Below are 115,343 nucleotides of genomic sequence, written 5' to 3'. Positions count from 1 at the left end.
GGGCATCGACATGGATGTCGAGCATGCCGAGGAGCGGCACGATCGTATCGTCATGACCGACATAGACCTTGAGCGCCGGTCCCTCCCCGGACAGAAGGTCTTGCACGATCCTCCGTCGCAGGGAGCGGGAAAGCGGGGCGGCGATGGGGGGCGGGCGCAGGGTTGCATCGAGCATCGCGGCATGAAGCGCTGAAAGCCTGCCCAGTATATGCGCATCGAGCCAGCCTCCACCCGGTAGCGGATGCAGGGGTTTTCCATCGAGATAGGCCAGCATGAGCGCCTCGGCGATCGACGAGCCTTCCTGTATCGGTCCGGAGAGGATCATGCGGTGACCGGTTCCATCGGGCGAAACCCGGCCAGGCTCCCGGAGAAAGGCGCATGGGCCACCGGAACATGAAACGAGATCCGCGAGACGATCGATGGCCTCCCGAAGCGGCGTGGAGGACCGGTCGGGATCTGGCAGGGACGGGATGATGGATTTCATATCGAAACGTTCCGGATCGGTCGCGCGCGGAGAGAAGAGAGGATCCGCAATGCCGGAATCGCGGTGGTCGATCGACAGACGGCACGAGGGCACCAGCCCGTCCCGCAAGCTGCGGGCGCTGGCGATCGTGCGGGGTTCCGAGTTGGCGATCAGGGCGATCGTGCCCGGGGGCGGGCAGTCCTGCCCTTCGAGCAGGCCCGACCGGCTCAGCCACGAACGCAGAAACACGCCATTGGCCCGCATGGCCTTGCGGCCGCGCGCCGTCAGGGCGCCCGGAGGCTCCGTCCATGCGGGCCAGCCACCGGGAAGAGCGACGCTTGCCGGTTCCTGTCCCGGCAAGGGGGTGCGGAGCCCGTGTCTCATGACCAGCACGATCCGGACGAGAGCGGGCATCGAATCCGACGCGATATCGAGCCCGACGGAATGACGGGACGGCGAGGGAGGCGAACCCAAGGCGTGAGAGGCGCCGGGAGGAGAGGAGGCAGGACAAGGCAGGGGGGCGGTGACGGGATTGCAGCGCAGCGACGCGCCGGAGAGAAAGCCGACGCGATAGCCACTCCACCACGCCGGTTCGCTGTCCGGGTAATCCGTGCTGACGATCTGGGCGCCACTGGCAAGCATGGCATCGCGCCGGGCAATTGCGCCCGACCGCCCTTCCTCCGTATCGGCATCGGCCCGCACGCGCACGAGCAGATGGCGCCTGACCAGAAGGGAGACGGCTCCGGCCGGGCCGTCATTCATTTCGGTAAAGGCCGCGTCGTCACTCTGCGGGCGGGCATTGGGGAAGGCGATCCGGCCTTTCAGCCCTGCATGTCCTGCCTCGTAGGCAGCGGTATCGCCCTGCTGGTCGAGGAGGAAGACGATCTTGCCACGAACAGCCTCCAGAGGCGGCCAGCCATGAAGGGCAACGGCCTGGCCGAGGGTTTCCCCCTGCGCATGGAGGGCATCGGGCACGAGCAGCGCGGCCGGTCCGAAGACCGACCGTATCTCGGAATCGAGCGCGTCGAAGTGATGCGGGGTCATTCGCTCGACCGGCGTACCGCCTGCGAGATCGTTGTTGCGGGCAATTTCGAGAAGAACGAAAACCGGGGTGTGGCGAGGATGGCGTTCGGACCAGGACCGGATGAGGCGCAGGCAGGCCGTGAAGGGCTGACAGGTCGCGTTCTGATCGATATCGGGGATATGCATCACCTTGAAGCCGGGTCTGCGCATGATCGCGCGCTCGGCGGCAGGCAGGGGCCATGCCTCTCCCGGTCTGTCGGGATTATGGGGGGAGGCAAATCGCCCGCCTTCTGAATCGGCATAGAGATCGAGCTCGATCTGGCGGATTCCGTGATCGAGCTGGATGTCGAGCGGCGCGTGGCGATAATCCAGAAGGCGCGCCAGAGCGGGATGTCGAGCGGCGATCGCGTCGAGGTGCCGGCTTCCTGCATGGTAGCTGTTATGCGTACCGATGAGCTGGATCTGGTCGAGACGGAGCGCGTGGATATCCGCGCGTTCTGTCGCGCTTTCTGCTGCCTGGGCGCTTCTTCCGGCGGTGGCGCCGCAGAGCGATGCGCCAAAAAGCAGAACGCCCGGAAGCAGAATGCAGAAGCTCCCCGTGCAACGGCCGCGCGCCTCGAGGCTGCGCGGATGCAGGGCACGGGCTCCGTCGGTTCCGTCACGCGCGCCCGGCCCGCCCGGGCCGGAGAAGGGGAAGGAGAAGAAGAAGGGGAAGGAACGACGCCGCGACGGCATCAGAATTCTCCGGTCAGTCCGGCGAGATACATGCGGCCCGTCTGCACGAATGCGCCATTCGCCGAGCTGTCATAGGCGAGATAGGATTTTCCCTTGCCCATCGTCTCCCAGAAAGCGGGGGTGTTCAGCAGGTTCTGCATTGCCAGCGTGCCGGTCAGCCCCCATCCGAAGCGGTATTTTGCGCTCAGGTCGAGGCGCTGTGTCGGCTGGAGATAGAAATCCGGCACTCTGGAATTCACGCTGAGAAGCTGCGTGCCGATATAATTATAGTTGAGATCGAAATGGATCCGGTCCCGACTGTAGTAAAATCCGAGATTGTACATCATCTCCGGCGCGCGCGGCAGCGCCGTGTCGGGATGTCCGGCGATATTGCTGGTTGCGTTGGAGTGCTGCAATGTCACATTGCCGTTCACGCCGAACCCGCTCAGCCATCCGGGAAGAAAATACAGGGTTTGCTGGGCGGAGAGCTCGATGCCCTCGAGTGTCGCCCCCCGACCGTTGACCGGCATTCTGTATGTCGTGTTTCCGTCTGTGGTCGCGTTGGTCGGCACGTTGCCACCGAGTGTCGCGCTGTTATTCGCGTTGGATACCGACGTGAAAATGAATTTCTCGATCTGCTTGTAATAGACCGAGGCCGAGACGACACCTGCATGACGGTTATAGAGAGCGGCCGAGAAATCGAACATCGTTGCCGTGGTCGGTCGCAGATCGGGGTTCGGTTGGGAAACCGAGAGAATGGCGTTGGTGACCGGGTCGAGGCTGAGGGTCGATGCGCCGTTGATCAGCCCGTAGGCCGGGCGCGTCAGACCGCGCCGGACCGAAAAACGGAGCACGCTGAGCGCGGTGGGGCGCCAGTTCACGTTCAGATAGGGAAGCGGCGTCCCGTAGGACTGGCCGATACGGACGAAGCGTCCGGTCGCGTTGTCGCCATTGGACTGCCAGTGCGTGCCGCCGAAATCGGTGAATTCGTATCTGAAACCGGGGCGGATATCGACATCGCCCGCCCGGAGTGCCAGGGAGACGAAACCGGCATAGATCTTCTCGGATCCCGTGCTGGTGTTGGCGTTCCAGTCGTTGCGCGTGTAATTGCCCGCACCCTGCGGATCGTTGCTGTATTTGTACGGCACGGTCGTATCCTTGATCCAGTCGCGATCGAGAATACGGAAATCGCCGAGTTTTCCGCCGAAAGCGTCGACCTGATATCCCGGAATATTCCCGACGCGCGGACCTGCGCCATTCGTATAGGGCCAGTTCTGCCCACCGAAGAACGGGCCGTCATAGATGAAATTGTTGTCGCTGTGGAAATAGGGATGGGACCAGGCCCGTCTCTGCGTGTTGCTGAACTTGAAACCGAACTGGATCGTCTGGAGGATCGTATTGCCGAACCGATAGGCCGCATCGGCATGCACGCCGTACATATCCGCCGTGCTCTGCGCGTCCCGTCCCTGCGTTTTCCAGAAACGGCTGAAATTCTGGTCGCGCAATTCTGCGAGCGCGCCGGAGGGACCGACCAGTGCCGGAAGGGTGGTGTTCGCCAGTTCGAATGTAAAAGGCCCCGGGATCGAGCCGTTGCCATACATGCTCGCCTCGACCGTGTTGGGGCTGGCCTGTTCGCCATAGCTGTTGAAGACGTCGTAACTGGCTGTCCAGCGTCCGATATGACTGATTCCGCCAAGTTTCTGGGTCGTGAGGAGCTGGGCGGAATCGTTGGTCGTGAAATATTGCGCTCTCGCCATACCCTGGGAGCGATACAGGCCGTCGGCACCATATCCCGCATCGGCGCCCCGTAACCCGACCTGGTTGTCGTCGATACGGGTCGTGTACTGGCCCCAGGTGCCCAGGGCGTAGAACTCATGTCGCTCGCCCTTGAAATTGAGCGAGAGAGAACCGCCATAGCGTTTGATGCTGCTGGTGAAGAGATCGTATTTCACCTGGGTGGTCGTGAGCTGCGATGCCTGATCGAGAGTCGCGACGCCCGATTGTGCCTCTATCGCCGGAACATAGGCCCGGTTTGGCGCCACCGCATTGGCGAGAACGTGTTTGGACGTGTAATACCCCGTCGCATAGACGCCAAAGCGCCCGTCCCGGCCGAAGCGACGTGCGAATTCCGCCTGGGCGACACCTCCGAGATCCGGGGTGCCTGTCCGTGCGGCATTGTCATTGAGCTGGCCTTGCAGGATGATCTTCCGGTAAGGGCCGGAGAAATCGAAGGCGGTCGGCGTGCGTATGTCGATCGCACCGCCGATCGCGTCGCCATCCATCTCTGCATTCGTGCTTTTCGAGACCTTGATGGCCGTGATGCCGTAAGGGGCCAGCATGTCGAAGGAGATGGCGCGGGTGGAGGGATCGGCTGGTGCGATCCGTTCGCCGTTGAGCGTATAGGCGTTGTAACTCGAATCCAGACCCCGAATGGTCATGAACTGGGATTCGCCTGTCGCCGCCTGTCCGCCGGCCATGTTGCTATAGGCCGAGACGCCCGGCAGGCGCGTCAGAATGTCAGCGAGATTGGTTTCGGGGGCGCGTTCGATCTGCTCCCGCGACAGGATCGTCGTCACCTGACTGGATCGTCTCTGCTCGTCTAGGGCCGCGGCAACCGTGCCGCCGCGTTGCGCACGAACCCGGATATGCTCCATGACAACCGGCTTGCGAAGCGCCGTCTTCGCGCGGTCGTTTCGGGTCTTGTCGACCGATCCCGTGCGATCGGCGCCTTGCTCCGCAGCAAGAGCCGGAGGGACGGCGCCCAGCGCAACGAGAATTGCGACGTGACGGGATCGTAACGAAGCATAGGTGCGCGAACGACGCGGCACATGAAACGGGACGTGCAACGGGAAGGATGGGATCATGAAACGGCAGACTCCGGTAACACAGAACGACGAGGCTCGGCATTGCGGCGACAGGGGTCATGGAAACGGGCTGCTATGTCCCTATGACGCCGGGAGAAGGCAGGCAGAGGCCTCCTTTCCCGGCACACGCACGAAAAAGCCGAATTCTTGTTATTTTTAAGTAACGAACAAATAGGCGCGTGGACTCGTGATCCCAGGGCACGGTTATCGTGCGGAGAATCGAGTCGACGTGATCGTTCTAGTCTGTCGAAACGGGTGCGTGTGTGAAGGCTTTATTAAAAGTAATCTTCATCCCGCCCGGAAGCGTGGCGTGGCGTGGCGCGGCCTGCGGTCTGGCATGTCGGGCGAAAAGCCGTCTTCTCCCCAAAGGGGAGGCGGGCGAACCCGCCCGGCCAGATGAATGCACCGGATGGATGCATGAGGCCGGACGGCGTCGGGCTGCGCTCGCCTGCCGCGCCATGGGCGCAGCAGGCGGAACGGGTCAGTTCCCGGTGCCTGTATCGGTGTCCGTGTCTGTGAGTCCGCGATGCGAGAGCATCGGGCCGATCTCGGGATCCTTGCCGTAGAAGGCACGGAACATCGGCCCGTAATCCATCGTATGGCCCTTCGAGAGGATCATGTCGCGGAAGCGCTGACCGTTTTCCCGTGTCAGGCCCCCATGCTTCATGAACCAGGAATAGACGTCCTGATCCAGCATCTCGGTCCAGAGATAGGCATAATATCCGGCCGAATATCCGTTGGACCAGATATGCAGGAAATAGCTGGAACGATAGCGGGGCGGAACATGGGCGACATCGAGCCCCGTCTCGTCCAGAGCCTTCTTCTCGAAGGCGTCGACGTTCTGGAGCGGGGCCGATGCGGGCAGTTCGTGCCACGACATGTCGAGCTGCGCCGCAGCGACGATCTCGCCCAGCGCATAGCCCTGATTGAAATGGGCCGCCTTCTTTATCTTGTCGAAGAGGGCCTGCGGCATCGGGGCGCCGGTCTTGTAGTGCTTCGCATAATGGGCGAAGACCTTCGGATCCATGGCCCAGTTCTCGTTGAACTGCGAGGGGAACTCGACGAAATCGCGCGCAACACTGGTGCCCGACAGGGTGGGATAGGTCTGGCTCGCGAAAAGTCCGTGCAGCGCGTGTCCGAATTCATGGAACATCGTGGTCACGTCGTCCGACGTGATCAGCTGCGGCTGACCCGGAGCGGCCTTCGTGAAGTTCGCGACATTGTAGATCACCGGACGCGTTTTCAGCAGATCGGATTGTCCGACGAAGTTCGACATCCAGGCCCCGCCGGATTTGTTGTCGCGCTTGAAGTAGTCGAAATACATCAATCCGAGAGGGGAGCCGTCCTTGTCCCTGACCTCATAGACCATCACGTCGGGGTTGTAGACCGGAATGTCCTTGCGCGGCCGGAAGGTGATTCCATAGAGCTGGTTTGCGGCGTAGAAAACGCCATCGGTCAGAACCGTATGCAGTTCGAAATAGGGTTTGATCTCGTCCTGGTCGAGAGCGAATTCCTGCTTGCGCAGCTGTTCCGCGTAATGCGTCCAGTCCCAGGGCTGCAACGCGAATTTCTGATGGTCTGCGGCGATGACCTTCTGAAGCGCGGCAACCTCGCGATGCTGTTCGGCGGCAGTGGCCGGGACGAGCTTGTGAATGAAGGCGTTGACCGCTTCCGGCGTTCTGGCCATCTGATCGTAGAGCGCATAGGCCGCGTAGTCGGGATAACCGAAGAGTGCCGCCTTCTGCGCGCGCAATCTGGCAATTTCCGCGATGGTCTTGCGCGTATCGTTTGCATCGCCCCGTTCGGCCCGGGTCCAGCTCCTGTCGAAAAGAGCCTTCCGTGTCGCCCGGTCCTTCATCGCGGCGAGCGCCGGCTGCTGGGTCGTGTTCTGGAGCGGGATCAGGTATTTCCCGGTCAGCTTGCGTCCCTCGGCCGCCTTGGCGGCAGCGGCGATGGCGCCGTCATCCATGCCATCGAGTGCGGCTTTCCGGTCGACGACCAGCGCGCCCGCCTTCGCGCTTGCGACGAGCTTCTGGCCGTATGCGGTTTCCAGCTTCGTCAGACGGGTGTTGAGATCGCGCAGCGTTTTCTGGTCTGAGGCGGAGAGTTCGGCACCGGCATGGACGAACTGCTTGTAATACACGTCGAGCAGCATCGCCTGCTCGGGGGTGAGGGAAAGCGTGTCCCGCTTCTCCCAGAGGGTCCGGACGCGTCCGAAGAGTTTCGGATCGAGATAGATCTCATCCTGATGCTGGCTGAGCCTCGGCGCTTCCTTGCTGTCGATCGCGTCCATGGCGTCATCCTTGTCCGCCGAATAGACGCCGTAGAACACGTTCTGCACACGATTCAGGAGCTGCCCGGAGCGCTCCATTGCGACGATCGTGTTCTCGAATGTCGGCGCGGCCTTGTCGTTCGCGATCCGGCGGATCTCGGCGAGATGCTCGGCCATGCCTTTCTCGAAGGCTGGCACATAGTCGCTGTCCTTGATCCGGTCGAAGGGCGGCGCCTGATAGGGCAGGCTGCTCGGAGTGAGCAGGGGATTGGATGCCGGCGCTGCCAGAGAGGTCGAGGCAAGCATGGGCAAGGCGAGCGCCGAAAGGGCAAGGGCGCGTCTGGGAGACATCATTCTGTGACTTTCTCATACAAATCGTTTCGCAAGACCGTAGGAAGGAAAGACGGGAGCGTCAAACGAGGGAATGCGTTGGGTGAAAGGGACGTTCGCACGCCATGCCGGGATTGTCATCCGTGCGGGAAACCGTGATAGGAAAGGGCACTCGTGCCCGGCGCAGGGCCGGGAACGGACCCATAACGGCAAACAGCGGTGGTCTCGATCGTGGTTGCACATCCTCGTTGCAATGATCGGGGCTGCGAAAAACGGGGGCGCGACGATCGGGGGCATGAGCCGGATTGAGAACGACCGGTGCCGATGGTAGGGAGAGCGAAGACATTGCTGAGAGACCGAACATGAAAAATTTTCCGGTGCTGAGAGGGTTTCGGAAACAGATCGACGTCATCAACGCGCTGGTCTTCCGTGAAATGCTGACCCGCTACGGCCGGGGCAATATCGGTTTTCTGTGGGTGATCGGCGAGCCTGTGATCTTTTGCGTAGGGGTGTCCGTCATGTGGACGCTCACCCGTCCGGCGCGGGAGCACGGGCTCGGGATGACAGCGCTCGTCGTGACCGGCTATGTACCGCTCACAATGTGGCGTCACTGCCTCATCCGTGCGGTCAAGGCCTTCGAGGCAAATGGCAGTCTCCTCTTCCACCGGCAGGTCACACCACTCGATATCATCACGGCGCGGTCCTATCTGGAAGTGATCGGAACGATCATGGCTGGCATCATCGTCTGGCTCGCTGCAATCGGTCTGGGTTTTATGAAGCCTCCAGCAGATATCGGACTTCTTTATCTCGGTTTCTTCTTTCAGTCGGTATTTTGCATGATTACCGCGTTTCTAGTCGCAGCTCTGTCCGAGATTTCGGACTTCGTCGAGAAATGCGTTAATATTGTTTCCTATCTGGCTCTTCCCTTCTCGGGAGCTTTCATCATGGTTTCCTGGTTGCCGCCCAAATATCAGTGGATACTCATGTTGTCTCCCATGGCAAACAATATAGAGATGATCAGAGGGGGGCAGTTCGGCGGTGCCGCTTCGGTCAAATACAATATCCTTTACGACGCATACATAACGGCGGCGCTTCTCATCATCGCTCTGTATCTCACCCATCGCGTTCGCAAATATCTGCACGTGAACTGAAGACGCCCGGCGCGGGCAGAGCGCGCCTTGCAGTGCATTCCCTGCCGGGCGGTGTGCGTCCCGAAGGTTCAGTCCTGCTCGACGATCTTGCCTCCGCGCAGGAGATCGCCCAGCGCAGCGCGCACGGTCGCGCAGTCTTCCGCGGGGACGGCGAGGCGGAAGCTGGCTCCCTCTTCATCGAAGAGGCACTCCTCCTGGGTCGCATGCCATTGCGACAGTTTCGACTGGATGATCGGGATCTGACTGAATCCCGCATGAAAGGAGAGGCTCTTCGTCTCGATGAGGGGAGAGGCCTCGCCCTGTCTCAGGCAGGACGCCGCAGCACCGCCATAGGCCCGCACCAGCCCTCCCGCGCCCAGCTTGATGCCGCCGAACCAGCGCGTCACCACGACGATCACGCGATCGAAACACTGGGCGTCGATTGCCTGCAGGATGGGACGCCCCGCAGTGCCGCCGGGCTCGCCATCGTCGAAGCTGCGATAACGCGCACCCAGCCGCCACGCCCAGCAATTATGCGTCGCATCGACATCCCGGACCCGCTCGAAAAAAGCCTGTGCCTCCGCCTCGGTGTCGATGGGCGCGGCATGGACACGAAACAGGCTCTTTTTAACGATCGTATCCAGCTGTGTTTCCGTCAGCAGGGTCTGGGTCATCCGCCTATCGTCCGTTTCGCCTTCCGCAAGGTCCGGGCGCCGCTTCTCTTCCGGCCTCCCGCTTCATCGCGGTCAGGAAGCAGCCCTGACCGGGTTTTGCAAGGGGCAGGCGGGGTCTTGCATCCCGCAATCCCGTGCTATCCAGAGTCTCCGGCATGAAGGATGATCCTGTGAGAGATTCGCCCGATACGATCCTGTTCTTCCCCGGGGCATCTGGCAGTGCCGATTTCTGGCGTCCGGCTGCCAGGAGTGCGGGACTGGAGGGGCAGTTTTTCGCCTGGCCAGGCCTCGGGGTGGAACCGCCTTACGTCGAAGTGAACGGGTTTGACGATCTGCCCGCTCTCTGCGGGGATGCAGCTTGCGGCATCGATTCCCGGCGCACGTCTGCACGTCGTCTCCGGAGGCACGCATGATCTCGCACGCGAACATGCAGCCGAGACAGGCAGGGAAATACGGCGTCATCTCCTGTCGGGGTGAGTGGCCGCGTTTCAGGATTCGGGCTGGAAGAGCTCGACCAGATCGTTGAGATGGCCGATCTCGTGCAGGGTGAGGCCTTCGGGCGGCTTGACGCGCGCCGTCGTCGACGCCACCCGACGGGGGAGAACCGCCAGATCGAAACCGAGCTTCCGGGCTTCCTTGAGGCGCAGCCCCGTCTGCGAGACCTGACGCACTTCGCCGGAAAGGCCGACTTCACCGAAATAAGTGGCGCTCGAGGATGTCGGAACGCCCGTAGCGGCCGAGACGAGTGCCGCGGCGACGGCCATGTCCGCAGCGGGCTCGCTGATCCGGAGACCGCCGGCGATATTGAGATGGATGTCCATTCCCGCCAGTTTGAGACCGCATCGTGCCTCGAGCACGGCCAGGATCATGTTGAGACGGGCCGTTTCCCAGCCGACCACGGCGCGGCGTGCGCTGCCCTCTCCTGCTTTCGGAGAGAGGAGGGCTTGGATCTCGAGGAGAACGGGGCGCGTGCCCTCCATCCCGGCGAAAACGGCCGATCCCGCGATATTGCCGCGTCGTTCCGCAAGGAAGAGCGCTGAAGGATTCGTCACTTCCGCAAGCCCGGTATCCGTCATGGCAAAAACGCCGATCTCGTCCGTGGCGCCGAAACGGTTCTTGGCAGCCCGCAAAATGCGGAACTGATGCCCGCGATCGCCCTCGAAATACAGCACGGCATCGACCATGTGTTCGAGCACCCGCGGCCCGGCAAGCGCGCCCTCCTTGGTCACATGCCCGACCAGGACGAGAGAGAAGCCGATGGTCTTTGCCAGACGGATCAGCTCGAAGGCACAGGCCCGGACCTGTGCGACAGAGCCCGGTGCGCTCTCGATGGTTTCGAGCCACATCGTCTGTATGGAATCGATGACTACCACCCCGTGATCGCGATCCTGCTCCAGACTGCCGGCAATTTCCGATACATTGATGCTTGCAGCGAGATCGAGCGTCGGCGCCTCGAGATTGAGGCGACGTGCCCTCAGACGGATCTGGTCGACGGCCTCTTCGCCCGAAACGTAAAGGACACGTTTCCCCGCCTGGGCGAGCGCACAGGTGGCCTGCAGAAGCAGGGTCGATTTTCCGATGCCGGGATCTCCCCCCACCAGCACGACGGAAGCCGGAACGAGCCCCCCTCCGAGCACGCGGTCGAATTCGCCTATGGTGGTCCGGATCCGGGGCGGAGGCGTCAGCTGGCCGTCGAGATGCATGAGCGTGAGCCGGCCGGCCCGCGCCCGGGTGTCGCGTCCGGTCGGGGCGCTGGCTTCCTCGACGATGGTATTCCACTCGCCGCAGGCGTCGCAGCGCCCCGACCATTTGCTGGTCACGGCGCCGCAGGCCTGACACACGAAACGGGAAGCGGGGCGCTTGGCCATACGGATATCCTTGCTCCTGCAGGTTTCCGTTATCAGATAGAGCGCGAACGGAAGATGAACAAGACCGGGATCCCCTCCGGAATGGCGTATTGCCGGTACGAACCGATGTGCCACCGGAAAGGGCGAGGCGCCCGGTCGCCAGAGAATGCGGGCATTCTCCGCATGACCGGAGCGCACCGGGGCTGTTCTAGCGCCTCAATTCCATGCTGATCGGACCGTCCTTGCGCCCGTGGGTGAACTGATCGACCATGGGATTGCCGCTATGCATCAGCTCGGAGGCCAGTCCCTGCCAGACGAGCTTGCCCTGATACAGCATGGCCGCGCGATCGCCGATCCTCTGGGCCGAGGCCATGTCGTGGGTGATCGCGATTGCGGTGGAGCCGAGACGCTTGACGCAGTCGACGATCAGCCCGTCGATGACCGCGCCCATGATCGGATCGAGACCGGTCGTCGGCTCGTCGAAGAACAGGATGGCCGGGGTTCCGGCGATGGCGCGTGCGAGCCCCACACGCTTTTGCATGCCGCCGGAGAGCTCGGACGGGGCGAGTGCACCGACGGAGGGGTCGAGGCCGACCTGACGCAATATCTCCCCTGCCTGCGTACGGGCCTGAGCGGCAGAAAGGCGCTTGTGCTGTGCGCGGCACTGGGCGCGCAGCCCGAAGACGATGTTGTCCGCAACGGTCATGCTGTCGAACAGGGCGGCATTCTGGAACAGCATGCCGATCTGCCGTTCCAGTTCCTCGCGTCGTTTGCCGGAGGCCGTCAGCACATCCTCTCCGTCGATCTCGATCGAGCCGGAATCGGGCGTGACGAGACCCAGAATGCAGCGCAGCAGAACGGATTTTCCGCTGCCCGACCCTCCGATGATCACGAATGAGGTTCCGGTCTCGACGTCCAGATCGATCCCGTCGAGAACTTTCTTCGGTCCGAAAGACTTCGTCAGTCCACGGATGCGGATCTTGGGCTGGGCGTTCATTGTGCGAAAAACAGATCCGTAAGGAGATAATCGAAAGCGAGAAGCAGGATCGATGCGGCCACCACGGCGGCCGTGGTGGCGGATCCGACACCTTCCGCTCCCCCCCGGCTCGTGTAACCGTGATAGCATCCCATGAGGCTTATGATGAAGCCGAACACGGCGGCCTTGGAGAGACCCACCATCACATCGAGCGGCTTGAGCGCGTTCAGCGTCGCGGTAACGTAGCTGTGCGGGTCGAAGCCGAGCTTGGAGACCGAGACGGTGAACCCGCCGAGCACACCCAGAATATCGGCGACGAGCACCAGAAACGGCAGCGCCAGGGTCCCGGCGAGGAGGCGCGGCGTGACCAGATATTTCATCGGATCGGTCGAGAGCGTGCGCAGCGCATCGATCTGGTCGGTGACGCGCATCGTGCCGATTTCCGCCGACATGGCGGCGCCGACCCGCCCTGCGACCATCAGCCCCGCCAGAACCGGGCCGAGCTCGCGCACGACGGCGAGCACGACGATTCCCGCAATTGCGCTCTGGACGTGATATTGCGCAAAGCCTGCATAGGATTGCAATGCGATGACCCCGCCGGAGAAAATGGCGGTGAGCGCGACGACGGGCAGGGAAAAGAAGGCGATCTCGATCAGTGCGTTGAAAAACACCTTCCAGTAGAAGGGCGGACGCAGCAGATGCGACAGACCGGCCAGAGCGAAAAGCGCCAGCGCACCGGCCTTGCGTATCATGGCAAGGCAGGCGCGCCCGATGGCCGCCACAGGATCGAGCAGGATGTTCACGGTCAGATGGCGCAAGATGGGACGATCATTCCCAAGCCGTAGCCCGACTGCGCGCCGTCGTCAAAGCCCAAACGGAGGGTCGGGCCGCTCCCTGTCTATCCGGGCTGTCTGTCGAGCGCTTCGAGCTGGCGATGCAGATGAAACTCCCGGGAGGTCAGACAGCTTTCGACGTTGCCCACACGCCGGTCGAGGCGCTGGAGCCGCTCTGTCAGCGCGAGCAGCTCAGGGAGCTGCGTGGACGGTTCGGGTTTCGATGGTCTCGCCGCAACGGCCATGAGCGCGGGTTCGAGCCGTTTTCCGAGGGTGGGGCTGATCCTGTGCAGCCAGCGGATCAGAGGCGGAACGATCCGGCGTCGCAAGAGTGCCAGAGCCAGGACGACGAGCAGGACGATCCCCGATCCCAATCCCGACTCTTCCTCCGACTCTTCATCTGCGACTGCGGGAACGGGAGCATGAGCGGCGCCGGTCCCTGAAGGTCGCTCCGGAGGGGAAGGCGGCCCGGGCGGAGAAGGGGTCTCCTCGGTTCCTGTCGACCCGGAGGAAGAGGATTGGGAGGAAGAGGATCGGGAGGAAGAAGGTCGGGGGGAGACGATGGCGCGCGCACTCATCTGGCGCAGAGCGTCGAAATCCACGACCGTCCCGTCGGCTTTTGTCATGCGATGCGCATCGATGACCGTCCCGTCGGGCAGGATGAGGGCAGTCTTTCCCCGGGCGCCTTTTTTCGGGGAGTGCGGGGACTGCTGAGGGAGCTTGTGCGTGAGCCGGGGCGGGGGCGTGACGACCGTGATGGTCCCCGGGCCAGTGCTGTGGCTGTGGAGGGCGTCCCGTACTTCCCTTACCCGTATGTCGCCCGGGCCTCCGGTCTGAAGAGCCGCCTCATGGGCAACCCCGTCGAAAAAAGCATCGCCCGACCCCGACAATGCGAATGTCAGTCGATCGATCGTTCCATGGCGGATTTCCAGATCGCCGGGGCCGGTCTGGCTGAGATCGAAAGATGGCGCCCTGGCGGTGCCGATCGTGATATCGCCCGGGCCGGACAGGGCGAGCAGGGCAGGACCGGCAAGCGTATCGAGCGTCAGGTCGCCCGGGCCGCTTCCGCGATAGATCAGGGCCGTCGCCTTGTCGATCCGGAGCGTTCCTCGCCCCTGTCGGGCGGCGACCGGTCCATCGACCCAGCCGATGGTCAGCGAGTCGTAATTCATCGCGGTGACGACGACGGCGGTTCCGGTTTTCACCCGGATTGTCGCGTCTTCTCCGCAGGCGTCGCCCGTCAGCCAGGCGTCGTGTGCCGCCGCCGACAGGGAGAGGCCCGATGGGATGTCGCGCATATCGACCATTCCGTCGAGGCGATCCAGCCCCCGGATACGGATATCCGCGGCACAGCCGGTTGCGACATGAAGCGTGTAGGGGGCCGCGGAGAGCACCGCCTGCGGTGAGATCCGGCCACCGGGCGCGGTCGGGGAGACTGCGGCAGCGGTTCCAGGCGGCCCCGATTGTGCCGGAAGAGGCGCGGCACGTGCAGATATGGCAGGCAGGGAACAAAGAAGGACGGATGAGAAAAGGAGAGACGCAGAAAGGACGGATGGGAAACGGACCCGTGCCGGATGGTCCGCGATGCGCGCAGGAAGAGGAGAAACGGGCCGCCGGGGGGTACCACAGGTGATTTCGGCTCGCGCGGATCGTGAGACGGGACGCGTCATCCGTGCCTCCTGTCGAGATCGCGAAACTGGCGAAGAAGATGGAAATTGCGCGATGTCACACAGGATTCCACCCGCCCGACACGGTTTTCGAGCCGGGCGAGGCGCGTGGACAACGCAGGAAGATCGACGCCGTCTGCCCAGCCATGGGGCCGGTCGGCCCGGTTTGCGGTGGAAGACGCGCGACGCAGGGGGCCTGTTGACCTGTGCGTCGGCCCTCCCGGGGGATGCGTCGGGGGGCGGCCCGTCAGGCGCAGAAGGAGCGCGTGGATGAAAGGACGGGTCCTGGCCCGGAAAAACCAGAGGAGGCAGGCAGCAGAAATCAGGACGACCAGCCAGTCCGGAATGGACAGATCGAGCGTGATTCCCTTCGGTGCTCCGGGTGTGTGTGTGTCGGCAGCCTGAATCTCGGCAGCCTGTGTTTCGGTGGGTCCGGATGCCGGGGTCGTGGCGGAATGAAGGACGTTGATCGTCCCATGCGCGTCCGCCTGCCGATCGAGCGTGCCGGTGACACGGTCTACCGTGACCGTACTGTACCCGTTCGCCGAGAGATCCGCAGACCCCGAAGTGCCGAGGAAGGAAAAGCGTCCGCTGCCACTGACCCGGGCCTCGATGCGATCGATGGCGCCCCGGCCGATCGCAACCGTGCCATATCCGGACTGGCTGACGCGCATGAGGGGTGAGGCGACGGAATCGATCCTGACCGTCGGCGAGCCGTCGAGCGTCAGGCTTGCGGGGCCGTCCAGACGCTTCAGATGGACCGACGCATAGCCGTCATCGACGAGGTCGAGCGCCCGGGCCCGATCGATGTCGATTGCGGGGCTTCCTGCGACCCTGAGCGAGACCGGCCCATCGACGTGACGGAGGCGTATGCTGCTATAGCCCTGCACTGTGCCCGAGACCGCGGTGCCGGGCCTGACGCGGATGCGTGCCGTGCTGTCGCAGCTGCGCCCCTCCAGGGTCGCCTCGTGAGCCGTGGAGATAAAGGAGAGACCGGCCACGGCGCGACTGAGCGTTGCGCCTTCCTCCTGCGATTCCACGCCCTCGATCTCGATTCCGCCGGAGCAGGCCGTGTCGATACGCAGCGTGTAGGGTGCCGCCTCGAGTTGCGCCTGCGGTGTTCCGGGGCTTGCGAGCGCTGCCGGGATGCCGAGACCGAGCGTCAGGATCAGGGAAAGCCGGATCACCTGGGAGACCCTTCTCTTTGCGGTGATCTGGCCGTTCCGGCGGTCGCTGTGTCATCAGAGGACGATGCGCCCGTGTCGGATGTGCCCGTGTCGGATGTGCCCGTGTCCGAGGCACCGGTGTCGGATGCCTCCGGTACAGGCGTTCGCGGCGAAGCTGCTTGCGGTCCCGATCCCGATCCTGCCGATGTCGCTGTGCTGCCGGTCGTGTCACCGCTGTTTTCCGCGGCGGCACGGCCATCGCGCCTCCCGGAAACACGGGAGGAGGCAGCAGGCAGGGAGGCGCCGGGCGTAGCGGCGCCGGGCATGGAAGCGCCGGGCGAGGAAGAGCCGGGCGAGGAAGAGCCCGGGACAGGCGGGTCCGGAATGACCGGTCCGTCAGACGGTGGGGACCGGCGCGCGGCGATCGGGGGTGTCGAAGGTCCGGACGCGGATGGCAGGGGGCCGGAAGAACCGGGCTGGGATGTACCGGGCTGGGAAGAAACAGGCGGGGAAGAGGTGGACGCGGAGGATCCGGAGGCCGGAGACCCCGTCACACGGGATTCCGGCACCAGGGGCGTGGCGGGGGGGCGTGCGGAGGGCGCGCGCCCGGGCTGTGCGGGTTCCGGGCGTGCTGCCCCATGCGTGCTCGACTCCGTTTGGCCGGATGAAGGCGGTACAGGAGTCGGTCCGGATGCCGGGACGGTGGAGGAGCTCACGGGCGGAGAGGTAATGACGGCGGTTGCCGTTGCCGCCTCTTCCGGGCCTATCTGCACGTCTCCGGTGCGGGTGAGCGCGCCGCTGACACGCGGTATTCTCACGAGGCCGGTGCCGTTGGCCGCTACCGTTGCCGTATCGGCGGTTCCGCCGATGCGGGTGCTTGCTGCGTTGTTGACGGTCAGCGTGAGGACACCGAAACGACCATCCGTGATCGTCAGATGGCTGGCCTCGGAAAGCTGGGCGGAGAACGCATCGAGATCAGCATGATCGATCACGAGACCGGATGCGCCGCTCGCGACCACCTGCGCGGCGCGGTTGAGATGGCCAATATGGACCTGCTCGGTCCCGCGCAGGCTCAGATCGAGCGACTGGATCGTGTCGGCATCAAGCTGTCCGGCCTCGAGGCTGGCCTCGAGAGAGGCGAGCCTGCCATTGATGACGATATGGCTGTCATGGCTGTCATGGATCAGAACGCCGACATTGGGCGCGACGAGGATCGAGACATGCGCCTTGGGCGCGCAGCTCTTGCTGGCGATCATGACGCGCGGCGAGCCCTGGGTCTTGCCGGTCCGGATCGTGACATGCGCGCCGCCCGTCGCTGCGCTGTCGAGCGAAACGCCGTCCTGCATCGCGGGATCGACCGTGATCTCGACGCGACCGATACAGGGCAGGTTGAGATCGAGATCCTCGGCATTCACCACCTGGGGGGCGGCCCGTGCAGGTGCCGACCCGAGTCCGAGCCCCGATCCGGGCCAGAACCCGGACCCGGCAAGCGTGGCAAGAAGCGTCGTCGCGAGAAGGCGTCGCGACAGGCGCGCGGCTGGTGGGAGTGCTGCGCTCATGAGAAATTCCGTGTTCTCCAGCCGGGAACGTCCTCGTCGAGAATCCGCTCGAGTTGCTCGACTCTCTCCTCGAGGCGTCGCGCCTGGACATGGGCCTGGTTGAGTACGACCAGATCCGCTTCCTGCAGGCGGCTCGCCGCTGCACGGGACCGGCTGCGTACCGTCACGATGTACATGATCATAACGAACGGCATCACGACCGCCGCCAGACCGATCAGGTCGTGGAGGCTGCTTGAAGAACTATGCATCTCGATGATCCGTCCGTTCCCTTATCGGCGATTGTGTCGTCTTGCCTGCGATCCGGTCCGTTTCCCGGCTCATCCCTTGCGGCTCCGGATCTTCTCCCGGAGCGCCTCGAGCTCGTTTTCGACGGCCAGATCGGTTTCCAGCGTCGCCAGCTCGTCCTGCAGGCTCGGCTTGCGGGTTCCGTCCATCCCGCGGCCGAGTTCATAGGCTTCTGCCTTCCCTTCGAGCGCGTCGAGCGCGCGCTCGACCTGTTCGAACCGGTTGAAGGCGTTCTCCACCCGGGTGTCGTAGAGGCGCTCGCGCGTCTTCACACGGTTCTGTGCGGCCTTGTGACGCAGGGCGAGGGATTTCTCGCGCGATTTGGCGTCTGCCAGCTTGGCCTGGAGCTTCGCGATGTCGTCCTGCTGCTGGTCGAGACTTTCCGTCACGAGACGGATCTGCTGATCCAGCGCCACACGCCCCTGCTCGACGCTCGCCTTGGCCGCGAGAGCAGCCTTGGCCAGATCCTCGCGGTCGCGCGTCAGGGCGAGCTCGGCCTTGCGGAGCCATTCGCTTTCTTCCTGCATCATGGCGCGCGCACGTCGTTCGAGCGTCTTGCGCTCGGCGATCATGTGCACCGCCTGACTGCGAACTTCGACCAGCGTGTCTTCCATTTCCTGGATGACGAGCCGGATCATCTTTTCCGGATCCTCTGCGCTGGCAAGTATGGCGTTGAGATTCGAGTTAACGATATCGGCAAGACGGGAGAAGATACCCATGGGACGTTCTTTCTTTGCTTGAGACTGATTTAGCAGGAAACCGGGGAGGAGCGACAGATGCTTCTCTTGTCAGCGTAACGATCCGGGGTGAAAGTCGGACCGTCGACAACCGAAGATGCAAGACAGGCCCGATAATGGCGCGATCTGCCCGAACCGAAGAAATGCCGACGCCGATCGGACGATCCCTGGCATTTCTCGGAATGCTCGATCATGTGTCGCGCCTCGCCCCGCTCGACCGGCCCGCCCTCATCATCGGCGAGCGCGGCACGGGAAAGGAACTCGTCGCCGCGCGTCTCGCCCTGCTGTCGCCGCGCTGGGACAAGCCGTTCGTCAAGCTCAACTGCGCTGCCCTGTCGGAATCCCTTCTCGACAGCGAATTGTTCGGTCATGAGGCGGGCGCGTTCACGGGCGCGCAAAAACGCAGGATCTCGCGCTTCGAGCAGGCGCATGGCGGCACGCTGTTTCTGGACGAGATCGCTTCGGCCTCGCGCGCCGTGCAGGAAAAGCTTCTCAGGGTCATCGAATACGGCAGTTTCGAGCGCGTGGGCGGCAACGATACCCTCCATGTGGATGTCCGCCTGATCGGCGCGACCAATGCCGATCTGCCCGAACTGGCACGGCGCGGCGATTTTCGCGCGGATCTGCTCGACAGGCTCGCCTTCGATGTCGTGATGCTGCCGCCTCTGAGAATGCGTCAGGACGATATCCTCATTCTTGCGGAGCATTTCGCGACCCGCATGACGTCCTCTCTGGGACGCAGGCTCTTTGCCGGTTTTTCCGACAGGGCGCGGAGCACCCTCATGAGCCATGACTGGCCCGGCAATGTCCGTGAATTGCGCAATGTCGTCGAGCGCAGCGTCTATCGCATGGAGCGGCCCGAAAAGCCGCTCGAGGATATCGTGCTGGATCCGTTCCGCTCGGGGCCGGACTGGCTGCGTCCACTCGTCGCCGATCGGGCGGACGATCCCGATGCTGCATCCGCGTCCGGACAGGCAAGGGCGAGCGAGGCCGCTCATCCGGCGCCTGCCCCGGATGCGATTGCGGGCATTGCCCCGGGCATTGCTCCGGGGGCGGTTCCGGGCGCGATGCCCCCCGCGTCTTCCTCCGTGCCAGCTGCGTTTTCCCTCGAGGAGGGATTTGCAGGAGCGATCCGGGCTCATGAACGCAGTCTTCTGGAATACGCCCTCCGGGAAGCCCGCTTCAACCAGAAGGAGGCAGCGCGTATATTGTCGCTGACCTATTACCAGTTCCGGCATCTCTTGCGTCAGCACGGTCTGGCGGAAAAATCGGCGCGGCGACGGATCACGCCGTCGGGATGAGAGAGCATGGATCATGAAGCACGTCATGCAAGTTTCGTGCCAAATGAGCGATATCGTGCCCTTTCATGATCGGGCCCGGACAGGAAAGGGCGGATAATCCCATCCAGTGGCGCATTGCGCCATATCGTCCGGTATCCGCTTCTCCTCTTGCGGGGTGTCCGTCATGTCCCTTGGCGGGAATCTGTCATGTCCTCCGGCGGGAGCCGGGCGCCCCCGGTGTCAGGGACGCCCGATGGAGTGATAGGAAAATCCTGCCTCGCGCATGGCGGCGGGTTCCCAGATATTGCGGAAATCCGCGATGACCCGTCCTCTCATGGCAGAGAGAAGACGCGCGGGGGCCAGGGCACGGAACACGTTCCATTCGGTCAGGACGATCAGCGCATCGGCACCGAGCGCCGCATCCTGCGCCGACAGGGCATACTCGACCGCGCCGGGAAGGAGAGGGCGCGCGGCATTCATACCCTCGGGATCATAGGCGCGGATCGTGGCGCCTTCCTCCACCAGACGATGGATCAGGGGAAGCGATGACGCCTCGCGCATGTCATCCGTATCGGGCTTGAACGTGAGGCCGAGCACGGCGATCGTCTTGCCATGAACCGATCCGCCGCAAAGGGCGATGACGCGTTCGGCCATGGCTGCCTTGCGCGCTTCGTTGACGGCCACCGTCGTCTCGACCAGACGCGACGGCGCTCCGGCATCCCGTGCGATCGCAGTCAGGGCGCGCGTGTCCTTCGGGAAGCACGACCCTCCATAGCCGGGCCCGGCATGGAGAAACTTGCGGCCGATTCTCTGATCCAGCCCCATGCCGCGGGCGACGTCATGGATGTTCCCCCCGAGACGCTCGCACAGATCCGCCATTTCGTTGATGAAGGTGACCTTCATGGCGAGAAAGGCGTTCGCCGCATATTTCGTGAGTTCCGCCGTCTCGAGATCGGTCATGACGATCGGCGTTTCGATGAGATAGAGCGGGCGATAGAGCTGACGCATGAGCGCTGTGGCATGGGCGCCGCCGTCGCGGGCAGTCCCGTCGATTCCGATGATCACCCGGTCCGGGCGCATGAAATCGCCGATGGCATTGCCTTCGCGCAGGAATTCCGGGTTCGATGCGACGCTGAATGCGAGATCGGGTCGCTCGCTCCGGAGGATACGGGCCACTTCGCGTCCGGTGCCGACCGGAACGGTCGATTTCGTGACCACCAGAAGACCGGTCCGGGCATGGCGGGCAATCTGGCGCGCAGCTTCGTACACATAGGTCAGATCGGCATGACCGTCACCGCGGCGCGTCGGTGTGCCCACGGCGATGAAGACGGCATCCACCGTCTCGATCGCAGAGGCCAGATCCTCCGTGAAGGTCAGGCGCCCGGCTTCCGTATTGGCCGAGACGATCTTGTCGAGCCCGGGTTCGTATATGGGAATGGAGCCGGCACGCAGCGCATCGAGCTTGTCCCGGTCGGTCTCGACGATCACCACTTCGGTGCCGAATTCCGCGAAACAGGCGCCGGAAACAAGACCGACATAGCCGCCGCCAATCATCGCAATCCGCATGGTCTCTCTCTTTCTGACCCGTTATCCGTGGTGCAGGGCGTAGCCCAAACGGGGCGTGGGATAAAGCGCCCTGCATCCGCGTGCGGATTGCCGGACCGGCCCGACGCGTCCTTTTCCGCACAAATCCGTGACTCCCGGGAGGAAGGCGGGATCGGCAGAAAACTCCGGTTGCCTTTCGCCCGATGGAGGAGGAGAGTTACGCGGCATGTCCGCAACAAGACGCTCCCCCGAGGGAAGCGGCGCCGATAGCGGCGCTACGGACACGAGAAAATCCGGTTTCCTCCGGTCGCCTTCCTCTCCGGCGTTTTCATGAAGAGACTGATTGGATCCGGCGTTTCCGTGCTGACCTCCCCCTCCTCTCCCAGACCCCGCTTCACCACCGGGCAGATCGTCCTTCTCGGCCTGGTCAGTACGATCGGTCCGATCTCGACGGATATGTATCTTCCGGCTTTTCCCCAGCTCGAGCGCGATCTCGGGCAGGGTCCGGGTTCGGCGCAGCTCACCCTCGCAGCCTGGTTCATCGGTCTTGCGATCGGGCAGTTCTGTCTCGGCCCGCTTTCCGACCGCTTCGGTCGGCAGAAGCCGCTCGTGGCCGGGTTGCTGCTTTATGTCGTTGCGACCGTCGCCCTCGCGACGACGACCAGTTATTGGGGTTTTTGCGGGCTGAGGCTCGTCGCGGCGCTGGGGGGTGCGATTACCAGCGTGGTCCCGCGCGCCATCGTGCGCGATATCGCGACCGGTCACGAGGCGGTGCGTCTCATGTCCCAGCTGACGCTCGTCTTCGGCGTGGGGCCAATCCTTGCGCCGACCCTCGGCAGCGCGCTGCTCGCCTTCGGGAGCTGGCGCATGATTTTCTGGGCCGGGGCGATCGCCGCAGGGATCCTCGCCCTGTTCTGCATGACCGCCATGCCGGAGACGCTCCCCGAGGAGCGGCGCTATGCGCTTCCGCCGGTCGAGATCCTGCGTCGCTACATCCGCCTTGCGCGCGAACCCGTCTTCATGTCCTCGGCCCTGCTCTCGAGTTTCAGCACATTCGTGATGTTCGCCTATCTGTCGAACGCGCCGCTTCTCTTCGAGCATCTCCTCGGATTTTCTCCCCGGGGCTTTGCGATCTTTTTCGGCATCAATGCATCGGGATTCATTCTGGCGACCCAGATCAACGGGCGGCTCTCGCATCGCTTTGCGTTCACGTCCGTCATGCAGGGCGGGTTGATCGCCTGTCTGCTGTCCGGGCTGACGCTGCTTGCCGTGAGTGCAAGCCACGTCGTCGGGGCGGCCGATCCGTGGCCGCTCTGCGCCCTGATCGTGAGCACAACGTTCACGCTCGGCTTCATCGGGCCGAACGCGAATGTGCTCGCCCTGACCCATCACGGCCATCAGGCGGGCGCCGCCTCTGCCCTGATGGGAACCCTGGCCTTCGCCATTGGCGGCTCGAGCGGGATCGTCATGGCCCTGCTACCGCCGACGCGGCTGAGTTCGACGGCGATCGGCATGCTCGTCGGCATCTGCGGCATGTGGCTGTGCAATCTCTGGCGTCGCGCCGCTGCCAGAGCAATGCAGGACCCCCCACCCCACACGATCCCACCCCACACGATCCAGCGTCACGACGATATCGCCCACTGAACGCGATCGCCACCGGACGCGATCGCCCACCGGACGCGGCATCGTGCCGGTTCAGTGATAGCGGCAGGGCTGGTTCGTGACAGGCGCTGCGTCCGACTGGATGACGAGAAGCGTGACCTCGCCATCGCCGACATTGCCCGCGTCGTGGCCCTTCTTGCCCTTGTACGGTCCATCGCGCATCGGCTGGACGTTCTGGTCCTCTCCGAACAGGATGTCGCCCGGCCCCATCTCCACCCGTGTGCCGTCCATGGCCCTGACCCACCAGCGTCCCTTGAGGGGCACGATCCACTGGGGCCTGGGGTCGGGATGCCAGGCGCCGTTCCAGTGCGCCGGCTGGACCGTCATCATCATGGTGGCGGTCCGGGGAGGCATCGGGTCCTGCCATTGCGGCCCGGCAGGGGGCGACATGCTCTTGAGAAAGAAATTCGAAACCGGACAGCGCGCGATATGGCTGATGCCCTGCGCGTCGGTCCAGAGATGCTGATAGCTGCGCAACGGCTTGGGTGGGGTTGCGCTCCCTGCGAACGAGGCCGGAGCGGCGGCGAGAGCGAGCAGCGTCGCCAGGCCGGAAGGCAACAATTTCTTCATGGAGCGGGTTCTCGACAAGCTGGTCACGCGGCGTGACACTCCTCCTACGTTCCGTTTCTCCGATCGTTCCTGACAGGATTGCGCTTTGCTGAGCAGACTTCTGATCGTCACCCTGGCCGCGCTCGTCGCCATTTACGGTCTCTGCATGATCGTTCTCTATCTGCGACAGGACCGGCTCGTCTTTCCCGCAGGAACGCAGAAGCTGGGGGCGCCGGATGCGGCGATCCCCGGCGCATATGCGATCACGCTTGTCACGAAGGACGGCGTGACGCTGGACGCCTGGTACAAGCCCCCTGCTTCCGGCGCGCCGGTTCTGGTCTATCTTCACGGCAATGCCGGGTCGCTCGCGACGCGCGGGCGACGTCTTGCGATGCTGGCGGAAGGAAAGACGGGCCTGCTCGGTGTCGAATATCGCGGCTATGCCGGCAATCCCGGAAAGCCGAGCCAGACCGGCCTCGTGCGCGATGCCGCCGCCGCGATGACGTTCCTGCATGAGCGGGGGATCGCACCGCGTCGTATCGTGCTTTATGGCGAATCGCTCGGTACTTACGTTGCGGTGAAAACGGCCCTGGATTGGCCCGTGGCCGGGGTCGTTCTCGATTCGCCCTATACGAGCGTCGCCGATGTCGCTGCAAAGCGGTATCCCTACGCCCCGGTCCGGGCGCTGATACGCAACCGCTTCGATACGGATCGGATCGTCGGCGGTCTCAGGGTGCCGCTTCTCGTCATCCGTACCACGCAGGACAGGACCGTGCCGCCGGAGGAGAGCCTTGCCCTGTTCGAGGCGGCGCCCGAACCGAAGGAGGTCTGGACGACCGCCCGTGGCACGCATTCGAGCGTGCTCGAGAATGGCGGTCTCGGTCCGGTGCTTCGTTTCGTGACCCGGGTGACCGCATCGCCCGCCACAAGTCCCTGACACCACAAACCCCTGACACCACGAGGCCCTGACGCCGGGAGCCCCTGCCGCCACGATTTCCTGATGCCGGGCGATCGCGCGCACCGGGCGTGACACGGTCAGGAGGGAATGGACCGAAGCGCCGGATAAAGGGCGCGATAGCGTGCGTAGGCCTGGCCGTAGGGGGCGATGAGACCGGGATCCGGCGCGATGGCCGCGACACGCTCGGGAGGCGTGCAGACCGTTTCCACCGGCTCGCCCGTGACCGCCAGCCTGGCGAGACGCGCTGCGCCGAAGGCGCCTCCCTGCTCGCCATGAGCGAGACGATGCAGGGTGACGTTCAGGACCGAAGCGAGGATGGCCGTCCACAAGGGTGCCCGCGAGCCTCCGCCGATCACGTCCGCTTCGGTCACGCGCGTTCCCGAGGCGGCAAGCCCCTCCAGAGCATCGCGGAAGGAGAAGGCCACGCCTTCGAGAACGGCCTGCGTCATTTCGGCGCGTGTGGTGTCCTGCGTCAGCCCGACGAAGCCCCCGCGGATCGTGCCGTCATTATGGGGGGTGCGTTCGCCGGAAAGATAGGGGGCGAACAGGACGGGCGAGGGCTTTTCGGGGCGGTCGGGCAGCTCGTCCAGCAGGCTCTTTTCATCCAGCCCGGTCACGCGCGACCACCAGGCCAGAGAGGCGGCGGCGGAGAGCGTTACGCCCATCTGGTGCCATTGCCCGGGGACAGCGTGACAGAAGGCGTGGATGGCGTGTTGTCCGCCGGGATGGAAGCGATCGGTCGTGACCCAGATGACCCCCGATGTGCCCAGCGAGAGGAAGGCGTCACCCGTGCGGATGGCGCCGAGTCCGACAGCCCCGGCCGCATTATCCCCGGCGCCACCGGCGAAAACGGGGGGTGTCTTCATGCCCCAGCGCGCGGCGAGTTCCGCAGAGAGATGGCCTGCGGGATCCGTTCCCTCGACCAGGCGGGGCATGGAGGCGAGACGCAGCCCCGTCGCCTCGAGCGCCGCATCCGACCAGAGGCGCCGCCCCGTATCGAGCCAGAGGGATCCCGATGCATCGGACATGTCTTCGATCAGGGCCCCGCTCATCCTGAAGCGCAGCCAGGCCTTGGGCAGGACCACATGGCGCGTACGGGCGAAAAGCGCGGGCTCGTGGCGGGCGACCCAGAGGATTTTCGGCGCGGTGAAACCCGGCATGGCAATATTGCCCGTGATCTGGCGGCACATCGGAAAACGATGCTCGAACAGGGAGCATTCCGTTTCGGCACGGGTGTCGTTCCAGAGAATGCAGGGGCGCAGTACGCCGCCCGCCTCATCGAGCAGCACCGCGCCGTGTTGCTGTCCGGACAATCCGATCCCGCGTACCGCCGAAACGGCATCGGGGTGATCGGCCCTGAGTGCATCGAGCGCGCGCAATGTTGCCTCGTACCAGGATTCGGGATCCTGTTCGCTCCATCCGGCATGAGGGCGCGAGACGGACAGTCTTTCCGTGCGGGAGGCGACGACATTCTGCGCCGCATCGACCAGAACGGCCTTGACGCCAGAGGTGCCGAGATCGATGCCGATATACATATGTGCTTCCGGGCCTTTTTCTGGGGGCGCTCGCGTTGGACGATAAGACGTCCGGGGGCAGGGATGTCGCGTCACAATCGGGTGAAAGCCGCAGCGCCTCTCTCATTCTTCATGCGTGCAACCCCTGACAAACCGTCTCGCAGACCCCATAGATCAAGGCATGACCCGGACCGGGTGTCAGGACGGTTTCATGACGGGATGGAGTAGGCACACGCTTAGTTCCTGTCTATGGTCGCCGGGCTGTGGTCGCAGGATCGGGTGCGCGATTGCGATCCTGAAAGGCAAAGGGAGAGACGATGTCGGTCGAGATCAAGGTGCCGGTTCTAGGAGAAAGTGTCACCTCGGCGACGGTAACCCGATGGCTCAAGAAGACCGGCGAGGCCGTCGCGGCAGACGAGCCGGTCGTTGAGCTCGAGACCGACAAGATCAGCGTCGAGGTGCCTGCGCCGCAGGCTGGCGTCTTGTGCGGCGATCTCGTCAAGGAGGGTGCCGAAGTGGCCGTCGGCAGCGTTCTCGGAGCGCTGGACCCGAACGGGAAGGCGACTGCGACCGGAGAGAGCGCATCCGGGTCGAAGCCTCCTGTCGACCAGAACAGTGGCGACAAGAACGACGGCGATAAAAATGACGGGCACAAGAACGACGGGCAAGCGAAGGCCGGCCAGGCGTCAGGCAAGGCATCGGACGAGACAGGATCCGGCAAGACCGGTTCCGGTCAGGATGACGCCTCCCGCTCCGGTCATGCGGGCGGCGCGCAGGCACCGATGCCCGCCGCATCGCGCCTCATGGCGGAAAAGCGGGTCGATCCCTCGATCATCGCGCAGGGCACCGGACTGGACGGGCGTATCACCAAGAGCGACGTGATTGCAGGGCTCGCGCATCCGCGCCCGGCCGCCTCCCGCGGAGACACGTCTTCACCTGCCGCAGGGCGGGAGACGACGCGCGAGAGCGTGCCCGCGCAGTCGGGCGACCCGTCGGCGCGTCTGCCCGACAGCGAACGCGATACCCGCGAGCAGCGTATGCCCATGACGCGTCTGCGCCAGACCATCGCGCGTCGCCTCAAGGAGGCGCAGAACACGGCAGCGATCCTGACGACCTTCAACGAGGTCGATATGAGCGCCGCCAAGGCCCTGCGGGCCGAATATCGCGAATCGTTCGAGAAGAAACACGGTGTGAAGCTCGGCTTCATGTCGATTTTCGCGCGTGCGGTCATCGAGGCCCTGCAGGAGTTTCCGGCTCTCAACGCGACGATCGACGGCGACGAGATCGTCTACCGGCGATTCGTCAATCTCGGGATCGCGGTCGGCAGCGAGCGCGGTCTCGTGGTGCCGGTCCTGCACGATGCGGATCGGATGGGCTTTGCGGAACTCGAGCGTCGCATCGGCGATTTCGGCGCCCGCGCCCGTGCGGGCACGCTGAAGCTCGACGAGCTGTCGCGCGGGACATTCTCCATCACCAATGGCGGCATTTTCGGATCCCTGCTCTCGACGCCCATCCTGAACACGCCGCAATCCGGCATTCTGGGCATGCATGCCATCCAGGACCGGCCCGTCGCGATCGACGGTCAGGTCGTGATCAGGCCGATGATGTATGTTGCCCTGTCCTACGACCATCGCATGGTGGATGGGCGCGAGGCGGTGAGCTTCCTGGTGCGCGTCAAACAATATGTGGAAGATCCGCGACGCCTGCTGCTCGATGTCTGAGACGAAAGGGACCCCCATGTCCGAGACCTATCAATTCGATCTGGCCGTTATCGGGGCCGGCCCGGGCGGATATGTCTGTGCTCTGAAAGCAGCGCAGCGCGGCCTCAAGGTCCTGTGCGTCGACCGGCGCGAGACGCCGGGCGGCACGTGCCTCAATGTCGGGTGCATTCCCTCCAAGGCGCTTCTGCACAGTTCCGAGCGTCTTCATGAGGCGTCGACCGAATTCGAGGCGCTCGGGATCGAGGGCGTTACCCCGAAGCTCAATCTGACCCGCATGATGGAGCGCAAATCCCGCGTGGTTGCCGATACGGTCAAGGGTATCGGCTATCTCTTTCGCAAGAATGCGGTGACGTTCCGGGTGGGAGAGGCCGCGCTCACCGGGCCGCATGCGCTGACCGTGGGGGGCGAGGTGATCACCGCGGCGTCCATCGTGATCGCGACGGGAAGTGCTCCCGTCTCCCTGCCGGATGTCGCTTTCGACGAAAAGCAGATCGTCTCCTCGACCGGCGCGCTCGCCCTGGACGCCGTACCAGGGCGTCTGGCGGTGATCGGCGCCGGGGTGATCGGTCTCGAACTCGGCAGCGTCTGGAAACGTCTGGGCAGCGAAGTCACGGTCGTGGAATATGGCGATCATGTCGCGCCCGGCTTCGATCGCGGTCTGGGCAAGCAGTTCCAGAGGTCGCTGGAGAAGCTCGGGCTGAAATTCCACCTCTCGTCCAAGGTGACCGGCATCGAGAAGAGGGCCGACTCGGTTTCCCTCACCGTTCAGCCGGTCGGCAAGGAGGAAACCCGGACGATCGAGGCCGATGTCGTGCTGATCGCCATCGGGCGCAGGGCCTATACGGACGGGCTGAACCTGTCGGCGGTCGGGATCGAGACCGACCGTGCCGGTCGCATTCCGGTCGATCAGTCGTTCCGGACATCGTGTCCCGGCATCTATGCCATCGGCGACGTGATTGCCGGGCCGATGCTCGCACACAAGGCGGAGGAAGAGGGGCTCGCTCTTGCCGAGCAGCTTGCCGGGCGTGTGGGTCATGTGCCCTATGACGCCATTCCCTCCGTCATCTATACCCAGCCCGAATTCGCCATGGTCGGCAAGACCGAGGAGCAGCTCAAAAGCGAAGGCGTGGCGTACAGGACGGGCAGTTTTCCGTTCATGGCCAGCGCCCGCGCCCGCGCCATCGGCGCGACCGAAGGCGGGGTGAAGGTTCTCACCGACGAGAAAACGGATCGCGTTCTCGGCGTTCACATTCTCGGAGCCTGCGCCGGAGAGCTGATTGCAGAGGCGACGCTCGCCATGACCTTCAGGGCGAGTGCCGAGGATATCGCGCTGGCCTGTCACGCACATCCGACCCTGTCGGAAGCCCTGAAAGAGGCGTCGCTCGGCGCATTCGACCGTCCGCTCCATCTCTGACGGCGCATCCCGCCCGGTGCCGCGAAAGCGATCGACCCGGTTGTCTCTCCCGGGCGTCTCTTGCCGGGCATCTCTTCCCGGGGCTTCCCCCGGTCGCTTCCGACCGGCCGTCGTTCAGGCTGCCAGCAGCCTGTCGATCGCGTTCTGAAGCAGGGTTCCCGTCAGGGGCGTCCCGGTCAGATCGAGCGTCATATAGGCGATATTGCGACGCGAGGCGATCAGATAGAAGCACGAACGCAGATGCTGCTGACCGTCCAGACAGCGATTGAGTTCGAGCACCCGGGTTCTCCTGCCACTCATGAGGAGATTGGCAAGGCCGGCGCCATGCGGTGCGATGACGAGCTCGGCCTGATGGAACAGGGCGCGCTGTGTGGCGAGATCGCATGTGGCAAGATCGATGAGCGGCAGATCGTTCTTTCCTGCGATGTCCTCGAGAACAGCGACATCCCCCTCCGTAAGGCGAGGGTCATGGACGTTCCTGCGCATGATGACGAAACGGGCAGGGAGATCCGGTCGGGGTAAAGCAGGCTCCAGACGATCGAGCAGCATATGGGGTGCTGTCGTGTTCAGGAAGTTCTCGGGCATTCGCGGCGTATGCCAGAAGAAATGAAGCCGCCGGACCGGATAGAGACCGTCTCCCAGAAGGCGAACCCGGTCCGCAAGGCCGAAAAGCGCGAGACTGTCAGCCTGAAGCCGGGGCGCATAATTGAGATGGCGCCCCTCTGCGGATCGCATGATGTCGGGAAGCAGCAGCTCCATGGAGGGCGGCTGAAAGGTCGCGGCGATTCCGGTGCGCAGCAGGGCATAGGCGAGCCAGTGATAATAATTGGTCCATGCAGCGTCGAACCCCGCAAATGCCTCCCCCAGCGACGGGTGTACGGTCATGGCGGGCAGACGGAAAAGCGTCCGGTCGCGATAGAGCGCATGTCGGCAGAAGCAGGACGGCTCCTCGATGACCCGTCGCTCCCTATCGACGATCAGGCCGTCGAGTCCGGGATATATGACGAGCCATGCCTGTTCCAGCGTGAAGAGACGCAGACTTGTCGGCGTGAACACGTCGTATTGCTCGCGGGGCGACGCAGCATAGGGATCCATACCCGCGGCGAGGCGATCGAGATCCTGATCTGCGAAGGCCGGGAGAGGGGGCGGGCGCGGGCGTGAGGGACCGGAGAGGGAAACGAGGCGCCCCGCACCCGTGTCGAACGCGCTCCTGCAGCCCGCGATCTGCAGTCCCGTTTCGTCATTATCCATGGCGTGGTCCCGCCTCTCTGCGCGACCCGCGATCGGGGCCGTCCGGTTGTCGTTTCCTCAAGTGGTTCCCTGTCGCGAGAACCGTTTCCTCCCTCCCCCCCCATCGGAGGGATTACCCGTTCGGGATGACGCGATGCCCATGGCCTCGGCGTACGAGGCCAGAATGCACGGGGCCAGAATGCACGGGGCCCGAATGCCCGGGGCCGGAATAGATGGGGCCGGAATGCATGGGATCGGGGCGCATGAACGCCGTCGGCCCGGCGGGAGCCCGGGTGCACCGTTGCTGGCCGGGCAGGTCTCGTTCGCGCATCGGGGGGCGGAGGCGTTTTCCGTTGCAGGAAAGGTCCGCCCGCCGGAATTTCCCGGAGCGCCCGCCGGTTCCGGCCTCGCTCAGCCCAGCGCGTCCCTGACGAGCCCGGCCTGCTCGGACGCATGTTCGCTCGCAAGTCCCGTCGCAGGCGAGGCGGCTGCCTTGCGCCCGGCGAAGACGGGGCGGGGATGGGCATGATCGATCCGTGTCGCCGAATCCTCGATCCGCCGATCGACGAAAGTCCAGGCGCCGGCATTTTGCGGCTCTTCCTGACACCAGACGATCTTCGCATTCGGGTAACGGGCCAGCTCGCGGGAGAGCACGTCTCTCGGGAAGGGATAAAGCTGCTCGATCCGGATGATTGCGACGTCCTTGCGCTCCGCATCCCGGCGTGCTGCGCGCAGATCGTAATACACCTTGCCCGAGCAGAGCACGACCCGCGTGATGTCGCTGTCGGGGGCAAGGGCATCGGTTTCCGGCAGGATCGTGCGGAACCGCGTCTCGGGGCCGAAATCCGAAAGGTCCGAGACGGCTTCCTTGTGACGCAGAAGCGATTTCGGCGTCATGATGATCAGCGGCTTGCGGCACTCGCGCGCGATCTGGCGGCGAAGCGCGTGGAAGTAGTTGGCCGGGGTCGTGATGTTGCAGACACGCAGATTGTTTTCGGCACAGAGTTGCAGATAGCGCTCGAGCCGGGCGGAGGAATGCTCCGGTCCCTGTCCCTCATATCCGTGGGGGAGAAGCATGACGAGCCCGGAGGTGCGCAGCCATTTCGTCTCGCCGGAGGCGATGAACTGGTCGATGATCACCTGCGCGCCATTGGCGAAATCGCCGAACTGGGCTTCCCAGAGAACGAGGGCATTGGGTGCTGCGAGCGTATAGCCGTATTCGAAGCCGAGCACGCCGAATTCGGAAAGCAGGGAGTTATAGACCTCGATCCGCGCCTGACCGTCCGCGATGTTGTTGAGGGGCACATAATCGCTCTGGTTGAGCTGATCGACCAGAACCGCGTGACGCTGGCTGAAGGTGCCGCGCTGGCAGTCCTCGCCCGAAAGACGGACGGGATGATGCTGGAGCAGGAGCGATCCGAATGCCAGAGCCTCGCCGAGCGCCCAGTCGATACCGCTGCCGGACTCCACGGCCTGAGCGCGGCTCTGGATGACGCGGCGCAGACGCGGATGAAGGGCGAAATCTTCCGGAATACGGGTCAGGGCCGCGCCGACGCGTTGCAGGCCGGAAAGGCTGATGCCGGTGACGGGCTGTTCGCGCAGGGGCTCGTCGGAAAGGCGCGAGGGATCCTGATTGCATTCGAGCCAGTCTTCCCGGCTCGGCTGATAGGATTTCGCGGCCTCGAACTGCGTCTGGAGATGATCCTGAAAGGCCTGGAACTGGTCATCGGCCGTTTCCGCATCGATGATCTTCTCGCGTGCGAGGCGCTTTGCATAGAGTGCCCGGGTCGTCGGACGCGCGGCAATGGCCTTGTACATCGTCGGCTGGGTGAAGGCCGGTTCGTCGGCCTCGTTATGGCCGTGACGGCGGTAGCAGACGAGGTCGAGCACGACATCGGCCGCAAATTCGCGCCGGTAATCCGCGGCGAGACGGGCGCAATAGGCAGCCGCTTCGGGTTCGTCTCCGTTGACGTGGAAAATGGGCGCCTGAACGGCCTTCGCGATATCGGTGCAGTAGAACCCGGAATGGGCATGGGCCGAGATGGTCGTGAAACCGATCTGATTGTTGGTGACCACATGAACCGTCCCGCCGGTGCGATAGCCGATGAGCTGGGACATCGCCATCGTCTCGTAAACGATTCCCTGACCGGCAAACGCCGCATCGCCATGGATCAGGAGGCCGAGATGACGGTAGCGGTTCTCGAGGCCCTGACAGCCTTCCGAGTCCTGGATGGCGCGCACTCTCCCGACCACGACCGGGTCGACGGCCTCGAGATGGGAGGGGTTGGGGAGAAGGGTCACGCGCACCTTCTCGTTTGCGACCTGAAGCGTTGCGGCAGTGCCCAGATGGTATTTGACGTCGCCCGAGCCCTGTACGTCGGTCGGCTTGAAGGAGGCACCGGCAAATTCGGAAAAGATCGCGGCAAAAGGCTTCTGGACGACATTCGCCATCACGTTGAGTCGCCCGCGATGGGCCATGCCGACGGACACGCTGCGCGTGCCATGGAGCACGGATTGCTCGATGATGGCATGAAGGGCCGGTATCGTCGTTTCGCTGCCCTCCAGCCCGAAGCGCTTCGTGCCGGTGAAGCGTTTCTGGCAGAAGCTCTCGAAACCCTCCGCCTCGGTGAGCTGCTCGAGAATGGTCTTTTTCTGCGCTGCCGAAAAGGCACGACGCCAGTCATCGCCCTCGAGGCGATGCTGCAGCCACAGGCGCTGGGCTGCATCCTGGATGTGCATGTACTCGACCCCGATGGGGCCGCAATAGGTCTGTCGCAGGGCGGCGAGAAGCTCGTTGATGGTTGCGCTCGCACGCTCCGGCAGCAGCGAGCTGACCATCTGGCCGAGATAGATGGGACGATCCCGGTCCAGCGGCCCGAAACCGTAGGTCGCGGGATCGAGCTCTGTATAGGATTTCGGAACCTGGAGGCCGAGCGGATCGAGGCGGGCTTCGAGATGGCCGCGCACGCGATAGGCCCGCACGAGCTGGATCGCGCGCACGCTGTCATCGACGCTGGCGAGAAGATCCGTGGCCGAGAACTCCGCGCCCGCGCGGGCTCCGGACGCGCCATTGGCGCGTGTCTCGAGCAGGGAGGCATGTTCGCCCCAGCTGGCCCGGTCGATCGCCGCTTCGGTTGCGGCACGTTCGGCATCGAGCGCCTGGAAGAGGGCGGCAAAGGACGGGTCGACGCTCCGGGGGTCCGAGGCCCATTTGGAATGCAGATCCGCCAGATAGACCGTGTTGGCCCCGTTCAAAGCGCTTGGCAGCGGTCCGATCTCACCCATACTTGCAGCCCTCCCCGGCTGTGTCTTACGGACGTCGATATCGTCCCAGAATGGCATCGTCGTGGCGCGGTCGTCCATGCAACTCTTCTTGTTCGACAGCGACCGCCGCCCTTTTCCGGACGATTCCGGTTTACAAACGCATTTCCGGCAGACGACACCAGAAAGAGGCGCAACTTTCAATCCGGCAACCCGTCTATTGACTCCGTGCGAGACGATGCCGAGTTCTAGCGGATCGGGGCACGTCCCGACATTGCAGTTTGGAAGGGTCTGTCATGCGCCGCCTGTCCGCGCTCGCCGTAGTCACGTTTGCGCTATCCCTTCCGACCCTGAGCGGGCCGGGGCAGGTGGCGGGTCCGGCATCTCCTTCCTGGTCGATCCTGTCTGTGGCCTCGGCCATGCCCGAGCGTCCCGTCACGGAATCGGGGCGACATCTCGCTTTCGACAGTCGCGCATCGCTTCGCTGCACCCGTGCGCCGCGTCTCGTACGCACCGCCTTCGAACCGTCCGCCTATGCGCAACGGGCGGAAGGCGGAAACATGAACGGACGAAATGCGGGGGACGGGCAGCGCAGGAGTGAAAACGTCCCCGCCCCGAACACCCCCACGCAGAACGCAGCCGGGGTCCGGTCGCTGAAATCGTGCTTCTCCGACGCCGACAGGATCGGGGCGGGATACACGCAGTTCGTGAGCAACAGCGCCGTGCGTCATCCCCATCACCGCCTGCGTGGCTGAACCGGCATAACCGGGGCGACCGGATCCGGATGCCGCCCGATGCGCGCAAGACCCGGGTTTCGTCCGGCGGCCCAGACCGGAGCCTTGCCGGAGGCCTTTCCGGAGATGTGTGTGCCGCGTGAGGGTCCGGCGCCGATAAGCGTCTTGTGCGGAGGGCGGAGCGGGAATAGGCTCGCGTGTCATGTCACAGATCGCTCTTCAGTATGAAGCTCTTGAACGGACCCCGGTAACCGAGGCGCCCTTCAGGCATGTCGTGGTTCCCAACTTCGTGCGCGAGGAGGATCTGCAGACCCTCATCGGCCTCATGCCCGACATGCAATCCGGAGGATCCTTCCCTCCCGAGGGGCTGAAACTGCATCCCGTCGTGCGCGCCCTGACCCGGGAGCTGCAGGGGCCGAAACTCAAGCGTATCGTCGCGCGCAAATTCGATCTCGATGTCGAGGACGCGCCGAGCATGCTGACGCTGCGTGGGCGTACGCGCGAGAAGGACGGGCGCATCCATCGCGATTCCGAGGCGAAGCGCGTGACGATCCTTCTCTATCTCAATCCGGAGAGCGCTGCCTGGTCCGCACAGGAAGGATGTCTGCGCCTCCTGAACGGCCCTGACGATCTGGAAGATTACGCTGTCGAGGTGAAGCCGGCGCACGGGACCCTGCTGATTTTCCCGAACGGGCCGAAAACATGGCACGGTCACCGGCAATATGTCGGGCCGCGCTTCACGATCCAGCTCAACTACATGGCTACGAATGCAAAGGCACGCTATGAGCTTCGTCGTCATCGCCTGTCGGCACTGCTCAAGCGGCTGCCTTTCGCACGGTGATCATCGAATTCTGACTGGGGTAGTTTGACAATGGGATATCGCGTTGCGGTCGTGGGCGCGACTGGTGCTGTGGGCCGTGAGCTTCTGCGCATTCTCGCCGAGAGGCATTTTCCCGTATCCGAGGTGGCCGCTCTGGCTTCGGCCCGCTCGGTCGGACAGGAAATTTCCTATGGCGACAAAAAAGTCCTGAAAATCCAGAATCTCGAGACGTTCGATTTCGAGGGATGGGATATCGCCCTGTTTTCCCCCGGCGCTTCGGTTTCGGCCATCCATGCCCCCCGTGCAGCGGCGGCCGGGTGCATCGTTATCGACAATACGTCCCAGTTCCGGATGGAGCCGGACGTGCCGCTGGTGGTTCCCGAGGTGAACGCGAACGCGCTCAAGAAGATGAAGCGCAGGATCGTCGCCAATCCCAACTGTTCGACGGCCCAGATGGTGGTCGCTCTCAAGCCGCTTCACGATCTGTTCACTATCAGGCGTATCGTGGTTTCGACCTATCAGGCCGTGTCCGGTGCGGGCAAGGATGGCATGGATGAGCTGTTCGCGCAGAGCAAGGGGAGCTTCGTCGGCGATCCGCCGACCATCGCCCAGTTCACGAAACAGATCGCGTTCAACGTGATTCCCCATATCGATCGTTTCCTTCCGGACGGATCGACCAAGGAAGAATGGAAGATGGCGGTCGAGACACGCAAGATCCTCGATCCGGACATCAAGGTCGCGGCGACCTGTGTGCGCGTTCCGGTTTTCATCGGCCATTCCGAGTCGATCAATATCGAATGCGAGGAGAAAATCGATCTTGCCAGGGCGCGTGAGGCGCTGCGTGAGGCAGAGGGCGTCATCCTGCGCGACGAGCGCGACGATGGCGGTTATGTCACCCCGATCGAATGTGTCGGTGAGGATGCGACCTATGTCTCCCGCCTGCGGATCGACGATACGGTCGAGAACGGGCTCGCCCTGTGGTGCGTATCGGATAATCTGCGCAAGGGAGCTGCGCTGAATGCGGTGCAGATCGCCGAGGCGCTGGTGGCGCTGGATCTCGTCCGGCCGGGACGCTGATCTCCCCGTTTATTACATCTCCGTCATGTGCGATTCCGGTGTTGCACGCCTGCCGCGTCATGCCAAAGTATTGACTGGTGGCGAATGCGGGGCAGTCCCGCAATGGCCCGGACGGAGATGACAATGCTCGTTCTCGAGACGCTGGTCGCTGGTCTGTTCACCCTCGTGGCACTGGGGACCCTGCGTGCGGCTCCGTCCCTTCGCCCGATCCCGGTTCGCGCCCGTCGGAAACCTCCACAGCGTTGAATGCATTATCGTCTCTCTGTGACCCTGCATACAAACGATAGAGAGACATGGCGTTCCTGCACAAACCTTCTTCGGCCCCTGTACCGGAGGCCGGAAAGACCGGCTATCTGATTGCCAATCTCGGGACGCCCGATGGCACGGATTATCGCTCGGTCAGGCGGTATCTGTCCGAATTCCTTTCGGACAGACGCGTCATCGAGGCGCCTCCCGCAATCTGGCAGCCCATTCTCCAGGGCGTGGTCCTCACGACGCGCCCTTCGCGAAGCGGCGAAGCCTATGCCCGGATCTGGAACGAGGATGAGGACGCAAGTCCGCTGCGGGTCTATACCCGATCCCAGGCCGAGAAGCTCCGGCTCCGGCTCGGGGACGATCGTCCCGTTGCCTGGGGGATGCGCTACGGACAGCCCTCGATTAGCGAAGCCGTCGAGTCCCTGATGGATCAGGGCTGCGATCGTATCGTCTTCCTGCCGCTTTATCCGCAATACAGCGCGACCACGACCGCCACCGCAAACGACCAGCTTTTCCGGGCCCTGATGAAACTGCGTCGCCAGCCGGCGATCCAGACATTGCCCGCTTTTCCGGATCATCCGCTTTATATCGATGCGCTGGAAAAGAGCGTACGCGCCCATCTCGCCTCCCTGTCCTGGAAACCGCAGCAGATCGTGGCGTCGTTCCACGGCCTGCCCAAAAGCTGTGTGGAGAAGGGCGATTACTATCCGGAAGATTGCGAACGCACCCTTCGTGCGCTCCGCGAAAGGCTCTCGGTGAGCGAAGAGCAGATGCCCATAACCTATCAGTCCCGCTTCGGACCTATGGAATGGGTGCAGCCTTATACGGCGCCTTTCGTCTCGGCGCTTCCAGAACAGGGCATCACCCGTATCGCGGTGATCATGCCCGGTTTCATCAGCGATTGTATCGAGACGCTCGACGAGATCGGCAACGAACTGCGTGAGTCGTTCCTAGAGGCCGGTGGAGAGGAACTGACCCTCATTCCATGCCTCAATGACAGCGACGATGCGATCGACCTTCTGGAAGCGCTCCTGATCGGGTCGGAGGAGTCCCGGCAAAACCGGTCGCGCTGAACCGCCGGTTATCTGCCGCCTGCGTCGTCCGTGTTCGGTACTGAATATTTCCGAGCAACATAATGTCTGCCGGTTTTTCCGGCAGACATATGGATTAACTCAGGCCCGTCTGCGATAAGAGATTGTTATTCCCTGTAATGGATCAATCTTTTCGATGACTGAAAATCTTCCGAGCGTTGCGGTCGTCCTGTTTGTAAAGGATGAGTTTTCGGACATAGCGGGATGGATCGCCTGGCATGCCGCGCTGGGTGTCGAAGCCTTCTTCGTGTTCGACGACCACTCCTCCGACGGGACATGGGAGATTCTTCAGGCTGCCTCGAAATGCTACGATATCAGGCTTTTCAGGACCGATCCCCTCTCCGAGCCTGATTTCTATCTGAGGCAGCGGGATTCGTTCATGAAGGCCGCCGCGCTCAGTCGCAACGAGTTCGACTGGATCGGTTTTCTGGATGGAGACGAATACGTCTATCTCAGGCATTTCGACAGCCTTCCCGAGTTTCTGTGGCGATTCGAGGATGCCGACGGGATTGCCTTTTCCTGGCGCATACATGGAAGCGCCAATCGTGTCGTCAGACCGCGGATCACGACGATCGAAGCCTTCCCCATGCATTCGACCGAGGCTCTGGGCGACAATGTGCTCGTCAAGAGCTTCGTTCGTCCGGAGAAGACGAGCGAGACCTATATCAATCCCCACTGGTTCGATGTGCCGACGGAACGTTATGCGCGACCGAGCGGGCGCCTGGTCGAAAGCGCAAATGCCGTTCAGGAAATCGAGTGGTCCCATGGTTTCGTGCTGCATTTCATCTGCCGAAGCATGGAACACTATATCCAGAGGATCAAACGTCGCCTGAATGCCGATCTGTCGGACTCGGTGGGATATTGGGATCATTTCGACCGGAACGATGAGACGGATGCCGGACCGCTTCGTCTCGTTCCCCGAATGGAGCAGTTTCTCGCGCCGATCTACGAAGAAGCGGTGGGTTCGGCGATCCGGCGTCTGCAGTCGGGTCAATACGGTTTCGAACCCGCAGGACGGCGTGAGACGACCCTGTCGCCCCGGACGGCGTCCGTCTCATGGGTGGCCCTGCGCTCCTATTTCGACACCTGTCTCTATTGTCTGCCCGGTTCCGCAACGATCGTCCATGCCGATGGGGAGACCGCACAGCGCGAGGGGCTTCTTCCCGTTATCGGCTATATTTCGGACGATACACCGGACCTGATCGTGCTCAGCATTCCCGGATGCAACAGGAGCTTCATGAAGTTCGAGGGAGATGCGCGGCTCATGGAGCGGGCAATCTTCCGTCTCGTCACCGACGAAAACGGTGCTGTCGCCCTGCGTAATCCCGTCGAATCCTTCTACATGGCCTTCCAGCCGCCGGAGAATGGAATCGGAAAGATCGAGGTCAACAGGCACCAGGCCCGGGAGTGGGAGCAGATCGCGCTGGAGCCGACCGAGCTGATGGATGCCGGCCCGCAAAGATCGCTTCCCTTCGCCCCGGGGCATGGGGTCTCTGCCCGGGATATCCTCCACTGGCTTCGTGAAGAGGCGCCTTGTCCGCCTTCGAACGACGTGTTCCTTCGGGCTCTCTATGCCGCGCAGCCTTCCGTCCGGGCGGAAATCTCACGAATGGTTCCCGGTTTGCTCTGGAACGCTCTGGCCTGATTTCTAGGTGGATCATCCGGAGTTATGATCTTGTTTTGTTCCTGAGAACGATGTCATAACCGGGGCATGCTCCCCGGAGATTCCCCCCCGACGACGCGTCGCATCATTCACATCGATATGGACGCGTTCTATGCGTCCGTCGAGCAAAGGGACGATCCGGATCTGAGGGGGAGGGCCGTTGCGGTGGGCCGCGGCGAAGGGCGCGGGGTGGTCGCCGCAGCGAGTTATGAAGCGCGCCGTTTCGGGGTGCGCTCGGCCATGCCCTCGCGTACCGCTTTGCGGCATTGTCCCGATCTCGTCTTCGTTCCTCCGAGATTCGATGTCTATCGTGCGGTCTCCCGGCAGATCCACGCGGTGTTCGCGCGTTACACCGCGCTGATCCAGCCCTTGTCCCTGGACGAGGCTTCTCTGGACGTTTCCGGAACCTATCGCGATTACGGGTCGGCCACGCAGGTGGCGCGTCTCATCCGGGCGGCCATTTTCGAGGAAACGGGCCTCACGGCATCCGCCGGGATTTCCTATAACCGCTTCCTGGCCAAGCTGGCCTCCGATCATCGCAAGCCGAATGGCCAGTTCGTGATCACACCGCAGATGGGGCCGGGTTTCGCAGCCGCCTTGCGCGTGGAGCAGTTCCACGGCATCGGTCCGGCGACGCGCGCGCGCATGAACGCGCTCGGCATCTTTACCGGGGCGGATTTGCGAGACGCACCCATCGATGTGCTGAAACGGCATTTCGGCAAGGCCGCGGCGTTCTACGCGGCAATCGCGCGCGGGATCGACGACCGGCCGGTGGTGGCCGATACGGTCCGCAAATCCCTGGGGACGGAGACCACGTTCGAGCGCGATCTGTCGGACTGGAACGAGGCGCGAAACGTGCTCGAGGATTTATGCGCGAAGCTCTGGCGGCTTCGGACCGCCCGCGCCATTTCCGGCCGAACGCTCGTTCTCAAGATCAAATATGCCGATTTTCGCAGCGTGACCCGCACACGATCGGAAAGCCGCGCCATCGCCACGGAGGAGATGATGCGGGATCAGGCTCTGGTTCTGCTGAGGATGTTTTTCCCCCTCGACCGACCTATACGGCTCATGGGTGTGACCCTGACAGGGCTCGAAGGGAATTCAGGCGAAAATCTGGCGCAAATGACACTTTTCGATGATTCGACATGCTGACTTCTGCGGGTTTGCTGCGTTTACCGAAGCTCACGCAACCCCTCTTCTCCCGGGAAACAGGCCCATGCTCTCGGTCTTCTCCAATTCCTCGCTCTGGCTCGGCGCCTTCGTCTCTGTTCTCATCTGCGCGCTGGGCGCCGGATAGGACGCGCCAGCGTGTAGCGCCAAAGAAACTGCGCCAGAGAAACCGCGCCGGAGAAGCAGCACCAGAGAAACCGCATCCCGCAAGCAGCGCCGGGACTGCGTGCTGTCGCGGCAACAGGGCATGTGGTATGCCGACCGGTGCCATGCCGGCTGGGGAGCCTTGCGTGACAGCTCAGGAAAGCGGGGCATTCCGGATCGTCTGCGGGGCGGATCGCAGGAGGCGGAGCGGGGATACCGGCCTTCCGGAACGAAGAGATCCCACTCTGTGGGATGACTTCGGGCCGCCGGAGTGGCATTCTGCACAGAACGGCACTTTCTAACTCTGCCGAACTCTACCGAACTCTTTGGGGGATCTGATCATGACTGCGGGGCAGGAAACGGCGCATCGGTCGCCGATCGGACGAATCCTGCCGGTCGTCCTGCTCAATCTCATCATCTATATCGTCATCGGTCTGCCGATGGCCGTCATCCCGATCTTCGTGCACACCGTGCTTCACTTCAACACGGTGCTCGCGGGCTTCGCAGTTTCCCTGCAATATTTCGCGACCTTCGCGTCACGGGCATCGGCCGGCCATCGTATCGATACGGGCGGGCCGAAACCCGTCGTCGTCTCGGGTCTCGCGCTGGGGACGCTGTCGGGAGCGCTCCTGCTCCTTGCAGGGCTGAGTGCCTCGATCACATCGCTCTCCCTGCTTTGTCTTCTCGTCAGCCGCCTTGCGCTGGGCTGGGCGGAGAGCTGGGCTTCGACCGGGGTGATCGTGTGGAACATACGGCGTGCCGGGGCGGCCAATACGGCTCAGGTGATCTCCTGGAACGGGATCACCTCCTATGGCGGTATTGCCCTGGGCGCCACGCTCGGCGAGCAGCTTTCCCATCTGGGCGGAGGCTGGGGCGGGCTCGTGACGCTCGGGATCGTCTCGGCGCTTCTGCCTGCGATCGGGACGGCGCTCGCCTCGTCCTATCCGGGTGTCGCGCCGCTCAAGAGCGACCGTCCTGCGATGCCGTTCTCGCGTGTCTTCCGTCTCGTTCTTCCTCATGGCTGTGCGCTCGCGGCCGGCTCGGTCGGGTTCGGCGCCATCTCCTCATGTCTCGCGCTCTATTTCGCGGCAGAGCACTGGTCGGGAGCCGCCCAGGCTCTGGCCGTGTTCGGCATGGTCTTCGTCATCGTCCGCTTCGTCTTCGCGCGTCAGATCGGTCGTATGGGTGGAACGAAGGTGGCGCTCATTTCTCTGGGCGTCGAAGCGATCGGCCTGTTGATCCTGGCGCTTCTGCCTTCGGCTGAGGCAGCCACGCTCGGCGCTGCGGTGACGGGGGCAGGGTTTTCTCTGGTCTTCCCCGCTCTCGGCGTTCTGGCGGTCGATCGCGCCGGTGCCGAAAACCGCGGCGCCGCCCTCGGTGCCTTTTCGGTCTTTCTCGATCTGGCAATCGGAATATCCGGGCCGGTCCTCGGGCTCGTGATCCATGCAGCAGGGTATATGGCCCTGTTCATCTTTACCTCATGCGTTACACTCCTCGGCGTCGTGCAGGTGCTCAGGTTGCAGCGCGCTGTCTCTCGCTGACACTTCCCAGGAAAGGTAATCTCCAGATGACGATCGCCGCCGCCGCCGTTTTCTGCGGCTCGCGCCTCGGAATTCTTCCCGCGTTCACGGAGGCCGCCCGGGAGACGGGGGCCGGCCTCGCAGAAAGAGGCATCCATCTCGTTTATGGCGGCGGTGCCGTGGGGCTCATGGGGGTGGTGGCAGAAGCCGCTCTCGAGGCCGGAGGCTCGGTCACGGGGATCATCCCCGAATTCCTGCACGATCGCGAGGTGATGAACGAACGTGTGACGGATCTCGTTGTCACGGGTTCCATGCATGAGCGCAAGCGCCTGATGTTTGCGCAGGCGGATGCGTTTCTCATCCTGCCCGGCGGTCTCGGGACATTCGACGAGCTTATGGAAATCATGACCTGGCGTCAGCTTTCGCTGCACGACAAACCGATCGTGATCGTGAATGTCGCAAACTGGGCCGTGCATGTGATCGCCGCCCTCGAGGCCGCGATCGAGCAGGGACTGGCCGACCCGTCCGCGCGTGCGCTTTATCAGGTCGTCAACGATGTGCCCGCGGCGTTCGATGCCCTCCGCAGCATGAAAAAGCGTGAAGAAAAAGAGGAAACCCACCGACTTTGATCGCAGACCCCCCTTGCGGAGGGGGCCGACCGGAGGTATAGCCCCATCCATCGGTTCGGAGTGTAGCTCAGCCTGGTAGAGCACTGTGTTCGGGACGCAGGGGCCGGAGGTTCGAATCCTCTCACTCCGACCAGATACCCCCTCGGCGAGGGGTTTTTCTTCCCGGAAAATCTGTCGGATCTGACGGCTGGCCAAATCCCGGCCGGTCATGTCAATGTGGCGATTCCCGAATCTGACGGGGAGGGGATCGTAAGCTGAATGACCGCACGGGTCTGTTTTGCGACGGCAGGTGTCGCTCTTCTCCTCGCTGCGCTGGTCGCTCTGTGCAGCGGGCGCTACGCCATCGGGCCGTTGGCTCTGTTCGCTTCGCTCGGCCATGATGGCGATATCACCACGCGTGCCGTCCTCCTTCAGGCGCGTCTTCCCCGCCTCGTGGCATCGGTCGGTATCGGCGCAGCCCTCTCCGTATCCGGTGCCGCCTTTCAGGCCGTGTTTCGCAATCCTCTCGTTTCCCCCGATCTTCTGGGCGTTCTGAGCGGCTCCGCTTTCGGGGCTGCCGCTGCCATTCTCTGCCATGCGACGCCTGTTACCATCCAGCTCGCCACCTTCGCAGGCGGATGCTGTGCGGTCGGATGCGGTTTCTGCATCGCGCGTCTCGTCGGGTCGGAGGGTATCCTGCCCCTGCTGCTCGGCGGGCTGATCAGCGCCGCGCTGTTCACGGCGCTGCTGTCGCTGCTCAAATACCTGGCCGATCCGTTCGACACCCTGCCTGCGATCATTTACTGGCTTCTGGGCAGTCTCGCCCAGACGCGCTGGCCCGAACTCGCCGTCATCATGCCGATACTCTGTCTCGTCATGGGGGCGCTCTGGATCGGCGGGCGTCTTCTCGATGTTCTCGGGCTGAGCGACGATGAGGCGCATAGTCTGGGTCTGCCGATCGGGGCGATGCGCTGGGGCGTATTGCTGCTCGCGACGGCGCTCGGAGCCCTTACCGTCTCTCTGGCGGGCATGATCGGCTGGATCGGATTGCTCGTGCCTCATATCGCCCGGCTGCTTGTCGGTCCCGATCATCGTCTTCTTCTGCCGTTTTCCGCCATGCTCGGTGCGGTCTGCCTTACCCTTGCCGATACTGCGGCCAGAACCCTGTCTCCTTCCGAAATGCCCCTCGGCATGATGACGGAACTCTTCGGCGCGCTCGGTTTCATCTTCGTGCTGCGCCGCCTGCGTCGCGAGGGCAGTCTGTGACCGCATCTGATCCGCCTCTCTCCCGTGATCCGCCTCTCCCTGATGGGGCTTCCCTCCCGGGCTCTGCGCCCGGTCTGAGCGCCGAGGCTCTGAGTCTCTTCCGTTCGGGGCGGGCGGTGCTGCGGGCGTGCTCCTTCACGCTCGGCGCAGAAACGCCTGTCGCCGTGCTTGGTGCGAACGGCGCGGGAAAGACCAGCCTCCTGCGCGTGCTTCTGGGGCTGGAGCGGCCGGCCAGCGGAACGGTGCGGCTCGGCGGCCGCGCTCTGACCGAACTGTCCCGCCCGATGCGGGCGCGGGCGATGGCATATGTCCCGCAATATCGCGAGAAACCGCCGGGTTTCACCGTGTTCCAGATCGTGGCGCAGGGGCGGTTTCCGCATGGCGGGCTGTATCGCGCGCTATCGCCCCGCGATCGTGACGAGGTCGAGGCGGCGCTCGATATCATGACGCTGTCGGCTCTGCGCGACCGGCCATGCAATACCTTGTCGGGCGGGGAATACCAGCGCGTCCTCCTTGCCCGGGCCGTTGCACAGAAGACGGATATCCTCGTGCTCGACGAGCCGCTCGCGGCTCTCGATTACGGTCATCAGAGACGGTTCATGGCGCTTCTCTCCGCGCTGGCCCGGGAGGGGCGTCTCGTGATCATGACGATTCATCAGCCGGATCTCGCTTTTCGTCACGCGCGACGCATACTTCTCATGCAGGATGGGCGTCTCGTTGCGGACGGTCCGCCGGAGCGCGTCCTCGACAGCGCCACGCTCGGTGCCTTCTGGGGCGTGCCGCTTCGGCATCACGATATCGGTCGCGACCGCTTCTATACCGACCCGGAGGAGATTCGATGAGTTGCAGGGCGCCTTTCAGGAGTCTTCTCGCCCTTCTCGCGCTGGCAGCCGTTTCGTGTCCCGCTTCGGCGCGCCCGGCGCCCGCGCGTATCGTCGATGGCTGGTACGCGCATAATGCGACGCTCATCATGCTCGGAGCATCGCGCAGGATCGTCGGGACGGTGGTCGCGCCGGATCGCTTCAGATGGATGTATCGCGTGGCGCCATGGCTGGCGAAAGCGCATCTGTTTCCCAGCATGTCGCTCGGTGCGGAGGCCGTTCTTGCCTTGCATCCCGATCTCGTTTTCGTCACCAGACAGTCGAATGTCGCTGCCGGATTGCGCGCGCTCGGTCTGGATGCCGTGCCGGTCGGATTCACCGATTTCGCAGGTATGCTCGATACCATCGACGATACGGCTGCCCGTCTGGATACCGACGAAGCGAGGCAGCAGGCGCAGCGCTATCGCGCGGCCTTCACCGCCCTCCTCGGGGAGGAAACGGCGCATCCCGTCGGCCATCGACCGCGCGTGCTGCATATTGCCGCCTTCGATCCGCTCACGGTGGATGGCGACCGCACCATCATCGATGAATGGATCCGGCATGCGGGCGGGGTCAACGCTGCCGAGGGGCTCCACGGCAACAAGCGCCCTGTTTCCATCGAACAGATCCTGGCCTGGTCGCCGGATGTGATCATTCTCGGCGCCGATGCGGGCATGCCGGACCGTTCGGGCGGGGCGGGTTTGTGGGATCGTCTCGCGGCGGTCAGAAACGGACAGGTCTTTCGCAATCCCGCCGGGGTCTTCAACTGGGATCGATACAGCCCCGAACTTCTCCTTCAGCTTTCCTGGGCGCGACAGATCGTCGCGACGGGGCGGATAGACCGCCCTGACATGATCGACCGGATACGGAAATTCTACCGGAGCTTCTACGATGTCGCGCTCACGCCGGACGATGCCGGGCGCATTCTGGACGCGATGCCGCCGCGCTGATTCCGGTCCGGAGCGCCGGGGGCGGATGCAAAGCGGGGGCGGAAAACCGCAGGGTCAGGCGTGACCGGTATGATGCGACAGGGAGAGCGGATCGATATTGATGCTCGCCAGTGCCTTGCGCCATTTGGGCATCTGGTCGCGCCCGAACACCAGATCGTCCAGCGCCGGGGCGCAGAGCCAGGCATTCTGTCGCACGACCTCGTCCTCGAGCTGACCGGGTTCCCAGGAGGCATGACCGAGTGCGAGCAGGGCATGACGGGGGCCGTCTCCATTCGCGATGTCGTGCAGGACATCGAGACTGGCGGTCAGGCAGTTCTCGTCATTGATGACGAGACTGTCTTCCCGTTTCCAGTCGGCGGAGTGCAGTACGAACCCGCGCGAGGGCTCCATGGGGCCGCCCGAGCAGAGATTGATGCGCCGCCGGGGCGGAGAGGGTGTGATCTCGAGCTGATCGAACAGGGCCTCGAGGGTCGGATGAGAGGCCCTGCGGTTGATGATCAGTCCCATCGCGCCATCCTGGGGCGAATGGGCGCAGATATAGACGACGCTGCGGGCAAACTCCGAATCGCCGAGCATGGGGCTCGAAATGAGCAACCGGCCGGTAAAACCGGTTTCGGGGGAGATGAACGCAGAGGCCATGGCAGAAAATGTCGGCGATCGGCGGAGGTTTTGCAAGAGCGCGTCATTCGGGCAACCATGACATGTCTGGGCCGTCTGGATGGGTGAACAGGGCGCGTGATCCGCCGCATCCCGCAATGACGGTCGGCGCGGCGTTAACGTCGCGCATCGAAATCTGCGGTGAAACCCGCAGTGAAAGAGGAAGAAGATATGGCCATCGTATTGGTGACCGGCGCTACCGCCGGTTTTGGTCGGGCGATCGCCCAGCGTCTCGTCAGCGAAGGCCATCGGGTTATCGGCACGGGGCGACGCAAGGCGCGTCTGGACGCCCTTCGCGAGACGCTGGGCGAGGCGTTTCTTCCGCTCGAGCTCGACATGACCGACAGGACCGGCATACGGAGTCTGCCTGACACCCTGCCTCCGGAATGGCGCGAGGTGGCGGTGCTGATCAACAATGCGGGGCTCGCGCTCGGTGTCGGGAAGGCCCAGGAGGCGGATATCGACGACTGGGAGACGATGATCGACACCAATGTCAGCGGGATGGTCGAGATGACCCGCGCCTTCCTCCCGGGCATGGTGCAGCGCAATGCCGGCTATGTGCTAACCATCGGCAGTATCGCAGGCAGCTATCCCTATGTCGGTGGCAATGTCTATGGCGCGACGAAAGCCTTTGTCGCGCAGTTTATGCGCAATCTGCGCACGGATCTCCTCGGTACGGCTGTCAGGGTGACGAATATCGAACCGGGCATGTGCGGCGGGAGTGAGTTCAGCGCCGTCAGGCTGCGCGATGAGGAGAAGGGCCGGGATGTCTACAAGGGAACCGATCCGCTGACTCCGGAGGATATCGCAGCGACGATCTCCTGGCTCGTCGCTCTGCCGCCGCACATGAATGTGAATGCGATCGAGATGATGCCCGTGTGTCAGGCTGCGGGCGGACTTGCGGTGGATCGCCGTCGTGACTGAGCTTACGCTGGATTTCGCGCGCACGCTTCCGGCGCGCTATCGGGTGCGCGAAGGCAGTGCGTTCACGCTCGATTCGTATCCGACACGCGATCATGGCGATCTGGACAAGAAGCAGGTCAGGAAATGGGTGCGCCAGAGGCGCGCGCATCTCGGCGCGCTGCAGGAGCGCATCGCGGCCGAGCACCGTCATGCGTTGCTCGTCGTGCTGCAGGGTATGGACGGTGCCGGAAAGGACAGCCTCATACTCAACGTTATGACGGGGATGAATCCGCAGGGAACCAGGGTCGTCTCGTTCAAGAAACCGAGCGAGATCGAACAGGCGCATGATTATCTCTGGCGCGTCCATATGGCGGTGCCCGCGCGCGGGCAGGTCGGCGTCTTCAATCGCAGTCATTACGAGGATGTGCTCGTGGCGCGCGTTCATGCGGACCGGCTGGATACCGCCGGTATGCAGGGCAACCCTGAAACGGAGGCGTTCTGGGACGGTCGATTGACCGATATCCGCAATTTCGAGAGTTATCTCTCCCGTCAGGGCATACATACGTTCAAGATCATGCTGCACATGTCGCCGGAATGTCAGCAGAAACGCCTGTTGAGACGGCTGCGCCGACCGGACAAACGCTGGAAATTCGACGAGAGCGATCTGGCGGAACGCCAGTTCTGGCCCGCCTATCAACAGGCCTATCAGGAGGCGATCCGGGCCACGTCCTGCAAGCATGCGCCATGGCTGGTCGTCCCTTCGGACAAGAAATGGTACGCGCGGCTCGTCGTGATGGAGGCGCTGATCGAGAGGCTCGAGGGTCTCAGCCCCGAGCCGCCTCCGGCCTCACCGGAAATCCTCCGGAATCTCGACCGGCTGGAAGCCAGAATCAAGGCAAGCAGGATCGGATCCTGAAGGCGGGTCAGGGGGAGCCCCCCTGACCTGAAGATCAGGGTTTCGCCGCGCGGGCGGCCTTGATCTGGGCGCGCATCTCCTCGGTGGAGACCGCGCCGGGGATGATCGCGTTGGTACCGAAAACGAAGGTCGGCGTTCCGTCGAGACCGATCAGGCGTGCCTGGGCGAGGTTCTCGTTGATTTCGGCCGCGACGGACGGGGCATGCATGTCCTTTTCCAGCCGGTCGGCATCGAGGCCATTGGCTTTCGCAAGCTGGCGGATCCGCTCCATCGTCGGCGGGGCCTTGTCCTGCATGAGGGCGCGTTTCATCTTCTCGTATCCGCCCTGCAGGGCTGCGGCGAAGATAGCCTGCGTATCGAGAACGCTTTTCTCGCTCAGGACCGGTACGATCTTCTCGACCAGACGAAGCTGCGGATCGGCCTTGAGAAGGGAATCGACCACCGGCACCATGCTGCGGCAATAGCCGCATCGCGGATCGAGAAACTCCACGAGCGTGAGATCGCCATGCGGATTGCCGCGCACGGCATAATCGGGCGCTTTTTCCAGCCGCGCATGATCGGCCCTGACATGGGCGAGCGCATCGTCGGCCGCCTTCTGCTGCGCACCGGCGCGCAATGCCATGATCGCATCGCTCAGAATGCTCGGATCCTTCCTGAGCGCTTCGCGCATGATCGAGACGATCTCGTCCCGCTGCGCGGGCGAGAATTGCGCGGCGGGCGCCGCCATGGCGGGCGGGGCGAACGGAAGCGATGCCGGAAGGGTCAGGGCGAGGGCGAAAAGAGCGCTGCCGAGGCGGGCGCAGGTCGGGCGGATCATCAGGCGGTATCCTGCGAGGCGTGAGGAGCTGGAGCCATCCTGCATAGGGCAGTCGTGGCGTTTTCGCAAAACCGGGGGAGGGCTGGCAGGTTGCCCATCGTCCGGATCACGGTTAGATGCGTAAACGAACCCAATTTCCCGACAGTTGCCGTGTCGTCCGGAAGGACATGCTGTCGCGAACAGAGAAAGAAGGCTTGCCGGGTCATGAAGACACCGCATGTGGCGCATCGTGATACGAACGCACCCTGTCGTCCCGGACGTCGGATGAGACACAGATCCGGGCTGCGTGGCGTCTGCATGCTGATGACGGCAACCCTTCTCGCCGGGTGCAGCGATGTCTCGCATATCGGTCACAGTCTCTTCGGCAAGACCACGCCGATCGTGACCGGCTATATCGGGACGGTCGTCGCGGACGAGCCCCGGGCGGCTCTGGTCGGTCGCGACGTTCTCGTGCACGGGGGCAATGCCGCCGACGCTGCGGCCGCTGTCGGCATGGCGCTTGCCGTGACCCTTCCGTCCCGCGCATCTCTGGGCGGGGGCGGGGCCTGTCTCGTGCGACGTCAGGGCGAGGCGCCGCAGGCATTCTCCTTCCTGCCGGCGGCTTCCGCGACCGATGCCTCTTCCCCCCTGCCCGCGACCCGGCCCGCAGCGATGCCCATGACGCCGCGCGGCCTTTTCACGATGCAACTGCGTTACGGCAGCGTCGAATTCGCCGATCTGATCGGCCCCTCGGTGCAACTCGCCCGCAGTGGAGCGACGGTCAGTCGCGTTCTGGCCCAGGATATCGCGGCGGTGCATACGGCCCTGTTCGCGGACGAGGCAGCCCGCACGGTCTTTGCCCGGGCCGACGGAACGCCGTTGCAGAATGGCGATGCCCTGATCCAGCCGAGACTCGCGAGCTTTCTCGAGCGCATGGGGAATGTCGGGGTCGGCGATCTGTATAACGGCGCGCTCGGCGGGATTTTCGTCGAGGGTGCGAACCGCGCGGGCGGAGGGCTCGACCGCGCCTCGCTGCGCAAGGCATTGCCGATACAATCGGCGCCGCTTCGTCTCGCACGCGACGGCGTGACGGCCTATTTCCTGCCGCCGCCCGCCGATGGCGGACTCGGGGCGGCTGCGGCCTTCAACGGAGATGGATCGGCCCAGGGCGCGGTTGCGCTCTGGCGTCAGGAGGCCCGCGCAGGACTGAGCAGCGAGGCGCTGCTGGCGGCTGCCCGGACGCTGGTGACACAGGGTGGCGCAAAAGGCGGAGTCCTGCCGCCGCTTCCGGCTTCGACCTCCTTCGTCGTGACCGACCGGCAAGGCGGAATGGTTGCCTGCGCCCTGACCGACAACAATCTGTTCGGTACGGGGCGTATGGCGGTGGGAACCGGCGTCCTTCTGGCAGCCGCTCCGGGCCGTTACCCTGCGCCGCTCCTTTCGGCAGCCCTGCTGATGCGCCGCAATACGCCCGTGGCGGCACTCGCCAGCTCGGGTCAGAACGATGCCGCCGATGCCCTGGCCCGCGCCGCCCGGGCCGTGCTGGCCCATTCGGCTCTTCCGAGGGATGGCGAGGGGCGGGTCAATGCCTCTCTTTGCGATGGCGATACCTGTCATGGCGAAACCGATCCCAGAGGGGGAGGGCTGTCGGTCGGCAGCTTCAACAACTGAGCGCATCCGCGTGTCGGCCCCTCCTCCGGGAGGGGCTTTTTTTGTTGCGGATGCTCTTGCGCGCCTTGGGTATGATCATGATATGTTCTCCCGGAACAAAAGCGAACAACTGAAACGAATCGCGTCATCGCGGATTGCCGACCGGCAGGGTTTGGGCGAGAGTGATGAGAGCGGAGGACAGAAGATGAGCACGGACAGGACGAAAGCACTCGAGGGTGCGCTGAGCCAGATCGAGCGGGCTTTCGGCAAGGGCTCGATCATGCGCATGGGGCAGCGCCCCAAGGAGCAGGTCGACGTGATCTCCACAGGATCGCTCGGTCTCGATATCGGTCTCGGTATCGGCGGTCTGCCGCGCGGGCGAATCATCGAGATCTACGGTCCCGAAAGCTCCGGCAAGACGACGCTGGCCCTCCATGCCATTGCCGAAGCCCAGAAAAAGGGCGGGACCTGCGCCTTCGTCGATGCCGAACACGCGCTCGATCCGGGATATGCGCGCAAGCTCGGCGTCGATGTGGACAATCTCCTTCTGAGCCAGCCCGATGCGGGCGAACAGGCGCTGGAAATTGCCGATACGCTCGTGCGTTCCGGTGCCGTCGATGTGCTCGTGGTGGATTCCGTGGCTGCTCTCGTGCCGAGGGCCGAGCTCGAAGGCGATATGGGAGACAGCCATGTCGGCCTGCATGCGCGTCTGATGAGCCAGGCACTGCGCAAGCTGACCGGAACGGTATCGCGTTCGAACACCATGGTCATCTTCCTGAACCAGATCCGTATGAAGATCGGTGTGATGTTCGGAAATCCGGAGACCACGACCGGCGGCAACGCATTGAAGTTCTACGCATCGGTCCGTCTGGATATCCGCCGTATCGGCTCGATCAAGGATCGTGACGAGGTGGTCGGCAACCAGACCCGCGTGAAGGTGGTCAAGAACAAGATGGCCCCGCCTTTCCGTCAGGTCGAGTTCGACATCATGTACGGCGAGGGGATCAGCAAGGTCGGCGAGCTTATCGATCTTGGCGTGAAGGCGAATATCGTCGAGAAATCGGGTGCGTGGTTCTCCTATGACAGCACCCGCGTCGGGCAGGGGCGTGAAAACGCCAAGCAGTTCCTGCGCGATCATCCCGAGATGGCGTCCGATATCGAACGTCGTATCCGTGAACAGGCGGGTGTCGTCGCGGATGCGCTCATGACCCCGCCGGACGAGCAGGAAGACGGGGCGGACGAATAAGGCCGGACGAACCGGGCAAACGAACCGGCCAGATGAACCGGGTAAACGCGGAGACGATCCGGAACCGGCGCGGCAGGAAGCGCGGTACTTCCGGATCCGCGTAACCGGGAAACAGGAAAGCCGGGAAACAGGAAAAAAAGGCCGCCCCCATCATGGGAGGCGGCTTTTTCCGTTTGCCTGCGGAATGCGGTGCAGACCCGATCCCACCGGCGCCGGAGGCGTGTCGGAACCGGCTGCGCGTCAGAAGTTCACGCCGATGGCGAGCTGGAAGTTCCGGCCGATCAACGTCTGGTAATACCGGTTCGTATCGACCGTTCCCGGATATTCGGGCAGCGCGCCGGTTATGTTGTTGACGACGAAATGCGATGAGAGATTTTTCGTGATGTCGTAGGACAGCGAGAGATTGAAATAGGCGAAGGACGGACGCTCGTTGTCCTGATAGCGCGTTGCGGGGACCTGAACCTGATACCGGGTCGGGCCGTACCAGAGCGTCTGCCATTGTGCGGAGAAGGGGCCGCGCAGATAGGTCAGGTTCAGGGTGAAATTGTCGTTCGGGGCGTCTGTCGTGCCCGAGAGGTCATAGGTGCTGCCGAGATAGGATTGCTGGCTTGCGAGATAATGCACATAGTTGCCGCTCAGATCGATATCGCCCGCCCCGGTGCCGAGGCCGAACCGGGTGAGAGGCGTGAAATAGTCGAGACTGGCCTGGAGTGCCTGGGTCTCGAAACGCGCGATATTGTAGAATCCCCCATCGAAGGTCGTGATCTGGCCGCCCGAATCCCGGGTGAAGGTGGAGCAGAATGCATTCGAGGGGTAGCTGGCGGAGTCGTAGCACGCATTCAGCAGATCGGTCGGATACAGATAGGTGATGGCGTTGCGCACCGTCACATCGACGAACGAGGCCTTCATATCCAGACCGCGCACGAAATGGGGCCTGAATTCGAGACTGCCCGTATAGCTTTGCGACGTCTCGTTCTTCAGGGTTACGTTGCCGCCAGTGGTTCCCGGTATGGTGTAGAAGTTGAAATTGGAGATGAAGGGCTGACGAATGCCCGCCTTCGCGCAGTTGGCCGCGCGCAGGGCGGGATTGGGGCCGGAGTCGAGTCCTGCATCCGAACACGGATCGATACCGTAACCGTAGCTGGTCGAACGGGGCGAAAACAGTTCCGTGACGGAGGGATTGCGTACCGAACGGGCATAATTCCCGCTCAGTCCGAAATCGCGCGTCGGCCACCAGGCGCCTCCGAACATATAGGTCCAGAAATTGCCGGTCATGCTGTTATTGATGAACCGGCCATTGGCCGTGGCGGAAAGACTATGGACGCCCGGGACGTGCATGACCGGTGAGACGAGGGGAACATCCAGCTCGCCGAAGGCTTCATGCGTGTGATAGGCGCCGCCCGTGGGCGGAAGCGGCAGGCTGTTGCCATATTGCCGGTACGTGCCGTCCGGCTGTGGCCAGCCACGGAAAAAGTCGCCCGGATCGAAGCGATAGCTTTCGCGCCGGTGCTCGTATCCGAGATCCCATCTCATGTCTCCCGCCGGGAGACGGAAGACGGTCGAGCCGAGTTCGGCCTGGAGATCGCGCTGGCTGTTCCTGTTCCTCGAATGGGCATCCGCGATGACGTAGTCCCTTGCGCCGGGGGTCATGCGGTCGAAGCCGAACGGGTTGAGGGGCGCGCAGCTTGCAGAGCGGGTCGCGATCGGTGCGTTCTGATAGCCGGGCGCACAGACGATGGCGCCGCCCGGATCGCGAACGGCGTTCAGCGCGTTGATCAGATTGGGGACGACGATCGATGGCGTCCAGGTGTCGTTCATGTAGCGCGTGTATTCGCCGCGGATTTTCCATGTGAACCGTCGTCCCACCGCGTCGAAGTCGCCGTTCAGCCCACCCTGGAAGCGATACATCTGCATGGTCGTTCTGAACATGCCCGCATCGAGATCCTGGTTGAGGCGCGTGAGATAGAATGTGTCCGTCGGTTTGCCGTCGGCAGCGAGGGCATTGCGGATCGTCTGCTGTTCTGCCGGGGTGAGGAAGGGATTGCCGGTGCTCAGAGCGAACGGGCCGTTGACCACGCCATTGGTATAATAGCTGCTGCTCATCGGACCGGACGTATTCAGCGTGACGGGATCGTCGAACTGGGGCGTGTTCCAGGTGCCTTGCCCCACCTGATTGCGCGCGCTGCCTCGCGCATACCAGCCCTGCCAGCTGGCATGGAGATGACGGGTGAAATCGTAATGACCGAGCAGGGTCAGGTTCAGCTTGTCGTTCGGCGCGATGAGCTGGTTGTAATCCTGGATGGCGAGACCGTCGCCACCGATGCCGTGGCTTGCGTCGTTCGTAAGCAGCGTGCCCGTCTCGAGCGGGATGAGAGACTGGCCGTTGCGGCTGAACATCAGCGGGATGTTGCCCGTACCGGGCACGGCCGCATTGGCCTGTCCCGCCAGGCCCGGGGCGGCACTTCCGGCAAAGACGGGCAATACGCCATAGGCGCCGGTCGTCATGGGAATGCCGGTCACCGTGTTCTGTATGGTGCGCTGCCCGGCACCGAGGACATAGAGCGTGGGCGCGCTCTGCCCGAGCGGCACCCTGTGATAGAGAACCGCGTCGCGCCCATAGATCGTCGGACGATCATTGGCGACCATTCCGCCCGTATTGCGATACTCGACGTCGAAAACCAGCCCCCCTTTCCCGTGATCGAAGGGAGTCCCGGCCTTGAAGGTCAGCTTCTCGGCCGGCGCGTCGAGCTTCTGAGACCAGTTGCCCTGGGCGTTGAACGCCACGCCCTTGAAGCGATCGTCCAGTGTGTAGTTCATCACGCCTGCCACGGCATCGGAGCCGTAAGCGGCACCGGCGCCGCCGAGACGGGTATCGACGCTCCTGATGAGGGAGGTCGGTATGGTGCTCACATCGACCTGGGAGCCGGAACCGGCTCCGTAGATCGAGGCGGAGGCGCCCCCGCCCATGCGCATGCCGTCGACCAGGGTCAGGGTTCTCTGGGAGCCGAGATTGAGCAGGCCGATGAAGGATTGTCCGGCGCCGAAACTGCCCTGATTGCCGATGGGGGAGTTGTCGCCTTCGCTGATCGCGGGATTTTCACGTAACAGGGCTGTGCCGAGATCGTAATACCCCCTGCGACGGATCTGCTCCCCGCTGAGGTCGGTTCCCGCCATCACGTTCGTCAGACGCGATTGCGACAGGCGCGTACCCGTGACGAGAATGACCTCTTTGCCATTTCCTCCCTGTCCGTTTCCTCCGTTCCCGCTCGCTCCGTGTTCCGGCACGACGCGTCGCAGGGTCTTCTTCTTTTCAGCGCGCGTCTCTCTCGCAATGTCGTCGTTCCTGCGTGACGTTCCGGTAACGGTTTCCGGGGGCGGGGCCGGAGCCGGGGCCGGGGCAGGGGCAGGGGCAGGGGCAGTAACCGGTGGACGCAGTGCTTTCGCAGCAGAGGGAGTAGCGGCCCCCGACCGCAACGCCGGGGTCTCGTTCTGCTCCTCGCCCGGAATCTCCCGGGTGGGGCGTGCCTGCGCCGAAGGGTCGAGCGTGAGCGCAAGCGTGCCGCCCAGAAAGGCGACGGTCAAACGGGGCGATACGGTTGTTTTCCTGTGCGTTGGGCTCATCACGACGGCATCTTTCGTCCTCGCCCCTCAGTCGGGCATAACTCTGTCTCAAGGGACGAATTATGAAGCACTTGTTAGAAAAGGAAATTACATCCTGCCGCTTTTGTGTTGTTTTCGTTACACTGTGTCTTGACCGATACAAGCCCGACCGCACTCTGGACGCCTTCCTGTTGCCTAAGGCATGTCGGGCGCCATGGGTGCGTGCGTTTGCCGGAGGATGAGCCGGGCGCCGGGGGCTCGCGCAGAACGAGGGCGTTACGGAGAAAGAACATCCCGGAGCGGGGCGAGATAGGCCTCGAGATCGACGCGCAGCGGCATCAGATAGGCATTTTCGTTGCGGGCACGGATTTCGCGCAGCATCATCGCGGCGAAGGCAATATTCGCCTCGAGACCCGGGTCGAAATCACGGGGAAAGACCACATGATTGACCCGCTCCCAATAGGCGCGTGCCTTGGGGCCGATGACCGGTGAAATACCCCAGAATACCGTGTCCTTCTCGAGCCAGCTCGCGCTCAGTTCGAACATCCTGCGGTCGAAGAGAGGCTGGGTGAAAAAACCCGCGGCCCCCGCGTCACGCTTGCGCTGGATATCCTCGAGCTCCTGCCAGGGCGCGCGACGATAGGGATCGAACGCGGCATAGACGGCCAGATGGGGCGCCTCGCGCCTGTAGCGGGCGATGATGTCGGCGCTGGTATTGGGAAAGACGCGATGGGTCGAATCCGGCGGCGGGTCCCCTGCGATGACGAGGATTTCCCCGATCCCCTCCTGCCCGGCGCAGGGAAGCGGGAGATCGGGATCGATATCGACCGCGCGGATATGCGGGATCGCGGCGAATCCCCGGTCGCGGGCGATGGCGCCCCCCTCCCAGGACCGCAGATCGAGGCGAAGCAGATCGGGAATGTTGATGGTCCCGATCCCGGGGAGGAGAGTCCGGACGGTCTCGAGATCGCGTTCCAGCGTTGCGGCATCGCGCGGGACGAGTTCGATGGCGATGCGGCTCATGAAGATTGGCCGTTCAGATAGATGCGTGCCGCCTGGAGCGTATTATGCAGGAGACAGGCGATGGTCATGGGGCCGACGCCGCCCGGCACCGGCGTGATATGCCCTGCAAGCGGCAGCGCCTCGTCGAAGACGACATCGCCAGCGAGGCGTGTCTTGCCGTCGGGCAGGGCGATACGGGTGATACCGACATCAATGACGGTCGCTCCGGGCTTGATCCAGTCGCCACGAACCAGACCGGTCTTGCCGGTTGCCACGACGAGGATATCGCCCTCCCTGGCGAGTGCCCGGGGGTCTTTCGTGTCGATATGCCCGACCGAGACCGTACATCCCTCCCTGAGGAGCAGTTGCGCCATGGGTTTGCCGACGAGATTGGACGCGCCGATGACGACGGCATTGAGACCGCGCAGGGTCGGCAGCGTTTCCTGAAGCAGCATCAGGCAGCCGAGCGGCGTGCAGGGGACGAGGCCGGGAATGCCGAGGCTGAGGCGCCCGGCATTCACTTCGCCCAGCCCGTCCACATCCTTGTGCGGTGCGATCGCATTGGTCACGACGATGGGGTCGAGATGGGCGGGCAGGGGGAGCTGGACCAGAATGCCGTGAATGCGCGGATTGGCGTTCAGCAGAGCGATCAGGTCGAGCAGTTCGTCCTGTTCCGCGGTTTCCGGCAGCATGTGCATGAAGGAGCGCATACCCGCACGATGGGTCTGGATGGCCTTGTTCTTGACGTAGACTTCGCTGGCGGGGTCATTGCCCACGAGCACCACGGCGAGACCGGGAACGACGCCGTGCTCCTCGCGGAGGGATTCGACGTCTGCCTTGACGCGATCCGTCAGACGGCGTGCGACGCCCTTGCCGTCGATGAGCTTTCCCGAAAGCGCCGGATCGTGTTTCATGCGGATCTTCCTGTTGCAGGGGCCAGAAATCGAGTGAGGAACGGACGTGACCGAGGCAATACGCAAGAACTTCGCCAGTGACAACATCGCGCCCGTCAGCCCCGAGGTGATGGCGGCGCTCGCACGGGTCAACGCGGGAGAGGCGCCTTCCTACGGGGCGGATGACGAGACGGCCCGGCTGAACGACGCGATGCGCGCAGTGTTCGGCTGCGATGTGTGGGTATATCCCGTTGCAACGGGAACCGCAGCCAACAGTCTGGCGCTCTCGGCCGCCACGGCTCCCTTCGGGGCGGTGGTGTGCGATCAGAGCGCGCATATCGCGACGGATGAGGGCGGCGCCCCCGAGTTCTTCACCCATGGCGCCAAACTGGTGCCATTGCCCTCTGCCGACGGGCGCATGGCGCTGGCCGATCTCGATCGCGCGCTGAGCGACAACGCGCTGGGCGGGGTTCATACCAGCCCGATCCAGACGCTTTCCCTGACCCAGAGCACCGAATGGGGGACCGTTTACGAGCTCGATCATCTCAACGCTCTGACGCGCCGCGCCCGCGCCGCTTCCTGTGCCACCCATCTGGACGGGGCGCGTCTCGGCAATGCGATCGCGAGCCTTAGCTGTACGCCTGCCGATATCACCTGGAAGGCCGGTTTCGACATGGTGAGCTTCGGCGGCACCAAGAACGGAGCCATGGCCGCCGAGGCCGTTCTGGTCTTCCGCGAGGATCTGGCGAGGAATTTCGAGCGTCGCGTCAAACGCGGCGGTCATCTGTGGTCGAAGCAGCGCTATCTCAGCGCGCAGCTCCTTGCCCTGCTCGAAAACGACCTCTGGCTGCGTAATGCCGCACAGGCCAATGCGATGGCCCAGCGCCTCGCCCATGGGCTCCGGCGCCATCCGGCTGCCTCCCTGCCGTTCGAGGTTCAGGGCAACGAGGTGTTTGCCCTGCTTCCCGAACGCAGCGTCGCCGCGCTCGAGGCGGATGGATGGGGTTTCTATCGCTGGACGACCCCACCCGGCATAGAGGGCGTGCTGATCCGGCTCGTGACGTGTTTTGCGACCGAGCCTTGCGATGTGGACGGATTTCTGGACAGTCTCTGAAGTTCGTTTCCGACGGGAAGGACGCGGCAGGATGACGGAACGGCATATTCTCTGTTTTGGGGATTCGCTCACCTGGGGATGGGTGCCGGTGCCGGAAGGTCACCCCACCACCCGCTACGACCGGGCGCAGCGCTGGCCCGGCGTGATGGCCGAAGCGCTCGGGCCGGATTTCCGCGTGATCGAGGAGGGGCTGAGCGCGCGCACGACCTCGATCGCCGATCCGGTCGATCCGAGGCTCGACGGTTCGGCCTATCTCCCTGCCGCTCTGGCAAGTCACATGCCGCTCGATCTTGTGGTGATCATGCTCGGAACCAACGATGCCAAGCAGGGCTATCGTCGTACCCCGCACGAGATCGCACTCGGAATGGGCAAGCTCGTGCGTCAGGTTCTCGCAAGTGCGGGCGGGGTCGGCACGGCCTATCCCGCGCCACGGGTGCTGGTCGTCTCGCCGCCGCCGCTCGGAGAGATACCGGGCGCGTGGCTTGCGGCCCAGTTTTCCGGTGCCCACGACCGGATTCGTGCCCTGGTCGAGCAATATCGTGCCCTGAGTGCCGCATTGCGGGTCGATTTCTTCGATGCCGGATGCGCGGTCGCGACCGGGGGCAGCGATGGCGTTCATTTCACGCCCGGGGATAACCGGGATCTCGGTCTGGCGCTCGCTGCCGAGGTCAGACGTCTCCTGCGCTGACCGCGCCTGTGCCGGGCGGCGCGACGAAGGCGCAATCGCGCCGTATCGCACCGATCGGCCCCCATGTCTCCGGAAGTCTCCGCAAGGTCGGCCCGGGACAGATCAGGCCCGGTCAGGTCGGATCAGGCCCGACCGGATCGCGGCTCGACCGGATCAGGGCAGTCGGGCCAGTCTCTCCGTCAGAACGGCATAGAAACCGTCGGAATCGACATCACGCAGATAGAGCGCATTGGCGGGGCGACCGGTCACGCTCCAGTAATCCACCACCGTCTGGCCGGAGGAGAGGGGGCTTTGCGTCTCGATCTCGACATTGACCTGTCTCCCCTGGAAGAGGTCGGGTCGAAGCAGCCACATGATCGTGCAGGGATCGTGCAGCGGGGCGCCGGGCCAGTTGTATTTCTGGAGGTCGAACCGCTCCGAGAACCCCAGCATTCCGCCGACACATCGTCCGGCGGCATTGCCGAGGGCCCTGATACGGCCCAGGCGTGCCGGGGTCGTGAGAACCTTGTGGGTCACGTCCAGAGGCAGGAGCACCACGGGAATGCCCGCGCCGAGCACGATTGCAGCGGCCTCGGGATCGACATAGGCATTGAATTCGGCATTGGGCGTGATGTTGCCGCCCTCGAAACAGGCGCCCAGCATGGAGACGACCCGGTTGATCCGCGGCGCGATATCGGGCGCCTGCACCAGCGCGGTTGCGAGATTCGTCATCGGCCCGAGGGTCACGATGGTCAGGCTTCCCTCGGGCTCGTGGCGCAGGGTCTCGATCAGGAAATCCACGGCATGGGGAGAATCCGCCCGTTTGACGGGAGCAGGCAGATCCGCACCGTCCAGCCCGCTTTCGCCATGCACATGATCGGCCCTCACGGGCGGGCGGGTCAGGGGCAGGTCGCACCCGCTATGCAGGGGGATATCGGTGCGCCCCGCCAGCTCGAGAATGGCCGCGGCATTGCGCGTCGTGTTGGCGATGCCGCTATTGCCGCCCACGGTCAGGATCGCCTCGACCGCGATATCCTCCGGCGAGGCCAGCGCCAGAAGAATGGCGACGGCGTCGTCCTGACCGGGATCGGTGTCGATGATGATCCGCGTGGGCGTCATGGGCCTACTCCTTGCCGTCTTCTCCGGTGCCCTTGATCCAGGCCTCGACCGTGCCCGAAACCTTGATCGTCATCGGACGGCCCTTGCGATCGAGCGTCTTGCCGACGGCAAGGCGGACCCAGCCTTCGCTGATGCAGTATTCCTCGACATTGGTCCGCTCTTCGCCGTTGAAACGGATGCCGATTCCCTTCTCGAGCAGGGCCTCGTCGTGAAACGGGCTGCCCGGTGTTGCGCTCAGACGGTCTGGCATGGTGTCGCTCATGGAATATCCTTACTGCTTTCCGGGCCAGAGTGACCCGCTCAGGGCTTCGGACATAGCCCGAGTTTTCGCACAGGCAAAGCGCCGCAACGCAGAGCCGTGACGTGAAACGGGCGCGAGACGACATGCCTCGCGCCCGTTCGTGGCCATTTTGCGGCGCGCGATCAGCCCAGGGTCGGCATCACGAAATCCGCGCCCTGCCGTATGCCTGTCGGCCAGCGCGAGGTGACGGCCTTGTATCTGGTGAAGAAGCGCACGCCTTCGGCTCCATGCATGTGATGGTCGCCGAACAGCGAGGCTTTCCACCCGCCGAAGGAGTGGAAGGCCATCGGCACGGGAATGGGAACATTGACGCCGACCATGCCCGCCTGGACCCGGTGGGTGAAAGCGCGTGCGCTGTCGCCGTCACGGGTGAAGATGGCCGTTCCGTTTCCGAATTCATGATCGTTGACCAGCTTCAGCGCGGTCTCGAAATCGGGCACCCGGACGATTGCCAGAACCGGACCGAAGATCTCCTCGCGATAGATGCGCATCCCGGGGGTGACATGATCGAAGAGAGACCCGCCAAGGAAGAACCCGCCCGGCTCCCGGTCCGGTTCGAAACCGCGACCGTCGACCAGAAGCGTCGCCCCTTCCTCGGCGCCTGCGGTCACATAGGCGGCGACCTTGTCGCGATGCGCCTTCGTGACCAGAGGCCCCATCTCCGTCGCCTCTTCCGTTCCGCTGCCGATCTTGAGCGCCTTGACGCGCGGCACCAGCTTTTCCACCAGGGCATCGGCAACCGGCCCGACAGCAACGGCGACCGAAATCGCCATGCAGCGTTCTCCGGCAGAGCCGTAAGCCGCCCCCATGAGGGCGTCGACCGTCTTGTCGAGATCGCAATCGGGCATGATCACGGCGTGGTTCTTGGCCCCACCCAGCGCCTGCACCCGCTTGCCGCTGGCGATACCCGTCTCGTGGATATAGCGCGCAATGGGGGTGGAACCGACGAAGCTGATGGCCTGTACGCCGTCATGACGGAGCAGGGCATCCACTACGGTCTTGTCGCCATGAACCACCTGGAACACGCCGTCGGGCAATCCGGCCTGTTTCAGGAGGTCGGCCAGAACGAGCGAGGCCGAGGGATCGCGTTCCGAGGGTTTGAGGATGAAGCAGTTACCGCAGGCCAGTGCCATGGGGGCCATCCAGAGCGGCACCATGACCGGGAAGTTGAAGGGCGTGATTCCGGCGACCACGCCCAGAGGCTGCCGCATGGACCAGGCATCGATTCCACGGCCGACCTGTTCGGTAAACTCTCCTTTCAGGAGTTCCGGCGCGCCGGTCGCGAACTCCACGACCTCCATGCCGCGTGTGACTTCGCCCAGTGCGTCCGACAGGACCTTCCCGTGTTCGGAGGTGATGACGGCAGCGAGATCGCGCGCGTGTTTTTCGATCAGATCGCGGAAGCGGAAGAGAATGCGCGCGCGCGCCAGAGGCGTGGTCTGGGACCAGGCCGGAAAGGCGGCCTGTGCGGCCGAGACCGCGTCATCGACATCCTGCGTCGTGCCCAGAACGAGTTGTCCGGTCACCTTTCCGGTCGCCGGATTGAAGACATCGCCCCGTGCGGTCCCGTGACCGTCGCAGCGCGCCCCGTTGATGAAATGCTGAATCAGAGTGCTCATGATGCTGCTCCTCTCACCTGCGATGATCGCAGTATGTGGTGCCTGACTGGAAAAGGCCGATCCGGGCGGGATCTCTGCCCTGTTCTCTCGCCGGACCGGTATCGGAAATGAAACAGAGGCGTCCACCCTCCCGGCATGGCGTCGTTGGCGTTGGTGACGGGAACGAAAATGGAAAGACGACAAGAAAAGGAAACCCGCATTCCCTTTCTTACAAATAAGAGAAAAAATATTCCCGTCCTATGGGGGTGGTTTCACGTTCGGGTGACCATGGGCGGCTCTTTACGGCGTGGCCCGGGCTCGGGCATCGTTCCCTGGCTTCCTGCAAGGCCGGGTCTTTGCAGGGCGTTGCGAACCGTGCCCGTCATCCTGCGTTTTCCGCGCCGGGTCGCATCGCCGTCCTGTCGTTCTTCCCCGGCTTTGCCTCCCCCGCCGAATCAGTTCCTCCGAAATCAGCCCGTCCGAAATCAGCCCCCTCGAATTCAACAACGAAGAGAAGCGATGCGTTCTGTATGTGCCGTAATGGCGATCTCAGCCCTGACCCTCGCCGCCTGTGCCATGGATGCGGATGAGGACGCCGAATCGCGTTTCGCCCCTGTCGCGGCCGGGCAGGCGATCAAGCTCGATCGCAAGCACGTCGCCATACCGGGATCGGCCTATCGCATGGCCTATCGGAGCACGAACGCACAGGACCGGACCCGTCTCGTTGCCGTGTCTGCCGAGGTGATGATCCCGCAGGGAACACCCCCCGCAGGTGGGTGGCCGGTTCTCGCCTGGGCACACGGGACGAGCGGTATCGGTCTGACCTGCGCCCCTTCGGTCATGGGGATCGGCGGGCCGCAGGCACGGTTCTACGGCGCCTGGCTGCGACGCGGCTATGCCGTGGTCGCCACGGATTATCCCGGTCTGGGTGAACCCGGCGCGCCGCTCTATCTCGACTCGCGGTCGGAGGCCATGGCCGTGCTGGATTCCGTGCGCGCAGCCCGGCGGCGTTTCAGCGCGCTGAGCGGACATGTCGTGCTGATGGGGCACGACCAGGGCGCGCAGGCAGTGCTGGCTGCGGCATCTCTTGCCGGATCCTATGCGCCGAGCTTGCAGATCAAGGGGGCGATCGCTCTGGGGGCGCCTTATTTCGATGGAGATTCCGGTCATATCCTGACGCACGCCCATGGCCCGCATCGCTTCGCACCCGGTGTCGTGTACGGGCTGCTTCTGGGCGCTTCGCTCGGCGCCGCAGATCCGTCTTTCGATCCGTCTACCGCCTTCAAACCCAAGGCACTGCCCTATTACCGCAAGGCCTCCAGACTCTGTCGCAGCGAGTTCTTCGGAGCGGTGGAGCATGCGGGTCTCACACCCGATACGACGTTCCAGCCCGATGCGGAAAACGCGCTCGCCCCCGCGCTGCAATGGGCGCGCTATCCTTCGCTCAGGCTCGCTCCCCCGGTCATGCTGGGCATCGCCACCGGAGATACCCAGGTGCCGCCCACCCAGCAGGAGAAGCTGAAGCAGGCCCTGTGCTCCGCGGGCACACGGGTCAGCGTGCATCGCTATCGCGTCGAGCACTCCCCCTTGCTGAACGCAGCCGCAAGCGAGGCCGCATCCTTTGCCGATCGGAGTCTCAAGGGAGAGTCGATTTCGTCCGACTGCCCGTGAAACGCGGTTTTCCCGAAAGACGCGACGCCCTTGTGAAACCCGGCACTCCGGGGGCTTCGCCCTGAACCTGCCAGAGGGCGGGAGTCCTTCGCAGATCTGGCTCTGCGCGCTTTCGCTGTCTGGCCGATCATGGGGAGCCTGTGGTTTGTCAGCGCTGTCTTTACCAACCGGAAATACCGGTGAAAAACCGCATGCGCGATCTGCGTCTGGCTCAGGGGCTCAGCCAGAATGCGCTGGCCGAGGCGCTGGGCGTCTCGCGCCAGACCATCAATGCGATCGAGAACGGGCGTTACGACCCGAGCCTGCCTCTGGCTTTCGCCATCGCGAAAATCTTCGATATGAGCATCGAGGCCATCTTCACCCCATAGAAAGAAGGGGATGAAAGGGGTGCGCCCCTTCCCGGGGGATGGGGCAGCGCCCCATGACCCTTTACTCCACGAAAACGCTTGCCGGATAACCCTGAGCGAACAGATGGGCACGCAGGGTTGAGTGATTGACCTGCATGTCGATCATCTGGCGGATTCTGGGCTTGGCCTTGTAGGCGATTCCCAGACCGGCCAGAGCCAGCATCGGGAGATCGTTCGCCCCGTCTCCTGTCGCCAGGGCAGCCGACGCCTTGACGCCGCGCTCGTCCAGAAGCCGTTCGAGATGCTCCTGTTTGCTGTCGGGGCCGAGTACGGGGGCATCGAGCGCGCCCGTGAACCGGTTTGCATCCATGCCGAGAACATTGCCGTGATGCTCGTCGAAGCCGCAGGCCTCGGCCACTCTGGACGTAAACCAGGTGAAGCCACCGGAGACGAGCGCGGTGCGGGCGTTGTTGGCGCGCATGGTCTGGACGAGGCAGCGCGCGCCTGCATTCAGATGCGAAGACTCCCAGACGGCTTCGAGAACGCCGGTTTCACGACCCTTCAGCAGGGCGACGCGCGCCCGGAGAGAGTCCTCGAAATCCAGCGTACCGTTCATCGATTGCCGGGTCAGCTCCGCAACCTCGTCACCGCAGCCCAGAAGGGCGGCGAGCTCGTCGAGGGTCTCCCCGGCGAGAATCGTGCTGTCCATATCGGCGATCAGGACCGCCTTGCGTCTGCCACGGCTTTTGACCATCAGCGCATCGGTCCTGTAACGGGCAAGCGTTGCGCGAATGGTCGCGATGGTCGGTGCGCCGGGCGACGGGGCAGGGCACGGTATCTCGACCGCCTCGCCCGGCGAAAGCACGATGGGGTTCTTGCCCTTGACCATGTTCCGCGCAATGTCGATGGCATCTTTGGACAGGGTGCCCTGTGCAGGGTCGGCAACGAGAACGAGAACGTAAGGTAAGGTCATCTTGGCCCATCTGGTAGAAACGCTTGGGACAGCAAGACAGCATGGCTGACGCCCGGTTTGCCCTCGCCCCGACAGCCCTCATTGTGGCGGGGCCCACCTGTTCGGGCAAGTCGGGGCTTGCGCTCGCTCTTGCCGAACGGTTTCGCGGGGCCGTCATCAATGCGGATTCCATGCAGGTCTATGCCGATCTTCATGTGCTGACCGCCCGTCCCGATGCGCAGGACGAGGCGCGCGCGCCGCACCGCCTCTATGGCGTGCTCGATGCGGCCTGCCCCGGTAGCGTCGCCTGGTGGCGCGAGGCGGCTCTGGCGGAAATGACAGCTGCGCATGCGCAGGGCCTTATGCCTATAATCTGCGGCGGTACGGGGATGTATCTGCGTGCCTTGCTCGGGGGGCTGGTCGAGGTGCCCGACCCCGGCGATGCGGCGCGCGACTGGGCGCGCGCGCTCGTCGAAAGCGAGGGGAGCGAAGGGGCGCATGCCATGCTGCTGCGCGACGACCCCGATACCGCGCAGACCCTGAGGCCTGCCGACAGCCAGCGTGTGGCCCGCGCGCTGGAGGTGCTGCGCGGGACGGGGCGCGGGCTGACCTACTGGCGCAGCCAGCCGGGACTGCCCCCGGCACCGTTCCGCTTCGTATCCGTCAGGCTCGATCCACCGCGCGACACGCTGCGCGCGGCGATTGCGGAACGGTTTTCGCGCATGATGGCCATGGGCGCCATGGAAGAGGTCGAACGCCTCATGGCGCGGGGTCTTTCGCCCGCCCTGCCCGCCATGCGCGCCCATGGCGTGCCGGAACTGGGCGCCGCCCTTGCCGGAAATCTTGCGATGGAAGACGCTGTCGCCCGCGCCGTGATCGCCACCGGCCAATACACGCGGCGCCAGGCGACGTGGTTCAACCACCATGCGCTGGGCGCAGAGCAGGACTGCATGATTTCCTTGCAACGTTATGTGGATGGTACGCAATTTTCGAAAAGGGAATTCGAGAAAATAGCAACTTTCATACAATCGACCATTGACGAATCCTTACACCCATCATAAACCCGCCCGCTCAATGAAAGGGGTGCGCTCGCATGAACGCGTCAACACAGCAGAACGGAAAAACTTCGACAGCGCCGCTCAACGGTGCCGAGGTGCTCCTGCGCGTGCTTGTGGAGCAGGGTGTCGAGGTCATTTTCGGCTATCCCGGCGGCGCGGTGCTGCCCATCTACGATGCGCTGTTCAAGCAGGATCGTATCCGTCACGTTCTGGTGCGCCACGAGCAGGCCGCCGTTCATGCGGCGGAAGCCTATGCGCGCTCCACCGGCAAGGTGGGCGTGGTGCTGGTCACCAGCGGCCCTGGTGCCACCAATGCCGTGACCGGTCTGGTCGATGCGCTGATGGATTCCATTCCGCTCGTCTGTCTGTGCGGTCAGGTGCCTACGGCGCTGATCGGCAACGATGCGTTTCAGGAAGCCGATACGACCGGCATCACGCGCCCGGCCACCAAGCATAATTATCTCGTGCGTCGCGGTCAGGATCTGGCGCCGATCGTGCGTGAGGCGTTCGAGGTGGCCGCAGGCGGCCGTCCCGGCCCTGTGCTGATCGATCTGCCCAAGGATATCTCGGTCGGAAACGCCCCCCTGCCTGCACCGGGGGAGGGGCGTCTGCATCGCCCGTATCGCCCCAATCTGGACGCCGATGGCGAGGCGATCCGCCAGACCATTGCGGCCATGAAGCGTGCCAGACGCCCGCTTCTCTATACGGGTGGCGGCGTGATCAATGCCGGCCCCGCTGCCTCGGACGCCCTGCGTCGCTTCGCCCGCCGCACCAATTTCCCGGTCACCTCCACGCTGATGGGTCTGGGGGCTTTCCCCACCACCGACCGCCAGTTTCTGGGTATGCTTGGTATGCATGGCAGCTACGAGGCCAATCTGGCCACGCATGGCTGCGACCTGCTGATCGCGCTCGGCTCGCGTTTCGACGACCGTGTGACAGGGCGCGTGGATGCGTTCTCGCCCAACTCGTTCAAGGTCCATGCCGATATCGACCCCTCGCAGATCAACAAGATCATCCGGGTGGATGTGCCGCTGGTCGGCGATGTGGGCCGCACCATCGAGGCGCTTATGGCCGCCTGGGATGATGACGGGCAGGATCTGGGTCCGTGGTGGGCGCAGATCGAGGGCTGGCGCGCGCTCGATTCCTTCGGTTTCGTTCAGGACCGGACCCCGAGCGCCATCATCCGCCCGCAATATGCCATTCGCCGCCTCTACGAGGCGACGCAGGCTCTGGGGCGCGATACGTATGTGAGCACGGAAGTCGGCCAGCATCAGATGTGGGCCGCGCAGCATTTCCAGTTCGACAAGCCCAATCGCTGGCTGACCTCGGGCGGCCTCGGCACGATGGGGTATGGCCTGCCCGCCGCAGTCGGCGCGCAGGTGGCGCATCCCGATGCGCTGGTGATCGATATCGCCGGTGAGGCCTCGACGCTCATGAATATCCAGGAGCTCGGCACCATGGCGCAGTACCGCCTGCCGGTGAAGCTGTTCATCCTGAACAACCGCTATATGGGCATGGTGCGCCAGTGGCAGGAGCTTCTGCATGGCTCGCGCTATTCGCAATCCTATAGCGAGGCGCTGCCCGATTTCATCCGTCTGGCCGAGGCCTTCCATGGCAAGGGGCTGCGCGCCACATGCGTGGGCGAGCTGGATGGCGTGATCGACGAGATGCTGCGTCATGACGGCCCGGTGGTGGCGGATATCTGCGTGGCGCAGGATGAAAACTGCTTCCCGATGATCCCGTCAGGCGCGCCGCATAACGAGATGCTGCTCGGCCCCGATCAGGAGGCCAATGCGGCGAAGGTCACACAAGAAGGCATGATGCTGGTCTGATGGCACAGGATATCCAGAGAGCCGTTATCGCGGTTCTGATCGAAAACGAAAGCGGCGCCCTGGCCCGTGTCGTCGGTCTGTTTTCGGGCCGTGGCTACAATATCGAGAGCCTCACCGTCTCGGCCATCGATGCCGCGCGCAACCTGTCGCGCATCACCATCGTGACCTCGGGCACCGAGATGGTGATCACCCAGATCAAGGCGCAGCTCGACCGGCTCATCCCCGTGCATGGCGTGAGGGATCTGACGGAATGCGGCCCGCATGTGGCGCGCGAGCTCGCCCTGATCAAGGTGGTGAGCAAGGGCGAGATGCGCACCGAGGGGATGCGTATCGCACAGGCGTTTCGTGCCCATCCTGTCGATACCTCGGCAGGGTCTTTCGTTTTCGAACTGACGGGAAGCGCCGAGAAGATCGACGCTTTCGTCGAACTGATGCAACCGCTCGGTCTTGCGGAAGTGTCCCGGACGGGAATTGCCGCCATCGGGCGTGGTTCTGACGTCTTTCAATCCATCGAGGAGTCTTTCTGATGCGCGTCTATTACGATCGTGACTGTGATCTGGGCCTGATCAAGGGCAAGAAGGTCGCCATCATCGGCTATGGCAGCCAGGGTCACGCCCATGCCAACAACCTGAAGGACAGCGGCGTGACCGACATGGTCATCGGCCTGCGTCCCGAATCCTCGGCCGTTGCCAAGGCAGAAGGTGCCGGCTTCAAGGTCATGACTCCTGCCGATGCCGCTGCCTGGGCCGATGTCGTGATGGTTCTGACGCCTGACGAAGGCCAGGGCGCACTCTACAAGGAATCGCTCGAGAAGAACCTGAAGCACGGCGCAGCGCTCGTCTTCGCGCATGGTCTGTCGATCCATTTCCGCATCATCGAAGCCCGTCCCGATCTGGACGTGTTCCTCGTGGCACCCAAGGGCCCCGGCCACACGGTGCGTTCGGAATACCAGAAGGGCGGCGGCGTGCCGTCGCTCGTGGCCGTTGCCCAGAACGCAACGGGTCAGGCGCTCGAAATCGCCCTGTCCTATGCCTCGGCCAATGGTGGCGGCCGCGCCGGCATTATCGAGACCAGCTTCAAGGAAGAGGTCGAAACCGATCTGTTCGGTGAGCAGGCCGTGCTGTGCGGCGGTCTGGTCGAGCTGATCCGCGCCGGATTCGAGACGCTGGTCGAGGGCGGCTACGCTCCCGAAATGGCCTATTTCGAGTGCCTGCATGAAATGAAGCTGATCGTGGATCTGATCTATGAAGGCGGCATTGCGAACATGAACTACTCGATCTCGAACACGGCCGAGTATGGCGAGTATGTCACCGGCCCGCGTATCGTGACGGCTGAAACCAAGGCCGAGATGAAGCGCGTTCTGACCGATATCCAGGACGGCACTTTCGTGCGTAACTTCATTCTCGAAAACCAGTCCGGCGGCGTTGGCTTCAAGGCCATCCGTGCCCGCAACGACGCGCACCAGATCGAGAAGACCGGTGCGAAGCTGCGTGAGATGATGCCCTGGATCGCCAAGGGCAAGCTGGTGGACAAGGCCAGGAACTGAGGCACGCGCCATCGGAGTCCGATCGGCGGTCCGATAGACCCGTTCGGGCGGGGGAGTGTTCTCCCGCCCGAGCCTGCCCCTCTCCGGAGGGGCCCGGCCCCGGATGCGCGCTGCGTGTCCGGGGTTTTTGCTGCCTACGGGCCTGCGTCGGACAAGTCCGGACACCGCGTTCGATGCGGAACGCTCGAAGATACCCTCCCTCTCCCTCTCCCTTTCTCTGTCGTCGATTCCGTTCGGGCGTGTTTCCTGGACGTGTTTCCCGGGCGTTTTTGTCGGAGGAACACATATCGGGGCGGGTCTGTTGGCGTATCAGGATGTGTTTTTAAAACTATAAAATATTAAATGCATTATTTTGAAAATACAAATAGAGGAAACTTTTCAACCTGAACTATAGGCACAAACCGTTCCAGAATCGTCATAAATGATTATATTTTCCGATGACGGAATAAACAACGAATATAGATTCGTGTCCGTACTGATCGTTAATATAGTGTTAACGAATTGCGAAGCAGAACTGATTATGCGGCGCTATTCGAAGATGGATTTTCGACTTTGTAGTTATATAGAGCATTCTTGCACGGGAAAGAACGTTATAAATACAATTATTGATCAATGAAAACATGAGAATATAGGCATCCTCCATCAGGGATACGATGGTCTTCGTATCTCGTGTCGTCCGACGTCTTCGATTCCCGAAACCGTCCCAGATTGATGAGAAGCACATGATCTCTGTTCTCAGTGGTACCTGGTCTGCCTATAACGAAAAGGGCACGACGATCTATCTGAGCAATGGTGTTGCCAGAAAGGCGCCCGCGACGCTCGCCAATGGCGCGACCCTGATCGTGCAGAGCGGGGCCACGGTTTCGGGGCTCACCGGCTCGAATGCGGTCATACACGTGCTCTCTGGCGGCGCACTGGTCGATTCGGACATCGCCAATGCCGGAATCGTGGTGTCCTCTGGCGGCGTGACCCAGAGCAATCGGCTGAACTCCACCGAGACGGTCTATGCCTCGGGTGCGCGGTCGCTCGAGGATACCTGGTTCAACAGCGGATACGACAATAACTGGGCCATCTTTGCCAACGGCGCCACGGTCACAGGCGCGACCGTCTCGTCCGGGGGCTATCTTCAGGTCCAGAATGGCGCGGCGGGTGCCGATATCACTGTATCGGGTGGCGGCTCGGCCGTTTTCGTTTCCGGCACGGTCAACGGATTTACCGCCACCGGCGGCGGATACGTCCAGTCGGGCAACAGCTTTCATTCCGGTCTGGTCATCGGCGGGGCGTTCTACGATACGGTTCCCGTACTGAACGGAACCTGGAGCGCAGTCGCGCTCAGCGGGGCAACCGTCTATTCGAGCAACGGGACGACCGTCGCCTGGCCTGCCATTCTCGGCAACGGAGCGGCGCTGATCGTCGAGAGCGGCGCAGTCGCGTCCGGAATGGTCGGAACGAATGTCTCGATACAGGTGCGAGACGGCGGCACGCTGCTCGCCTCGGAAATCAATAACGGGGCGATCGTTGTTCTTTCAGGCGGCGTGACCCGGGACAACGCCCTGAATTCGACCGAGACCAATTATGCGTCCGGGGCCCGTTCTCTCGACGATACCTGGTTCAACAGCGGATATGACAATAACTGGGCGACCTTTGCCAATGGTGCGACGGTCACCGGTGCACAGGTTTCGTCCGGCGGCTATCTTCAGGTCCAGAATGGCGGTCGGGGTACGGACATCATCGTGGCAGGAGGCGGCTCGGCCGTCTTCGTTTCCGGAACGGTCACGGGATTCAAGGCGATCGATGGCGGTAATGTCCAGTCGGGCAATGCCTATTACTCCGGGATGACCCTGGAGCAGGTGCCGCAGAACAACGTCAATATTCTCTACGGTACCTGGTCGGCCGTTTCTCTCAGCGGCGCGACCGTCTTCCAGAGCGGGGCGGTTTCCCTCCAGTGGCCCGTTGCACTCGGCAACGGAGCCTCTCTGCTGGTGCAGAGCGGCGCGGTGGCTTCCGGCATCGTGGGGACCGGTGTTGCGATCCATGTCCAGAATGGCGGCACGCTGAGCGATTCGAAGATCGATAACGGGGCGATCGCGGTTTATGCTGGCGGTACGACCCGGGGCAATGCCCTGAACTCGACCGAAACCAACTATGCGTCCGGGGCCCGTTCTCTCGACGATGTCTGGTTCAATAGCGGATACGACAATAACTGGGCGATCTTTACCAACGGGGCCTCGGTCCAGGGCGCCCAGGTGCTCTCCGGTGGCTATCTCCAGGTCCAGAACGGGGGAAGCGGGCGCGATCTCATGATTGCCGATCACGGCTCGGCTGTTTTCCAGCCCAATTCCGTGACCGGCTTCACGGCGACCGGAGGCGGATATGTCCAGTCGGGCAATGCGTTCTATTCGGGTATGACGCTCACCCACAGCACCTATGACAATGTCACGGTTCTCAACGGGTCGTGGTCGGCTGTCGTCCTCAGCGGAGAGACCGTCTACCAGAATAACGGCACCACGGTTCGCTGGCCGGTGGCCATGGGGAACGGCGCCTCGCTGATCGTGCAGAGCGGTGCGGTCGTCTCCGGGCTCACGGGTCAGAATGTCGCGATCCATGTCAGCTCCGGAGGAACGCTGCTCGAATCCGAGATCAATAACGGGGCGATTGCGGTCTATTCCGGAGGGCTGACCCGGGACAATGCGCTGAACTCGACCGAGACGACCTATGCGAGCGGTGCCCGTTCTTTCGACGATACATGGTTCAACAGCGGATATGACAATAACTGGGCGACCTTTACCAACGGGGCGTCGGTCCAGGGCGCCCAGGTGCTTTCCGGCGGCTATCTCCAGGTCCAGGGTGGAGGGAGCGGTCAGGATATCGCCGTGGCAAGCGGAGGCTCCGCCGTTTTCGTTTCCGGCACGGTCGTCGGCTTTGCAGCCGTCTCGGGCGGCAATGTCCAGTCGGCGACCCGGTATTACTCGGGCATGTCTCTGGCTGGCAGCGCGTACGAAACCGTCAATGTGCTCTACGGCACCTGGTCTGCGGTGAATTCCGGTGGGGCGACCGTCTTCCAGAGCAACGGACTCACCCTCCAGTGGCCTGCCACGCTCGGAAACGGCGCGGCGCTCCATGTCATGAGCGGCGCGGTTGCATCCGGTATGTCGGGCTATGGGGCTGCCGTCTTCGTCTCTGCGGGAGGAACGCTCGAGAACTGCTATATCTACGATGGCGGCGTCAACGTGTTCTCCGGCGGCGTAACCAGAGAGAACCAGTTCAATTCGATCCCGACAAACTTCTATTCCGGCGCGTCTTCGGTCAAGGATGTCTGGTACAACAGCGGCTATGGCGATGACGGCATCAACGTGCTGTCCGGCGCCTATCTGCAGGAGATCACGGTCGGCAACGGCGCGTTGATGAACGTCCAGAGCGGTGTCAGGATCGTGGGCGACGTGGTCGTCGGATCGTCGGGCTATCTCGAGAGCCGTTCGCCTTATGGCGGAGCCGTCACGATCCCGCCCGCTCTGCCTCCGTCGAGCGGAACGACGCTCGCAGGGGTCTGGTCGGCCGTCTTCGTCAATGGCGCCACCGTCTATCAGAGCAACGGCGCCACCGTGCAGTCGCCGGTAGCCCTCGCCAACGGAGCGGTGCTCTACGTCATGAGCGATGCCGTGGCATCGGGCCTGTCGGGATATGGCGTCGGTATCCATGTCTCCTATGGTGGTACGCTCACGGACTCCTATATCCGCGACGGGGGCGTCGTCGTTTATGGCGGCGGCACGACCAGCGCCAACGCCTTCAATTCCGTCCCGACACATGTCCTGCCGGGTGCGCGATCCGTCGACGATGTCTGGTACAACAGCGGCTATGGCGATGACTGGGTCGTGGTGCATCAGGATGCCACGGCCGTGAACCCCTCGGTCGGCAAAGGCGGTATCATGTATATCGCCCCGGGTGCCGAGGTCACGACGCCATCTCTCGCCGAGGGTGCCGTGCTCTATGTCAACAGGACACCGGTCGAGACCTGTTTCGTCACCGGGGCCATGATCAGGACCGTGTCCGGTGCCAGAGCGGTCGAGACGCTTTCGGTCGGTGACATGATCGCCTGTCGCGAGAAGGAGGGCGTGACCTATCGACCCGTGACATGGATCGGCAGCAAGGAAACCCGGGCGAAACCGAATCTGCCTCTCGATCAGTCCGGGCTCCCCGTACGTATTCATGCCGACGCCTTCGGGGAAGGGCGGCCATCCAGCGATCTGCTCGTGACCGCTGAGCATTGCTTCCTCGTCGACGGGCGCTTCGTTCCCGTGAGAATGCTCGTGAACGGCCGGTCCATCCGGTATGACGAGGAGATGACGGCCTATAGCTATCATCATATCGGGCTGGATCGTCATTCCGTGATCTTTGCCAACGATCTCGAGACCGAGAGCTATCTGGATACGGGAAATAGCGGGGTTTTCGACCGGCAGACCGGAGCGGATGGCGTGATCCGCATGAGACTGTCCTCCTGGGAGCACGACGCCGCAGCGCCTCTGGAAACCGGGCGGCACTTCGTCGAGCCGATCTTCAGGGCACTCCAGACCCGTGCGGAGGACATGGCGGGGCTTCCCTGCGCGCCCAGCGCGCCTACCCTGACAGAAGATCCCGGGCTGCGTCTCGTCACCGGGGCGGGTACCGAGCTTCCGCTTCTGCGCCGTGTGGGCGATATCCATCTCTATCGTCTCCCGGCGGGCACCGGAAAGCTCTGGATCGTCTCGCATGCGGGGCGGCCATGCGATCTCATCGGGCCGTTCGTGGATGACCGCCGTGCGCTTGGCGTCAGGATCGGACAGATCACCCATTATGCGGGAGAGATGACGGCCCTGGTGGAGACGCATCTCCGCGAACCCGCTCTTGCGGGGTGGCATGGGCTGGAAGGCGGCGACAGCCGCTGGACCGATGGCCACGCCCTGATACCGCTCGATCCGAACCTTGCACGAAGCGAGGGGCTGCTGGGCATCGCGCTGGTCGGAAGCGCGGTCTATGCGGTCGATCCGGCCGAGGACGTCCTGCGCAGATCGGCCTGATCTCCCCGGATCTCCCCGGATCTTTCCGGGAGGGGGCAGGGAGGGCTCCCCCGTGGTGCCCATCCGGCGCGGGACCACCCGGGGTGGGCTTCCACTGCCTCCCCCGGGTGCCTTTTCTGGCCTTTTCTCCCGGTCTTTTTCTCCCGGACTTTTTCTGGCGGCCTTTTCCTTTCCGGCCGTTCCTTTTCTGAGGAATGTCAGGCCGCGCCCGTGAAGCGATCGCGAAGCTCGCAAAGGCGGGCGCGTTCGTGTTCGGTGGGGAGGGTCGTTTCCGCCCGGGCGAAAGCGAGGTGGAACTGACGGATCGCAGCGGCCCGGGCCGTCGGCGGTCCGAGACGGCTCAGCGCTTCGAGCGCCTTGAGGAGACGCAGGGCAACGTCGATCTGGCCTGCACCATCCCGCCCGATCAGATTGAAGGCATCCTCATACAGATCGCCGCAGGCCAGAGGCGGAACATGGAGGCGCGGATAACGCGGCTCGGTATCCGCCGGAGCGGGGTGCTCCGTACACCACAGCGTCATGAGCCGTGTCTGCCGACCGATGACATCGATGGCCGTTCCCGGGTCGTTCACCGCAGGAGAGAGCGCGCGCAGGGCAACCTCGGTCAGGGTGATCAGACCGAAACGCGGGTCCTGATCGAAGGAGCGTGCCGTGCGCAGGACAAACGCGTTCCGGAACTGTTTCGAAAGCGTCGGATCGAGGGGTGACGTGCCGCCATGCAGACGCAGGAGAATGCTGTCGCGATAGACGAAGGCCCCCGGCAGAACCTGAAGCACCGCCTCGAATGCCTTTTCCTCGCACAGCTCGGCGATGTGCCCCGTATCGATGAACGCGATATAGCCGACGTCCCCGGCCTCGATCTTCCCGGTCGCGGGGGGCAGTACGACCTCTTCGCGCAGAGGCGCTCCGCCGAGATAGGGTCGCGCCATCCAGGCTGTCATGGCGCCTTTGGTCGCCTTTTCCAGCCGGTCGATCGTGTCGCCGACCCGTCCCAGCTTCGCGAGATGGCCGATCCAGCGGATCAATGCGAGCACGATCAGCACGATGATCGCGATGGTGACGAGAAACAGCACCGCGCGCCCCTCGGGTCCGTAAGCGCTGACCTTGAGGGCAATGAGCGCCACGATGCTGAAAAGGAACGATCCGATGAAGGTTGCGAGAACCGACTGGACGAGGCGGTCCTGCTCCTGGAGGATCGTGGCCCGGGGCGTTCCGTTCGAGGTCGCCGAGCTATAGGCCGAGGTCAGGGCATTCACCGAAAAGGTCGTTACGGTCAGCATGCTCGAGGCGATGATGCCAAGCAGGCTTTCGATGGCCGACGGGGTGATGTCGAACGGCATCGCCCAATGGACGTAGTGGGAAAAGAGCGAGGCGATCGAAGCGGCGGCCACACCGAGCAAAGCGTAAAGCGAGACCTTGACGCTCAGGGTGCGGTCGAGCCTCGAGAACAGCCATTCAAGTCGTGACATGGGTCGATGCGCACCTGCCGGAATTGACGAAAAGAAAAGAGGCTTCGAACTGCGAAGCGCTCGCCCCCTCCCTGCGACGGAGCCGTATGACGGGACGGATAGCCGCATGTAAACGACCGTGCAGGGAGGCGGTTCGCCGAAGGGGAAATCAGGGGGGGAATCAAGGGGGAGGGATCGAGGGGGATCAGGAGGAATGACGCCGCAGGGCCGGGCGCGGCATTGCCTGTGGCGGCGGTTACAGAGTGCTCATTTGGGGATCGCGTGGGGCTGGTCTATGTTGGGACCCGGTTCTGAACGGGAAGAAGTGGCGTGCTTGCGGAAACAGTAACAGAGAGTTTGTTCGCGGCGCTCGATCGCCCGGATCTGCAAAGTCTCTCGGATCAGACGGTTTTCAGCCTTTCGCCGGGTCTTTCCCTTCCTTTCGCCGTGACATCGTCCCGGATCACGCTCGGTGCCATGGCGTTCGAGCGTCCGGATATTGCCCCGACCCTTCTGCGCTACGCGCTGGAGTGGTGCTTTCTCCTCCAGATCCTCCCGGACGAGGATCGTCCTCTCGCGGCCCTCGTTGCCGCCCGTGTCGCATCCCTGTTCCATCGGCTGGATTGCGATGAGCACGACCTTCCGGCCGGGCTGGACTGGCTGCCCGATTTCTCGGGGCCTCAGCCTCCCTCCTCGTTCGTCGTGACCTCGCTCTGGCCGAAACTGACCCAGTTCTGTCCGGAGGCTTCCGTCACGATCCATTCTCCCGGGACGCTTCTTGCGCGTCTGCGTCCCTTCTGGGAAAGCATCGCCCCGGCGGAATATCTCATGGCCGATGGCGGGGACGAACGACTTGTCATTGATCCGGGAACCGGACTGAACCGCTACGGATGTTCGCACAGACCCCGTCCCTGGGCGGTGACGTTCTCGTCTTCCACGGCGTCGTCTCTTTCGGAACGCGGCTTTCTGGGCGCCGAGCAGGCGCGGCGCCGCTACATGCAGAACTGCCTCGACGGCATGGCGCCCGTCCGGGCGCGCGAGGCAGCAAGCCAGAAGACGCGCCGCCAGATTGCGGCGCTGCACGGGCTCAAATCGGGAGAGTCGGTGGTGCTCGCGGCCTCGGGCACGGATTGCGAGCTGGCAGTACTTGCGATCGGGCTCATGCAGGCCCGCGGGCGTCCCGTTCGCAACATCCTGATCGCCCCGGATGAAACCGGCAGCGGTGTTCCTCTGGCCGCGCGCGGCTGTCATTTCGCCGACGGGACCGCTCTCGGCACAGCGACCGACAAGGCCCAGACCCTGCCGGGATTCCCGCAGGATACCGAGGTCGCAGGGATCGCCATCCGCAGGGAAGACGGCACGCCACGCACCGCCGACGAGATCGACGCCGATTGCCTCGCTCTGGTGCAGCGTTCGATCGAGGACGGCTATCACGTCATTCTCCACCAGCTCGACATGTCGAAGACGGGTCTGGTCGGCCCGCGTGCGGCGGTCCTCACGGCGCTTCGTGCGCGCTATCCGGAGCAGCTGACGGTGGTGGTGGATGCCTGTCAGGCGCGTCTTGCGCCCGAGCGTCTGCGCATGATGGTGGCCGATGGCATACTCGTCATGACTACCGGATCGAAATTCCTGACCGGACCGCCTTTCTGCGGCGCGCTGCTTCTGCCGGAATGCTGTGTCGATGCGCTCAGGCATTTTGCCCTGCCGCGCGGTCTATGCGCCTATTTCCACCGATCCGAATGGCCCGAGATGTTCGGCGCCTGTTATCTTCCCCGCGACGGCAATATCGGTCTGGCGCTGCGATGGCAGGCCGCTCTGGCCGAGAGCGAGGCCTTTGCCTCGGTGCCGGACGGCCGTATCCGCGACACGCTCCGGCGTTTCGAATGTGCGGCGCGCACCGAAATCGCCGCGCATGACGATCTCGAGCTCCTGCCCGTGCCCGAACTCGCGCGCGCACCCCTGCACGGACGGGAGGGATGGGACAGCGTCCCCACGGTTTTCTCGTTTCTGCTGCGCGATCCTGCGGCGCCGGACAGACCGCTCGACCTCACGCGCGCGCGCGCCGTTCATCGCTGGCTGAACGCCGATCTCTCGCCGCATCTTCCGGGCGAGCCGCTCGCCGCGCTGCTCTGTCATCTCGGCCAGCCCGTTCCGATTCCCCATCCGTCGCTCGCAGGTGCCCCGGCCGGAGCCCTGAGGCTGTGCGCCGGCGCGCGTCTCGTCTCCGGAGAGCCTTCCCATGCGGGGTTGACCGACGAGGTACGTCTTGCGCGCGAATTCGCGGATGTGGGGCGGGCGCTTGCGAAGATCACGCTCATCCTTTCCCATCTCGACATGCTCGAGTCCGTCGATCCCGTTCCGCGTTATGCGCCTTATTCACATGCTTTGCGAAGGTCCCTGATCTCATGAGTCAGAACCCGTCGATACCGTCCGAGACCGCTCCGGGGCACGGGCATTTTCTCGATTCCATGCAGCTGCCTTCGGGCGTGACCCGTTTCTGGCTGGTGCGTCATGCCATTGTCGAGGCGGCCGCGCGCATGCGTGTCTACGGTGCGATGGATGTGGAACTCTGCAGCGAGAGCCTTGCCTTGCAGGTGCCCTATTATGCCGCTCTCGGGCGGCGTCTGCCCTCCGGGGCTCGCTGGGTCGTCTCGCCGCTCAAGCGTGCCCAGGATACCGCGCGCGCAATCTTCGCTGCGGGATACGGCACGCGCGATCTGACCATCGAGCCGCGTTTCACGGAACAATCGATGGGTGAGTGGCATAATCTGCCCCATCACGAATTGCCGCTCCGCCTGCGCCAGACCGCCCATAATTTCTGGTCCCTCTCGGCCTCGGAACAGCCTCCCGGTGGCGAAAGCATGCTCGATGTCTGCGCGCGGGTGGGTCATGCTCTCGACGAGCAGGCCGATCAGAACGAGGGCCGCGATACGGTCGTCGTCAGCCATGGCGGAGCGATACGCGCGGCTATTTCCCACGCGCTGAACGTGCATCCCGACACGGCCCTGCGCTTTTCGATCCAGAACCTGTCCCTCTCCATTCTGGAGCGTATCGGCGGTGTCTGGCGCGTCGTGACCGTGAACGAGCTTCCTGCAAGTCTGGTCGCGGACTGAGCGCACCCGATAGGGCACGCGCGAAGGCTCACGCAACGGACAGGGCTTTCCAGATCGGGCTTTCCAGATCGGGCATCCAAGATCGGGCGCATCCGGTTCTTCGCGTTGCCGCCGTGACAAAAAATAACATGAACGTCATTCGCTGTTCATTTCGGGTTCATCTAGGCTTTTTCCGGGGTCGGATGGCCGATCCCGGTGGAGTCCGGATATCGCGTCTCCGCGCCTGACGGATGCCCTGACCGGGACCTCGCCTGCCTGTGTCCGGCGGATCCCCGCCGGGATCCGGCATGCCTCTCGAGGGAGGCTGGCGCGCTGGCTGATCGCGGTTCGGGTTGCATCTCCCCACGGAGGACCGGATTCATGAACAAGCTCGGACTTCACGCTTTCGTCTGGACGCCGCACTGGACCCCGGACGACGCCGCAAAAGCCATCGAGGCGACTGCTGCGCTGGGATACGATCTGATCGAGGTCTCGACCATGGATCTCGCGGCCTTCGACGTGGCCTCGACCCTGCGTGAGCTCGAACGGAACCGGCTTGGCGTCACGATGTCCTTCGGGCTCACGGCCGGGATGGATATCTCCTCCGAAGATGCCGATTGCGTAAGGCGCGGGGAGGCGCATCTCCTCGATGCCGTTTCGCTCGCGCGCGATCTGGGCGCCACTCATGTCTGCGGTATTCTCTATTCGGCATTCCGCAAATACGAGACCCCTACGACCGAAGCCGGATTGCGCAACTCCGTGGCCGTGATGCGCAAGGTGGCCGGGAAGGCGCAGGCGAGCGGGATCACGCTCGGCATGGAAGTGGTCAATCGCTACGAATCGAATGTGCTCAACACGGCGCGACAGGCCATCGCCTATGTCAGGCGCGTCGATATGCCGAATGTGAAGCTGCATCTCGATTGCTATCACATGAATATCGAGGAGGCGGATCCTGCCGAGGCCATTCGCGAAGCCGGTTCGCTTCTCGGCTATTTTCATACCGGTGAGTCCCATCGCGGCTATCTCGGCTCGGGTTCGATCGCGTTCTCCCGTATCTTCCGGGCGCTGAACCAGATCGCCTATGAGGGGCCGATCACCTTCGAGTCCTTTTCGAGCGCGGTGGTCGGGCAGCCTCTCGAGGGCATTCTCGGAATCTGGCGCGATCTGTGGACCGACGGATACGATCTGGCCGCCCATGCACGCGCCTTCACCGAGGTGCAGATCAAATCCGCACGCGAGGCCGCCGCCTTGCGCGTGTCGTCATGATTCCGGGGTCACCGTAACCCCGGTGTCGCTGTGACCCCGCTCACCCGGTAATTCCCGCGGCCCGATAACCCCCACGGCCCGGTGACTCCCACGACCCGGTAACTCCCACGGCCAGGTAGCCCCCGAGGGTCGGTAACCGGGACGGGCATGGGGTCGGAAACGCACTCAGTCCTTCGAGGGACGCGTATCTGCCGGGATCATGGTTTCATAGGGCTGGGCCGAAAGCCGGGCGGCATGGTCTGCCTTCGCCTCTGCGAGCAGATCCGGCTGGAGGATCAGATCCAGCCCGGTCATCGCCATGATCTTGGCGACATGGACCATGCCCTTATGGGCGATCGACGATTTCCCCTGCGCCGTCATCTGCCAGGAGTGCAACTGGGTGCCGATGGCGCAGGTCGCGCCGAGCGCCTGGACCGTTGGGACCGTCCAGCTGACATCCCCCACATCGGTCGATCCGAGAGAGGCGTGTGTTCCCGATGCCGGAAGAACGAAATCCGCCAGGGGCCTGTCGAGGGCTACGTCCTGCCCGACCATGCGGAAAGCCGAAGCGATATCGGTTTTCGGGAAGGTCTCCTGCATTGCCCGCGCGAACTGCCGATCGTCCTCGTCGAATGGTGGAGGGCCAAGACGCTCGAGATTCGCCTGCATGAGGCGTTCGAGAGGCGGGCAGGGCAGAAGATTGGCCATGGCACTGATCACGCGCTCCTCCACCCGTGTCTCCGTCATGAGGGCGGCGCCTTCGGCAATCCTGCGCACGCGTCCCAGCAATGGCGGGAGCTCCGACAGGTCGAGCGTGCGCACGACATAGCGGATGGTCGTCCGGGCCTGGACGACGTTCGGTGCTGTGCCGCCCGCGTCGAGATAGGCATAATGGATCCGGGAACTGGGCAGCATATGTTCGCGCAGATAATTGACGCCGATATTCATCAGTTCCGTCGCATCGAGCGCGGACCGTCCGAGGAAGGGAGCGGCGGCGGCATGGGCGGCCTTGCCGTGAAAGGTGAAATCGAGGCGTATATTCGCGAGCGAGGCGGGAGGGAAAACCCCGGTGAAATAGAGAGGATGCCAGGAAATTGCCGCGTCCACGTCCCTGAAGACTCCCTCGCGCACCATGAAGGCCTTGCCCGCACCGCCTTCCTCGGCGGGACAGCCGTAATAGCGGATACGCCCCGGAAGCTTGTGGGCGGCAAGGAAATTCTTGAGGGCGGTGGCAGCCAGAAGGGCCGCAGAGCCCAGAAGATTATGGCCGCAGGCATGGCCATTGCCATTGCCGGGGAGGGGCGTGTGTTCCGTCGCACCCGCTGCGTTGGTCAGATCGGGCAATGCGTCGTATTCGCCGAGGAAGGCGATGACAGGACCGCCTTCCCCGGCTTCTCCCATCACGGCAGTGGGGATGTCCGCGACATTGCGGGTGACGCGGAAGCCTTCCTCGACGAGTTTGTCCGTGTGCAGGGCGCAGGAACGGATTTCCTCGAAATTGGTTTCCGGCACCTCCCAGACCGCGTCGCTGAGGGCGATCAGACTCTCGGCGCGATCATCGACGAAGGAGAGAATGGCATCGGAATTCTTCATCGGCAGGGTTTCCTTCCAGGCGGGAGACATTCACGCAGTGTGGTCGGTTGCGGGATGGGCGGTCGCGGGATGGGGGACGGGATATCGGTCTGCGGCGGGAGCCACGAGGCGCCGCAAGGCCAGATAGGTGAACAGGGTGAGCGGCGTCAGCCCGCCGATCATCCAGGCCGGGACCATCGGATCATGGAACCGTGCGATCAGCAATACTGTCACGGGTTGGGTGAGACCTCCGAAAACCGAGACTGCGACGGCATAGACGAGGCCGAAGACGAAGGCCCGGCTATGGTCGGGAATGGCGTCGAAAAGAAGGCGCCAGACCGGAGCGATCAGCAGGCCGGAAGAGAGGAAGATGGTCGCGTTGAGCCCGATCTGGGTCCACAGACCCGGATACATCAGCGAAAGGGCGTAATATGCGACACTAAGAGGCGTTCCGATGATGGAAATCCAGATGACGAAACGGACCGGATCGGGATGACGGCTGGCGATACGCATTCCGGCAGCGACAGCGACGATACCGCAGAGCAGACCGACTGCCATGGCCGACATGGCGATGTCGGGCGGCAGGTGCAGGACGGTGACCGCGTAGCTGACCCCGAACGCACGCAGATAGTTGGTGATGGTTCCGAAGACGATGAGCAGGAAGATCAGGAGGGTTCTGGGCACGAAGAGAAGGCCGAGCGTGACGGAGAATGGCGGTGGCGCAGCATGATGGGCATGTGAGGCCAGCCCCCTGCGCAGCCAGAAGCCGAAGGGAAGGATGGCGATTCCGCCGACGAAGGGAAGGCGCCAGCCCCAGCTGTAGAGGGCCTCCGGTGAGAGGATGAGAGACAGGATCAGCCCGAAAATGACGGCAACGCCCATGCCGAGAAGCTGCGTCACATATTGCATGACACTGACGATACCGCCTTTCCCGGGCGGTGCCGAATCGTAGAGCAGGGCAGTCGCCGGACCGACCTCTCCCCCATCGGAAAATCCTTGCAGCATCCGCGCGAGAACGATCAGTGCTGCGGCACCAACGCCCATGATCCGGGTGGGCGGTGTGACCGCGAGAAGGAGCGACCCGGCGGCCATGATCGCGAAGGTCAGGATCAGCGCCGCCTGATGACCGAAGCGCCGTGCATAGAGCCCCACGCAGAATGCGCCGAGCGGCCGGAGGACGAAACCGGCCCCGAAGGTGATGAGTGCATCGAACAACCCTGCGAGACCGACGCTGTCCGGAAAAAACGCCTTCGCGATCATCGGGGCGAAGAACGCATAAGCCATGAAATTGTAGAATTCGAGGAAGTTTCCGATACAGGCGGCCAGAATGACCCGTCTTCTTTTTCGATCCGTATCCGTTCCGGTCATGATGCGTCATTCCTTCGCGGGCAAGAGAGGGGTCAGTAGGTCAGGCCGACACGCCCGCCTATGAAGCGGGGCGGGCCGGGAATCCGGAAATAGGTCGTCGTGGATTGCGAGCTGGTTGTGAAATACTGTCTGTCGAGAATATTCGACGCGTAAACCGTCGCTGTCCATGGGCCTCTCAGCGGATGCATCGTTATATGGGCGCCAAGAAGGAAATATGCCGGAAGCTGGTAGTCGCCCGTACCCCCGGGGGTCATGGGCTGGGCCGATCTGAAGTTCCAGTCCAGTCCGGCTTCGGCTTCGTAATTCTTCACGATACGATGACGATAGCTGCCAGAGCCGTTCAGGGTCAGTTTGGGGTTCATGCCGCCGGTTCCGGCATAATCGGTATAGATTGGCGCCCAGATGCCTGTTCGCGTATAGTTTGCATTGACGGCGGAGACGTTCACCGCCTGGAAGTCGAGAAATTTGCTGCGCAGATAGCCGAGATTTTGCGTCAGATAGACATGGCGCAGGGGTGTGATCTCGGTGCTGAATTCCACGCCCCATAATTCCGATTTGGGAATATTCTGATAGCGCCCGAGCGGCCCGTATCCCGGCACGACATAGGTGCCGATATATTGCTGATCGTGATAATCGTAGTAGAAGGCCGCCGCGTTCAGTCTGGCTCTGCCTGGTACGATATCGGCCTTGAAACCCGTTTCGTAGGCAAGCACGGTCTCGGGCTTGAACGGATCGAGCTGACCTTGCACGACCGTATTGTTGGCTGTCATGCCGCCCGGTTTCACGCCCCGACTGACCTTGAAATAACCCATGAACCGATCGACCGGCTGCCACTGGAGGCCGAGCGTTCCGGAGAACTGGTTCATATTGGCACCCGTCGACCGGAACCGGAGGGCGCGGCGACCGAACTGGACCGTACGCAGATCGAGGAGTTGCCGGTCATCGGCCTCGTGGCTCAGACCGCCGAGCAGACGAAGATGAAACGGCAGGCGATAGCGCATATGGACGAATTGCGAGAAGGTCTGTTGATTCTGACCGAAGGACGTCTCCTGCATATAGCCCCGGGTCGGGACGTAATCGGTGAAATCGAAATAGGATTGTTGCGTCATGCGGACCCGGTTGTAATACGCTCCGAGCGTCCATTGCAGATGCGTTTTCTTGCGAGATTCGAGACGCAGCTCTTGCGAGAAATTGTTGGCCACGATGTTGCGGTAATTATTTCCGGTGGCCCAGGCCGTCCCGTCCTGATCGGTATATTCGCCCACGCGTTCGGTTTCGAAAGCGCTGATACTGCGCAAGGTCGCGAAGGAAAAATCGTGCGATCCCTTGAGGTCCGCCCCCCAATATGTGTCATGGGCGCCCGGTTTGAGACCCGGTGAACGGCCGATCAGCTTCGAGAATGCCTGTCGATAGTCCCAGGCGGCCTGCTGATAGCCGAGATCGGGATAAGGACGGGATGGCAGGAAGTTGATGACGGGCTTGACGCCGATCGCCTGGGAGTCGTCCTGTACCCAATGTCCGGTGAGCATGAATTCGGTTTTCTCAGCCGGTCTCCATCTCAGTTTCGCGCGAAGCGCCCAGAGATCGGCATCGCCCAGATGGTCGCCATTTGCCGGGTTGTACTGCCATCCCCCGCCATGCATCGTTTGCGCGGCGAGACGAAAAGCCAGGGTCTCGCCGAGCAGGGGACCGGAGACGAACATGTTGGTACGGCTGCGTGCACGGCTTGCGATGTCCTGCGTGACGCCCGTCTGCCAGTGCGCTGTTGGATCGGCGGTGCGAAAACTCACCTCGCCGCCTGTATCCGTCTGGCCGTGTTCGAACCCGACCGGTCCCGGATCGACGCTCGCGCTGGCCACGTCGAACATCAGCCCCGATGCCATACGGGCGAGAGGAAAGGCCACGTCGTCGTAATAGACCAGGACGGACGACATGTTGTTCTGGGTATAATCGTTGAGCCCGACACCGCGCAGAAAGTAATTGGTGGTCCCCGTTCCGTTGACGCTCTGCACAGTCATGTTGGGCGCAATACGTGGCAGATCCAGCACCGAGACCACGCCCTGACGGATTAGTGTCTCGCCGGTGACATGGGTTGCCGCATCTGCTTCATGTTGTGCGGCGTTGAACCGGAAATGATGACGCCCGACCGTGACAGTGAGCGTCTCGGATCGGCTGGATGCGGAATGCGCCCCCGGTTTCGTGGCATGTCGGTTGCTGGCAGTTACAAATTCGTTTCGCCTGCGCATCGATGAAACCTGCGAGGCGTCGGGAGATGCAGCATATGCCGGGCGGACCGGCTCGAGGGTGGGAAGAGCGGTCGTCGAGACGAGAAGGGCGATGAGCGCCTTTCGCTTTGAAAGGGACGATCTCTTTGCTGCCACGTTTCTCATCCCAGCTCCTGGCGTTGTCCTGTTTTTCCTGAGCGCTCCGATCGGAGGGGATCGGAGCGATCTGTTGATTTAATTCCAGGAACGTTACGATATAGAAGCGAAATGCGGTTGCTGTGCGACAACCGCCGGGTTGAATGAGAGGAAGGCGGATATGGCGGGGCGGAATATTTCGCTGCATCGCAGGCTCAAGCTTCGACATCTGCATCTGCTGGACATGCTGAATGCGACCAGAAGCATGCGTCTGACGGCCGATCGTCTCGGTATTTCTCCCGCTGCGGTTTCGAAATCCTGTCTCGAGATCGAAGGGATTCTCGGCAAGCGTCTGTTCGATCGGGTTCAGGGTCGGCTGGAACCGCTGCCGGGTCTCGAACGCGTTCTGATTGCTGCCCGGAGAATCGATAACGAACTGACCGCTCTCGGTGAGGATTTTGCCCGGGAAGCCGCACTTTTGCATGGCTCGGTGCGGATCGGTTTTCAGGCCCCGATGCTGGAACGACCGCTCGTGAGCTGGCTTGCAAGGATGAAGCGGGAGCAGCCTTTTCTGACATTGCGCATAGAATACGGAATGCGTGGTCGACTTCTCGAGGATCTGCGTGCCGGGCGTCTCGATCTGGTGGCGATCAATCTGCTCGGTGTCGATGAGCGTGGCGATTTCGAGACGCGGAGCCTGTGCCTCGAGCATTGTCTCGTCCATGTCGATGGGGTGCTGAGCCCGGTTTCCTCGATCCTGGATCGATGGGATCGCTTCGTCGATCGTCTGTGGCTTCTGCCCGTAAAAGGCATGGCGATGCGGGACATGTTCGAGGCCGTTCTTTCCCGCCGCAGATTATCGATGCCCGATCGTCTGATCGAACTCGCCGTACCGACTCTGCTGGGGCAGATCCATGCCGCTTGCGATGCTGCAACGCTCATCCCGGTCTCTATGGTGTCCGATCCCGAAACTCTCCCCTTTCTCGAGGGCGGATCGCCCGGAGACGCGTTCTATATGGAGCACGGCATAGCCTGGGCACGAAGGCCCCGGCCGAGCGCCCAGCTGCGTTATGCGCTCGATGTGATGAGCACGCTGCCGTGCTCCTGAAATGCGGAGGGAGTCCAGGATCGATCTGCGTGATCCGCCGGGTCCGACGCGACAGGAGAACACGTCACTGCCGCTTCCGGAGAGCGATCCGGACCGGGGGGAACAGGGCGCGTCAAGCGCGCGTCAGGCGGATCGACCCAGAACTGCATCGTATATGCGTGCGAGTTCCTCTGCCTGATCCTGATAGCGCGGAAGCCGATCCTTGAAGGGGTTGGTGTAGGTCTCGAGCATATCCTTGCGATCCAGCATGGCCTCGATGGCCCGTTGCAGGGGCTCGGGCTCGTCGATGATCGGGATCAGGCTGCCGTTCACCCCTTCTACGATTTCCTCTGCCTGTCCTCCGGGAGCGGTCGAGATGACCCATACGTCGCGCGACAAGGCTTCACGCACGGTAAGACCGTAGCTTTCCCGCCATTGGGAGGGAAAAAGAAGGATGTCGATCCCGTCGTAGAAATCATCCAGCTCCGCCTGGGTATAGGCCGGGATCGTTTTCACGGTGCCGCGGACGAGCCAGGAAGAGACGTCGATCGACGGGAATCCGAGATTGAGCGTATTGTCCACCAGGACCAGTTCCCAGTCGTCCCGCGCGGTTTTTTCCAGAGCCTGGCGGATCAGGCTGTAACCCTTGACGTCGACGGCCCCACCGACGAAGCCGAAACGGAGCTTGCTGCCCGGATCCCGCTTCCTGCGTGGTCGGCTGGGCCAGGTAAAGCCGTTCTTGTTGATCGCGATCCGGTCTGCCGGAACGCCGTTGCGGACATGAAGCGCCTTGTGCTCCTCTGACGGGCTCAGGATCGCATGCGCACCGGACAGCGCCTGACGCATGAGGCGACGGCGATCGCCGAGATAGATGTCATGAGACGAGCGTTCCTCTCTCGTGGCGAGCTGGTCGCGGTCGAGATGGTAGCGACCGTCATCCTTGGAAATGAAGAGCTGATCGGTCAGCCACCAGCAATCGTGCAGACTGATGACATAGGGAATGCCGAGGTCCTGACAGGCACGCGCCATGCCTGTACCGAGTTCCTGGATGGCGTGAAAATGGACGAGATCGGCACCCCAGGACCCGATCCAGCGCTGTAATTGGCGCGCGACCGAGAGGTTATCCGCGCCGCTATGACGCCCGGCCACAACCGAAAACACATCGGTTCCCTGGATGCGATAGCGCAGGGCGCCGTCCGGCACATCCTCGAGAATCGGACGTGTCGTCAGGACACTGCTCTCATAGCCAAAGCGTGCGAGCTCGGGAATGACCGCTTCGACGACGATCGTGGCACCACCGAAGGTGCGGGGCGCCATATAGACGTTGACGTGTACGACGCGGGGCGCCGCAGATGCGAAAACGGGCGGAGATCCGAAGATCGGTTCTGCCTGACGCTCCTGGATCCGCTCCGGCGCGTAGAGCGCATAGGCATCGCTGCGCGCCTGTTCGCCCATGGCCTCGCGCCGCGTCCTGTCGGCCGAGAGAGCGAGCAGGGCGTTGCGCCAGTCCTCCGGCGTACGGGCCAGCATTCCGTTCTCGCCATGCCTGATCACCCCGGCATAAGGCGCTGTGGGAGAGCACACGCTCGGAACACCGAGCACGGCCGCCTCGAGAAACTTGATATTGCTCTTGCAGTCGTTGAACACCGAGAGCTCGAGCGGCGCAAGCGCGATATCGGCTGTCGCGAGAAGCGCCATATAGGCTTCATAGGACATCTGCCTCTTGCGGCGGATACGCGATTCGAAACGCGCAAAATCTTTCGAGAGACCGAGTGGACCGATGATCAGAAGCTCCAGCCGCGGCTCTGCGTCCATCGCTGCCAGCAGACCCGCCTCGGCCTCGCGGAAGTCGATATCGTGCGTGCGGCTTCCCGATCCGTAACAGATCAGGATGGATTCGGAGTCGGGGGGCGAGGGCAGTCGCTCGACGCGTTCAGCGATGGCGATCGTCTCGCGATCGAGCGCGTTTTCGAGGATCGCCACATCCCTTATCCCCATCCGGCGCATCTGCCCGGCAAGTGCCTCCGTCGAGGCGATACCTCGTCCGCAGGCCCTGAGTGCCTTGAGGAACAGGGTCGTGCCGCGCAGATAACCCCGTTTCTCGCCAGGGGTGAGGGTCGCCAGATTGCTGTTGAGCTGACAGGAGCGTCGATCGAATATCAGATCGTCCACTTCCCAGCGTGGTGAAAGGCCGACCCGCTTTGCCTGTGCGATGAGGGAAAGAACCGGCGTGAAGCCAGGGGTGCGATAGAACACCACCTCGGTCGCGATCTGCAATTCCGAGAGCGCAAGACCGGTGTCGCGCCAGTCCACGACCTGAACCGACCAGCCGAGGTTGCGAAGAAACTCGGCTTTCTGATTGACCCGGTATTTCACGCATTGTGGAACCACGACATCCGCAATGATGAGGAAATGCGGCCTCAGCATCCCGCGAGCCGCGGGAACCGGTTTCTGGAAAAAGGCGGAAACCGCCTTCGTCGCTCCGAAGAGGGGATCGTGCGCGATCGTCTGATAACGCGCGATTTTTCTGGTCTCTCGTGCGCTCCTTACGAAGCGTCGGGCGGCTTTCGACAGGCCCTCACTCTCTATGGAGACCGAGATTTCGTCCCAGGCCTCGTCGAAGGGTGTGCCCCAGGGCAGACGTTTGAGTGTCAGCGCCCGCACCCAGCGCAAGGGCTCCAGAATACGCCACGAGAGGGAGCCGCGCATGAGACGCATCTGGCGTCGGGCAATCGTCAGTTCGGCCTGAAGCGTATCGGCTCGGATCGTAGCCAGCCGCGCGGAGGCGGCGAGGGCTTCTTCATGCATATCTTCCGGGGGAGACGAAGCAGAACAAGACGTGGAAACTGAATCTGGCAAAGAACCCGTCACTTTAATCAGATTTCGAAATTTACTGCCTTCTGACTAAAGCAGAGGGCGTAAAAAAGGAAGACCCGGCCTTTTGGGCCGGGTCCTCGCAATGTGACTAACCAGAATGTCGAAAATAGGGCGTCAGCTGATGATGAAATTCGACGATTTCAGATCGGTAACACCGAGGAAGGTAACCTTCATGTTGTTGTCGAGCTGGATCGTGGTGTTGCCACCCGACACGCTCGCGGTCGCGAGGATATCGGCGATCGCCTTGTCCGCATCGGCCGGCTTGTAGTTATACATGAAGAACATGTTACCTGCGGCACTGCCGAAATCGGTGATGGTGATGTCGCCACCCTCATGCCCGTTGAGAACGCCGAACATGTTGGCCGCACCGCTGCCGCCGGTGACCGTCGCATAGCTGTCGCCCGAAGAGCCTTCATATTGCGTGCCGAAGACGAACATATCCGCGCCGGAGCCGCCGATGATCGTGTTGTTGCCCGCGCCCGTCCATGCATCGAGCGTGCCAGCCGATGCCGAGGCATTGATGCTCTGATCGCCGGTCGAGTTCGGCTGGTTGCCGGTGAAGAGCAGATTGTTCGTCGTGTTGAGATTCGCGTTGAGCCCGTTCGCACCCCAGATCGTACCGGTTCCGGCCGTAATGGAGGTGTTGCCGGTGCCCGAGATGAACTGCAGGGCGCCCGAGACGCTGATCGACTGATTCGTGCCGTGATAGACCATCAGGTCTCCGGCAGCCGAGATGGTATCGCCGACGGCACCGATGATGGTGCCCGTGCTGCTGGCAAAGGTCACGGTCGAGCCCGTGCCACCGAATACGGTGCTGTTCAGACCGACCGAGATCTGGCTTCCCGTCAGCGCCGCATCGACGACAGCTGCGTTGGACTGCAGCGTCACGATCGAGTTGCCGCCGAGAAGGGTTACGGTATCCGTCGCGTTTTCGACGCCGGTGATCGTGTCCTGTCCTTCGGAGGCGACGAAATTGGTGCCCGTGCTCAGGGTGATCAGGTTCTGACCGTCACCGGCGCGGATATTGTTCGTGCCGCTGCCCGCATGAATTGTGTCGTTTCCGTCACCCGTCGCGATGGTCCAGCTTCCGCTCTTGCCGCTGGCATCGAAAAGGTTGTTGCCCATGGTCGCAACGAACAGACCGTTCTGATTGCCTGCATAGAACGTAACAGCTGCGGTATCGCCGGCGAGTACCGAGAGGCTGCTGACCGTCGAGCCGGCGGCATTGACCGTGACGGGATCGTTGAGCGAGGCCGGATCCGCCGATCCGACAGGAATGTACTGCCCGCGATCGTTCAATCGGGTCGTGATCAGGCCGCCATCTGCACCGATCACGACGTGGTCGAAATCCCCTCCGATATCGTAGGAGCCGCCTGTCGTGATGACGCCCTGCATCATCTGGATGTTCGACCCGGTGCCACGGGTCTGATTGTTGGCGCCGAAATGGAGGTCGTAGTCTCCGAGCGTGCCCTCCTGATTGGCGTCGGATATCGCCTGCGCATAACTGGAGGCGAGCGACAGCATCCGGGCACCTTCGACAGTGACCTGCACTGCGTGGCCTGACGCACCAACTACCGTTACGATCGCCATGCGATCAGCTCCTTTATATTTATGAGGGCTTCGAGCACTTCATCTGACGTAACATTGCGTATCAACGCTCTCATCACGTCGCTGTCGATCAAGCGTTTACCAAGCCCGGGGGCGGAAATTCAATGTTTTTTATAGATGTCTTAACTCTTCCGTGGAGTCAATAAAGGCTGCGTAATGGAGACAAGATGGAAGAGAAGATCGGGCCGGGGTCTCGATATGCATCGTGTTTCCCGGCATTGTTGTTTTTGAAATCCCAACACATGGGGATAGTTACTGAAAACATTGTCTTATTTTCGACGTCTCTGTTTCCAGGTTTTTTGTTTTGCAGGAAGGTTCGTAGATAATTCAGGGATTATTCGTTGATTGACGATGCGCACGCCGGACAGTTTGTGATTTATATTTCATAAATCGGAAAAATCAGGTGTGTCCGATCGTGTCACGAAGATGATGTATTATGTTCTCGGTAATCGGTTTTGTAATATTGCGACACGAAGCCTTCTTTGTGGAAGAGCGACGTTAACATCTGACGTTAACGAATGCCGGTCTTGCGAGGCATTCCGCGTTCTTCGTGCTCTTCAGTAAAAACGGGGAGCGGTCATGAGTCCCGCCTTTCTATTCCCGTATCCCGTCCAGCTCGGCCAGCCAGGCCGCAGCCGTTCCATCTGAGGGCGCGCGCCACTCGCCCCGGGGGGAGAGACTGCCTCCGGGGGAGAGTTTGGGGCCGTTCGGCATGGCGGATCGCTTGAACTGGCTGAATCCGAAGAACCGACGCAGAAAGACGTCGAGCCAATGCGTGATTTCCGCCCGGTCATAGGCGCGCTTCGCGCGTTCCGGGAAATGTGCGGGCCACGCGCCCTTATCAGGGTCTTCCCATGCCTGAAGCGCGAGAAACGCGATCTTGCTCGGTCGGAAACCGTAACGGAGAACATAATAAAGAGTGAAGTCCTGCAGGGCGTAAGGCCCGATCCGGTCTTCCGTTTTCTGCACCCCTGCCGAATCGGCCGGAACGAGTTCGGGCGTGATCTCTGCGGAGACGATATCTTCCAGAATGGCCGGAGCCTCGGGCCCGAGATCCTCCTTGCGGGCAAGCCAGCGTATCAGATGCTGGATCAGCGTTTTCGGCATCCCCGCATTGACGTTGTAATGGGCCATCTGGTCACCCACGCCATAGGTACACCACCCCAGGGCCAGCTCGGAGAGATCGCCCGTGCCGATCACGATTCCCTTTCTCTGGTTTGCGAGACGGAAAAGGAAATCCGTGCGCAATCCGGCCTGGACGTTTTCGAAGGTCACGTCATGCACGGCCTCACCGGACGCGAAGGGATGACCGATCGTCCGCAGCATCTCGAGCGCGGTGGGTCTGATATCGAGCTCGTTGGACTCGACACCGAGCGCATTCATCAGGGCATGAGCCAGACCGAGGCTCGCCTCGCCTGTCGCGAAGCCGGGCATGGTATAGGCTGCGACGCGGTCGCGGGGCCAACCCAGCTCGTCCGCCGCACGGGCCGCGACGAGCAGCGCCAGCGTCGAATCGAGCCCGCCCGAGACGCCGATCACGGCCCGGCGGGCGCCGCTGCTCTCCAGACGCTGGATGAGCGCCCGGACCTGGATCGTCCAGGCCTCGTAACAGTCGCGATCCAGCCGGGTCGCATCCTCCGGCACGAAGGGGAAGCGCGGCACGATGCGGTGAAAGCCGATATCGCCCCCGGGAGGCGAAAGCGTAAAGCCGATACGCCGCCATGAGCGGCTATCGAGCGCACGGGCACAGTCATGGAAGCTGCCCATACGCATCCGTTCCTGACGCAGGAGATCCAGATCGATATCCGCGAGCGTCATCTGCGCCTCCCGCGGGAAGCGGGACGATTCGTTCAGGAGACGACCTGCCTCATAAACCGAGACCTGTCCGTCCCATGCGACATCGGTCGTGGATTCGCCGGCACCAGCGGCGGCGTAGACATAGGCGCACAGGGCTCTTTGCGACTGGGCCCGGCAAAGAAGATGCCGATCCTCCGACTTGCCGATGGTGATCGTGCTGGCTGAGGGATTGGCTATCACCGTCGCGCCTGCGAGGGCGAGGAAGGTGCTTGGCGGGCAGGGAACCCAGAGATCCTCGCAGATCTCCAGGCTCAGGACGAAGCCGGGTAGATCCTCCGCCTCGAAAAGAAGATCCGTTCCGAAGGGGATGCTTTCGCCTGAGAGACGCATGGTCTCTCCGGTAACGCCCAGCCCCGCCGTGAACTGCCTGCTTTCATAGAATTCCCGGTAATTCGGGAGATAGGATTTCGGCACGATTCCGAGAATCCGCCCCCGATGAAACACGATGGCGCAGTTGTAAAGGCACCCACGATGGGCGAGGGGGGCGCCTGCCACGATCACGGCGTTCCACGATGTGCTCGCCTGACGCAGCCGGTCGATCGCGCTCAGGACCCGGTCGAGAAGGGCATCCTGCTGTCGGAGATCGTCTATGGCGTAGCCGGAGAGGCAGAGTTCGGGGAACACGGCCAGAGCCGCTCCGGCCTCATCGCATTGCGCGGCAAGGGAGACGATACCGGAGAGATTGTGATCGGGGTCGGCCAGACGCACCGGCACGGTACAGGCAGCGACACGGGCGAAGCCGTGTCTATATAGAGAACGGAATTCGCTCATGATCGTATCCCCCCGCGACAGCGTCCCGCACAGAAACGTCTTTCAGGAACAAAAGACAAGCTTTTGGTAACAGGATCAAACTCCTGCGGTCCTTGTCCGTTCAGCCATCATTCCCGGTCATGACGATTCTGTCATGATCCCAACCGGAGTAGTCGCCGATGGATCTCCTGCGCTGGACGATCGTGTTCCTGATTCTCGCCCTTCTCGCCGGCTTGCTCGGTTTCGGCGGTATTTCTGCGGATTTCGCCTCGATAGGAAAAATCCTGTTCTTCGTGTTTCTCGTCCTGTTCGTCCTCAGCTTCATTTTCGGCCGCGGTCGTAAAAGCTGAGTCCGGTCCTGCATGCAGCAAGCGCGTCGCAGGCAGTCAACGGGAAACGGGGGAGGGAGATCCTCCCCCAACCGTCCATCGATATCCCCCCGTCAGTATCCGTCCGTGAGTATCGGCCCATCAGTATCCGCCGGGATCGGGATCCGGAGGCGACACGTCTCCGGCCTCGCAGCCGGGATACCCCCCGCATGCATAGACATTTCCGCTACCATAGGATCCGCTACCGTAAGGCGCAGGAGCCGCATAGGCGGGCACGCCACCGGGCACGCTGAAAGGCGGGGCCGCGGGATAGGGCGGATAGGAGGAATAGGCCGGATAGGGCGCCGGAACGGCGTAAGACGGCACCGGGTAGGGTGTGGCGATGGTTGCGCCGATCGCCGCGCCGCCAATTGCCGTGCCTATAACGGCTCCGCTCGCAAAGGCGCCCGTGGCCAGCCCCCAGCCGGGAACGCCCCAACCCCAGCCGCTCCACCCCCATCCTCGTGGGCCCCAACCTCCCGGAGCCCAACCTCCCGGGCCCCAGCCCGGAGGGCCCCATGGTCGGCCTGCCCAACCCCCGGGCCACCCCCCGACCCATCCGGCACGAGACCAGCCGAAACCGGGTCCGAAGGGTCTGTTCCATCCCCATCCCGGTCCCCGGCGCCATTCATGGCCCCAGGGACGATAACCGTATCCGCCCCGGAAACCGGGGCGTCCCCTTTCGATCCCCCTGCCGGTCGGAAAAGGGCGGCCGAAACGCCCGATACCGGGACCGTACGGTCCGCGGCCGCCCGGACCAGCGGCATGATATCTGCCGCGCTGGGCGGAAGCGGGAGACGGGGTCAGGGCGAAGGAAGCGAACAGCACGGCGCAGATGCCCCATGCGACGCGTCTTCCCCGCAGGCCGTTGGTGCGTCGAACCGTCTGCGGCACCGTCTGTGTCATTGTCTGGAGCGGCCCTGTCGCTGCGGGAGGTTCCGGCGCGCGGGGTCGTCCGGTCCGCAACGAATCCGTTATCGGGGCATGACCTGTCGCGGGCATTGGCGGGATATCCTCCGGTTCGCACAAGAAGCAGCCTGAAACCTTCGTCTTCCGGGCAGAAGACCGTATCGCTTCCGATATCGTATCGCACAGGGGCGCGAAAAAGGCCCGGACCTGCGTGAAAACGCGGATCGCCCGGGAAAATTCCCCCTGTAACGTCTTTCGTGATGGGCGCGGGTGAGATGACTCGACGGATGGGGAGGCGCCTCGTCTTTCGGAGGAGCGCCCCCTCTCTTCGCATCCATCCTGCTCGCATTATCCCCGTCTTCGTCTCCTGATGTGTCCTCCGAGCCGCGCGAGAACGTCATGCAACTCTCCCTGCCCGAGATCGGGCACAGGTACTTCCGGCGGCGCCGGACGGCTCGCAGGCGTGGCGGGGCGCAGAAGCGCCGGGTCCTGCACGATCCGCAGGCGCCTGACCAGAGCTGTGCCATCATCGAAGCGCAGATCGCGCCCTGTGCGCAGGGATCCGCAATGGGTGTTGATTCGCTCGAGCAGTTGCGGGGCCAGATGCTGAAGCTCGAGGGCAACCGGCCCCGTGCACGCGATGGTCAGTGTGCCGCCGGAGACGCGACGCGGTTCTGTCTGCGCCGCGAGTGCCGGCCCCACGATTTCCGCCCAGTCCAGAATGAGTCTGACCGCAGAAGCGGGGCGTTTCGCAAAGGCCGGTCTGGTCACGCCCGGAAGAATCGCACCGAGCGCGCGTGTCTGCATGAGCCGCCTGTCGCTGTTGCGGCCCTCCGTCTCCGCTGCGTTCGTGCGGGGCTGCGTCCTGCTTCTTCCTTTCGCCCCGCTTGTCCTTGCGCTGCGTTCGCTGAACCCGGACCCGCTCGCGTCGTGTTTTTCCACCCCGGTTCCGGTCGCTCCGGATCCGGCCGTGTCGCGACGACTGCGCCCTTGTCTCTTGTCCGATGGAGGAACAGCCTTCATATCGCCTCTGTGACTCCTTCTGCTTCCGACCTGCTCGCATGGTATGCCCGACACAGACGCGTGCTGCCCTGGCGTTCCCTGCCCGGTGCGCCGACGGATCCCTATGCCGTATGGCTCAGCGAGATCATGCTGCAGCAAACCACCGTCGCAGCCGTTGTGCCCTATTACGAGCGGTTTCTGAAGATCTATCCCACGGTGCGCCATCTCGCGGAAGCGCCGCTCGACGACGTTCTCTCGCTCTGGGCAGGACTCGGCTATTACAGCCGCGCGCGCAACCTCCATGCCTGCGCGCGCCAGATCGCGTCTCTTGGGTCTTTTCCCGAAACGGTCGCCGGATTGCAGGCTCTGCCGGGAATCGGCGCCTACACGGCCCGCGCCATCGCATCGATCGCTTTTTCCGTGCCGGTCGTTCCGGTCGATGGCAATGTCGAGCGGATCGTGGCGCGTCTTTTCGCCCTGGATGCGCCTCTGCCGGGCGTGCGCAGAACGCTCGATGCGCGGGCGGCGACGCTCAACACGGAAAGCACTGCCCGCAATGCGCCGTCGGAGTTCACCCAGGCGCTTTTCGACCTCGGCGCCGGTATCTGTACGCCGCGTCGTCCGGGTTGTCTCGTCTGTCCCTGGCAGGATCCCTGCCTCGCCCACAAGACAGGGACACCGGAGCGGTTTCCCGTCCGGGCGGTGAAAAAGCCGAAGCCCGAGCGATACGGAACCGTGTTTCTTCTGCGCGACGACCGCAATGCCGTCTGGGCCCGGCGTCGGCCCGAGAGCGGTCTTCTGGGCGGGATGACGGAGCTGCCGGGCACGGCGTGGCTCGACGCGCCTCCGGAGGCTTCGACGGTCGATGCTGCGGCTCCGATCGAGGCGGATTGGCAGGAAATAGGCAGGATCCGTCACGTCTTCACCCATTTTTCATTGCAACTGACCGTTCTTGAAGCGCGTATCGGGCGTTTCGAGTCCCTGCACAATCAGGCAGGCTTCGCCTGTCCCGAGGAAACGCTGACCCGTCAGGCTTTCCCGAGCGTCATGCGCAAATGCCTGATGCTCGGGCCGAACGGCATTTCCGGCTGAACAGAGAGTAATCCGTCCATGTATTTCTCGGCCTCGCGTTACTGGCTTCTCGATTATTTCGGGCATGTTCTCGATCATGACGTGCTGCGCGACTGCCTTGTTCCGGTCGTGCCGCCTCCCGGGCGATATCCCGGATTGTTCTTCTTTGCCGATGACGTGACGCTCGACCGGTTCCCCGTGGCGCTCCGCAAGGTCGTGTCCCTGCCGCGTCCGTTCCCGGCGCTGCAGGCCCGGAAACTGCCGTCCGGTCTCGTCACGCTCGAGGCTCAGGATGGCTCCGGTCGCTATCTGCGGAGCGTCGAGAATGAGGGGATCGATTTCCGGGTCGTTCCACCCCAGGACTGGGAGCACTTCTTCGTGCTTTCCGAGCCGATGATGCATGCCTATGCGATCCTCGGCCAGCCGGAGATAGGGACGATACGCGCCATGTCTGGCGAAACGCTGGAGGCTTTGCGTTTCGTGCGCGGGCATGGAGGGCAGATCGGCCCCTATGCGTTTTCCCTGAGCAGGAACACGCCCGCGCTCGAGGCGCTCGCCTCCTTGGCGCCCGGAACGGAAGAGTCTCTCACCCTCGTCACGCGCGAAGACGAATCGATCGTGCTTTCCGTCGCCCGGGCATGATCGCCCTGCCGGTCATGCCCTGCCGGTCATGCCCTGCCGGTCATGCCCTGCCGGTCATGCCCTACCGGTCATGCCCTTACGGTCATGCCCTTACGGTCATGCCCTTACGGTCATGATCGTCTCGTGGCGCGATAGGCCTTCATGGCCCGATCGCGCCCGATGCCGAGATCCACGATCGGCGCGGGATAGGTCTCTCCGAGCGTGACCCCTGCTTTTCGCAGGGTGGCTTCCGGAGCATCCCATGGCGCGGCGATCGCCTCGTCGGGCAGATCCGAAAGCTCGGGGACCCAGCGCCGGATGTAATCTCCGTGAGGATCGAACGTCGCGGCCTGTCTCACGGGATTGAAGATCCGGAAGAACGGGGAGGCCTCGATCCCGGTGCCTGCGACCCATTGCCAGTTGACCGCGTTCGACGCCACATCGGCATCGACCAGCGTATCGCGGAACCACGCCTCTCCCTCGCGCCAGTCGATGAGCAGATGCTTGACCAGAAAAGAGGCGACGATCATGCGCGCCCTGTTATGCATCCAGCCGGTCTCCCAGAGCTGGCGCATTCCGGCATCCACCACGGGAATGCCCGTCCTGCCTTTCTGCCAGGCATTCAGGGCCGCGGGATCCGTGCGCCAGATCAGCCTGTCGAATTCCGGTTTGAGATTCCGGTATGGCAATTGCGGCTGATGGAACAGGACGTACCAGGAAAAATCGCGCCAGCCGAGTTCGGACAGGAAGCATTCCCGGTCTTCGGGGCGCCCCTTGCCCAGACAGCGGTGCCAGACCTGCCGGGGGGAGAGAACACCCAGGTTCAGATAGGGAGAAAGACGCGCGCTGCCATCGGCGGCCAGCTCGTTACGTCCGCTTTCATAGGTGGTGAGACCATGGGTCACGAAATCGGATAGCGCCTCCAGAGCGGCCTCCTCGCCCGGCTCCCACTGCGCCTGCAGGCCGCCAGACCAGTCGGGATGGCGCGGAAGAAGGAGATCCTCCTCCCGGGCGGGACGGAAACCCCCTTCCAGGGATGGAACCCGCGCGAAAGAGAGGCGATCCGGAATCCCGCAGGGCTTTGCCGGTTCCCCGCATGCCCTGAACGCTTTCCACCACGCGCCGAACACCCTGTAGGGCGTCCCGCTTTTCGTCGCGACGCTTTCCGGAGGGCGGAGCAGCGTGCCGTGGCTACGGATCATCGTGCATTTTCTCTCGCTGAGAGCCTCTGCAATTCTATCGTCCTGCTGCCGCGCCTCCTCCTGGTAGCGGTAATGACAGAAGAGCTGTTCTGCCCCGCTTCGTTCCGCCAGTGCCGGGATGAGGGTCTCAGGATCGCCATTCAGGACGAGGAGCGTTCCCCCTCTTTCTTCCAGCGCCTTGCGGAGCGCGGCCAGCGCGCCGTGCAGCCACCATTTGAGGGCTGCACCCGGCGCCCGCGTCGCTCCGGATTCGTCGATCACATAGACGCAGAGAAGAGGCAGCCCGGTCGCGCTCGCCCGGGTGAGCGCGGGGTGATCCCCGAGGCGCAGATCGTCGCGAAACCACAGAAGGGCAGGGGGCGTGTCGGGCATGGCAATCCGGAACGGGCGGAGAGGAAAACGGCGTTCAGCGTCAGCGTCTTTCCGGCGCGGCGGTTCATCCCCGGGCGGGGGATATGAACGCATCGTCATATATCGGAATGTTTAATGTAACTTTCCGAACCGCGTTCGTGTCGAAGCGTTTACGAAAAACACAGTTCCAGAACAGGATATTTTCCCATGAACCGCGTTTCTTTCCTCCGCATCGGCGCTCTGGCCGCCTTCCTTGCCTTGCCGGCTTTCGGACTGACCGCGTGCAATACGGTCGATGGTGCAGGCAGGGATGTCAGCTCTATCGGGCATGACGTCAGCAACGGCGCGAATGCGACACAGGGCGCGATCCATGATGCGGCGCCGGGCGCAGCAACGCATTGATCCCCGGACGCCGCTAACCCCGAACGAAGCCAGCTCCGAACGACGCTGGCCTTCCGGAGGGCTGTATACCGGTCCTGTATCGAGCGTCCCCGGAAAGGGGCGGGATTCCGATCCCGCCCCTGTCTCGTTGCCGGGAGGGGTTCCTTGCCGGAATGCACGGGCCGGAATGCCCACCCCGGATCGCTCGCCCTTTCGTCTCCGCCTGAATGCCTGCGGATGGGGGCCTTGCAAAAAAGACAATCCGGGGATCATATGCATGTCCGGCTCTCGCAGCCGGTTTTGAAAATGACGTTCTCGGGGCGGGGTGAAACTCCCCACCGGCGGTAGGTGATATGGGAGGCGACTTCCGTTCATGAGCCCGCGAGCGCCTGTGGCGACCAGCCTCAGGGTCAGCAGATCCGGTCGAATTCCGGAGCCGACGGTTATAGTCCGGATGAGAGAGGACGGACCTTGCCGACGCGGTGTCGAACCGCGCGGAGAGGCCGCGTGTTCGCGCCCGGAGACCGTCCCGAGTAAGGGGTGGGGTCCTGAAAGACGTGACCGAACGATCGTCCTGCATCAAGTCGCGCCCCGATGGAGCGATCGACGAGGCCCGTCTGCCCGCGTTGCGGGCGGGTTTCGAGGCTGCCTTGCGCGAGGCGGCGCAATATCTCGGTGCGACATCGCCCAATCCGGCAGTCGGGTGCGCCCTTCTCGATGCGCAGGACCGTATTCTGGTCGTCGAGGCCCATCATCGTGCAGGTACGTATCATGCCGAGGCGCGCGCTCTGGAGCGCGCCCGTGCGCTGGGCGTTCTTCACAAGGCGGTCACCGCCCTCGTGACGCTCGAGCCGTGCAACCATACCGGTCGTACCCCGCCCTGCTCCGAGGCCTTGCGCGCCAGCCCGGTCGGGGAAGTCTGGATCGGCGCACGCGATCCGAATCCGGAGGCAGGCGGAGGCGCTGCGCGGCTCTCCACGATGCCCGGCGGCAAAACCGTCGTCATGCTGGAGTCCTGCCGCGCGCTTTCGGACATCCATCAGGCCTGTAAGGCGCTGCTCGCGCCGTTCGCCGAGCGGATTACGCGCGGGCGCGCCTGGATCACGGTCAAGCAGGCGCTCGACGGACGGGGGTCTATGATTCCTCCGCAGGGACAGAAAACCTTCACCAGCGAAGCGTCTCTCTTGCTCGCGCACCGGTTGCGCCGCGCGACGGATGCGATCGTCACCGGTATCGGAACGGTGCTCGCAGATGCGCCGATGCTGACCGTGCGACGCGTTGCCGATCACGACGGTCCGCCGCGCCGTATGGTCGTCGTTTGCGACCGCAAGGGACGCCTGCCGTCCTCGTGGCGATCGACCCTCGAGGGGAACGGCTACCGGGTCGTCGTTTCGCGCTCCCTGGAGGAGGTGCCGAGCCTGCTCGCCGGGCATGGCGTGAACTGGGCGATGGTCGAAGCCGGGCCCGGTCTGCTCGACGCCCTCGACCGGCACGGCCTCTGGAACGACTGGCTGACCCTGCGTGCAGGAGCATCCGGTAACGATACCGTGTCCGCGCGGATATCCGCGCGGGCCCAGGGTGTGACACCTCTTCGTTTTCTGTTGAATGACGGGTTTTCGTCCGTCTCTTCCAGCGAGGCTGAATTCTGATGTTTTCCGGAATCATCGACCATATCGGACATGTCCGCGCCATCGAGACCCGCGATCAGGCCATCCTGCTCAGGATCGCGACGGGGCTTTCCGATCTGGATCTCGGCGAGAGTATCGCCGTCAACGGGGTATGCCTGACGGTTGCCGCCTACGATTCGTCGGGACTGGCGGATTTCTACGTCAGTTCCGAAACCCTGGCCCGAACGGCGCTCGGTCGTCTGGTTTCGGGAGCGCGCGTCAATCTCGAGCGGGCGAGCACGCCTGCGACCCGCCTTTCGGGGCATATCGTGCAGGGCCATGTCGACGGGCTCGCGCAGCTCGTCTCGGTCGCCGATGTCGGAGAGTCGCATGACATCGTCTTCAGCCTCCCGGCCAGCCTGCGCGGCTATGTCGTCGAGAAGGGGTCGATCGCGCTCGATGGCGTGAGTCTGACCGTCAATACGGTGAGCGAGGTCGAGGACGGGCGTTTCACGATCGGTCTCATGATCATTCCCCATACCTGGATCCATACCGGCCTGTCCGAAATAGCGCCCGGCGCCCCGGCCAATGTCGAGGTGGACGTGCTCGCCAAATATGTGGAGAGCCTGCTGAAATACGGCGTGCGGTCATGAGCAGCGCGGGACATGCCGCCATGACGCCCTCGCTGGCGCGGGCTGTCGCCGCCATGCGCGAAGGCCGCATGGTGATGATGGTGGATGACGAAGGACGCGAGAACGAGGGCGACATCGTCATTGCCGCGCAATTTGCTACCGCGGATGCGATCAATTTCATGGCGACCTACGGACGCGGCCTTATCTGCCTGCCGCTCGAGCCGGAGCAGATCGCGCGTCTCGATCTGCCCATGATGCCGCGCCGGGGACACGATCCGCGCGGGACGGCCTTCACCCTTTCCATCGAGGCGACGACGGGGATCACGACCGGAATCTCCGCAGCCGACCGCGCCCGCACGATCCGGATTGCCGCCCATCCCGACGCGCAACCGCACGAGATCAGCACGCCGGGTCATATCTTTCCCCTGCGTGCCCATCCCGAAGGCACGCTTGCGCGCGACGGTCATACCGAGGGGTCGATCGATCTTGCGCGTCTTGCAGGGCTCACCCCGGCAGCGGTGATCTGCGAGGTGATGGATGACGACGGTACGATGGCCCGTATGCCGTCCTTGCGGCAGTTCTGCCGTCGTTTCGACATGCCTCTCGTCACGATTGCGGAGATCGCCGAATGGTGCCGCGCCAATGGCCGTGCGCCCGTCGTCGATCTTGCCGCCATCCCCGAGATCCAGCCGACCGTCGAACGCATCGCCGAGGCGGCCCTGCCCAGTCTCTATGGCGGGCACGATTTGCGGATCCATGCCTTTCGCGCGCCTGACGGAATCGAGCATGTCGCCCTTGTGAAGGGGGATCCCGCAACGGGAACCCCTCTGGTCCGTCTGCATTCCGAATGCGTGACGGGCGATGCGCTGGGCTCGCTGCGTTGCGATTGCGGCCCCCAGCTCCGCGAGGCCCTCGAGCGGATCGCCGCAGCCGAGAGCGGCGTGCTGGTCTATATGCGCGGCCATGAAGGCCGGGGGATCGGGCTGGGCAACAAGATACGCGCCTATGCGCTCCAGGATCGCGGCAAGGATACGCTCGAGGCCAATCTCGCGCTCGGTCTGCCCGGCGACGCACGGGACTGGGCAAGCGCTGCGGCCATCCTGCAATCGCTGGGTGTGGATCGTCTGGCGCTTCTCACCAATAATCCGAGCAAGGTCTCCGGTCTCGAGGATGCGGGCGTGCATGTCGTGCGGCAGGAACGGCTGGAAGCGGGATCCAACCCGTTCAACCGGGCATATCTGCATGCCAAGCGCACACGTATGGGCCATCAGCTCAGCGATGTCTTGCCGGAACTCGTCGAGTCCCTTCTCAAACCCAAGGATACCCCATGAGCAAATCGATCCCCGTCGCCCCCGATCTGACGCTGGTGCCCTCGCCGAAACTCGCGCTTCTGGTCAGCCGCTTCAATACCGACGTCACCCACGGGCTGCGCGACGGCGCGCTGGAATGGCTCGGGGAACACGGGATCCGCGATGTCGATGTCTTCGACGCGCCCGGTGCCTTCGAGCTGCCGCTCATGGCGCAGAGCCTTGCGAAAACCGGCGTTTACGAGGGGATCGTCTGTCTCGGCTGCGTGATCAAGGGCGATACCGCGCATTTCGAGTTCATCAGCCTGGGCGCGACCATCGGACTCATGCAGGCGCAGCTCGCGACCGAAACACCGATCTCGTTCGGCGTGCTCACCACCTATACCGACGAACAGGCCCAGGTCCGGTCGCGCAAGGATGTGCACAACAAGGGGCGCGAGGCCTCCGCCGCCTGTGTGGAAACCCTCGCCTTTCTGAGGAACACGCGCGGCTGAGCGTTTCCGCTCCGGAGCGGGGCGCCGGGTTCCGCTTTCCCAATCGGGTGACAATGTTCTAAACCTGCCCGGATCAGGACGCGTTTGCGTCGTTCCGAGGCAGGGTCATCCGTAGTCAAATGCTAGCAAGCTCAATCGGTCGTATCGTCGCTCTCTGTACAAGACGCGCCTGGGGTGTCGTGCTCCTTTTTGCGCTTCTGACGGGTGGGAGCCTGTATCTTACCGCCCAGAAGCTCGGCGTTACCACCAATACCGACGAGATGTTCGCCTCCAGTCTCCCTTGGAAGCAGCGCAATGCCGAGCTGACCCGGCTCTTCCCGCAGAACGACGATCTGATGGTTGCGATCATCAAGGCGGATCTGCCGGAACAGGGTCGGGAGACCGCGCGGGCACTCGCGAAGATCCTGAGCCGCGATCACCGGAACTTCCGGAGCGTCCGCCTGCCGGACGATTCGCCTTTCCTGCAGAATCACGGGCTTCTCTATCTCGACAAGCCGACACTCGCCTCGCTGCTCGATTCCATCGTCGCCGCGCAGCCCTTTCTCGGAACGCTTGCAGCCGACCCTTCGGCACGGGGCATCTTCTCGGCTCTGGGCCTCATGGGAGACGGGCTCTCGGCCGGTGAGGACATTCCGGAGAGTTTCACGCCGGAGCTCAGGGGCTTCGCCCAGGCTCTGACCCAGGCTGCGGATGGCCACCCCCGGGATTTGTCCTGGCAGAACCTCCTGACCGGCCCTCTGGGCGATCTCGCCGGGAATTACCAGTATGTTCTGACCCAGCCGCATCAGGATTTCGATTCCCTCCAGCCCGGAGGCGAGGCGAGCGCGGCCATGCGCCGCGCGATCGACTCCCTGCCTTTCGTCAGAAGCGGCAATGCGATCGGAATGATCACCGGGCCGGTCCAGCTGAGCGATGAGGAATTCGCGACCGTAGCCCACGGTATGGGGTTCGGTCTGCTGACCTCTCTGGTGCTCGTGGCGTGCTGGCTCGTTCTTGCCGTGCGTTCGGTGCGGGTCATCGTGCCCATTCTCGTGACGCTCGTGATCGGCCTCTTGCTGACCACCGGCTTCGCGGCGATCGCGGTAGGCAAGCTCAATCTGATCTCGGTTGCCTTTGCCGTTCTGTTCGTCGGTATCGCCGTCGATTTCGCAATCCAGTTTTCCGTGCGTTTTCGCGGCCAGCGTCTGCCCTCGGGCGAGGAAATGCCGACTGCGCAGGCTCTGGCAGAAACGGGACGCGAGACCGGGCATCAGATCCTCGTGGCCTCGCTCGCCACGGCAGCCGGGTTTCTGGCCTTCGTGCCGACCAGCTTCGTCGGTGTGGCCCAGCTCGGTCTCATCGCAGGGATCGGGATGCTGATCGCCTTCGTCTGTACGATGACGCTCCTGCCGGCCCTTCTCCATCTTTTCCGGGCCAGACTCAGCCGCGGAATGCCCGGTTTCGCTTCCATGGCGGGGGCGGATCATTTCCTGAGGCATCATCGCAAGCCGATCCTTGCCGTGTTCGCCATTCTTGCGGTCGTCGGTGTCGCGCTGATCCCGCGTCTGACCTTCGATGCCGATCCGCTGCACACCAAGAATCCGAATACCGAGGGCATGCGCGCCCTGCATCTTCTGGAACAGGACCCGCGCGCCTCGCCTTATGACGGCGAGGTGATCGTCCCCAATCTCACGATAGCCGCCGAACGCGTGCGTCAGTTCGAGGCGCTGCCGAGTGTGGAATCGGTCATGTGGCTCGGCATGTTCGTGCCGGAAGATCAGGATCAGAAAATCGCGATGATCCGCGATACGGCCACGATTCTCCTCCCGACCATCGTAGGGCAGGAGATCGAACCCGCGCCGGACGCGGAGGCACTGCGCAAGAGTGCCGCCCAGGCCGCGGCCAAGCTTGGCGGCGTTCTCGACCGGACGGCCCCGGATTCGCCGCTCCGCACGATCCAGAAGGCGCTGGCCCGGCTCTCCTCCGCGCCCGATGCGCAGATCCTTGCGGCCAACGAGGCGCTGACACGTTTCCTGCCTGCCCAGCTCTCCGAGCTTCGCGACGTGCTGCAGCCGACTCCCGTCACGATCGGGTCCATCCCGAAGGAGATCGCACGCGATTATCTGTTGCCGGACGGTCGTGCCCTGCTCAAGATCATGCCCAAGGGACGCATGTCCGATAACAAGGTGCTCTACCGCTTCCTCGACCAGATGCAGTCCGTCGACAAGAATGTCGCGGGTACCGCGCTCGAGGTTGTGGAAAGCGCGCGCACCATGGTGAACGCGTTCTCGATCGCCGCGATCTCGGCTCTGGTGATGATCGCCATCATCCTGTTCATCGCGCTGCGCCGCCTGCAGGACATGGCGCTGGTTCTCGCGCCTCTGATGATGTCGGCGCTCCTGACGGTCATTCTCATCGTCACCGTGCCCGAGACGCTCAATTTCGCGAATATCATCGCCTTGCCGCTCCTGCTCGGGGTCGGGGTGTCGTTCAACATCTATTTCGTCATGAACTGGCGGGCCGGTATCCAAAAACCCCTGACGTCGCCCACTGCGCGTGCGGTCCTGTTCTCGGCTTTGACCACCGGCACCGCCTTCGGTTCCCTCGCCGCGTCGGAGCATCCGGGGACGGCGAGCATGGGGCGCCTGCTTCTGATGTCTCTTGCCTGCACGCTGATTGCGACCCTCGTTTTCATTCCGGCCCTGCTGCCGAAACGGGCGATCGACAAGGAATAGGCGGGTTGGAAACAGGCGGGCAGGAAATAGTCTGGTGAAGTGCAGATCTGCGTTGCGTGTCGCCCATGGCCGGTGAGCGGCTCGCAATGCTAGGGCTGAGCGGTCGTGTCATCGGTCGGTCCGGAGTGGTCGTGCTGGGGTCTTTCTTTCGCTGGGGTCTGATCGTCGCTTCCGTAACCGGCCTCGTCTGGTCCGAGCCGGCAGCGGCGAACGACGATGACGACGAAGAGACCGGATCCGAGCCGAGCTACCAGATCAACGATCCGTTTCCCGACCGGCCGATGCGTCCGACGACCGTGCCGGAATTCGGTCAGCCCAAGGCGATATTCTACAATCCCTACGGTCTGACCGACTGGCTCAGGCGGCACGGCATCGGCCTGCTTTTCGACACGACCAACGAATATACCGGCGCCGTGACTCCGCCGACCCGCGGCTTTCCCGAGTATCGCCAGGGATCGAGCAATGCAGGGCAATATGCGGTCTCGCTCAACATGGACTGGGAGCGCATCGCCCATGTGAAGGGCTTTGCCACCCATATGGTGGTCACGGGCCGATACGGTACCCCTGCCAATCGCATGTTCGGCGACTGGCTCAATCATTCCTCCGAAATCTACGGTGGGGGCGGCAATGTGGTCGTCCATCTCGTCATGGCGTACGGGGAAGAGACGCTTTATGACGGCAAGCTCGCGATTGCGGCGGGTCGCATGGCAGAACTCTCGGATTTCGTCGCGAGCCCGCTTTATTGCACCTTCCAGAACAACGCGATGTGCGGGCGTCCCAGGGCTGCCGCCGATACAGGGTATGCGTCCACATTTCCCGCCGGGGTATGGGGGACGCGCGTGCGCGGCAGGCCACTGCATCACGCCTATATCCAGTTCGGCCTCTATCTGACCGAGGAGGGTATCTTCTCCTATGCGATGAACAGGACGGGATTCAAATTCAACAGCGCCTATATCAACGGGGTGCGCATGCCGCTCGAAATGGGCTGGGAGCCGAAGATCGGCGGTACGCTCGCGGGTCATTACAAGATCGGCGCCGCGCTCACGACCGCACCCCAGCCCGATTCCTTCGAGGACATCACGGGGCGGCCCTACGCCCTGACAGGCCTGCCGCAGCGGCAGCACCGGGCAAGCTATAATGCATGGGTGCTCATGGATCAGAAATTCGTGACCTATCGTCACCGGCCTGACAACAAGGACCCGGGCCTGACCGGTCTGTGGGGATTTCTGTATAACGACAAGCGCGTTTCCCTGCGCAACTGGCAGGTCTTTGCAGGGCTGATCAGCCGCGGAACGTTCAGGGGGCGGCCCGATGACACGCTTGCCCTGGCGTTCAGCTATACGGCCATGTCTCCGGGCGTGCAGCGCAGCCAGGAGCTGCTGCGCGCCCAGGGCAAGGCTCTACCCAACCGGGCAACCGGCATCCAGCGTCATGCGGTGGTGATGGAACTGAATTACGGCGTGCATCTCTTCCGCGGCGTCCTGTTCCAGCCGGTGGCCGAGCTGTTCATGCGCCCGAACGGGCAGGGCAATCTGAGGGACGCCGTTCTTCTCGGTTTCAAGAGCCACGTGGAGTTTCTCTGATCGCACCGCGCCGGCGGGGGGATGCGACGGATCGTTCGTCCGGTGCCCGGATGACCACCGGATAACGGCCGGATGGCGATCAGATGATGTAATCCACCGGAGGCAGGCGCTGGTCCATTCCAAGAGCGGGCATGTTCGTATGTCGCGTTCCGATGCGTCGGGCGGGATTGCCGACAACCGTCGTATAGGCCGGCACGCTCTCGAGAACGACCGATCCCGCGCCGATCTTCGCGCCTTCGCCGAGCTCGATATTGCCCAGAACGATGGCGCCCGTTCCTACCAGCACGCCGCGTCGCACCTTGGGGTGACGATCTCCCGTCTCCTTTCCTGTGCCGCCGAGCGTAACGCCCTGGAGGAGCGAGACGTCGTCCTCGATGATGCAGGTCTCTCCGATGACGATGCCCCCTCCATGGTCGAAGACGAGCCGACGTCCCAGCCTTGCCGCGGGATGAATGTCGAGATTGAAGCGCTCGCTGACCAGACTCTGGAGATGACGCGCGAGATGTTTCCGGTCATTGCGCCAGAGCCAGTGGGCGATACGATAGGCCTGAACCGCGTGATAGCCCTTGAAGAACAGGAAGGGCGTCACGTAGTCGGGGCAGGCCGCATCGCGCTCGAAGATCGCGATCATATCCTCGGCAGCCGCTTCCGCGATCCCGGGACATTCCGTCAGGGCGGAAGCGACGAGCGCCGAGAGAACGGGGGCGGAAATGGCGCGATCTGCGAGTTTCGTGCCCAGAAGGGCGGCCAGAGCGCCCTGGAAGCTGCGATGATCGCTGATGCCGGTTGCGAAGACGCCCTGGATGAGAACGTCGCAGCAGACATCGCTCTGAACCAGCATGTCCTGCCAGACAGCGTCGAGATCCGGCGTCGTCGTCATACTCCCATCGCCTTTCGCACGAAAGCGCGTCTCAGACCGGGGAGACGGCTCATGGCGTCGAGACCGAAATCCCGTCCCATTCGCAGGATCGGATTGTCGTTTCCGAACAAACGCTCCAGACCGTCACAGGCTGCCATCATCAGCATATTTCCCGGGCGTACACGACGCTGATAGCGCATGAGCAGATCGGAAGCCCCGAGATCGCCGCCCTGGGCGAAACGCGCCTCGAGCAGATCGCTCAGGGCGACCACGTCGCGAAATCCGACATTGAGCCCCTGTCCGGCGATGGGATGCAGTCCGTGCGCCGAATCCCCGGCCAGAGCCAGACGGGGCGCGACGTAGCGCTGGGCATATTGCGCGGAGAGCGGATAGATCCAGCGGCGCCCGACCGGCGTCGCGGCGCCGACATCGTCGCCGAGGCGTTGCATGATGGCATGGGCGAATCCCGCCTCGTCGAGGGCATGGAAACGCTCGGCGCGTCGCGTTGCCTCCGCCCAGACGATTGCCGAGCGGTGCGGATGCGCATCTGTCGCCGGCAGGGGCAGGCGGGCGAAGGGACCTTCCGGCAGGAAATGCTCGAGGGCTCGCCCCTCATGGGGGCGTTCGTGATGGATGATGCTGATCAGACCGCACTGGTTGTAGGGCAGACGCGTGATCATGATGCCTGCCTGCTTGCGTAGCGGGCTCCGGCGCCCCTCTGCCGCGACGACCAGCGGCGCGACATGCGTGGCCCCCGAGGCGCGCGCGATATGGACGTGATCGTCACGGAAGGAGAAACGCGCCGTATCGGGAGCTGCGACGATGAGCCGTCCCTCATGCGCCGCAAGGGTCCGGTTCAGGGCCAGTCGCAGGTTCCGGGCCTCGATCATCCAGCCGAGCGGGGAAGGCGCTCCGTCGATTTCGGGTGCATCCTCCTGCCCCAGAAGGAGGCCCGGGCGCGAGGCGGAGCGACCGGGACGGCCATCGGTGACGGTGATGCTCCGTATGGGCTGGGAAGGGCCTGGCAGATTCTTCCAGATACCGGCGGCCTCGAGCATCCGCCGCGACCCTTCGGCAATCGCATAGGCGCGGCCATCGAGAGAGGGATGCTCCATCCCCGGCAGGGGCGCATGATCGATCAGAAGCACGCGCAGCCCTGCCGTGGCGAGGCGACAGGCAAGGGTCGCACCGACCGGACCGGCACCATTGATGCAGATATCGAGTTGTCTCATGTGTTCTCAGTCCCCCGGCACCATGATGCTGCCTTTTCTAGAGCAGCGGAAGGAAATGGGGAATGCCGCGCTATTGCTCTTGCCAATCTCGTTATGAAACTGGCACGATTTACGTTCATGTGAATCGATGGGACCGCCTGTGAAAACAGGGTTCTGTCGCGGCGGGGAGGAATAGAATGAAGCTCGTTACGGCGATCATCAAGCCGTTCAAACTGGACGATGTCCGTGAGGCTCTGACACCGCTCGGCGTGCAGGGACTAACGGTGACCGAGATCAAGGGTTTCGGCCGTCAGAAGGGACAGACGGAAATTTATCGTGGTGCGGAATATCAGGTGAGCTTCCTGCCCAAGGTGAAGATCGAGATTGCCGTGACGGACGACATTGTCGACGAGGTCGTGGACGCCATCCTGAATGCGGCGCGCACCGGCAAGATCGGTGACGGCAAGATCTTCGTCTCGCCCATCGACCGGGTCATCCGGATCCGCACGGGCGAGACCGGAGACAGCGCGCTATGAGCCGTCTTTTCAGGGTCGTCCCCCTGCTGGCGGGCGCCGTCCTGCCTGCCGCCGCCTTCGCTGCCCCGGCACCCGCCCCGGCGCCCATCGATACGGGCGACACATCGTGGATGCTGATCAGCACCACCCTCGTGCTGATGATGACCATCCCGGGTATCGGGCTGTTCTATGCCGGGATGGTGCGCAAGAAAAACGTCCTCGCCACGCTGATCCAGTCCTTTGCGATCTGCTGCATCGCCAGCATCGTCTGGCTCGTGGTGGGATACAGTCTCGCATTCGGGACGGGCACGCCCTGGATCGGAGACATGTCGCGCTTCATGCTCAACGGCGTCGCCGAGCATATCAGCAAGGGTGTCGATCAGGCGTTCACCATGGGGGCCGGGTCCGCCAATCCGGTGGCGATGACGATCCCCGAGAGCGTCTGGGTCATGTTCCAGATGACGTTCGCGATCCTGACGCCCGCGCTCATCGCGGGCAGCTTCGCCGAGCGCATGAAATTCTCCGCCCTGTGCGTTTTTACGGTGCTGTGGTCGCTCCTCGTCTATGCGCCCGTCGCCCATTGGGTCTGGAGCCCTCTCGGCTGGGTGGCCGGAATCGGCGCGGTCGACTTCGCTGGCGGTACGGTCGTTCACATCAATTCCGGTATCGCCGGTCTGGTCGCGGCACTCGTTCTGGGCAAGCGTCGCGGTCTCGGCCATGATGATTTCTCGCCCTACAACCTGACCTATGCCATTATCGGTGCCTCGCTTCTCTGGGTCGGCTGGTTCGGCTTCAACGCCGGATCGGCGGGCGGCGCCAACGGGCGCGCGGGCATGGCCATGCTCGTGACCCAGGTCGCGACTGCCGGTGGCGGGCTCGCCTGGATGGCCGCCGAATGGATCCACTCCCGCAAGCCGACGGCGCTCGGAATCATCTCCGGTGCCGTTGCCGGGCTCGTGGCCATCACCCCGGCCGCCGGTTTCGTCCTTCCCGGTCCGGGGCTGATCATCGGGCTGGTTGCGGGCGTGGTCTGTTTCTGGGCATCCGCCATTCTCAAGCCGCGTCTCGGTTATGACGACAGTCTCGACGCGTTTGGCGTGCATGGAACGGGCGGGATCGTCGGCGCACTTCTGACCGGTGTGTTCGCCTATGGGCCGCTTTCCGCCACCGATGCCAATCCCGAGGGCGTGGTCGGCTCCTTCGGCCAGCTCGTCCGCCAGGCGGAAGCGGTCGGTGTGACGATCGTCTGGTGCGTCGTGTTCACCTATCTGATTCTCAAGGCCATCGATCTGACGATGGGTCTGCGCGTGACGCGTGATGAGGAACTCGAGGGGCTCGACATGGTTCTTCATGGCGAACGGATCAACTGATCCGCAAACCGGCAGGAGTGAGGGATCTCACATGGCGTCGAAATCATCTTGTCGCCGCGGTATCGCCGCGGCTCTCCTTCTCTGCGGGGGGGCGACCGTCGCCCCATCGGCCATGGCGCTCTCTGCAAAGGCGTGTCATGCGAAGTTCCAGGACGCGAAAAAGTCCGGAACACTGAACGGCCAGTCCTACAAGGCGTTCAAGGCGGCCGAATGCGGTGACGTGAGCGCCGGCAAGGCGAAGGAGGCCATGCAGCCTGCCGAGCGTCAGGCGGCAAACGACCGCCCGGTGACCCATGAAGCGCCTGCCGCGCCCGGTGCCGGTATCGCCTCGAAGCCCTCGACCACCGCCACGGGCAACGTTGTCTTTCCGACAGCGCTTTCAGCCGAATATGCCAAGCTGTCCCCCGGCAAGGCCCGGATGAAAACCTGTCTTGACCAGTATCATGCCAATCAGAGCACGGGCGGAAATGGCGGATTGAAGTGGATCCAGAAGGGCGGCGGCTATTATTCGCAATGTAATGCCAAGCTGAAATAATCCGCATCCTGGTTGGCAGGCTCCAACCAGTTGGCTCCGGTCGGAAGGCTTCTTTCCCTGAGGGAGTTCTGTCGGAGCGTGACGAGATCGGCCCGTTCGCCATGAGGCGGACGGGTTTTTTCGTGCGTAGCGACCATGCGTTCCGGGGTGCGTGCGTCTTCGGCGGTCGTCCCGGTATCAACGAAGTTGTGTTTTCCGTTCGGGTACGGATTTTGCCAGTCTTCCGGTCCTGATCGACATTGCCGATCGTTCGATGACCCGGGAGAACATCATGGCCCCTCGTGCTTGTCCTGTTTCTGCAACCGGCCTGCGCCTGTTTCTGGATACGGCGGATCGGGATGCCTGGTCGCGCTGGCTGCCTACCGGATTGTTCCATGGCGTCACCACGAACCCGACCATCCTCGCGCGGTCCGGTCTCTCCTGCACCATCGAGACGCTCACGCCGCTTTTGCGGCGCTGTCTCGATTATCCGGTTGCCGAAATCCAGGCCCAGTGCTGGGGCACCGAAACGGACGCCCTCATCGAGACGGGGCTAGCCCTGGCGGCGATCGACCCGCGTATGGTCGTGAAAGTCCCGATCACAGAGAACGGCATCCGGGCTGTGGCGAGGCTCCATGCCCATGGGGTGCGCACGACCCTTACTGCGGTCTATGCGGTGCATCAGGCCGTGACCGCCGCCGCTGCCGGTTCCGATTATGTCGCGCCCTATTTCGGCCGGATCGGCGATAGCGGGCGGGATGCCTTCGCGACGATCGATGCGATGCGCGCGGTGCTGCGTCACGCGGGAGACCGGACGCGTCTCCTTGTGGCGAGCCTGCGTCAGGCAGACGACCTCGCGGCCCTTTGCGCAGCCGGGTGCGATACGTTCACGTTCAGCCCCGCCGTGGCCGAACAGCTTTTCGCCGATCCCCAGACCGTAGAGGCAGCCGCCACCTTCGAGCGGATGGCCGCAGGCCTCTGAACGCCTCGTCCGGGAACTGTGTTTCCTCCACCATTCCTTCTGCAGCGGTTTGCGGTCTGCCATGATGCACCGTCTGCCATGATACCCTGTCTGCGGGGCGTCAGCGGTCTGCCTTTCGTTCTGCTTTTTGCCCGTTCCGGTTATGCGGAACGCGCAGAAACATAGCCTGTCCCAACAAGGAAGTTCCGTCATGAGAGCCAGTATTCTCTCCCTCGGTGAGGCTGTCATCGATTTCATCCCTGCCGCTACGGAGGGAGAGGGAGGGTATCGACCCTGCCTCGGTGGGTCGCCCTATAACGTGGCGCGCGCCCTCGGTCGTCTCGACATTCCGGCCGAGTTCGGTCTGGCGCTTTCCACGGACATGTTCGGCGATCAGTTCATGGAGGGATTGGCGCAAAGTCAGGTGGGCACCCGCTTTCTCGAGCGTCTGGATGCCCCGTCCACGCTGGGTTTCGTCAGCCTCGACCGGACGGAACCGGCTTACGCATTCTACGATACGGGTGCTGCCGACAGGATATGCACCGGGATTCCCGATGACGACGCTCTTGCGCCGGTCGGGCTGCTCCATTTCGGTTCTATCGCCCTCGCGAGAGAGCCGGCCGCGTCTGCCTATGAAACCCTGTTTCTGAGAGAGGCCGGCGGGAGGAGACTGGTCAGTATCGATCCGAATATCCGCGCGAGCCATATCCGGGACGAAACCGCCTATCGCGCGCGCCTCGACAGTCTTCTGAGCCAGGCCGATATCATCAAGATCAGCGGCGCCGATCTCGAATGGCTCAAGCCGGGCGTATCGCACGATTCTGCGGCTGCGGCCTGGCTGCAAGGCCGCGCCCGCTTCGTGGTGATCACCCAGGGCAAGGACGGCGTCAGCGGATGGAGCCGTGTCGCACGGGGTCATGCCGATGCCATACCGACCGAAGTGGTCGATACCGTCGGCGCGGGCGACAGTTTCACGGCCGGATTCCTGGCCGGGCTGCATGACCGCGATCTTCTCTCGCCGGAAACGCTGGGCGATCCGTCGGGAGATGCGATCGCAAGCGTTCTGTCATGCGGGCAGATGGTTGCAAGCGCGACCTGCGCGCGCCGCGGCGCGAATGCCCCGTGGCGGAAAGAACTTCCCGGTTTCGGCTCGCTCAGGTTCTGAGACCGTTCAGCCCGACAGAGGGCGCTCCCGTGCAGGGGCGTCTCCTGTCGGTGGAGTGCGCGTCACGAACATCGACCGTGCGGGCGGATGTCTGTCATCACACCGGATGCACGACGTGCGCGATGCGGCCATGAGCCGTCGTCACATCTGGACTCTGTCGGATTTTTCGAAGGTGACCTGGTGGAGAGAGTTGGATTCGAACCAACGTAGGCGCACGCCAGCGGATTTACAGTCCGCCCCCTTTAGCCACTCGGGCATCTCTCCGGGTCGGCACGGGAATTATGGTGGATCGGCTGCGGTGTCAACGGGCTTTCTTCATTTTTGTTGCAAGACGAGGGCGTTCCTCTAGAAGAGCCTGCATGTCGAAACGTCCTTTCCGCTCTCCGTCTTCCCGCACCGCCCGCTCAGCAGCAGGGCGTGAAGCTGCCCATGGATACTGGATGTACGGGCTCCATGCCGTAGAGGCGGCCCTGCGCAACGACCGGCGT

Annotated in this window: 90 protein-coding genes, 2 tRNA genes and 1 riboswitch (2 of these 93 cut by a window edge); of the genes, 53 read left to right on the top strand and 39 right to left on the bottom strand. The window is 63.3% G+C overall.

What is annotated here, in order from left to right; all coding sequences use genetic code 11:
* The 3 genes from SSA02_RS12715 to SSA02_RS07950 all read right to left on the bottom strand — a co-directional run.
* On the bottom strand, window positions 1-2,221 hold the 5' portion of the coding sequence (locus SSA02_RS12715; protein ID WP_186807724.1) for a Ca2+-dependent phosphoinositide-specific phospholipase C. 233 nt of this gene lie to the left of the window's left edge; only the first 2,221 of its 2,454 coding nucleotides appear in the window; the start codon lies at window positions 2,219-2,221; its stop codon lies off the left edge, out of view.
* Window positions 2,221-5,064: a TonB-dependent receptor gene (locus tag SSA02_RS07955; protein ID WP_147093537.1), complete on the bottom strand. Its 2,844-nt coding sequence runs from the start codon at window positions 5,062-5,064 to the stop codon at window positions 2,221-2,223. Before SSA02_RS07955 ends, SSA02_RS12715 begins: the two co-directional genes overlap by 1 nt.
* 481 nt (window positions 5,065-5,545) lie before the next feature.
* A complete protein-coding gene (locus SSA02_RS07950) occupies window positions 5,546-7,642 on the bottom strand; it encodes a M3 family metallopeptidase (RefSeq protein WP_246103768.1) in 2,097 nt (698 codons plus the stop codon).
* Between the two features lie 386 nt (window positions 7,643-8,028).
* On the opposite strand from SSA02_RS07950, the gene SSA02_RS07945 reads away from it, so the two are divergent.
* The gene (locus SSA02_RS07945) at window positions 8,029-8,817 is read left to right on the top strand and encodes an ABC transporter permease (protein WP_147093536.1); all 789 of its coding nucleotides are present in this window, start codon (window positions 8,029-8,031) and stop codon (window positions 8,815-8,817) included.
* Window positions 8,818-8,885: 68 nt separating this feature from the next.
* Here SSA02_RS07945 and SSA02_RS07940 read toward each other — a convergent pair whose 3' ends face one another.
* Entirely contained in the window at window positions 8,886-9,470 is a 585-nt protein-coding gene (locus tag SSA02_RS07940) for an IMPACT family protein (protein WP_147093535.1), read from the bottom strand.
* Window positions 9,471-9,794: 324 nt separating this feature from the next.
* Here SSA02_RS07940 and SSA02_RS12820 point away from each other — a divergent pair, with 324 nt between their 5' ends.
* The gene (locus SSA02_RS12820) at window positions 9,795-9,947 is read left to right on the top strand and encodes an alpha/beta fold hydrolase (RefSeq protein ID WP_222591062.1); all 153 of its coding nucleotides are present in this window, start codon (window positions 9,795-9,797) and stop codon (window positions 9,945-9,947) included.
* 11 nt (window positions 9,948-9,958) lie between these two features.
* On the opposite strand, the gene radA is transcribed toward SSA02_RS12820, so the two are convergent.
* The 8 genes from radA to pspA all read right to left on the bottom strand — a co-directional run bounded on the left by radA (window position 9,959) and on the right by pspA (window position 18,522).
* Window positions 9,959-11,338 carry a DNA repair protein RadA gene (gene radA / locus SSA02_RS07930; RefSeq protein ID WP_147093534.1) on the bottom strand — a complete coding sequence of 460 codons (1,380 nt, stop codon included), beginning with the start codon at window positions 11,336-11,338 and terminating at the stop codon, window positions 9,959-9,961.
* Between the two features lie 187 nt (window positions 11,339-11,525).
* A complete protein-coding gene (locus tag SSA02_RS07925; protein ID WP_147093533.1) occupies window positions 11,526-12,314 on the bottom strand; it encodes an ABC transporter ATP-binding protein in 789 nt (262 codons plus the stop codon).
* Entirely contained in the window at window positions 12,311-13,096 is a 786-nt protein-coding gene (locus tag SSA02_RS07920; RefSeq protein ID WP_147093692.1) for an MlaE family ABC transporter permease, read from the bottom strand. The genes SSA02_RS07925 and SSA02_RS07920 overlap by 4 nt, the downstream gene beginning before the upstream one ends.
* Window positions 13,097-13,191: 95 nt before the next feature.
* Window positions 13,192-14,520 (bottom strand): GIN domain-containing protein, encoded by a 1,329-nt coding sequence (locus SSA02_RS07915; protein WP_147093532.1) that lies wholly within the window; start codon window positions 14,518-14,520, stop codon window positions 13,192-13,194.
* A gap of 272 nt (window positions 14,521-14,792) precedes the next feature.
* On the bottom strand, window positions 14,793-15,980 hold the full coding sequence (locus tag SSA02_RS07910; RefSeq protein WP_147093531.1) for a hypothetical protein: 1,188 nt from the start codon (window positions 15,978-15,980) through the stop codon (window positions 14,793-14,795).
* Entirely contained in the window at window positions 15,977-17,518 is a 1,542-nt protein-coding gene (locus tag SSA02_RS07905) for a hypothetical protein (RefSeq protein ID WP_147093530.1), read from the bottom strand. The genes SSA02_RS07910 and SSA02_RS07905 overlap by 4 nt, the downstream gene beginning before the upstream one ends.
* Window positions 17,515-17,766 carry an envelope stress response membrane protein PspB gene (gene pspB, locus SSA02_RS07900; RefSeq protein ID WP_147093529.1) on the bottom strand — a complete coding sequence of 84 codons (252 nt, stop codon included), beginning with the start codon at window positions 17,764-17,766 and terminating at the stop codon, window positions 17,515-17,517. The genes SSA02_RS07905 and pspB overlap by 4 nt, the downstream gene beginning before the upstream one ends.
* 69 nt (window positions 17,767-17,835) lie before the next feature.
* Window positions 17,836-18,522, bottom strand: a complete 687-nt coding sequence (gene pspA / locus SSA02_RS07895) for a phage shock protein PspA (protein ID WP_147093528.1) — start codon at window positions 18,520-18,522, stop codon at window positions 17,836-17,838.
* Between the two features lie 134 nt (window positions 18,523-18,656).
* Here pspA and pspF point away from each other — a divergent pair, with 134 nt between their 5' ends.
* Window positions 18,657-19,841 carry a phage shock protein operon transcriptional activator gene (gene pspF, locus SSA02_RS07890; protein WP_147093527.1) on the top strand — a complete coding sequence of 395 codons (1,185 nt, stop codon included), beginning with the start codon at window positions 18,657-18,659 and terminating at the stop codon, window positions 19,839-19,841.
* A gap of 219 nt (window positions 19,842-20,060) precedes the next feature.
* Here the strand turns inward: pspF and SSA02_RS07885 are convergent, their stop codons facing one another.
* Window positions 20,061-21,386 (bottom strand): UDP-glucose dehydrogenase family protein, encoded by a 1,326-nt coding sequence (locus SSA02_RS07885; protein ID WP_186807723.1) that lies wholly within the window; start codon window positions 21,384-21,386, stop codon window positions 20,061-20,063.
* A gap of 309 nt (window positions 21,387-21,695) precedes the next feature.
* Here SSA02_RS07885 and SSA02_RS07880 point away from each other — a divergent pair, with 309 nt between their 5' ends.
* Entirely contained in the window at window positions 21,696-23,009 is a 1,314-nt protein-coding gene (locus SSA02_RS07880) for a multidrug effflux MFS transporter (RefSeq protein WP_147093526.1), read from the top strand.
* 51 nt (window positions 23,010-23,060) lie between these two features.
* Here SSA02_RS07880 and SSA02_RS07875 read toward each other — a convergent pair whose 3' ends face one another.
* Window positions 23,061-23,597 carry a cupin domain-containing protein gene (locus SSA02_RS07875; RefSeq protein WP_147093525.1) on the bottom strand — a complete coding sequence of 179 codons (537 nt, stop codon included), beginning with the start codon at window positions 23,595-23,597 and terminating at the stop codon, window positions 23,061-23,063.
* Window positions 23,598-23,682: 85 nt separating this feature from the next.
* On the opposite strand from SSA02_RS07875, the gene SSA02_RS07870 reads away from it, so the two are divergent.
* The gene (locus SSA02_RS07870) at window positions 23,683-24,513 is read left to right on the top strand and encodes an alpha/beta hydrolase (protein WP_147093524.1); all 831 of its coding nucleotides are present in this window, start codon (window positions 23,683-23,685) and stop codon (window positions 24,511-24,513) included.
* A 98-nt stretch (window positions 24,514-24,611) separates the two neighbouring features.
* Here the strand turns inward: SSA02_RS07870 and xylB are convergent, their stop codons facing one another.
* Window positions 24,612-26,069 carry a xylulokinase gene (gene xylB, locus SSA02_RS07865; RefSeq protein ID WP_147093523.1) on the bottom strand — a complete coding sequence of 486 codons (1,458 nt, stop codon included), beginning with the start codon at window positions 26,067-26,069 and terminating at the stop codon, window positions 24,612-24,614.
* A gap of 296 nt (window positions 26,070-26,365) precedes the next feature.
* On the opposite strand from xylB, the gene odhB reads away from it, so the two are divergent.
* Both odhB and lpdA read left to right on the top strand, forming a co-directional pair.
* Entirely contained in the window at window positions 26,366-27,769 is a 1,404-nt protein-coding gene (gene odhB, locus SSA02_RS07860; protein ID WP_147093522.1) for a 2-oxoglutarate dehydrogenase complex dihydrolipoyllysine-residue succinyltransferase, read from the top strand.
* Window positions 27,762-29,183: a dihydrolipoyl dehydrogenase gene (lpdA, locus tag SSA02_RS07855; RefSeq protein ID WP_371859199.1), complete on the top strand. Its 1,422-nt coding sequence runs from the start codon at window positions 27,762-27,764 to the stop codon at window positions 29,181-29,183. The genes odhB and lpdA overlap by 8 nt, the downstream gene beginning before the upstream one ends.
* Before the next feature lie 114 nt (window positions 29,184-29,297).
* Here the strand turns inward: lpdA and SSA02_RS07850 are convergent, their stop codons facing one another.
* Together SSA02_RS07850 and SSA02_RS07845 are read right to left on the bottom strand one after the other, a co-directional pair.
* Window positions 29,298-30,434 (bottom strand): glycosyltransferase 61 family protein, encoded by a 1,137-nt coding sequence (locus tag SSA02_RS07850; protein ID WP_147093520.1) that lies wholly within the window; start codon window positions 30,432-30,434, stop codon window positions 29,298-29,300.
* A gap of 390 nt (window positions 30,435-30,824) precedes the next feature.
* Entirely contained in the window at window positions 30,825-33,698 is a 2,874-nt protein-coding gene (locus tag SSA02_RS07845; RefSeq protein WP_147093690.1) for a 2-oxoglutarate dehydrogenase E1 component, read from the bottom strand.
* A 272-nt stretch (window positions 33,699-33,970) separates the two neighbouring features.
* On the opposite strand from SSA02_RS07845, the gene SSA02_RS07840 reads away from it, so the two are divergent.
* The 13 genes from SSA02_RS07840 (at window position 33,971) to SSA02_RS07785 (ending at window position 45,832) form a co-directional block, all read left to right on the top strand.
* Window positions 33,971-34,429 (top strand): hypothetical protein, encoded by a 459-nt coding sequence (locus SSA02_RS07840; protein WP_147093519.1) that lies wholly within the window; start codon window positions 33,971-33,973, stop codon window positions 34,427-34,429.
* Window positions 34,430-34,610: 181 nt separating this feature from the next.
* Window positions 34,611-35,249 carry a 2OG-Fe(II) oxygenase family protein gene (locus tag SSA02_RS07835; RefSeq protein WP_147093518.1) on the top strand — a complete coding sequence of 213 codons (639 nt, stop codon included), beginning with the start codon at window positions 34,611-34,613 and terminating at the stop codon, window positions 35,247-35,249.
* A gap of 30 nt (window positions 35,250-35,279) precedes the next feature.
* The gene (locus SSA02_RS07830) at window positions 35,280-36,305 is read left to right on the top strand and encodes an aspartate-semialdehyde dehydrogenase (protein ID WP_147093517.1); all 1,026 of its coding nucleotides are present in this window, start codon (window positions 35,280-35,282) and stop codon (window positions 36,303-36,305) included.
* A 117-nt stretch (window positions 36,306-36,422) separates the two neighbouring features.
* On the top strand, window positions 36,423-36,551 hold the full coding sequence (locus SSA02_RS13010; protein WP_264884086.1) for a hypothetical protein: 129 nt from the start codon (window positions 36,423-36,425) through the stop codon (window positions 36,549-36,551).
* Between the two features lie 47 nt (window positions 36,552-36,598).
* Window positions 36,599-37,633, top strand: a complete 1,035-nt coding sequence (hemH, locus tag SSA02_RS07825; RefSeq protein ID WP_147093516.1) for a ferrochelatase — start codon at window positions 36,599-36,601, stop codon at window positions 37,631-37,633.
* A 154-nt stretch (window positions 37,634-37,787) separates the two neighbouring features.
* Window positions 37,788-39,296, top strand: coding sequence for a glycosyltransferase family 2 protein (locus tag SSA02_RS07820; RefSeq protein WP_147093515.1), 1,509 nt, complete (start codon window positions 37,788-37,790; stop codon window positions 39,294-39,296).
* Between the two features lie 66 nt (window positions 39,297-39,362).
* A complete protein-coding gene (gene dinB, locus SSA02_RS07815; RefSeq protein ID WP_147093514.1) occupies window positions 39,363-40,466 on the top strand; it encodes a DNA polymerase IV in 1,104 nt (367 codons plus the stop codon).
* A 503-nt stretch (window positions 40,467-40,969) separates the two neighbouring features.
* Window positions 40,970-42,169 carry an MFS transporter gene (locus tag SSA02_RS07810; RefSeq protein WP_186807722.1) on the top strand — a complete coding sequence of 400 codons (1,200 nt, stop codon included), beginning with the start codon at window positions 40,970-40,972 and terminating at the stop codon, window positions 42,167-42,169.
* 26 nt (window positions 42,170-42,195) lie between these two features.
* Window positions 42,196-42,777 (top strand): LOG family protein, encoded by a 582-nt coding sequence (locus SSA02_RS07805; RefSeq protein WP_147093513.1) that lies wholly within the window; start codon window positions 42,196-42,198, stop codon window positions 42,775-42,777.
* 56 nt (window positions 42,778-42,833) lie between these two features.
* Window positions 42,834-42,910: transfer RNA gene (locus SSA02_RS07800), tRNA-Pro, on the top strand.
* A gap of 125 nt (window positions 42,911-43,035) precedes the next feature.
* The gene (locus tag SSA02_RS07795) at window positions 43,036-44,022 is read left to right on the top strand and encodes a FecCD family ABC transporter permease (protein WP_147093512.1); all 987 of its coding nucleotides are present in this window, start codon (window positions 43,036-43,038) and stop codon (window positions 44,020-44,022) included.
* Window positions 44,019-44,864 (top strand): ABC transporter ATP-binding protein, encoded by an 846-nt coding sequence (locus tag SSA02_RS07790; protein WP_147093511.1) that lies wholly within the window; start codon window positions 44,019-44,021, stop codon window positions 44,862-44,864. The genes SSA02_RS07795 and SSA02_RS07790 overlap by 4 nt, the downstream gene beginning before the upstream one ends.
* Window positions 44,861-45,832 carry an ABC transporter substrate-binding protein gene (locus SSA02_RS07785; protein WP_147093510.1) on the top strand — a complete coding sequence of 324 codons (972 nt, stop codon included), beginning with the start codon at window positions 44,861-44,863 and terminating at the stop codon, window positions 45,830-45,832. The genes SSA02_RS07790 and SSA02_RS07785 overlap by 4 nt, the downstream gene beginning before the upstream one ends.
* A 54-nt stretch (window positions 45,833-45,886) precedes the next feature.
* Here SSA02_RS07785 and SSA02_RS07780 read toward each other — a convergent pair whose 3' ends face one another.
* Window positions 45,887-46,471 (bottom strand): YqgE/AlgH family protein, encoded by a 585-nt coding sequence (locus tag SSA02_RS07780; protein WP_147093509.1) that lies wholly within the window; start codon window positions 46,469-46,471, stop codon window positions 45,887-45,889.
* A 189-nt stretch (window positions 46,472-46,660) separates the two neighbouring features.
* Between SSA02_RS07780 and SSA02_RS07775 the strand changes: the two genes are divergently transcribed.
* Window positions 46,661-47,413, top strand: coding sequence for an SDR family NAD(P)-dependent oxidoreductase (locus tag SSA02_RS07775; protein ID WP_147093508.1), 753 nt, complete (start codon window positions 46,661-46,663; stop codon window positions 47,411-47,413).
* Window positions 47,406-48,308, top strand: coding sequence for a PPK2 family polyphosphate kinase (locus SSA02_RS07770; protein WP_186807721.1), 903 nt, complete (start codon window positions 47,406-47,408; stop codon window positions 48,306-48,308). Before SSA02_RS07775 ends, SSA02_RS07770 begins: the two co-directional genes overlap by 8 nt.
* 34 nt (window positions 48,309-48,342) lie before the next feature.
* Here SSA02_RS07770 and SSA02_RS07765 read toward each other — a convergent pair whose 3' ends face one another.
* On the bottom strand, window positions 48,343-49,125 hold the full coding sequence (locus SSA02_RS07765; protein WP_147093506.1) for a DsbA family protein: 783 nt from the start codon (window positions 49,123-49,125) through the stop codon (window positions 48,343-48,345).
* A 264-nt stretch (window positions 49,126-49,389) separates the two neighbouring features.
* Here SSA02_RS07765 and SSA02_RS07760 point away from each other — a divergent pair, with 264 nt between their 5' ends.
* Together SSA02_RS07760 and recA are read left to right on the top strand one after the other, a co-directional pair.
* Window positions 49,390-50,775: a gamma-glutamyltransferase gene (locus SSA02_RS07760; protein ID WP_246103732.1), complete on the top strand. Its 1,386-nt coding sequence runs from the start codon at window positions 49,390-49,392 to the stop codon at window positions 50,773-50,775.
* Between the two features lie 184 nt (window positions 50,776-50,959).
* Window positions 50,960-52,000 (top strand): recombinase RecA, encoded by a 1,041-nt coding sequence (gene recA, locus SSA02_RS07755; RefSeq protein ID WP_147093505.1) that lies wholly within the window; start codon window positions 50,960-50,962, stop codon window positions 51,998-52,000.
* Window positions 52,001-52,240: 240 nt separating this feature from the next.
* Here the strand turns inward: recA and SSA02_RS07750 are convergent, their stop codons facing one another.
* From SSA02_RS07750 to folD, 3 genes are all read right to left on the bottom strand, one after another.
* Window positions 52,241-55,621 carry a TonB-dependent receptor gene (locus SSA02_RS07750; protein ID WP_147093687.1) on the bottom strand — a complete coding sequence of 1,127 codons (3,381 nt, stop codon included), beginning with the start codon at window positions 55,619-55,621 and terminating at the stop codon, window positions 52,241-52,243.
* Between the two features lie 255 nt (window positions 55,622-55,876).
* Entirely contained in the window at window positions 55,877-56,623 is a 747-nt protein-coding gene (locus SSA02_RS07745; RefSeq protein WP_147093504.1) for a methylenetetrahydrofolate reductase, read from the bottom strand.
* Entirely contained in the window at window positions 56,620-57,516 is an 897-nt protein-coding gene (gene folD / locus SSA02_RS07740; RefSeq protein WP_147093503.1) for a bifunctional methylenetetrahydrofolate dehydrogenase/methenyltetrahydrofolate cyclohydrolase FolD, read from the bottom strand. The genes SSA02_RS07745 and folD overlap by 4 nt, the downstream gene beginning before the upstream one ends.
* A gap of 46 nt (window positions 57,517-57,562) precedes the next feature.
* Here folD and SSA02_RS07735 point away from each other — a divergent pair, with 46 nt between their 5' ends.
* Both SSA02_RS07735 and SSA02_RS07730 read left to right on the top strand, forming a co-directional pair.
* Complete coding sequence (locus SSA02_RS07735) at window positions 57,563-58,609, top strand: threonine aldolase family protein (RefSeq protein ID WP_147093502.1); 1,047 nt, start codon at window positions 57,563-57,565, stop codon at window positions 58,607-58,609.
* 31 nt (window positions 58,610-58,640) lie between these two features.
* Complete coding sequence (locus SSA02_RS07730) at window positions 58,641-59,297, top strand: SGNH/GDSL hydrolase family protein (RefSeq protein ID WP_147093501.1); 657 nt, start codon at window positions 58,641-58,643, stop codon at window positions 59,295-59,297.
* Between the two features lie 153 nt (window positions 59,298-59,450).
* On the opposite strand, the gene SSA02_RS07725 is transcribed toward SSA02_RS07730, so the two are convergent.
* The 3 genes from SSA02_RS07725 to SSA02_RS07715 form a co-directional block, all read right to left on the bottom strand.
* The gene (locus SSA02_RS07725) at window positions 59,451-60,395 is read right to left on the bottom strand and encodes a nucleoside hydrolase (protein WP_147093500.1); all 945 of its coding nucleotides are present in this window, start codon (window positions 60,393-60,395) and stop codon (window positions 59,451-59,453) included.
* 4 nt (window positions 60,396-60,399) lie between these two features.
* Complete coding sequence (locus SSA02_RS07720; RefSeq protein ID WP_147093499.1) at window positions 60,400-60,657, bottom strand: DUF3297 family protein; 258 nt, start codon at window positions 60,655-60,657, stop codon at window positions 60,400-60,402.
* 161 nt (window positions 60,658-60,818) lie between these two features.
* Window positions 60,819-62,315 carry a CoA-acylating methylmalonate-semialdehyde dehydrogenase gene (locus SSA02_RS07715; RefSeq protein WP_147093498.1) on the bottom strand — a complete coding sequence of 499 codons (1,497 nt, stop codon included), beginning with the start codon at window positions 62,313-62,315 and terminating at the stop codon, window positions 60,819-60,821.
* 498 nt (window positions 62,316-62,813) lie between these two features.
* Here SSA02_RS07715 and SSA02_RS07710 point away from each other — a divergent pair, with 498 nt between their 5' ends.
* Window positions 62,814-63,965, top strand: a complete 1,152-nt coding sequence (locus SSA02_RS07710; RefSeq protein ID WP_147093497.1) for a lipase family protein — start codon at window positions 62,814-62,816, stop codon at window positions 63,963-63,965.
* Between the two features lie 179 nt (window positions 63,966-64,144).
* Window positions 64,145-64,333, top strand: coding sequence for a helix-turn-helix transcriptional regulator (locus SSA02_RS07705; RefSeq protein ID WP_147093496.1), 189 nt, complete (start codon window positions 64,145-64,147; stop codon window positions 64,331-64,333).
* A gap of 61 nt (window positions 64,334-64,394) precedes the next feature.
* Here SSA02_RS07705 and serB read toward each other — a convergent pair whose 3' ends face one another.
* Window positions 64,395-65,285, bottom strand: a complete 891-nt coding sequence (gene serB, locus SSA02_RS07700; RefSeq protein ID WP_147093495.1) for a phosphoserine phosphatase SerB — start codon at window positions 65,283-65,285, stop codon at window positions 64,395-64,397.
* Between the two features lie 41 nt (window positions 65,286-65,326).
* Here serB and miaA point away from each other — a divergent pair, with 41 nt between their 5' ends.
* The 5 genes from miaA (at window position 65,327) to SSA02_RS07675 (ending at window position 74,754) form a co-directional block, all read left to right on the top strand.
* Window positions 65,327-66,325, top strand: a complete 999-nt coding sequence (gene miaA, locus SSA02_RS07695) for a tRNA (adenosine(37)-N6)-dimethylallyltransferase MiaA (protein WP_147093494.1) — start codon at window positions 65,327-65,329, stop codon at window positions 66,323-66,325.
* A 32-nt stretch (window positions 66,326-66,357) separates the two neighbouring features.
* The gene (gene ilvB / locus SSA02_RS07690; protein ID WP_147093493.1) at window positions 66,358-68,154 is read left to right on the top strand and encodes a biosynthetic-type acetolactate synthase large subunit; all 1,797 of its coding nucleotides are present in this window, start codon (window positions 66,358-66,360) and stop codon (window positions 68,152-68,154) included.
* Window positions 68,154-68,681, top strand: coding sequence for an acetolactate synthase small subunit (gene ilvN, locus SSA02_RS07685; protein WP_147093492.1), 528 nt, complete (start codon window positions 68,154-68,156; stop codon window positions 68,679-68,681). Before ilvB ends, ilvN begins: the two co-directional genes overlap by 1 nt.
* Window positions 68,681-69,700 (top strand): ketol-acid reductoisomerase, encoded by a 1,020-nt coding sequence (gene ilvC, locus SSA02_RS07680; protein WP_147093491.1) that lies wholly within the window; start codon window positions 68,681-68,683, stop codon window positions 69,698-69,700. The genes ilvN and ilvC overlap by 1 nt, the downstream gene beginning before the upstream one ends.
* A 722-nt stretch (window positions 69,701-70,422) precedes the next feature.
* On the top strand, window positions 70,423-74,754 hold the full coding sequence (locus SSA02_RS07675; RefSeq protein ID WP_186807720.1) for a Hint domain-containing protein: 4,332 nt from the start codon (window positions 70,423-70,425) through the stop codon (window positions 74,752-74,754).
* A 197-nt stretch (window positions 74,755-74,951) separates the two neighbouring features.
* On the opposite strand, the gene SSA02_RS07670 is transcribed toward SSA02_RS07675, so the two are convergent.
* Window positions 74,952-76,223, bottom strand: coding sequence for a DUF2254 domain-containing protein (locus SSA02_RS07670; protein WP_147093489.1), 1,272 nt, complete (start codon window positions 76,221-76,223; stop codon window positions 74,952-74,954).
* Between the two features lie 309 nt (window positions 76,224-76,532).
* Here SSA02_RS07670 and SSA02_RS07665 point away from each other — a divergent pair, with 309 nt between their 5' ends.
* The 3 genes from SSA02_RS07665 (at window position 76,533) to SSA02_RS07655 (ending at window position 80,560) form a co-directional block, all read left to right on the top strand.
* The gene (locus SSA02_RS07665; RefSeq protein WP_147093488.1) at window positions 76,533-78,611 is read left to right on the top strand and encodes a hypothetical protein; all 2,079 of its coding nucleotides are present in this window, start codon (window positions 76,533-76,535) and stop codon (window positions 78,609-78,611) included.
* Window positions 78,608-79,315 (top strand): histidine phosphatase family protein, encoded by a 708-nt coding sequence (locus tag SSA02_RS07660; protein ID WP_147093487.1) that lies wholly within the window; start codon window positions 78,608-78,610, stop codon window positions 79,313-79,315. Before SSA02_RS07665 ends, SSA02_RS07660 begins: the two co-directional genes overlap by 4 nt.
* 360 nt (window positions 79,316-79,675) lie before the next feature.
* On the top strand, window positions 79,676-80,560 hold the full coding sequence (locus SSA02_RS07655; protein WP_147093486.1) for a sugar phosphate isomerase/epimerase family protein: 885 nt from the start codon (window positions 79,676-79,678) through the stop codon (window positions 80,558-80,560).
* Window positions 80,561-80,725: 165 nt separating this feature from the next.
* Here SSA02_RS07655 and SSA02_RS07650 read toward each other — a convergent pair whose 3' ends face one another.
* From SSA02_RS07650 to SSA02_RS07640, 3 genes are read right to left on the bottom strand one after another with little or no spacing between them, the layout of a single operon-like run.
* Window positions 80,726-82,132, bottom strand: coding sequence for a M20 family metallopeptidase (locus SSA02_RS07650; protein ID WP_147093485.1), 1,407 nt, complete (start codon window positions 82,130-82,132; stop codon window positions 80,726-80,728).
* A gap of 30 nt (window positions 82,133-82,162) precedes the next feature.
* Entirely contained in the window at window positions 82,163-83,479 is a 1,317-nt protein-coding gene (locus SSA02_RS07645; protein WP_147093484.1) for an MFS transporter, read from the bottom strand.
* Window positions 83,480-83,511: 32 nt separating this feature from the next.
* Window positions 83,512-85,860, bottom strand: coding sequence for a TonB-dependent receptor (locus tag SSA02_RS07640; RefSeq protein ID WP_246103730.1), 2,349 nt, complete (start codon window positions 85,858-85,860; stop codon window positions 83,512-83,514).
* Window positions 85,861-86,020: 160 nt separating this feature from the next.
* Here SSA02_RS07640 and SSA02_RS07635 point away from each other — a divergent pair, with 160 nt between their 5' ends.
* Window positions 86,021-86,947, top strand: a complete 927-nt coding sequence (locus SSA02_RS07635; protein WP_147093482.1) for a LysR family transcriptional regulator — start codon at window positions 86,021-86,023, stop codon at window positions 86,945-86,947.
* A gap of 123 nt (window positions 86,948-87,070) precedes the next feature.
* Here the strand turns inward: SSA02_RS07635 and SSA02_RS07630 are convergent, their stop codons facing one another.
* The 3 genes from SSA02_RS07630 to SSA02_RS07620 form a co-directional block, all read right to left on the bottom strand.
* On the bottom strand, window positions 87,071-89,734 hold the full coding sequence (locus tag SSA02_RS07630) for a glycosyltransferase (protein WP_147093481.1): 2,664 nt from the start codon (window positions 89,732-89,734) through the stop codon (window positions 87,071-87,073).
* Window positions 89,735-89,917: 183 nt separating this feature from the next.
* Entirely contained in the window at window positions 89,918-91,393 is a 1,476-nt protein-coding gene (locus SSA02_RS07625; RefSeq protein ID WP_147093480.1) for a calcium-binding protein, read from the bottom strand.
* A 612-nt stretch (window positions 91,394-92,005) separates the two neighbouring features.
* On the bottom strand, window positions 92,006-94,039 hold the full coding sequence (locus SSA02_RS07620; protein ID WP_147093479.1) for an NAD(+) synthase: 2,034 nt from the start codon (window positions 94,037-94,039) through the stop codon (window positions 92,006-92,008).
* A gap of 158 nt (window positions 94,040-94,197) precedes the next feature.
* Here SSA02_RS07620 and SSA02_RS07615 point away from each other — a divergent pair, with 158 nt between their 5' ends.
* Window positions 94,198-94,368, top strand: a complete 171-nt coding sequence (locus tag SSA02_RS07615; RefSeq protein WP_147093478.1) for a DUF1328 family protein — start codon at window positions 94,198-94,200, stop codon at window positions 94,366-94,368.
* 120 nt (window positions 94,369-94,488) lie between these two features.
* Here SSA02_RS07615 and SSA02_RS07610 read toward each other — a convergent pair whose 3' ends face one another.
* Both SSA02_RS07610 and SSA02_RS07605 read right to left on the bottom strand, forming a co-directional pair.
* A complete protein-coding gene (locus SSA02_RS07610) occupies window positions 94,489-95,280 on the bottom strand; it encodes a hypothetical protein (RefSeq protein WP_147093477.1) in 792 nt (263 codons plus the stop codon).
* 363 nt (window positions 95,281-95,643) lie between these two features.
* On the bottom strand, window positions 95,644-96,318 hold the full coding sequence (locus tag SSA02_RS07605) for a DUF721 domain-containing protein (protein ID WP_246103728.1): 675 nt from the start codon (window positions 96,316-96,318) through the stop codon (window positions 95,644-95,646).
* 60 nt (window positions 96,319-96,378) lie between these two features.
* Between SSA02_RS07605 and SSA02_RS07600 the strand changes: the two genes are divergently transcribed.
* Window positions 96,379-97,389 (top strand): A/G-specific adenine glycosylase, encoded by a 1,011-nt coding sequence (locus tag SSA02_RS07600; RefSeq protein ID WP_246103727.1) that lies wholly within the window; start codon window positions 96,379-96,381, stop codon window positions 97,387-97,389.
* Between the two features lie 18 nt (window positions 97,390-97,407).
* On the top strand, window positions 97,408-98,010 hold the full coding sequence (locus tag SSA02_RS07595) for a hypothetical protein (RefSeq protein WP_147093475.1): 603 nt from the start codon (window positions 97,408-97,410) through the stop codon (window positions 98,008-98,010).
* Window positions 98,011-98,120: 110 nt separating this feature from the next.
* Here the strand turns inward: SSA02_RS07595 and SSA02_RS07590 are convergent, their stop codons facing one another.
* The gene (locus SSA02_RS07590; protein WP_147093474.1) at window positions 98,121-99,563 is read right to left on the bottom strand and encodes a cryptochrome/photolyase family protein; all 1,443 of its coding nucleotides are present in this window, start codon (window positions 99,561-99,563) and stop codon (window positions 98,121-98,123) included.
* Window positions 99,564-99,749: 186 nt separating this feature from the next.
* Here SSA02_RS07590 and SSA02_RS07585 point away from each other — a divergent pair, with 186 nt between their 5' ends.
* The 7 genes from SSA02_RS07585 (at window position 99,750) to SSA02_RS07555 (ending at window position 108,260) form a co-directional block, all read left to right on the top strand.
* Window positions 99,750-99,944: an entericidin gene (locus SSA02_RS07585; RefSeq protein ID WP_147093473.1), complete on the top strand. Its 195-nt coding sequence runs from the start codon at window positions 99,750-99,752 to the stop codon at window positions 99,942-99,944.
* 286 nt (window positions 99,945-100,230) lie between these two features.
* Window positions 100,231-100,393, top strand: a riboswitch (FMN riboswitch).
* A 147-nt stretch (window positions 100,394-100,540) separates the two neighbouring features.
* Window positions 100,541-101,572, top strand: coding sequence for a bifunctional diaminohydroxyphosphoribosylaminopyrimidine deaminase/5-amino-6-(5-phosphoribosylamino)uracil reductase RibD (ribD, locus tag SSA02_RS07580; protein ID WP_371859206.1), 1,032 nt, complete (start codon window positions 100,541-100,543; stop codon window positions 101,570-101,572).
* The gene (locus tag SSA02_RS07575) at window positions 101,572-102,183 is read left to right on the top strand and encodes a riboflavin synthase (RefSeq protein WP_147093472.1); all 612 of its coding nucleotides are present in this window, start codon (window positions 101,572-101,574) and stop codon (window positions 102,181-102,183) included. Before ribD ends, SSA02_RS07575 begins: the two co-directional genes overlap by 1 nt.
* Before the next feature lie 20 nt (window positions 102,184-102,203).
* Window positions 102,204-103,493, top strand: coding sequence for a 3,4-dihydroxy-2-butanone-4-phosphate synthase (gene ribB, locus SSA02_RS07570; protein WP_147093684.1), 1,290 nt, complete (start codon window positions 102,204-102,206; stop codon window positions 103,491-103,493).
* Window positions 103,490-103,963, top strand: coding sequence for a 6,7-dimethyl-8-ribityllumazine synthase (gene ribH / locus SSA02_RS07565; RefSeq protein WP_147093471.1), 474 nt, complete (start codon window positions 103,490-103,492; stop codon window positions 103,961-103,963). Before ribB ends, ribH begins: the two co-directional genes overlap by 4 nt.
* A gap of 119 nt (window positions 103,964-104,082) precedes the next feature.
* Window positions 104,083-106,677: an MMPL family transporter gene (locus tag SSA02_RS07560; RefSeq protein ID WP_147093470.1), complete on the top strand. Its 2,595-nt coding sequence runs from the start codon at window positions 104,083-104,085 to the stop codon at window positions 106,675-106,677.
* 65 nt (window positions 106,678-106,742) lie between these two features.
* Window positions 106,743-108,260: a carbohydrate porin gene (locus tag SSA02_RS07555; protein WP_246103767.1), complete on the top strand. Its 1,518-nt coding sequence runs from the start codon at window positions 106,743-106,745 to the stop codon at window positions 108,258-108,260.
* 79 nt (window positions 108,261-108,339) lie between these two features.
* Here SSA02_RS07555 and cysE read toward each other — a convergent pair whose 3' ends face one another.
* Window positions 108,340-109,140, bottom strand: coding sequence for a serine O-acetyltransferase (cysE, locus tag SSA02_RS07550; RefSeq protein ID WP_147093469.1), 801 nt, complete (start codon window positions 109,138-109,140; stop codon window positions 108,340-108,342).
* A complete protein-coding gene (locus SSA02_RS07545; RefSeq protein ID WP_147093468.1) occupies window positions 109,137-110,351 on the bottom strand; it encodes a UbiH/UbiF/VisC/COQ6 family ubiquinone biosynthesis hydroxylase in 1,215 nt (404 codons plus the stop codon). Before SSA02_RS07545 ends, cysE begins: the two co-directional genes overlap by 4 nt.
* A 176-nt stretch (window positions 110,352-110,527) precedes the next feature.
* Here SSA02_RS07545 and glnK point away from each other — a divergent pair, with 176 nt between their 5' ends.
* From glnK to SSA02_RS07520, 5 genes are all read left to right on the top strand, one after another.
* Window positions 110,528-110,866, top strand: coding sequence for a P-II family nitrogen regulator (glnK, locus tag SSA02_RS07540; protein WP_147093467.1), 339 nt, complete (start codon window positions 110,528-110,530; stop codon window positions 110,864-110,866).
* The gene (locus tag SSA02_RS07535) at window positions 110,863-112,215 is read left to right on the top strand and encodes an ammonium transporter (RefSeq protein ID WP_147093466.1); all 1,353 of its coding nucleotides are present in this window, start codon (window positions 110,863-110,865) and stop codon (window positions 112,213-112,215) included. The genes glnK and SSA02_RS07535 overlap by 4 nt, the downstream gene beginning before the upstream one ends.
* A 31-nt stretch (window positions 112,216-112,246) precedes the next feature.
* Window positions 112,247-112,750, top strand: coding sequence for a hypothetical protein (locus tag SSA02_RS07530; RefSeq protein ID WP_147093465.1), 504 nt, complete (start codon window positions 112,247-112,249; stop codon window positions 112,748-112,750).
* A gap of 271 nt (window positions 112,751-113,021) precedes the next feature.
* Window positions 113,022-113,711 (top strand): transaldolase family protein, encoded by a 690-nt coding sequence (locus SSA02_RS07525; RefSeq protein WP_147093464.1) that lies wholly within the window; start codon window positions 113,022-113,024, stop codon window positions 113,709-113,711.
* A gap of 190 nt (window positions 113,712-113,901) precedes the next feature.
* A complete protein-coding gene (locus SSA02_RS07520) occupies window positions 113,902-114,855 on the top strand; it encodes a carbohydrate kinase family protein (RefSeq protein WP_186807719.1) in 954 nt (317 codons plus the stop codon).
* Window positions 114,856-115,033: 178 nt separating this feature from the next.
* Here the strand turns inward: SSA02_RS07520 and SSA02_RS07515 are convergent.
* Window positions 115,034-115,119: transfer RNA gene (locus SSA02_RS07515), tRNA-Tyr, on the bottom strand.
* A gap of 95 nt (window positions 115,120-115,214) precedes the next feature.
* Here SSA02_RS07515 and rlmB point away from each other — a divergent pair.
* On the top strand, window positions 115,215-115,343 hold the beginning of the coding sequence (gene rlmB / locus SSA02_RS07510; protein ID WP_246103723.1) for a 23S rRNA (guanosine(2251)-2'-O)-methyltransferase RlmB. Its footprint extends 648 nt past the window's final position; only the first 129 of its 777 coding nucleotides appear in the window; it begins with the start codon at window positions 115,215-115,217; the stop codon falls past the right edge of the window.

It is taken from the genome of Swaminathania salitolerans (assembly GCF_007988945.1).
GTDB lineage: Bacteria > Pseudomonadota > Alphaproteobacteria > Acetobacterales > Acetobacteraceae > Swaminathania > Swaminathania salitolerans.
This window is presented reverse-complemented; position numbering and strand designations above follow the sequence as displayed.

Coding starts and splice junctions, on each gene's coding strand:
- SSA02_RS07765 (WP_147093506.1), bottom strand. CDS start 49,125: ATGATCCGCCCGACCTGCGCCCGCCTCGGCAGCGCTCTTTTCGCCCTC.
- SSA02_RS07905 (WP_147093530.1), bottom strand. CDS start 17,518: ATGAGCGCAGCACTCCCACCAGCCGCGCGCCTGTCGCGACGCCTTCTC.
- xylB (WP_147093523.1), bottom strand. CDS start 26,069: ATGTATATCGGCATCGATCTCGGCACCTCTGGCGTCAAGGCCGTTCTG.
- SSA02_RS07585 (WP_147093473.1), top strand. CDS start 99,750: ATGAACCGCGTTTCTTTCCTCCGCATCGGCGCTCTGGCCGCCTTCCTT.
- SSA02_RS07530 (WP_147093465.1), top strand. CDS start 112,247: ATGGCGTCGAAATCATCTTGTCGCCGCGGTATCGCCGCGGCTCTCCTT.
- SSA02_RS07940 (WP_147093535.1), bottom strand. CDS start 9,470: ATGACCCAGACCCTGCTGACGGAAACACAGCTGGATACGATCGTTAAA.
- SSA02_RS07880 (WP_147093526.1), top strand. CDS start 21,696: ATGAAGAGACTGATTGGATCCGGCGTTTCCGTGCTGACCTCCCCCTCC.
- SSA02_RS07535 (WP_147093466.1), top strand. CDS start 110,863: ATGAGCCGTCTTTTCAGGGTCGTCCCCCTGCTGGCGGGCGCCGTCCTG.
- SSA02_RS07885 (WP_186807723.1), bottom strand. CDS start 21,386: ATGCGGATTGCGATGATTGGCGGCGGCTATGTCGGTCTTGTTTCCGGC.
- SSA02_RS07750 (WP_147093687.1), bottom strand. CDS start 55,621: ATGAGCCCAACGCACAGGAAAACAACCGTATCGCCCCGTTTGACCGTC.
- dinB (WP_147093514.1), top strand. CDS start 39,363: ATGCTCCCCGGAGATTCCCCCCCGACGACGCGTCGCATCATTCACATC.
- SSA02_RS07780 (WP_147093509.1), bottom strand. CDS start 46,471: ATGGCCTCTGCGTTCATCTCCCCCGAAACCGGTTTTACCGGCCGGTTG.
- SSA02_RS07595 (WP_147093475.1), top strand. CDS start 97,408: ATGTATTTCTCGGCCTCGCGTTACTGGCTTCTCGATTATTTCGGGCAT.
- SSA02_RS07645 (WP_147093484.1), bottom strand. CDS start 83,479: ATGACCGGAACGGATACGGATCGAAAAAGAAGACGGGTCATTCTGGCC.
- SSA02_RS07625 (WP_147093480.1), bottom strand. CDS start 91,393: ATGGCGATCGTAACGGTAGTTGGTGCGTCAGGCCACGCAGTGCAGGTC.
- miaA (WP_147093494.1), top strand. CDS start 65,327: ATGGCTGACGCCCGGTTTGCCCTCGCCCCGACAGCCCTCATTGTGGCG.
- ribH (WP_147093471.1), top strand. CDS start 103,490: ATGAGCAAATCGATCCCCGTCGCCCCCGATCTGACGCTGGTGCCCTCG.
- SSA02_RS07950 (WP_246103768.1), bottom strand. CDS start 7,642: ATGCTTGCCTCGACCTCTCTGGCAGCGCCGGCATCCAATCCCCTGCTC.
- ilvB (WP_147093493.1), top strand. CDS start 66,358: ATGAACGCGTCAACACAGCAGAACGGAAAAACTTCGACAGCGCCGCTC.
- SSA02_RS07670 (WP_147093489.1), bottom strand. CDS start 76,223: ATGTCACGACTTGAATGGCTGTTCTCGAGGCTCGACCGCACCCTGAGC.
- SSA02_RS07545 (WP_147093468.1), bottom strand. CDS start 110,351: ATGAGACAACTCGATATCTGCATCAATGGTGCCGGTCCGGTCGGTGCG.
- SSA02_RS07615 (WP_147093478.1), top strand. CDS start 94,198: ATGGATCTCCTGCGCTGGACGATCGTGTTCCTGATTCTCGCCCTTCTC.
- SSA02_RS07760 (WP_246103732.1), top strand. CDS start 49,390: ATGAGACACAGATCCGGGCTGCGTGGCGTCTGCATGCTGATGACGGCA.
- SSA02_RS07820 (WP_147093515.1), top strand. CDS start 37,788: ATGACTGAAAATCTTCCGAGCGTTGCGGTCGTCCTGTTTGTAAAGGAT.
- SSA02_RS07520 (WP_186807719.1), top strand. CDS start 113,902: ATGAGAGCCAGTATTCTCTCCCTCGGTGAGGCTGTCATCGATTTCATC.
- SSA02_RS07630 (WP_147093481.1), bottom strand. CDS start 89,734: ATGCATGAAGAAGCCCTCGCCGCCTCCGCGCGGCTGGCTACGATCCGA.
- radA (WP_147093534.1), bottom strand. CDS start 11,338: ATGGCCAAGCGCCCCGCTTCCCGTTTCGTGTGTCAGGCCTGCGGCGCC.
- SSA02_RS07845 (WP_147093690.1), bottom strand. CDS start 33,698: ATGGGTGAGATCGGACCGCTGCCAAGCGCTTTGAACGGGGCCAACACG.
- SSA02_RS07925 (WP_147093533.1), bottom strand. CDS start 12,314: ATGAACGCCCAGCCCAAGATCCGCATCCGTGGACTGACGAAGTCTTTC.
- SSA02_RS07660 (WP_147093487.1), top strand. CDS start 78,608: ATGAGTCAGAACCCGTCGATACCGTCCGAGACCGCTCCGGGGCACGGG.
- glnK (WP_147093467.1), top strand. CDS start 110,528: ATGAAGCTCGTTACGGCGATCATCAAGCCGTTCAAACTGGACGATGTC.
- SSA02_RS07590 (WP_147093474.1), bottom strand. CDS start 99,563: ATGCCCGACACGCCCCCTGCCCTTCTGTGGTTTCGCGACGATCTGCGC.
- SSA02_RS07650 (WP_147093485.1), bottom strand. CDS start 82,132: ATGAAGAATTCCGATGCCATTCTCTCCTTCGTCGATGATCGCGCCGAG.
- ribB (WP_147093684.1), top strand. CDS start 102,204: ATGACGCCCTCGCTGGCGCGGGCTGTCGCCGCCATGCGCGAAGGCCGC.
- SSA02_RS07775 (WP_147093508.1), top strand. CDS start 46,661: ATGGCCATCGTATTGGTGACCGGCGCTACCGCCGGTTTTGGTCGGGCG.
- SSA02_RS07635 (WP_147093482.1), top strand. CDS start 86,021: ATGGCGGGGCGGAATATTTCGCTGCATCGCAGGCTCAAGCTTCGACAT.
- SSA02_RS07850 (WP_147093520.1), bottom strand. CDS start 30,434: ATGGATAATGACGAAACGGGACTGCAGATCGCGGGCTGCAGGAGCGCG.
- SSA02_RS07605 (WP_246103728.1), bottom strand. CDS start 96,318: ATGAAGGCTGTTCCTCCATCGGACAAGAGACAAGGGCGCAGTCGTCGC.
- recA (WP_147093505.1), top strand. CDS start 50,960: ATGAGCACGGACAGGACGAAAGCACTCGAGGGTGCGCTGAGCCAGATC.
- pspB (WP_147093529.1), bottom strand. CDS start 17,766: ATGCATAGTTCTTCAAGCAGCCTCCACGACCTGATCGGTCTGGCGGCG.
- SSA02_RS07560 (WP_147093470.1), top strand. CDS start 104,083: ATGCTAGCAAGCTCAATCGGTCGTATCGTCGCTCTCTGTACAAGACGC.
- SSA02_RS07715 (WP_147093498.1), bottom strand. CDS start 62,315: ATGAGCACTCTGATTCAGCATTTCATCAACGGGGCGCGCTGCGACGGT.
- ilvC (WP_147093491.1), top strand. CDS start 68,681: ATGCGCGTCTATTACGATCGTGACTGTGATCTGGGCCTGATCAAGGGC.
- SSA02_RS07525 (WP_147093464.1), top strand. CDS start 113,022: ATGGCCCCTCGTGCTTGTCCTGTTTCTGCAACCGGCCTGCGCCTGTTT.
- folD (WP_147093503.1), bottom strand. CDS start 57,516: ATGAAACACGATCCGGCGCTTTCGGGAAAGCTCATCGACGGCAAGGGC.
- SSA02_RS07840 (WP_147093519.1), top strand. CDS start 33,971: ATGCGCCGCCTGTCCGCGCTCGCCGTAGTCACGTTTGCGCTATCCCTT.
- hemH (WP_147093516.1), top strand. CDS start 36,599: ATGGCGTTCCTGCACAAACCTTCTTCGGCCCCTGTACCGGAGGCCGGA.
- lpdA (WP_371859199.1), top strand. CDS start 27,762: ATGTCTGAGACGAAAGGGACCCCCATGTCCGAGACCTATCAATTCGAT.
- SSA02_RS07710 (WP_147093497.1), top strand. CDS start 62,814: ATGCGTTCTGTATGTGCCGTAATGGCGATCTCAGCCCTGACCCTCGCC.
- SSA02_RS07805 (WP_147093513.1), top strand. CDS start 42,196: ATGACGATCGCCGCCGCCGCCGTTTTCTGCGGCTCGCGCCTCGGAATT.
- pspA (WP_147093528.1), bottom strand. CDS start 18,522: ATGGGTATCTTCTCCCGTCTTGCCGATATCGTTAACTCGAATCTCAAC.
- SSA02_RS07835 (WP_147093518.1), top strand. CDS start 34,611: ATGTCACAGATCGCTCTTCAGTATGAAGCTCTTGAACGGACCCCGGTA.
- SSA02_RS07745 (WP_147093504.1), bottom strand. CDS start 56,623: ATGAGCCGCATCGCCATCGAACTCGTCCCGCGCGATGCCGCAACGCTG.
- SSA02_RS07725 (WP_147093500.1), bottom strand. CDS start 60,395: ATGACGCCCACGCGGATCATCATCGACACCGATCCCGGTCAGGACGAC.
- pspF (WP_147093527.1), top strand. CDS start 18,657: ATGGCGCGATCTGCCCGAACCGAAGAAATGCCGACGCCGATCGGACGA.
- SSA02_RS07620 (WP_147093479.1), bottom strand. CDS start 94,039: ATGAGCGAATTCCGTTCTCTATATAGACACGGCTTCGCCCGTGTCGCT.
- odhB (WP_147093522.1), top strand. CDS start 26,366: ATGTCGGTCGAGATCAAGGTGCCGGTTCTAGGAGAAAGTGTCACCTCG.
- SSA02_RS07955 (WP_147093537.1), bottom strand. CDS start 5,064: ATGATCCCATCCTTCCCGTTGCACGTCCCGTTTCATGTGCCGCGTCGT.
- ilvN (WP_147093492.1), top strand. CDS start 68,154: ATGGCACAGGATATCCAGAGAGCCGTTATCGCGGTTCTGATCGAAAAC.
- SSA02_RS13010 (WP_264884086.1), top strand. CDS start 36,423: ATGACAATGCTCGTTCTCGAGACGCTGGTCGCTGGTCTGTTCACCCTC.
- SSA02_RS07875 (WP_147093525.1), bottom strand. CDS start 23,597: ATGAAGAAATTGTTGCCTTCCGGCCTGGCGACGCTGCTCGCTCTCGCC.
- SSA02_RS07575 (WP_147093472.1), top strand. CDS start 101,572: ATGTTTTCCGGAATCATCGACCATATCGGACATGTCCGCGCCATCGAG.
- serB (WP_147093495.1), bottom strand. CDS start 65,285: ATGACCTTACCTTACGTTCTCGTTCTCGTTGCCGACCCTGCACAGGGC.
- SSA02_RS07945 (WP_147093536.1), top strand. CDS start 8,029: ATGAAAAATTTTCCGGTGCTGAGAGGGTTTCGGAAACAGATCGACGTC.
- SSA02_RS07785 (WP_147093510.1), top strand. CDS start 44,861: ATGAGTTGCAGGGCGCCTTTCAGGAGTCTTCTCGCCCTTCTCGCGCTG.
- SSA02_RS07720 (WP_147093499.1), bottom strand. CDS start 60,657: ATGAGCGACACCATGCCAGACCGTCTGAGCGCAACACCGGGCAGCCCG.
- SSA02_RS07810 (WP_186807722.1), top strand. CDS start 40,970: ATGACTGCGGGGCAGGAAACGGCGCATCGGTCGCCGATCGGACGAATC.
- SSA02_RS07830 (WP_147093517.1), top strand. CDS start 35,280: ATGGGATATCGCGTTGCGGTCGTGGGCGCGACTGGTGCTGTGGGCCGT.
- SSA02_RS07675 (WP_186807720.1), top strand. CDS start 70,423: ATGATCTCTGTTCTCAGTGGTACCTGGTCTGCCTATAACGAAAAGGGC.
- SSA02_RS07555 (WP_246103767.1), top strand. CDS start 106,743: ATGGCCGGTGAGCGGCTCGCAATGCTAGGGCTGAGCGGTCGTGTCATC.
- cysE (WP_147093469.1), bottom strand. CDS start 109,140: ATGACGACGACGCCGGATCTCGACGCTGTCTGGCAGGACATGCTGGTT.
- SSA02_RS07795 (WP_147093512.1), top strand. CDS start 43,036: ATGACCGCACGGGTCTGTTTTGCGACGGCAGGTGTCGCTCTTCTCCTC.
- SSA02_RS07655 (WP_147093486.1), top strand. CDS start 79,676: ATGAACAAGCTCGGACTTCACGCTTTCGTCTGGACGCCGCACTGGACC.
- SSA02_RS07730 (WP_147093501.1), top strand. CDS start 58,641: ATGACGGAACGGCATATTCTCTGTTTTGGGGATTCGCTCACCTGGGGA.